Source organism: Vibrio sp. 970, assembly GCF_033339075.1.
In genome coordinates this window covers 173,014-288,356 of record NZ_JAWOTW010000004.1, presented here as the reverse complement: position 1 = coordinate 288,356, position 115,343 = coordinate 173,014, and the positions used below count along the sequence as shown (strand labels likewise).

The 115,343-nt window shown below is 44.6% G+C and carries 107 protein-coding genes, 1 riboswitch and 1 other annotated feature (2 of these 109 only partly in view); of the genes, 48 read left to right on the top strand and 59 right to left on the bottom strand.

The window, feature by feature from the left end; all coding sequences use genetic code 11:
- On the top strand, positions 1-1,105 hold the 3' portion of the coding sequence (gene panP / locus R7Q11_RS08325; RefSeq protein WP_025766849.1) for a pyridoxal-dependent aspartate 1-decarboxylase PanP. The gene continues 542 nt to the left of window position 1, outside the view; 1,105 of the gene's 1,647 nt are visible here — the last part of the coding sequence; its start codon lies off the left edge, out of view; the stop codon is at positions 1,103-1,105.
- Between the two features lie 311 nt (positions 1,106-1,416).
- Entirely contained in the window at positions 1,417-2,271 is an 855-nt protein-coding gene (locus R7Q11_RS08320; RefSeq protein ID WP_005378021.1) for a MurR/RpiR family transcriptional regulator, read from the top strand.
- A gap of 76 nt (positions 2,272-2,347) precedes the next feature.
- Here the strand turns inward: R7Q11_RS08320 and R7Q11_RS08315 are convergent, their stop codons facing one another.
- Positions 2,348-3,592 carry an iron-containing alcohol dehydrogenase gene (locus tag R7Q11_RS08315; protein WP_025766850.1) on the bottom strand — a complete coding sequence of 415 codons (1,245 nt, stop codon included), beginning with the start codon at positions 3,590-3,592 and terminating at the stop codon, positions 2,348-2,350.
- A gap of 377 nt (positions 3,593-3,969) precedes the next feature.
- Here R7Q11_RS08315 and R7Q11_RS08310 point away from each other — a divergent pair, with 377 nt between their 5' ends.
- Complete coding sequence (locus R7Q11_RS08310) at positions 3,970-4,236, top strand: GrxA family glutaredoxin (RefSeq protein ID WP_005378026.1); 267 nt, start codon at positions 3,970-3,972, stop codon at positions 4,234-4,236.
- 175 nt (positions 4,237-4,411) lie between these two features.
- Complete coding sequence (locus tag R7Q11_RS08305; RefSeq protein ID WP_005378028.1) at positions 4,412-6,094, top strand: aspartate:alanine antiporter; 1,683 nt, start codon at positions 4,412-4,414, stop codon at positions 6,092-6,094.
- Positions 6,095-6,172: 78 nt separating this feature from the next.
- Here R7Q11_RS08305 and fabV read toward each other — a convergent pair whose 3' ends face one another.
- The 8 genes from fabV to R7Q11_RS08265 form a co-directional block, all read right to left on the bottom strand.
- On the bottom strand, positions 6,173-7,375 hold the full coding sequence (fabV, locus tag R7Q11_RS08300; RefSeq protein ID WP_005388648.1) for an enoyl-ACP reductase FabV: 1,203 nt from the start codon (positions 7,373-7,375) through the stop codon (positions 6,173-6,175).
- A 174-nt stretch (positions 7,376-7,549) separates the two neighbouring features.
- Positions 7,550-9,832, bottom strand: a complete 2,283-nt coding sequence (locus R7Q11_RS08295) for an acyl-CoA dehydrogenase (RefSeq protein WP_017634878.1) — start codon at positions 9,830-9,832, stop codon at positions 7,550-7,552.
- A gap of 71 nt (positions 9,833-9,903) precedes the next feature.
- Positions 9,904-10,539: a TetR/AcrR family transcriptional regulator gene (locus R7Q11_RS08290; protein ID WP_005378033.1), complete on the bottom strand. Its 636-nt coding sequence runs from the start codon at positions 10,537-10,539 to the stop codon at positions 9,904-9,906.
- Between the two features lie 718 nt (positions 10,540-11,257).
- The gene (gene nhaA / locus R7Q11_RS08285; RefSeq protein WP_005378034.1) at positions 11,258-12,409 is read right to left on the bottom strand and encodes a Na+/H+ antiporter NhaA; all 1,152 of its coding nucleotides are present in this window, start codon (positions 12,407-12,409) and stop codon (positions 11,258-11,260) included.
- Between the two features lie 330 nt (positions 12,410-12,739).
- Entirely contained in the window at positions 12,740-13,864 is a 1,125-nt protein-coding gene (locus R7Q11_RS08280) for a lipocalin-like domain-containing protein (protein ID WP_225466351.1), read from the bottom strand.
- The gene (locus tag R7Q11_RS08275; RefSeq protein WP_005378038.1) at positions 13,864-16,317 is read right to left on the bottom strand and encodes an ABC transporter permease; all 2,454 of its coding nucleotides are present in this window, start codon (positions 16,315-16,317) and stop codon (positions 13,864-13,866) included. Before R7Q11_RS08275 ends, R7Q11_RS08280 begins: the two co-directional genes overlap by 1 nt.
- Entirely contained in the window at positions 16,298-16,969 is a 672-nt protein-coding gene (locus tag R7Q11_RS08270) for an ABC transporter ATP-binding protein (protein WP_005378040.1), read from the bottom strand. The genes R7Q11_RS08275 and R7Q11_RS08270 overlap by 20 nt, the downstream gene beginning before the upstream one ends.
- Before the next feature lie 187 nt (positions 16,970-17,156).
- Entirely contained in the window at positions 17,157-18,533 is a 1,377-nt protein-coding gene (locus R7Q11_RS08265) for an MATE family efflux transporter (RefSeq protein WP_213870495.1), read from the bottom strand.
- Between the two features lie 94 nt (positions 18,534-18,627).
- Between R7Q11_RS08265 and R7Q11_RS08260 the strand changes: the two genes are divergently transcribed.
- On the top strand, positions 18,628-20,079 hold the full coding sequence (locus tag R7Q11_RS08260) for a DUF2867 domain-containing protein (protein ID WP_065274393.1): 1,452 nt from the start codon (positions 18,628-18,630) through the stop codon (positions 20,077-20,079).
- Between the two features lie 45 nt (positions 20,080-20,124).
- Here R7Q11_RS08260 and R7Q11_RS08255 read toward each other — a convergent pair whose 3' ends face one another.
- The 3 genes from R7Q11_RS08255 to rsuA form a co-directional block, all read right to left on the bottom strand.
- Complete coding sequence (locus R7Q11_RS08255) at positions 20,125-20,772, bottom strand: DUF2913 family protein (RefSeq protein ID WP_225466350.1); 648 nt, start codon at positions 20,770-20,772, stop codon at positions 20,125-20,127.
- Positions 20,772-21,974 carry a Bcr/CflA family multidrug efflux MFS transporter gene (locus R7Q11_RS08250; RefSeq protein WP_017820848.1) on the bottom strand — a complete coding sequence of 401 codons (1,203 nt, stop codon included), beginning with the start codon at positions 21,972-21,974 and terminating at the stop codon, positions 20,772-20,774. The genes R7Q11_RS08255 and R7Q11_RS08250 overlap by 1 nt, the downstream gene beginning before the upstream one ends.
- A gap of 436 nt (positions 21,975-22,410) precedes the next feature.
- Positions 22,411-23,112 (bottom strand): 16S rRNA pseudouridine(516) synthase RsuA, encoded by a 702-nt coding sequence (gene rsuA, locus R7Q11_RS08245; RefSeq protein WP_005378059.1) that lies wholly within the window; start codon positions 23,110-23,112, stop codon positions 22,411-22,413.
- A gap of 121 nt (positions 23,113-23,233) precedes the next feature.
- Between rsuA and R7Q11_RS08240 the strand changes: the two genes are divergently transcribed.
- The 5 genes from R7Q11_RS08240 to rplY all read left to right on the top strand — a co-directional run bounded on the left by R7Q11_RS08240 (position 23,234) and on the right by rplY (position 28,144).
- The gene (locus R7Q11_RS08240) at positions 23,234-24,985 is read left to right on the top strand and encodes a DEAD/DEAH box helicase (RefSeq protein ID WP_225466349.1); all 1,752 of its coding nucleotides are present in this window, start codon (positions 23,234-23,236) and stop codon (positions 24,983-24,985) included.
- A 155-nt stretch (positions 24,986-25,140) separates the two neighbouring features.
- Positions 25,141-25,506, top strand: coding sequence for a PepSY domain-containing protein (locus tag R7Q11_RS08235; RefSeq protein WP_372008595.1), 366 nt, complete (start codon positions 25,141-25,143; stop codon positions 25,504-25,506).
- Between the two features lie 76 nt (positions 25,507-25,582).
- Positions 25,583-26,242 (top strand): response regulator transcription factor, encoded by a 660-nt coding sequence (locus R7Q11_RS08230; protein WP_005378073.1) that lies wholly within the window; start codon positions 25,583-25,585, stop codon positions 26,240-26,242.
- A complete protein-coding gene (locus R7Q11_RS08225; protein WP_005378071.1) occupies positions 26,232-27,581 on the top strand; it encodes an ATP-binding protein in 1,350 nt (449 codons plus the stop codon). Before R7Q11_RS08230 ends, R7Q11_RS08225 begins: the two co-directional genes overlap by 11 nt.
- 284 nt (positions 27,582-27,865) lie before the next feature.
- Positions 27,866-28,144 (top strand): 50S ribosomal protein L25, encoded by a 279-nt coding sequence (gene rplY, locus R7Q11_RS08220; protein WP_005378066.1) that lies wholly within the window; start codon positions 27,866-27,868, stop codon positions 28,142-28,144.
- 147 nt (positions 28,145-28,291) lie between these two features.
- Here the strand turns inward: rplY and R7Q11_RS08215 are convergent, their stop codons facing one another.
- Positions 28,292-28,807: a GNAT family N-acetyltransferase gene (locus R7Q11_RS08215; protein WP_017634886.1), complete on the bottom strand. Its 516-nt coding sequence runs from the start codon at positions 28,805-28,807 to the stop codon at positions 28,292-28,294.
- A gap of 751 nt (positions 28,808-29,558) precedes the next feature.
- On the opposite strand from R7Q11_RS08215, the gene ushA reads away from it, so the two are divergent.
- Entirely contained in the window at positions 29,559-31,247 is a 1,689-nt protein-coding gene (gene ushA, locus R7Q11_RS08210) for a bifunctional UDP-sugar hydrolase/5'-nucleotidase UshA (protein WP_149191904.1), read from the top strand.
- A 415-nt stretch (positions 31,248-31,662) separates the two neighbouring features.
- Positions 31,663-31,884, top strand: a complete 222-nt coding sequence (locus R7Q11_RS08205; RefSeq protein ID WP_005386686.1) for a hypothetical protein — start codon at positions 31,663-31,665, stop codon at positions 31,882-31,884.
- 139 nt (positions 31,885-32,023) lie between these two features.
- Here R7Q11_RS08205 and R7Q11_RS08200 read toward each other — a convergent pair whose 3' ends face one another.
- Entirely contained in the window at positions 32,024-32,272 is a 249-nt protein-coding gene (locus R7Q11_RS08200; protein WP_149191906.1) for a DUF1289 domain-containing protein, read from the bottom strand.
- 184 nt (positions 32,273-32,456) lie between these two features.
- Here R7Q11_RS08200 and R7Q11_RS08195 point away from each other — a divergent pair, with 184 nt between their 5' ends.
- The 9 genes from R7Q11_RS08195 (at position 32,457) to R7Q11_RS08155 (ending at position 42,743) form a co-directional block, all read left to right on the top strand.
- On the top strand, positions 32,457-32,903 hold the full coding sequence (locus R7Q11_RS08195) for an META domain-containing protein (RefSeq protein WP_005378077.1): 447 nt from the start codon (positions 32,457-32,459) through the stop codon (positions 32,901-32,903).
- Positions 32,904-33,338: 435 nt separating this feature from the next.
- On the top strand, positions 33,339-34,499 hold the full coding sequence (locus tag R7Q11_RS08190; RefSeq protein WP_104979001.1) for an ABC transporter substrate-binding protein: 1,161 nt from the start codon (positions 33,339-33,341) through the stop codon (positions 34,497-34,499).
- A gap of 9 nt (positions 34,500-34,508) precedes the next feature.
- Positions 34,509-36,218 (top strand): ABC transporter permease, encoded by a 1,710-nt coding sequence (locus tag R7Q11_RS08185; RefSeq protein WP_170897152.1) that lies wholly within the window; start codon positions 34,509-34,511, stop codon positions 36,216-36,218.
- On the top strand, positions 36,184-36,831 hold the full coding sequence (locus tag R7Q11_RS08180) for an ATP-binding cassette domain-containing protein (RefSeq protein ID WP_225466348.1): 648 nt from the start codon (positions 36,184-36,186) through the stop codon (positions 36,829-36,831). Before R7Q11_RS08185 ends, R7Q11_RS08180 begins: the two co-directional genes overlap by 35 nt.
- Complete coding sequence (locus tag R7Q11_RS08175) at positions 36,824-37,435, top strand: CDP-alcohol phosphatidyltransferase family protein (protein WP_005386693.1); 612 nt, start codon at positions 36,824-36,826, stop codon at positions 37,433-37,435. The genes R7Q11_RS08180 and R7Q11_RS08175 overlap by 8 nt, the downstream gene beginning before the upstream one ends.
- A 123-nt stretch (positions 37,436-37,558) precedes the next feature.
- Positions 37,559-38,038 carry a glycine zipper 2TM domain-containing protein gene (locus R7Q11_RS08170; protein ID WP_005386695.1) on the top strand — a complete coding sequence of 160 codons (480 nt, stop codon included), beginning with the start codon at positions 37,559-37,561 and terminating at the stop codon, positions 38,036-38,038.
- 202 nt (positions 38,039-38,240) lie between these two features.
- Positions 38,241-39,770, top strand: a complete 1,530-nt coding sequence (gene norR / locus R7Q11_RS08165) for a nitric oxide reductase transcriptional regulator NorR (RefSeq protein WP_225466347.1) — start codon at positions 38,241-38,243, stop codon at positions 39,768-39,770.
- A 174-nt stretch (positions 39,771-39,944) separates the two neighbouring features.
- Positions 39,945-41,606 carry a hydroxylamine reductase gene (hcp, locus tag R7Q11_RS08160; RefSeq protein WP_225466346.1) on the top strand — a complete coding sequence of 554 codons (1,662 nt, stop codon included), beginning with the start codon at positions 39,945-39,947 and terminating at the stop codon, positions 41,604-41,606.
- Between the two features lie 81 nt (positions 41,607-41,687).
- Positions 41,688-42,743, top strand: coding sequence for a hybrid-cluster NAD(P)-dependent oxidoreductase (locus R7Q11_RS08155; protein WP_158156176.1), 1,056 nt, complete (start codon positions 41,688-41,690; stop codon positions 42,741-42,743).
- 213 nt (positions 42,744-42,956) lie between these two features.
- On the opposite strand, the gene R7Q11_RS08150 is transcribed toward R7Q11_RS08155, so the two are convergent.
- The 3 genes from R7Q11_RS08150 to R7Q11_RS08140 all read right to left on the bottom strand — a co-directional run bounded on the left by R7Q11_RS08150 (position 42,957) and on the right by R7Q11_RS08140 (position 46,075).
- Positions 42,957-43,898, bottom strand: coding sequence for a class I SAM-dependent methyltransferase (locus R7Q11_RS08150; protein WP_033905108.1), 942 nt, complete (start codon positions 43,896-43,898; stop codon positions 42,957-42,959).
- Positions 43,899-43,929: 31 nt separating this feature from the next.
- Positions 43,930-44,622, bottom strand: a complete 693-nt coding sequence (locus R7Q11_RS08145; RefSeq protein WP_033905107.1) for a TIGR01621 family pseudouridine synthase — start codon at positions 44,620-44,622, stop codon at positions 43,930-43,932.
- A gap of 82 nt (positions 44,623-44,704) precedes the next feature.
- Positions 44,705-46,075, bottom strand: a complete 1,371-nt coding sequence (locus R7Q11_RS08140; RefSeq protein ID WP_042522154.1) for a sodium-dependent transporter — start codon at positions 46,073-46,075, stop codon at positions 44,705-44,707.
- A gap of 430 nt (positions 46,076-46,505) precedes the next feature.
- Between R7Q11_RS08140 and cls the strand changes: the two genes are divergently transcribed.
- The 4 genes from cls to R7Q11_RS08120 all read left to right on the top strand — a co-directional run bounded on the left by cls (position 46,506) and on the right by R7Q11_RS08120 (position 51,404).
- Positions 46,506-47,960: a cardiolipin synthase gene (cls, locus tag R7Q11_RS08135; protein ID WP_005378105.1), complete on the top strand. Its 1,455-nt coding sequence runs from the start codon at positions 46,506-46,508 to the stop codon at positions 47,958-47,960.
- Between the two features lie 211 nt (positions 47,961-48,171).
- Positions 48,172-49,377: a cystathionine beta-lyase gene (locus R7Q11_RS08130; protein WP_042522027.1), complete on the top strand. Its 1,206-nt coding sequence runs from the start codon at positions 48,172-48,174 to the stop codon at positions 49,375-49,377.
- A gap of 248 nt (positions 49,378-49,625) precedes the next feature.
- Positions 49,626-50,531, top strand: coding sequence for an esterase/lipase family protein (locus R7Q11_RS08125; protein WP_225466378.1), 906 nt, complete (start codon positions 49,626-49,628; stop codon positions 50,529-50,531).
- A 12-nt stretch (positions 50,532-50,543) separates the two neighbouring features.
- The gene (locus R7Q11_RS08120; RefSeq protein ID WP_047100759.1) at positions 50,544-51,404 is read left to right on the top strand and encodes a lipase secretion chaperone; all 861 of its coding nucleotides are present in this window, start codon (positions 50,544-50,546) and stop codon (positions 51,402-51,404) included.
- A 24-nt stretch (positions 51,405-51,428) separates the two neighbouring features.
- On the opposite strand, the gene R7Q11_RS08115 is transcribed toward R7Q11_RS08120, so the two are convergent.
- The 7 genes from R7Q11_RS08115 to pspA form a co-directional block, all read right to left on the bottom strand.
- Entirely contained in the window at positions 51,429-51,995 is a 567-nt protein-coding gene (locus R7Q11_RS08115; protein ID WP_017634671.1) for a DNA-3-methyladenine glycosylase I, read from the bottom strand.
- A 72-nt stretch (positions 51,996-52,067) separates the two neighbouring features.
- On the bottom strand, positions 52,068-55,178 hold the full coding sequence (gene vmeI, locus R7Q11_RS08110) for an efflux RND transporter permease subunit VmeI (protein ID WP_225466345.1): 3,111 nt from the start codon (positions 55,176-55,178) through the stop codon (positions 52,068-52,070).
- Complete coding sequence (locus R7Q11_RS08105; RefSeq protein WP_205460897.1) at positions 55,175-56,272, bottom strand: efflux RND transporter periplasmic adaptor subunit; 1,098 nt, start codon at positions 56,270-56,272, stop codon at positions 55,175-55,177. Before R7Q11_RS08105 ends, vmeI begins: the two co-directional genes overlap by 4 nt.
- A 1-nt stretch (position 56,273) precedes the next feature.
- Complete coding sequence (locus R7Q11_RS08100) at positions 56,274-57,305, bottom strand: efflux RND transporter periplasmic adaptor subunit (RefSeq protein WP_213907831.1); 1,032 nt, start codon at positions 57,303-57,305, stop codon at positions 56,274-56,276.
- Between the two features lie 161 nt (positions 57,306-57,466).
- Positions 57,467-57,856 carry an envelope stress response membrane protein PspC gene (pspC, locus tag R7Q11_RS08095; protein WP_017820868.1) on the bottom strand — a complete coding sequence of 130 codons (390 nt, stop codon included), beginning with the start codon at positions 57,854-57,856 and terminating at the stop codon, positions 57,467-57,469.
- Positions 57,849-58,082, bottom strand: a complete 234-nt coding sequence (pspB, locus tag R7Q11_RS08090) for an envelope stress response membrane protein PspB (RefSeq protein ID WP_005378117.1) — start codon at positions 58,080-58,082, stop codon at positions 57,849-57,851. Before pspB ends, pspC begins: the two co-directional genes overlap by 8 nt.
- Before the next feature lie 14 nt (positions 58,083-58,096).
- A complete protein-coding gene (gene pspA / locus R7Q11_RS08085) occupies positions 58,097-58,768 on the bottom strand; it encodes a phage shock protein PspA (RefSeq protein ID WP_005378119.1) in 672 nt (223 codons plus the stop codon).
- A gap of 232 nt (positions 58,769-59,000) precedes the next feature.
- On the opposite strand from pspA, the gene pspF reads away from it, so the two are divergent.
- From pspF to R7Q11_RS08055, 6 genes are all read left to right on the top strand, one after another.
- Entirely contained in the window at positions 59,001-60,008 is a 1,008-nt protein-coding gene (gene pspF / locus R7Q11_RS08080; RefSeq protein WP_017820869.1) for a phage shock protein operon transcriptional activator, read from the top strand.
- 205 nt (positions 60,009-60,213) lie between these two features.
- Positions 60,214-61,833, top strand: coding sequence for an ABC transporter substrate-binding protein SapA (sapA, locus tag R7Q11_RS08075; protein WP_017820870.1), 1,620 nt, complete (start codon positions 60,214-60,216; stop codon positions 61,831-61,833).
- The gene (locus R7Q11_RS08070; RefSeq protein ID WP_005378122.1) at positions 61,833-62,795 is read left to right on the top strand and encodes an ABC transporter permease; all 963 of its coding nucleotides are present in this window, start codon (positions 61,833-61,835) and stop codon (positions 62,793-62,795) included. The genes sapA and R7Q11_RS08070 overlap by 1 nt, the downstream gene beginning before the upstream one ends.
- Positions 62,782-63,669, top strand: coding sequence for an ABC transporter permease subunit (locus tag R7Q11_RS08065; protein WP_005378123.1), 888 nt, complete (start codon positions 62,782-62,784; stop codon positions 63,667-63,669). Before R7Q11_RS08070 ends, R7Q11_RS08065 begins: the two co-directional genes overlap by 14 nt.
- Positions 63,669-64,664, top strand: coding sequence for an oligopeptide/dipeptide ABC transporter ATP-binding protein (locus tag R7Q11_RS08060; protein ID WP_005378126.1), 996 nt, complete (start codon positions 63,669-63,671; stop codon positions 64,662-64,664). Before R7Q11_RS08065 ends, R7Q11_RS08060 begins: the two co-directional genes overlap by 1 nt.
- Positions 64,661-65,452, top strand: coding sequence for an ATP-binding cassette domain-containing protein (locus R7Q11_RS08055; RefSeq protein WP_005393308.1), 792 nt, complete (start codon positions 64,661-64,663; stop codon positions 65,450-65,452). The genes R7Q11_RS08060 and R7Q11_RS08055 overlap by 4 nt, the downstream gene beginning before the upstream one ends.
- A gap of 82 nt (positions 65,453-65,534) precedes the next feature.
- Here the strand turns inward: R7Q11_RS08055 and R7Q11_RS08050 are convergent, their stop codons facing one another.
- The gene (locus R7Q11_RS08050; RefSeq protein ID WP_005378129.1) at positions 65,535-65,924 is read right to left on the bottom strand and encodes a DUF2750 domain-containing protein; all 390 of its coding nucleotides are present in this window, start codon (positions 65,922-65,924) and stop codon (positions 65,535-65,537) included.
- 68 nt (positions 65,925-65,992) lie between these two features.
- Positions 65,993-66,898 carry a manganese-dependent inorganic pyrophosphatase gene (locus tag R7Q11_RS08045; RefSeq protein WP_017634678.1) on the bottom strand — a complete coding sequence of 302 codons (906 nt, stop codon included), beginning with the start codon at positions 66,896-66,898 and terminating at the stop codon, positions 65,993-65,995.
- A 186-nt stretch (positions 66,899-67,084) separates the two neighbouring features.
- Between R7Q11_RS08045 and R7Q11_RS08040 the strand changes: the two genes are divergently transcribed.
- Positions 67,085-68,299: a putative manganese transporter gene (locus R7Q11_RS08040; protein ID WP_017820871.1), complete on the top strand. Its 1,215-nt coding sequence runs from the start codon at positions 67,085-67,087 to the stop codon at positions 68,297-68,299.
- A 78-nt stretch (positions 68,300-68,377) separates the two neighbouring features.
- On the opposite strand, the gene R7Q11_RS08035 is transcribed toward R7Q11_RS08040, so the two are convergent.
- From R7Q11_RS08035 to torE, 4 genes are all read right to left on the bottom strand, one after another.
- Positions 68,378-70,117, bottom strand: a complete 1,740-nt coding sequence (locus R7Q11_RS08035; protein WP_206969772.1) for a glycoside hydrolase family 36 protein — start codon at positions 70,115-70,117, stop codon at positions 68,378-68,380.
- Positions 70,118-70,315: 198 nt separating this feature from the next.
- Positions 70,316-72,778, bottom strand: coding sequence for a trimethylamine-N-oxide reductase TorA (torA, locus tag R7Q11_RS08030; RefSeq protein ID WP_225466344.1), 2,463 nt, complete (start codon positions 72,776-72,778; stop codon positions 70,316-70,318).
- Between the two features lie 26 nt (positions 72,779-72,804).
- On the bottom strand, positions 72,805-73,989 hold the full coding sequence (torC, locus tag R7Q11_RS08025; RefSeq protein WP_005378139.1) for a pentaheme c-type cytochrome TorC: 1,185 nt from the start codon (positions 73,987-73,989) through the stop codon (positions 72,805-72,807).
- A 50-nt stretch (positions 73,990-74,039) separates the two neighbouring features.
- The gene (gene torE / locus R7Q11_RS08020; RefSeq protein WP_005378141.1) at positions 74,040-74,219 is read right to left on the bottom strand and encodes a trimethylamine N-oxide reductase system protein TorE; all 180 of its coding nucleotides are present in this window, start codon (positions 74,217-74,219) and stop codon (positions 74,040-74,042) included.
- Between the two features lie 462 nt (positions 74,220-74,681).
- On the opposite strand from torE, the gene R7Q11_RS08015 reads away from it, so the two are divergent.
- Together R7Q11_RS08015 and R7Q11_RS08010 are read left to right on the top strand one after the other, a co-directional pair.
- Positions 74,682-75,494, top strand: coding sequence for an ABC transporter permease (locus tag R7Q11_RS08015; protein ID WP_033905097.1), 813 nt, complete (start codon positions 74,682-74,684; stop codon positions 75,492-75,494).
- A 354-nt stretch (positions 75,495-75,848) separates the two neighbouring features.
- Positions 75,849-75,986, top strand: a complete 138-nt coding sequence (locus R7Q11_RS08010; protein WP_005378145.1) for a hypothetical protein — start codon at positions 75,849-75,851, stop codon at positions 75,984-75,986.
- Positions 75,987-76,071: 85 nt separating this feature from the next.
- Here R7Q11_RS08010 and focA read toward each other — a convergent pair whose 3' ends face one another.
- Positions 76,072-76,932 (bottom strand): formate transporter FocA, encoded by an 861-nt coding sequence (gene focA / locus R7Q11_RS08005; RefSeq protein WP_005378146.1) that lies wholly within the window; start codon positions 76,930-76,932, stop codon positions 76,072-76,074.
- A 299-nt stretch (positions 76,933-77,231) separates the two neighbouring features.
- Here focA and R7Q11_RS08000 point away from each other — a divergent pair, with 299 nt between their 5' ends.
- Positions 77,232-77,465, top strand: a complete 234-nt coding sequence (locus tag R7Q11_RS08000) for a TIGR02647 family protein (protein ID WP_005387662.1) — start codon at positions 77,232-77,234, stop codon at positions 77,463-77,465.
- A 43-nt stretch (positions 77,466-77,508) separates the two neighbouring features.
- On the opposite strand, the gene R7Q11_RS07995 is transcribed toward R7Q11_RS08000, so the two are convergent.
- Positions 77,509-77,955 carry a PACE efflux transporter gene (locus R7Q11_RS07995; protein ID WP_042522041.1) on the bottom strand — a complete coding sequence of 149 codons (447 nt, stop codon included), beginning with the start codon at positions 77,953-77,955 and terminating at the stop codon, positions 77,509-77,511.
- Between the two features lie 89 nt (positions 77,956-78,044).
- Here R7Q11_RS07995 and R7Q11_RS07990 point away from each other — a divergent pair, with 89 nt between their 5' ends.
- From R7Q11_RS07990 to R7Q11_RS07980, 3 genes are read left to right on the top strand one after another with little or no spacing between them, the layout of a single operon-like run.
- Entirely contained in the window at positions 78,045-78,923 is an 879-nt protein-coding gene (locus R7Q11_RS07990; protein WP_005378151.1) for a LysR family transcriptional regulator, read from the top strand.
- Between the two features lie 18 nt (positions 78,924-78,941).
- Positions 78,942-79,769, top strand: a complete 828-nt coding sequence (locus R7Q11_RS07985; RefSeq protein WP_042522046.1) for an NAD-dependent epimerase/dehydratase family protein — start codon at positions 78,942-78,944, stop codon at positions 79,767-79,769.
- Complete coding sequence (locus R7Q11_RS07980; RefSeq protein ID WP_225466343.1) at positions 79,766-80,404, top strand: YdcF family protein; 639 nt, start codon at positions 79,766-79,768, stop codon at positions 80,402-80,404. Before R7Q11_RS07985 ends, R7Q11_RS07980 begins: the two co-directional genes overlap by 4 nt.
- A gap of 61 nt (positions 80,405-80,465) precedes the next feature.
- Here the strand turns inward: R7Q11_RS07980 and R7Q11_RS07975 are convergent, their stop codons facing one another.
- Both R7Q11_RS07975 and cysS read right to left on the bottom strand, forming a co-directional pair.
- Positions 80,466-81,044: a thymidine kinase gene (locus R7Q11_RS07975; RefSeq protein ID WP_042522050.1), complete on the bottom strand. Its 579-nt coding sequence runs from the start codon at positions 81,042-81,044 to the stop codon at positions 80,466-80,468.
- Between the two features lie 87 nt (positions 81,045-81,131).
- Positions 81,132-82,514 carry a cysteine--tRNA ligase gene (gene cysS, locus R7Q11_RS07970; protein ID WP_005378155.1) on the bottom strand — a complete coding sequence of 461 codons (1,383 nt, stop codon included), beginning with the start codon at positions 82,512-82,514 and terminating at the stop codon, positions 81,132-81,134.
- A 202-nt stretch (positions 82,515-82,716) separates the two neighbouring features.
- Here cysS and R7Q11_RS07965 point away from each other — a divergent pair, with 202 nt between their 5' ends.
- From R7Q11_RS07965 to R7Q11_RS07950, 4 genes are all read left to right on the top strand, one after another.
- Positions 82,717-83,211, top strand: coding sequence for a peptidylprolyl isomerase (locus tag R7Q11_RS07965; RefSeq protein WP_005378156.1), 495 nt, complete (start codon positions 82,717-82,719; stop codon positions 83,209-83,211).
- A 60-nt stretch (positions 83,212-83,271) separates the two neighbouring features.
- A complete protein-coding gene (gene lpxH / locus R7Q11_RS07960) occupies positions 83,272-84,009 on the top strand; it encodes a UDP-2,3-diacylglucosamine diphosphatase (RefSeq protein WP_005389817.1) in 738 nt (245 codons plus the stop codon).
- A 98-nt stretch (positions 84,010-84,107) separates the two neighbouring features.
- Positions 84,108-85,322, top strand: a complete 1,215-nt coding sequence (locus R7Q11_RS07955; RefSeq protein WP_005378158.1) for an EAL and HDOD domain-containing protein — start codon at positions 84,108-84,110, stop codon at positions 85,320-85,322.
- An 80-nt stretch (positions 85,323-85,402) separates the two neighbouring features.
- Complete coding sequence (locus R7Q11_RS07950) at positions 85,403-85,906, top strand: YchJ family protein (RefSeq protein WP_213901072.1); 504 nt, start codon at positions 85,403-85,405, stop codon at positions 85,904-85,906.
- Between the two features lie 280 nt (positions 85,907-86,186).
- Here the strand turns inward: R7Q11_RS07950 and hisIE are convergent, their stop codons facing one another.
- The 9 genes from hisIE to tet(35) form a co-directional block, all read right to left on the bottom strand.
- Entirely contained in the window at positions 86,187-86,822 is a 636-nt protein-coding gene (gene hisIE / locus R7Q11_RS07945; protein WP_020196969.1) for a bifunctional phosphoribosyl-AMP cyclohydrolase/phosphoribosyl-ATP diphosphatase HisIE, read from the bottom strand.
- Positions 86,819-87,592, bottom strand: a complete 774-nt coding sequence (gene hisF / locus R7Q11_RS07940) for an imidazole glycerol phosphate synthase subunit HisF (protein WP_004749837.1) — start codon at positions 87,590-87,592, stop codon at positions 86,819-86,821. The genes hisIE and hisF overlap by 4 nt, the downstream gene beginning before the upstream one ends.
- Positions 87,574-88,311, bottom strand: coding sequence for a 1-(5-phosphoribosyl)-5-[(5-phosphoribosylamino)methylideneamino]imidazole-4-carboxamide isomerase (hisA, locus tag R7Q11_RS07935; protein ID WP_225466342.1), 738 nt, complete (start codon positions 88,309-88,311; stop codon positions 87,574-87,576). Before hisA ends, hisF begins: the two co-directional genes overlap by 19 nt.
- Before the next feature lie 12 nt (positions 88,312-88,323).
- Entirely contained in the window at positions 88,324-88,938 is a 615-nt protein-coding gene (gene hisH, locus R7Q11_RS07930) for an imidazole glycerol phosphate synthase subunit HisH (protein WP_005389830.1), read from the bottom strand.
- Between the two features lie 26 nt (positions 88,939-88,964).
- On the bottom strand, positions 88,965-90,038 hold the full coding sequence (hisB, locus tag R7Q11_RS07925; RefSeq protein ID WP_005389832.1) for a bifunctional histidinol-phosphatase/imidazoleglycerol-phosphate dehydratase HisB: 1,074 nt from the start codon (positions 90,036-90,038) through the stop codon (positions 88,965-88,967).
- 69 nt (positions 90,039-90,107) lie between these two features.
- Positions 90,108-91,148, bottom strand: a complete 1,041-nt coding sequence (hisC, locus tag R7Q11_RS07920; protein WP_225466341.1) for a histidinol-phosphate transaminase — start codon at positions 91,146-91,148, stop codon at positions 90,108-90,110.
- A 12-nt stretch (positions 91,149-91,160) separates the two neighbouring features.
- The gene (hisD, locus tag R7Q11_RS07915) at positions 91,161-92,453 is read right to left on the bottom strand and encodes a histidinol dehydrogenase (protein ID WP_225466340.1); all 1,293 of its coding nucleotides are present in this window, start codon (positions 92,451-92,453) and stop codon (positions 91,161-91,163) included.
- A 5-nt stretch (positions 92,454-92,458) separates the two neighbouring features.
- Positions 92,459-93,355, bottom strand: a complete 897-nt coding sequence (gene hisG / locus R7Q11_RS07910) for an ATP phosphoribosyltransferase (protein ID WP_005378180.1) — start codon at positions 93,353-93,355, stop codon at positions 92,459-92,461.
- A 53-nt stretch (positions 93,356-93,408) separates the two neighbouring features.
- Positions 93,409-93,546, bottom strand: a sequence feature (His leader region).
- Positions 93,547-93,726: 180 nt separating this feature from the next.
- Complete coding sequence (tet(35), locus tag R7Q11_RS07905) at positions 93,727-95,328, bottom strand: tetracycline efflux Na+/H+ antiporter family transporter Tet(35) (RefSeq protein WP_005378182.1); 1,602 nt, start codon at positions 95,326-95,328, stop codon at positions 93,727-93,729.
- A 109-nt stretch (positions 95,329-95,437) separates the two neighbouring features.
- A riboswitch (Lysine riboswitch) is annotated at positions 95,438-95,620 on the bottom strand.
- Positions 95,621-96,202: 582 nt separating this feature from the next.
- Here tet(35) and R7Q11_RS07900 point away from each other — a divergent pair.
- Positions 96,203-96,610, top strand: coding sequence for an H-NS family nucleoid-associated regulatory protein (locus tag R7Q11_RS07900; RefSeq protein WP_005378185.1), 408 nt, complete (start codon positions 96,203-96,205; stop codon positions 96,608-96,610).
- Between the two features lie 127 nt (positions 96,611-96,737).
- Here R7Q11_RS07900 and R7Q11_RS07895 read toward each other — a convergent pair whose 3' ends face one another.
- Positions 96,738-98,042, bottom strand: a complete 1,305-nt coding sequence (locus R7Q11_RS07895) for an inosine/guanosine kinase (RefSeq protein ID WP_005378187.1) — start codon at positions 98,040-98,042, stop codon at positions 96,738-96,740.
- A gap of 117 nt (positions 98,043-98,159) precedes the next feature.
- On the bottom strand, positions 98,160-98,429 hold the full coding sequence (locus R7Q11_RS07890; protein WP_005378190.1) for a hypothetical protein: 270 nt from the start codon (positions 98,427-98,429) through the stop codon (positions 98,160-98,162).
- A 188-nt stretch (positions 98,430-98,617) separates the two neighbouring features.
- Here R7Q11_RS07890 and mnmA point away from each other — a divergent pair, with 188 nt between their 5' ends.
- The 3 genes from mnmA to purB all read left to right on the top strand — a co-directional run bounded on the left by mnmA (position 98,618) and on the right by purB (position 101,894).
- Positions 98,618-99,742 carry a tRNA 2-thiouridine(34) synthase MnmA gene (mnmA, locus tag R7Q11_RS07885; protein ID WP_053307448.1) on the top strand — a complete coding sequence of 375 codons (1,125 nt, stop codon included), beginning with the start codon at positions 98,618-98,620 and terminating at the stop codon, positions 99,740-99,742.
- Between the two features lie 10 nt (positions 99,743-99,752).
- Entirely contained in the window at positions 99,753-100,370 is a 618-nt protein-coding gene (gene hflD / locus R7Q11_RS07880; protein WP_005378194.1) for a high frequency lysogenization protein HflD, read from the top strand.
- A 153-nt stretch (positions 100,371-100,523) separates the two neighbouring features.
- Complete coding sequence (gene purB, locus R7Q11_RS07875) at positions 100,524-101,894, top strand: adenylosuccinate lyase (RefSeq protein WP_005378198.1); 1,371 nt, start codon at positions 100,524-100,526, stop codon at positions 101,892-101,894.
- 133 nt (positions 101,895-102,027) lie between these two features.
- Here purB and R7Q11_RS07870 read toward each other — a convergent pair whose 3' ends face one another.
- The 9 genes from R7Q11_RS07870 to htpX all read right to left on the bottom strand — a co-directional run bounded on the left by R7Q11_RS07870 (position 102,028) and on the right by htpX (position 109,246).
- Complete coding sequence (locus tag R7Q11_RS07870) at positions 102,028-102,561, bottom strand: DUF3833 domain-containing protein (protein ID WP_017821713.1); 534 nt, start codon at positions 102,559-102,561, stop codon at positions 102,028-102,030.
- Positions 102,561-103,154, bottom strand: coding sequence for a chalcone isomerase family protein (locus R7Q11_RS07865; RefSeq protein ID WP_025766881.1), 594 nt, complete (start codon positions 103,152-103,154; stop codon positions 102,561-102,563). The genes R7Q11_RS07870 and R7Q11_RS07865 overlap by 1 nt, the downstream gene beginning before the upstream one ends.
- Positions 103,114-103,626, bottom strand: a complete 513-nt coding sequence (locus R7Q11_RS07860) for a DUF2878 domain-containing protein (RefSeq protein ID WP_053307449.1) — start codon at positions 103,624-103,626, stop codon at positions 103,114-103,116. The genes R7Q11_RS07865 and R7Q11_RS07860 overlap by 41 nt, the downstream gene beginning before the upstream one ends.
- A gap of 6 nt (positions 103,627-103,632) precedes the next feature.
- A complete protein-coding gene (locus tag R7Q11_RS07855; protein ID WP_053307450.1) occupies positions 103,633-104,889 on the bottom strand; it encodes an SAM-dependent methyltransferase in 1,257 nt (418 codons plus the stop codon).
- Positions 104,883-105,701 carry a DUF1365 domain-containing protein gene (locus R7Q11_RS07850; protein WP_053307451.1) on the bottom strand — a complete coding sequence of 273 codons (819 nt, stop codon included), beginning with the start codon at positions 105,699-105,701 and terminating at the stop codon, positions 104,883-104,885. Before R7Q11_RS07850 ends, R7Q11_RS07855 begins: the two co-directional genes overlap by 7 nt.
- A gap of 1 nt (position 105,702) precedes the next feature.
- The gene (locus R7Q11_RS07845) at positions 105,703-107,013 is read right to left on the bottom strand and encodes an NAD(P)/FAD-dependent oxidoreductase (protein ID WP_225466339.1); all 1,311 of its coding nucleotides are present in this window, start codon (positions 107,011-107,013) and stop codon (positions 105,703-105,705) included.
- Between the two features lie 12 nt (positions 107,014-107,025).
- Complete coding sequence (locus R7Q11_RS07840) at positions 107,026-107,751, bottom strand: SDR family oxidoreductase (RefSeq protein WP_053307452.1); 726 nt, start codon at positions 107,749-107,751, stop codon at positions 107,026-107,028.
- Positions 107,748-108,167: a nuclear transport factor 2 family protein gene (locus R7Q11_RS07835; RefSeq protein WP_005378211.1), complete on the bottom strand. Its 420-nt coding sequence runs from the start codon at positions 108,165-108,167 to the stop codon at positions 107,748-107,750. Before R7Q11_RS07835 ends, R7Q11_RS07840 begins: the two co-directional genes overlap by 4 nt.
- A gap of 209 nt (positions 108,168-108,376) precedes the next feature.
- Positions 108,377-109,246 carry a protease HtpX gene (htpX, locus tag R7Q11_RS07830; protein WP_005388085.1) on the bottom strand — a complete coding sequence of 290 codons (870 nt, stop codon included), beginning with the start codon at positions 109,244-109,246 and terminating at the stop codon, positions 108,377-108,379.
- Positions 109,247-109,755: 509 nt separating this feature from the next.
- On the opposite strand from htpX, the gene R7Q11_RS07825 reads away from it, so the two are divergent.
- Positions 109,756-109,923 carry a hypothetical protein gene (locus R7Q11_RS07825; protein WP_005378215.1) on the top strand — a complete coding sequence of 56 codons (168 nt, stop codon included), beginning with the start codon at positions 109,756-109,758 and terminating at the stop codon, positions 109,921-109,923.
- A gap of 82 nt (positions 109,924-110,005) precedes the next feature.
- On the opposite strand, the gene bioD is transcribed toward R7Q11_RS07825, so the two are convergent.
- The 4 genes from bioD to bioB are packed head-to-tail and all read right to left on the bottom strand — an operon-like array spanning position 110,006 to position 113,700.
- Entirely contained in the window at positions 110,006-110,692 is a 687-nt protein-coding gene (gene bioD / locus R7Q11_RS07820; RefSeq protein WP_005378217.1) for a dethiobiotin synthase, read from the bottom strand.
- On the bottom strand, positions 110,689-111,510 hold the full coding sequence (gene bioC / locus R7Q11_RS07815) for a malonyl-ACP O-methyltransferase BioC (protein WP_053307453.1): 822 nt from the start codon (positions 111,508-111,510) through the stop codon (positions 110,689-110,691). The genes bioD and bioC overlap by 4 nt, the downstream gene beginning before the upstream one ends.
- The gene (gene bioF / locus R7Q11_RS07810) at positions 111,510-112,661 is read right to left on the bottom strand and encodes an 8-amino-7-oxononanoate synthase (RefSeq protein WP_017821706.1); all 1,152 of its coding nucleotides are present in this window, start codon (positions 112,659-112,661) and stop codon (positions 111,510-111,512) included. Before bioF ends, bioC begins: the two co-directional genes overlap by 1 nt.
- A complete protein-coding gene (gene bioB / locus R7Q11_RS07805) occupies positions 112,648-113,700 on the bottom strand; it encodes a biotin synthase BioB (protein ID WP_005378222.1) in 1,053 nt (350 codons plus the stop codon). Before bioB ends, bioF begins: the two co-directional genes overlap by 14 nt.
- Before the next feature lie 130 nt (positions 113,701-113,830).
- Here bioB and bioA point away from each other — a divergent pair, with 130 nt between their 5' ends.
- Positions 113,831-115,111, top strand: coding sequence for an adenosylmethionine--8-amino-7-oxononanoate transaminase (bioA, locus tag R7Q11_RS07800; protein ID WP_017821705.1), 1,281 nt, complete (start codon positions 113,831-113,833; stop codon positions 115,109-115,111).
- 69 nt (positions 115,112-115,180) lie between these two features.
- On the opposite strand, the gene R7Q11_RS07795 is transcribed toward bioA, so the two are convergent.
- Positions 115,181-115,343 carry the 3' portion of a DksA/TraR family C4-type zinc finger protein gene (locus tag R7Q11_RS07795; protein WP_053349494.1) on the bottom strand. It continues 104 nt past the right edge of the window, so only the last 163 of its 267 coding nucleotides appear in the window; its start codon lies beyond the right edge, outside the window — the gene reads right to left on this strand; the stop codon is at positions 115,181-115,183.

The following is a 115,343-nucleotide window of genomic DNA, read 5'->3' as shown; positions in this document are numbered from 1 at the left end:
TTGGGTAGCACGTAACAAAGCGTTAAGAGCCAATGGCTCATTTAAAGGCGTTGAAAAGGAAGGCCTTTTTAAAGCCATGAAGCACTATGGCTATGATGGCTTAGCGGTGCTAGTGTCTGAGCGTGGTCACTACTCCCTTAAGAAAGCAGCCGATGTATTAGGGCTAGGCCAAGAGGGCTTGGTTGCGGTTAAAACCGATGCCAACAACCGTATTATTGTCAACGACCTGAAAGCGAAAATTGTTGAGCTCGAAAAACAAAACATCAAGCCTATTGCTGTTATTGGTGTGGCTGGCACAACAGAGACAGGTAATGTTGATCCATTGCCTGAAATCGCTGAAGTCTGCCAAGCTCACAGCTGTCACTTCCATGTGGATGCCGCATGGGGTGGCGCAACACTGATGTCTAACCATCACCGTCATCTTCTTAAAGGTGTGGAAATGGCAGACTCAGTAACTATTGATGCACACAAGCAGCTCTATATCCCGATGGGCGCTGGTATGGTTCTGTTCAAAGACCCTGACGCAATGAAATCCATAGAGCATCACGCTCAATATATATTGCGCAAAGGTTCAAAAGACCTAGGCAGCCATACACTAGAAGGCTCACGTTCGGGCATGGCGATGTTGGTCTACGCCGCAATGCACATCATAAGTCGCCCAGGTTACGAGCTTCTGATTGACCAAAGCATTGAAAAAGCTCGATACTTTGCGGATTTAATCAAACAGCAAGATGATTTCGAGTTAGTTTCTGAACCAGAGCTTTGTCTGCTCACATACCGTTATTTGCCGCCATTCATCCGTGAAGCATTAGCACAAGCAGAAGGCTCACAAAAAGAACAACTGAATGAGCTGATCAATGAGTTAACACAGTTTATTCAAAAGCGTCAGCGCGAAACGGGCAAATCGTTCGTTTCACGTACAAGACTGAACCCAGACCAATGGCAACGCATGAATACGATAGTGTTTCGAGTGGTTTTGGCAAATCCACTGACCACAAAAGAAATTTTGAGCTCAGTGCTTGATGAACAACGCGAAATCGCCAAGCAAGCACCAAATTTGATGAAAAGAATTCAACAGCTGGTTGTTGATATTCAATCGTCTTAACAGCCAGATCGAGTTACATCAATTTGAAATTTTTTTTCGTTTTGATGTAACTCAAACATCATTATCGTGCGACTAGCGCAACAAAACTTCGTTTACACATCCAATTCTGTAGTTTTTACAACATTTTGTTTGAGGCCTGTCAAATTCTCACTAAATAGTACCCGTTATTGGTTTAGACTGATTGAAGATCAGGTTTATACTGATTCTATGGCGCTGGTTGTTTTCGTTAACGCCCCACTCTACTCCGGAATCTTCGTGTTTCCTTTCGTTAGCAGAGCCAGCGAGTTGTTCTCTATACCCTCGTGAACACTATGAATACATTAGAAAAAATTCAAAAAAACCTGGAGAATTTCAGTAAGTCAGAGCGCAAAGTTGCGGAAGTAATTATGGCGTCTCCACAAACTGCAATTCATTCAAGCATTGCAACGCTGGCTAAAATGGCCGACGTTAGTGAGCCCACTGTAAACCGCTTCTGTCGTCGTCTGGACACCAAGGGCTTTCCAGATTTTAAGCTTCACTTGGCACAGAGCCTAGCCAACGGCACCCCTTACGTTAACCGTAATGTGGAAGAAGACGATGGCCCAGACGCGTACACCCATAAGATTTTCGAATCGACGATGGCGTGTTTAGATGTCGCGAAAAATAGCCTAGATCCAATGCAAGTGAACCGTGCGGTCGATTTGCTAACGCAAGCGAAGCGCATTTCATTCTTTGGCCTTGGTGCATCATCTTCTGTTGCCCGAGACGCACAAAACAAGTTTATTCGCTTTAATATTCCAATTACTTGTTTTGAAGATATTGTTATGCAGCGCATGAGTTGTATCAACTGCAGTGATAATGATGTTGTGGTTCTTATTTCTCATACCGGTCGAACAAAGAGTCAGGTAGAAATAGCGAACCTTGCTCGTGAAAATGGCGCAACGGTTATTGCGATTACAGCGAAGGATTCTCCTCTAGAAAAGGCAAGCTCGCTGGCCATCACGCTCGATATTCCAGAAGATACCGACGTTTACATGCCAATGGCAAGCCGAGTTGTACAAATGACAGTGATTGATGTGCTAGCAACTGGCTTCACTCTTCGCCGTGGTACAGGTTTCCGTGAGAACCTAAAACGCGTAAAAGATGCGTTGAAAGACAGTCGCTATGACAAATTAAGCCAGTACTAAGCACTAAAGCTTAGTCAATACTTTATCTAGGGGAGCTCAAGGCTCCCCTTTTGTTTTAATGCTGCTAAGGGAGCAATCACCCTAAGTCGTTGACACTCGATAAGTCCGTTCTTGATTCCAGTACTTCAACAGAACTGACATGTTGTGCACTCTCAGCTGCGCACTCTCCGCTACAATCACAGACTTGCTGCAATATGTGTATCAAACGTTCCTGATTAAGAGGTAAAGGATTCCCTTTGATTGCCATTGATTTAAGCGCATCATTCGCCACTTGCTCAAAAGAGGTTTGGCATACTCCAAATTGAGCCAGTAGCGGTAACGCTAACTTATCTAGCACCATATTTACCCAAAGAATTCCATCGTGTTCGTTAGCATTTACTCGCTCAGTGACTAATTGGGCCAGCTTGCGATAACGACTTATCACATCATTCCTACCCGCGAGTTTAGCGGCGTTAATGTTCTCCTGCATCACGTGCGGAGCTAGGCGAGCCGTAATAACGCTATGGGGGGCGTCTAACTTGCCTCCTAACGCCGATGCTAACCCATGAGCGGCACCTAATTTGGCATTAGTAATCGCCATACCACCAAGCAATGCAGCGAACGATAAATCAGAGCGCGCCTTATGATTATCTTGCTTACAAGCGGCAACCACTGAACGGCTTAAACGGCGTAGTCCCTCTTCGCAGACCATATCAGTAAGAGGGTTTGGCTCACCACACACATACGCTTCCATTAAATGAGTGAACGCATCCATTGCGCCACGTCCAGATGTGTATTGGTCGGTCCCGTAAGTAAGTGTCGGGTCTACAATGGCAACGTCTGCGAGCATATCAGGGCTTCGAAGACTCACTTTCACTTTATCTTGTCCAGATTTCAGCACAGCATTTCTGGTCACTTCTGAACCGGTGCTTGCTGTCGTAGGAATTGCAATAAAATGAAGAGGCTTTGCTTTTAAAGGGACGCTTCTTCCTACCACTTCTACGTAATCGTAAACATTGCCTTGATTGGGAATAATGGCAGCTAAGGCTTTGCCCATATCGATGACGCTGCCACCACCTATCGCAACCACCATATCAGGTTGGAATTTTCTACCGAGCACTGCGGTCTCTTCTACCATCGTGATGTATGGTTCACCAACGATAGCTACGTGCTGGTAACGCATATTTTGAGCTTTAAGATATTGGATAATGGGGGCGGCTCGTTGGGTATCCTGCCCAGTAACCAGCAAAACACTGTAGCCAAATTGGTTAATAACGGACAATGAAGATTGAAGTGCACCTTCACCAAATATAATCCTTGTTGCAGTCATAAACTGAAACATACACACCCTCCCAAAAGAATATACCCAAATAACCTCTCGCCCTCTGATTTAACACTTATGTAAGAGTTGAAGTTATTTGCGTATAGCCAAAATAGATTGCTATTTTTTTAAACAAAAAAAATTGACCAATTCCACCTTGCCATCATTAACCCTTTAGAATGTATGTTTTTTATGCGTCACTTCACATACTTCAGAGCCGTAAAATAAGCACGCGCGTTTAGTTTTTATTCGATAGATTTCACCTATAGAACCAAGAGGTAATTGCCGCTTTATTTCCGTATCTGGATCGGGCATAGTTACTCCAACAAAAGAAAGCGCACTCAGCCGCTATGTTTTGTACGCTTTCAAAAAAGAATAGATTTAGGAGAAATAAGATTATGTTCGTTGTTATCTTTGGTCGCCCTGCATGTCCTTTCTGTGTTCGTGCAAAAGAGCACGCAGAAACGCTAAAAGCAAAACGTGATGACTTCAACTACCGTTACGTTGATATTCACGCTGAGGGTATTTCTAAAGCAGATCTTGAGAAAACAGTTGGTAAACCAGTTGAAACCGTTCCTCAGATCTTTATCGACCAAGAGCACATCGGTGGCTGCGACGAATTCGAAGCATACGCGAAAGAGCACCTAGGTCTATTTGACGAGTAATAAAGACTGTTTTCAAAAAAGCCGCTTCATGCGGCTTTTTTATTATTTTTCAGCTGGTTATTACGTTAAGTCAACTAATGGTAAAACCTAAAAAAATTCACTTATCTTTTTGCTATATTTAGTTACAATTCACAGTTCTTAATCTTTTTTGGCACACACTCTACCGAGCCACACAGTGAACATAGACGTCGTATACCTTCTCGAACAAAACCCTATCCTTCTAATCTTCGTCGTATTAGCCATTGGCCTTGCCATCGGAAAAATTCGATTTGGCAAATTACAATTAGGCAACTCTATTGGCGTTCTTATTACCTCTTTGGTAATGGGCCACCTTGGTTTCTCATTTAATGCAGAAGCTTTAACCATTGGCTTTATGCTGTTTATCTACTGCGTTGGCATTGAAGCTGGACCAAACTTTTTTGGTATATTCTTCAGAGATGGTAAGCATTATTTTATTTTAAGCATGACTGTTCTCGTGTCTGCGGTCAGCTTAACGTATGGCTTGAGTCACTATTTCGGCCTCGATTTTGGCTTATCCGCCGGTATGATGGCAGGCGCATTGACCGCAACGCCAGTACTGGTTGGTGCACAAGATGCTCTTAACTCTGGCCTTGCGACTATACCGCGGAATATGGAATTTTCTCTGGTATTAGAAAATCTATCCGTAGGCTACGCGATGGCTTATCTGGTCGGCTTAATTAGCATGATCATGTTTGCTAAATTGTTGCCAAAACTGCAAAAACAAAACCTTTCTGATTCCGCGCAGCAAATCGCACAAGAGCGTGGCCTTGGAAATTCAAGCCAGAGAAAAGTGTATTTACCCATTATTCGAGCTTACCGAGTGGGCCCAGAGCTAATTGACTGGACTGATGGTAAAAACTTACGAGAACTGGGTATTTATCGTCAAACTGGCTGTTACATTGAACGAATCCGCCGCAATGGTATTCTCGCCCACCCAGATGGTGATGCTATCTTGCAAGAGGGAGATGAAATTGCACTGGTTGGCTTCCCTGACAGCCATGCTCGCTTAGACCCTAGTTTCCGTAATGGTAAAGAAGTATTCGACCGTAACTTGCTTGATTTGCGCATCGTTGAAGAAGAAATCGTCGTAAAAAGTGACGCTATAGCTGGTAAGCGTTTATCGGATTTGAATTTGTCTGAGTTTGGCTGTTTCTTAAACCGCGTAGTTCGCGCTCAGATTGAAATGCCTATGGACTTAGACATTGTGCTCGCTAAAGGGGACGTCCTTCAAGTGAGCGGCGAGAAAAGCCGAGTACATGGACTGGCGGAAAAAATCGGTTTCATCTCGATCCACAGTCAAATGGCCGATTTGCTCGCTTTTTGTAGCTTCTTTATTTTGGGTATTCTGTTTGGCCTCATCACAATGACATTCGGTCAGGTGTCTTTCAGTTTGGGTAATGCGGTAGGTCTTCTGTTATCCGGTATTACGCTTGGTTTCTTACGAGCAAATCACCCTACTTTCGGTTATGTCCCACAAGGGGCGCTGAATATGGTCAAAGATCTAGGGTTAATGTTCTTTATGGTGGGAATTGGTCTAAGTGCAGGTGGAAAGATGTTCGAGCACCTAACGCAAGTAGGACCAAAAGTCATTGGTTTGGCATTTATTGTCAGTGTTGTACCTGTAGTTCTGGCTTACTTAGTTGGCGCACACGTACTCAAGATGAACCGTGCCCTGCTCTTCGGTGCCATTATTGGCGCCCGTACTTGCGCTCCAGCTATGGATGTCGTTAACGACTACGCTAAGTCCACCATCCCTGCCCTTGGTTATGCGGGTACATATGCGATTGCGAATATTTTAATGACGCTAGCTGGTACGATTCTGATAATACTAAGTTAATACTCACTTTGACTATGAAATACAAAAAGGCGCTCAATGAGCGCCTTTTGTTTATTGGTTATCTAGTCTGTGATTCGATTAGATTTGAATGAAGTCTGCTTCAACTGCTGGATTCACATCCGCTTCGTAATCTACGCCTTCAACGCCGAAACCAAATAGTTTCAAGAACTCTTCTTTGTACTCAACGTAGTCAGTCAGCTCTTTTAGATTCTCAGTCGTAATTTGAGGCCATAGCTCACGACAGTGCTGCTGAATGTCGTCACGAAGTTCCCAGTCATCCAGACGTAGGCGGTTCATCTCATCAACTTCTGCCGCGCTACCGTCTTCTTTGTATAGACGTTGGCTGAACATACGGTAGATTTGTTCCATACAGCCTTCGTGTACACCTTCTTCGCGCATTTTCTTGAATACCATTGCGATGTACAGTGGCATAACAGGAATTGCAGAACTCGCCTGAGTTACAACAGATTTAAGTACCGCAACATTGGCACTACCACCTGTTGCTGCTAACTTGTCGTTTAGCGCTTTCGCTGCACGGTCTAGGTCCATTTTTGCTTTACCTAGTGCACCATCCCAATAAATTGGCCAAGTTAGCTCAGTACCAATGTAGCTATACGCGACGGTCTTACAACCTTCAGCAAGAACACCAGCATCAGACAACGCATTAATCCAAAGTTCCCAATCTTCACCGCCCATTACAGTGACAGTGTCTTTGATTTCTTCTTCTGTTGCAGGCTCAACGCTAGCTTCGATGATCACATCTTTGTTGGTATCAACAGCCGTTGATGTGTAAGTTTCACCGATAGGTTTAAGAGATGAACGAACTAATTCACCAGTTTCTGGCATTTTACGTACTGGAGATGCCAGTGAGTAAACCACCATATCGATTTGACCTAAGTCTTCTTTGATCAGCTCGATAGTTTTCTGTTTCGCTTCATTTGAGAAAGCGTCGCCGTTTAAGCTTTTTGCGTACAGACCTTCTTCACGCGCTAGCTTTTCAAAAGCAGCGGCATTGTAAAAACCTGCTGTACCTGGCTTCTTCTCAGTACCTTCTTTTTCGAAGAAAACACCGATAGTTGATGCACCGCCACCAAATGCCGCAGCGATACGAGAAGATAGACCGTAGCCACTTGATGCACCAACAACAAGAACACGCTTAGGTGCGTTTTTGATTGGACCTTGCGCTTTGGTGTACGCAATTTGTTCTTTTACGTTAGCTTCACAACCAACAGGGTGCGTTGTAGTACAGATAAATCCACGAATTCTAGGTTTGATGATCATATTCAACTTCCTTTAAAAAACCTTGTTAGGATAAAAGTTTCGTTGGGATTTCGCATCTAATTTCTGTAAAAATGCTCTTAAAAGGCAAGTGGTTGGAGCACTATCCCACCATCCACTCCCCAAGAATACAAAAAAGCACCTCATTGAGGTGCTTTTCTTAACATTAGTTGTCTATTATGCCGCCGGATTCAACTGCGACTTTTTTGGGCTATGAGTTCGCACTTCAGAAAAGTCATGACTAAAGTGGTCAACTTGAATCGCCTTGTAGCGCAATTTATCTGCAGCCATGATTTGATCAATTTCTTGTTCAGTTAACACGCCTGCTTCAAATGCTTGCTGCAAACGATCATGTAGCAGACCTTTACGAGCCACTTTACCATCCTTCGCAGCCTTCATAAGTTTACGCTCCAAAGGTTTAATGTCGTACATTGCAAGGAATGCATTCTCCATTAAGCCTACGCTGTCATCCTCTGATTTTCCGATGTAGCACAGATGCGTGAGGCGATCACGTTGCGCGCCTGGCGTCATCATCGCTTCAGCCAAATTCACACACAGCTCATCACTTGGCTTATTGAAATGATTACCAAGCGGGAACAATAGCCCCTTAAGCACACCGCCAACGTATTTCACAGGGAAGTTGGTGTAAGCCTCATTTAATGACTTAGAAGCGTTATACAAACAGTGTTGAACAGCGTAATGAACGAAGTCTAGATCGCCTTGTTGACGGCCTTCATCTTCATACTTTTTCAAGGCAGCAGATGCCATGTATAGATAGCTTAATCCATCACCCAAACGTGCGGAGATCATTTCTTTACGCTTCAAGTCTCCACCTAAGGTTAACATCGCAAAGTCTGCACTTACTGCAAGTGCACGACTGAGACGAGTAATGTCTTTGTAGTATTGCTGCGTTGGGCCACTCATGTGCGCGTTAACAAATCGAGAACCAGTTAGTGCTGCACCAAATGCACCGAATGTATTACCGAGCGCGTGCTTGATGTGTTTAAAGAGTAAGTTGTCAAATTCTTTCGCACCTTGTTCAGAATCTGGATTCGCCGCTGCTTCCATTTCTTTTAGAACATATGGGTGACATCGAGTCGCACCTTGACCAAAAATCATCAGGTTACGAGTCAGAATATTCGCGCCTTCAACGGTGATAGCAACCGGGATACCAAGGTAATGTTTAGCAAGATAGTTCATTGGGCCATCTTGAATCGCACGACCCGCATGGATATCAAACGAATCATTTAGAATGGTACGCGCGATTTCCGTCATGTGGTACTTGGCAATCGCGGTTACAATCCCAGGTTTTTCTTTCATATCGAGAGAAGTCGTCGTTAGCGTACGCGTCGCTTCTAGTAGGTAAGTAAGACCACCAATGCGCCCCATCGCTTCTGCAACACCTTCAAACTTACCGATCGACATTCCAAACTGTTTACGCACGTAAGCATAAGCACCTGTTGTACGTGTAGTAAGGTGACCAATCGCTGTGCCAAGCGCTGGAAGAGAGATACCACGACCAGCAGAAAGACACTCAACCAGCATACGCCAACCTTTACCTGCGTAATCAGCGCCACCGATCAACCAGTCCATAGGGATGAAGACATCTTCACCACGAGTTGGGCCATTCATGAACGCAGACCCCAGAGGATCATGGCGCTCGCCTATCTCGACACCTTCATGGTCAGCGGGAATCAACGCACATGTAATGCCAACCTCTTTCTTGTCTCCAAGTAGCCCTTCAGGATCCTGCAGTTTAAATGCTAACCCGAGCACTGTCGCAACTGGCGCAAGCGTGATGTAGCGTTTATTCCAACTAACTCGCACGCCAAGCACTTCTTTGCCTTCATGGGTGCCGTAACAAACCACGCCTTGATCAGGTATGCCACCTGCATCAGAACCCGCTTCAGGGCCAGTTAGGGCGAAACAAGGGATGTCTGTACCATCAGCTAAACGAGGCAACCAGTAATCTTTTTGCTCTTGCGTACCATAGTGCGATAGCAGCTCACCAGGGCCAAGAGAGTTCGGTACCATTACCGATACCGCGGTACTGATACTTCGAGTCGCAATACGAGAAACAATGGTTGAGTTCGCCAAAGCGGAAAATTCACGACCACCATATGCTTTCGAGATGATCAAAGAGAAAAATCGCTCTTTACGTAGGTACTCCCATACTTCAGGCGGTAAATCCCTGTCTTCTTTGACAATCTTCTGGTCATCAAGCATTTCTAGCAGGGTTTCAAGCTCATTATCCATAAATGACTGCTCTTCTGCCGTCAGTGTAGGCGTTGGATAATGATGCAATGTTGTGAAGTTTGGCTTGCCTGAGAATAGTTCGGCATCCCACCATACACTACCCGCTTCCATCGCCTCTTTCTCGGTGCTAGACAGAGGTGGCAATACTTTTTTGAACACTTTAAAAGCCGGGTCACTAATCCATTTTCTTCGTAGAGAGCTCATAGTTCAGATCCTTTTGTTCACGTAACCGCTCGGGGTATAATCTTATTATTGGTTTAACTTTCTTATTTGTCTTATGCCAACTGCTTTGCTGACATTCCTGCTGACAAATATGGAATCAGTAAATCGACGACAGATTTCACATCGACTTCCTTTTCAAACTTACTTTCTGCCAGCTCCGAAAGAGCTTGGCTTGAAGCCATCGTAAATACACAGGTTCCTAACGTGAAGTGCAGTCGCCAAAACAACTGTTCTTCACATAGTTCCGGGTTCGCCTTCATTATCGAGAAAGTGAAAAGGTTCAGTACCTCTTCGTATCTGGTGGTAATGAACCAGCGTAGATGACCTTGAACGTCTGTATAACCGCGGCCAATTAACAACATAAATAGCGCAGTACCATTTGGGCGTACATCATTTAATGTACGTAAAGGTAATCGCAATGACTCAAAGACATCGTCCATGTTGTAGCTATCGCGCGTGTTTAGCTCAATTAATGAAGTCTTAATGCTCGGCATTAGTGCTTCTAAATACCTATCTAAAACCGCTCTAACCAGCGTTTTTTTATCGCCAAAGTGATAGTTTACCGATGCTAAGTTAACGTTAGCTTTACCTGTTATCGTTCTTAGCGAAGTATCATTAAAGCCATGTTCAGCAAAGAGTCCTTCTGCGACATCGAGTATTTTTTCTTTTGTTGATGTTCTCGGGGCCATTTTAATCACTCGTATTAAACAACTGTTTGAAAATATACTCCCGAAACTTAAGATTAACAAATGATTAACATCACACTTTAACCAATTGGTCTGACCAGACAGTAAAAGGTGTGATCTAATCTTTTGAAATTCAATCGAATACTCCAGTGAAGCTTGTCAGAAGAAAACGATCAAACTTCTCAGTCCATCGCAATTGAAATGCTAACAATAGCCTTGGCGGCTTGGAGTGAGCGACGAGAGTATGAAATACATCTTCGGTTCTAGGGGAGATAAAATGAGAAACACAGAAGTTAGTAACTTCGCCAAGTTGGTAATCCATCTCGATTTTTCTATTACTTTCGGGTGTGTAAGAAGCTAGAAAGCATTAAGTAGAAATTTTTTGAAAAAAAAATGGAACTGTTTGGAAAAGGCTCGGTCTGAATATACGTAACAGTTAGGGCATTTGAAGTTTCACTGGCCGTCAAACTTGTTTCCATCTAATTGTTACGTTGCTGCTTTTTTCTTATTAACTCCTATGTTTGTATCCGCCCAGTCAAATTTTCGGCTGGGCTTTTTTTCGCCTATAGATTTACCAAGCGCCTCTTTCGATGATTTGCCCTAACTCCATAAGCTAGACCTTAGTTGGTCACAAAAGTAATCACCCTGAAGTGGTTGATGTGCCGATCTGCAGATATAAAAAAGCCTCCCGAATGGGAGGCTTCATTAAACAGTGTGTATCTTACGCTTGCGCTTTCTTAGGCAAAGAAAAGTGCAGTAACGCGTAGCCAAGTAACGCGGCTGTCGTCGAGCCCATTAAGATACCTAGTCGAGCATAGGTATCAAACTCAGGGCTTACATTTCCAAACGCTAAAGAGGAAATGAATATAGACATTGTAAAACCGATACCACACAACACAGAGACCGCAAAGATATGCTTGAAGTTAATGCCTTCAGGTAACTTAGCTACACCCATTTTCACAGCTGCCCAACTAAAGGTGAAGATACCTAGAGGCTTACCAACCAGTAGCCCCAAAGCAATACCTAATGGCAGCATTGAAGTTAGGCCTGACATCGATACGCCTTCTAGCGAAATCCCCGCATTTGCAAATGCGAATAGAGGTAAGATACCAAATGCCACGTATGGATGAAGTGCGTGCTCCATGTGCTTAAGTGGAGAATGTTCGCCCTGTTTACCCTTAAGAGGAATAGCAAAGCCGATCACTACGCCTGCAAGTGTTGCGTGAACACCAGATTTAAGTACCGCAAACCATAAGATCGCGCCGACTATCATGTATGGCGTCAGTTTCGTTACTTCCTTCGCATTCAACATGAACAGGACACCAGTCATGATGAAGCCAACAAGCAGCGCCATGCTAGAAAGATCACCTGTGTAAAACAGTGCAATAATAACAACCACGCCTAAATCGTCGATGATAGCGAGAGCTAACAAAAACACTTTAAGGCTTACTGGTACGCGCTTACCTAGTAGCGCCATGATACCTAGAGCAAATGCAATATCCGTCGCAGCTGGGATGGCCCAGCCAGAAACCGCCTCTGGGTCGTTAGCATTAAACGCAACGTAAATAAGAGCAGGGGCTAACATACCACCAACCGCTGCAATCGCAGGGAAAATTGCGGTTTCTTTTGATTTTAGCGCTCCTTCAAGTAGCTCTCGCTTCACTTCAAGGCCAATAAGTAAGAAAAAAACAGCCATTAGGCCATCATTAATCCAGTGAGAAACTGACATACCGAATACATAAGTATGCAGTACAGATTGATAAGTTTCGCCCAGCGGTGAGTTAGCAATGGTCATCGCAATTGCCGCTGCAATTACAAGAAGAATACCACCTGCTGATTCCATTTTGAAAAAGTCACGAATGACATCGTTCATGGTTTCGTCCTTATATTTATTATCTTAATAAACGATTAACAAAGAGTGATAAGAGTGTATAGCTGTCGAAAACTTTAGAATAATCGCTTCTTCAGAGTATAAGCTTCGGTTTTTTCGATGTTAAGTTTACTATACATCGTATTTTCCAACATGACACTCAATTTTGATCGGAGATCGTATTTGTACTTGTCGCACCAAATATTTATCAAGATGATGAGAAAATCAGCATAACACGGCTTGTACCATCATGATAACCCCGTACTTTTGAGAAAAAGCCAGGAAGCTTCGCGCACTAAAAAACCACCCGCAGGGGGTGGTTTTCTTCACAACTCAATAGCCTGTCAGCTGCATAAAGCCCCAAGCTTCATTGGAGCCGGAAGCTAAAGTAGGCCCTTCCCAGTAAGGTATTACAAAGGGTAGCCACATATCTGACTTGATAATGCGGGTAGTCAAGTTAATTTGATGCTTCGGAATATTGATAATCCACTGCAAAGGTAACCTTCTTCCATTGGATAAACTGGTCACTTGCATTGGCTCAATACTGATATCATCGTCTGAGAGGTTGATAACTTTACCTGAGCGTGTCGACAACGTGCCAAACACGTGCGGTGTTTGCCCATGGTGACGATAACGGCTAACAGTTAATGCTCGACCATCATCTAAATTGAAAACAAACCAATCCCAGCCTTGTTGCCCCTCACCAATTAAGCCGCTGCCCCACTCTTTTTGCGCCCAAGCAGAACCCGTCACTGAGAATCGCTTACCATTTAAGCTTAAGCTGCCTTTTACTTTTAAAAATGGAGCACTGAAGCTGAAAGAAGCAACAGATTGCAACGCATGTTTAACTTGGAAGCCTTTGTCTCCATTCACCACAAAGGGGCCGCTTGTCATGGTATTGAGCTCAAGTCCAAACGTATCAGTATTCACATTCAAGTTGCCCGGGAAAGGCGTCGCACCGAGTGATCGCCAAGTCCAATTATCAATCCATAACCTGAAAGGACGATTGATCATACCAGCTTGGCCTATCCCACCTCTAGCTACCCGTTGCTCTTTCCATACATGCGAGCCATGACTGACGACAACATGTGAAATGTACAATTGAGGGTTCTGCCAACCGCTGGTTTCTCGCTCGTCCGTCGCAACCCTGAAATAGCTCCATTGAACATTGTAGATCTTGCCTTGCTCATCTTTTAGTTTCGCAAAGTAGTGCCACCATTCATGCTGATACTCGGGATGAAAGCGAAAGTCTGAGGGTAAAGAGACATGCTCATTAGGTAGTACAGGCTCGAAAATCGTTTGATTTTCACGCGTTAAGATAGAATCAAGTTCGCCTTCTCGTGTTGCTGTCGCCTCTAACCAAAAAGTTGAGTAAAAAGCAGCCCCAGTCAGAAAAGCGAACGTAACAACAATGAGCGTTGAAACCAACAAGCGTTTTTTAGAGCCCACTTTTTTCATTACAACGCGTCCCTTAATGACTTCATCGGTGTACTTTTGATCATTCTAATAACTGGCAATGCGCCAGCAACCATGATGGCAAGCATCGCCCAAGCAATGGTTTGAGCATACTCCCATGGAATCGTTTGAAGCTCTAGAGACCAGCCAAATGATTGCTTAATGATAATATCAACGATCAAATGTGCGAGCGCCAAGCCGAGCGGCACTGCAATAATCGCAGAAATGGCTCCGAAGACGAATAGCTGCAAACCACCTAATACGACAAGTTCTTTTCCGGACACACCCATGCACCTTAATAAGGAAAAATGCCGCTGCCGTGAAAGTTCTCCTGCCAACGTCGCAAAGAATAAACCAAACACGGCAATAATCAGCGTGATATTGCCCAAGGTTCCTGCTATCGCAAAGGTATGATCAAACACTCTCATTGCTTGGCTATAAATATTACCGTTATCAAACACACGATCTTGCGGGAGACGGAATACATTCTCTAAGCGATTTTTCAGCCCTTCTCCATTGACGTTATCTTTTAATACTACGCCAAGACCAACATTACCCGTACCTGCAAATGCATACAGCCAATTCCGGTGCGACATCATCACCTGGTTATATGGGTTTCCATAATCGTAGTAAACGCCTACGACTTGCCAATCACCACCAAGCGGTTCTTGCAAGTTAATGAAATCACCAGGGCGGATATCCAGCTTCAAGGCCATCGACTCACTGACCATTAAGCTCTTGGTAGCGTGCAGTTGATACCAGTAATTTGGGACACCTAACTTGACGGTAAGTGAGTCTAACTCACCTTCAGAAGAGCCCGTACTCACAACTTGCAGAGCACCATGCTCGGTCGGCATATCTTTTTCCCAGCGCCACCAAACCGAGTTCACCTCTGGCTGATTCTGGAGCCATGCGCTCATCCTAGCGGCTGAATTGTTGGTCGGATAGATGTACACATCAGCGGCTAATCGCTGATTTAGCCACTTATCGGTTGTATCTCGAAAGCTTCCGACCATTGTTTCTACACCAATGTTTGCCGCCAGCGCTAACATAAACGCCATCGTAGCCACACCGCGATAGCTCATGCTGGCTGCTGCATCAGCAAAAAACCAACGGACACGAACCCATCGCATGGTATAAGAAAAACTTTGGAACATATGCCACATAATAAATGGCATAAACAACGCCACACTAACCAACATCAGAGCAATAATAGCAAAGCCGGTTTCTTGTGTTTTCGGCGCCTGATATACCGCTATTGCAGCGACACAAAACGCACATGCCGCAAGCGCCTGCCAAGAGAACTCTCTTCCAGCAAATCGCATTAGCGACAGTCGAGAAGAAAGGCGGATTGGTTGTGACTTCAACAAACGGATTAATGGCCACAGACACGATATCAACGCACCCATCGCTGCCATGATTAGACTGTATAAGCTAGATTGCCATGACCATCCTATGGTTAAGCCTACGTTGGCATCATACAAATCACTCAGGCTCGAAGACACTGCTGGGATAAGTTCATTTGCTAAGATCAAGCCAAAAAAGTTACCACACGCCCACGCAATAAAGACGAGCAAAGACAACTCTAGTAATAAAGCTTGCGCTAACTGTGTTCCGTTAACACCAGTCTGTCTCAAAATACCTACCAAACGTTGTCGCTGGATGAAAGACAGAGACATCGCTTGATAAAAAATAAACAACCCGACCAAAAACGACAGCATTCCCATCGCAGTGAGATTCATATGGAATGCGTTAGTTAGCGACTCAAGCTCTGTACGCGTATTCCTAACGAGCGTCATTCCGTTTGGCAGCATGTTTTTCAGTGCTATTAGCTTTTCCTCTGGCATTTCACCACAAGAAATCGCAGACAAACCTGAGCTCCGCTTGAGCATACGCAACAACGATATATCAGTAACCAGCCGAGTACCCGAAAGCATCTTGTCCTTATCTACTTGAATAGGCCCAAGACGGCTTCCGTCATTCATCTCAATGAAGTCCCCATCCTGCCAACTCATGTAAGCGGCCAAATCTTGACTAACAAGAATAGGATAAGGAGGCTTCATTAGTGATAAAACAGGCATCTCACCTAGCGATTTTCCTTGTTGTAGTGGGATCATCGCGACAGGATCTATCCCCACCAACATCAGGCTCATATCGGTCTTGGCATCTAGATGAAGCACATCAAACGGTGCACATTGGTTAAACCCAGCTCGACGTAACTGAATATAGAAACCTTGAGGAATTTTATTGGCAGAGTGCTTCGTTCGGATTCGGTATGGCAAAGGATTAGAGAAAAGTTTTTCCCCAGTTGCATAACTTTGTTTTGCATGCTGGTTGATAGAAGTAACACCAACAAGGAGGGACACGCCTAAAGTTAATCCCAGCCAGACAAGAATAATTTGTAGAGGGTAACGACGGTAATGACCGAGTAGTGCCTTAACTACGGGCCATAACATGTAGCTGCCCTCCTTGAAGTCGAATCTTTCCTTCCATATGGGCGGCCACTTTTTCACTGTGCGTCACTAACAGCAAAGTACACTCCAATTGGCGAGCGAGACTCGTTAATAAGCGCATTACTGCTTCTGCGTTTCGCTCGTCTAGGCTACCAGTTGGCTCATCAGCAAGCAGGATTTTGGGTTCCATATAAAGGGCGCGAGCAATCGCCGCACGTTGTTGCTGACCACCAGACGCCTCTTCCGGATAACGTCCTAGCAATGGCATTAAGTCCAAAGCAGAAAGAATTTGACGCCACAACTCTTTATCTTCCGGCAGACCTTTTAACTGACGACAAAAACGAATATTGTCGGCAATATTAAGTGTAGGAAGCAGATTGAATTGTTGGAAGATATTACCAATATTGTTGCGGCGATAAAGGGTTCTTAAATGCTCCGGTGCTTCATGCATAGCAAAATTTGGAAACTGCACTTCACCAGAGTCAGCAGTATCTAATCCGGCGATTAAATTCAGCAGAGTACTTTTACCCGAACCACTTTCTCCCATCAGAGCAACTTGGTCGCCTTGCTGCAATGTTAATTCTGCCCCTTGTAATACAGGGTGAAACTCTCCCCCGTCTACATAGCCTTTACATAGGTCTGACAGTTTTAACATTGATTATGCCGCTCGGATGGTGTTTAAAAATTGGGATCAGAATCTACACTAAAATCCTGTTAGTAGAAAGTATTTTGAATGCTTGATCACACTATGGAAGTACAAATGCAACTCGATTCACTTTCTGTTGCTAATTTTGTTGACGTTTTGAGCAGATTTTTGCAGCCAAAATAAACTCTGTTCCTCCTTACTGGCCAATCAGGTTTTTCATCCATTTTCGGCTAACCATTCTTGGCAAGCAAATCGCCCACTTCACAACTTCTTCCGTCAAAAAGAGTAAGTAAACCCATTGTGGGTCCCAATTGAGATAAATCGCTGCAAATGCTGCGAGTGGAATCCCGATCACCCACTGCGCCAAGATGTCTTGATACAAACAAAACTTAACATCACCGCCCGCGCGTAATACACCAACAATCGCCATCATCGGCACCGAGCGTAACACGACACCCAACGCTAGAATCACCATAAACTGTTCAGCTAGCTCGCGAGTGTCTGTTGTCAGTGCACTAAACGCATTAAGGATCCATTGATTTGACACTATCAACAAGATGGCGACCACAAATGCGATAAGCACATTCAAAATGACCGTAGCCCATGCTTGATAATAAACGGGTTCAAAATTACGAGCGCCGAGCTGGTTCCCGACTAGAACTGCAGCCGCATTCGATAAGCCAATCATCATCGCCAATGCGATCGACTCAACAGGTGTCATTACGGAAAGTGCCGCCAAACCTTGTACGCCTGCTTGCCCCATGATGGCGTGATAAGCAAACAGCCCACCAGCCCACGCCAAGAAGTTAAATGTGGTTGGCAAAGAGAGGCTCAAGAAACGCGTAATTTTATCTAAGACCAATCCTGCGCGTATATCATCCCAACCAAATGCGATTATGTGTTTTTTCAACCATAGATAACCAAACAAGCAACCTACTTCGATCGCGCCACTGATTACCGTTGCGATCGCTGCTCCCGTAATACCCAGAGCAGGAAAGCCTAATTGACCAAAAATTAAAACCCAGTTAAGAAAAACATTAGATAAAATGCCTATACCACTAAAAAAAGTGCTTAGGCCTGGTTGGTGCATCGCCCTTAGGCCCACCGACATACTGGCCACACATGCAACAGCAAACATGCTAACCGACGAAATAATGAGATAGCTGGCCCCTAATTCAATCACTTCTTGTGAATCGGTAGTCAAGCTCATGATGAGTTGTGGAAAAACAACAAACAAAGCAACAGCAATCGCAGCAAACATCATTGCGATCATCCATGTTAAAGCGGTACTGCGACGCACCCCAACTTTATCGCCAGCCCCCCAATATTGAGCGGTTAACAACGCACCGCCCGTTGTCACCCCAACTAACATGATGGTGGTGACGAAAGTCGCGCGCGCAGCAACTCCAACAGCGGCAATTTCAGCTTCACCAAGTTGACCAAGCATAAGAACATCGACGAGGCTTCTGCTAGAAAACATCATGCTTTGCAGTGTAATTGGTAACGCGATTGCAAATAAACGACGTAAGAATGCTTTATCTGCGTGTATTGAGAGTTGAGAAAGAAAAGTCACAAGCGCTCCAACGACAACTTATTGATAGAATGGGGAAAGTGTCTCATGATTATACTCTGTGGTGTTTATTCCACCAACGATAAAAGGACAGATAATGAAAAAGGTGTTGGTGCTAGGCGCCTCGGGTTACATTGGCTCTCAACTTCTTCCGTTACTTTTAGATAAAGGTTACGCCGTCACAGCAGCGGCGCGACATATTGATTATTTAGAGTCAAGAACTCAGCCTCACCCTAATTTAACGTTAAGGTATCTCGACTTGGCTGACGCAGAGACCACGAAGGCTGTAGTGAACGATTTTGATTTAGTCTTTTTTCTCGTGCACGGGATGGCTCAAGGTGATGACTTTGTTGAGTACGAACTAAACCTTGCTTTGAACTTCAAATATGCGTTGGAACAAAGCTCCGTCGAGCATGTTATCTATTTGAGCGCTATTCAACCTCAAACCGGAAACTCTCGCCATTTAGCCGCTCGTAAAGCCACGGGAAAAATAATTCGACAGTCTGGTATTCCAGTAACTGAATTGCGTGCAGGCGTTATCATCGGCCCCGGCTCTGCTGCTTTCGAAATCATGCGTGACTTTGTCTACAACTTACCTATTTTGATCGCGCCTAAATGGGTCGACTCAAAAGCGAACCCTATTGCCTTGCCCAATCTCAACCACTATTTGTTGAAGTTAGCAGAAGCCCCCTCTCCAGAAGAAAGTCAAATTTATGAAGTTGGTGGGCCAGATACACTTAGCTACCGCGAACAGTTCAAAGTCATTTGCCGAATCACGAACAAGCCGTATCGACTGTGGTCGACCCCGCTACTTACTCCGAAAATGGCATCGTACTGGCTAGGTTTAGTTACCTCAGTGCCAACTAGTATCGGTAAAGCATTACTTGCGGGCTTAGAGCACGACTACATTGCAAACTCCAAAGCGATTGAAGAACGATTTCCTCAAACGCTGATCAGCTACGAGCAAGCGGTAACTGATACCATTCAAGATGAAGGCACATTTGTACGCAGTAATGTCTGGGGGTTTGAACCCGCAGCGCTTCGTCGATGGCAACCAGGATATGGCTATTACCCAAAACAAGCTGGAGCGAGCATTAAAACTCATGCCTCCGCTGCGGCATTATGGAAAGTGGCGCAAAAGATCGGGAGTCGCGAAAAAGGCTATTACTTTGCCAACATCTTGTGGCGTACACGTGAATGGCTCGATATCTTTTTTGGTGGCGGAAAACCGATTCGCGTTTCTCCTCCTGGACCAGAGCTTAAAGTCGGTGATTTTATTGACTCTTGGAAAGTGATTCGCTGCGATAATAATCAGTTTCTTTCACTGTTTTTTGGTATGAAAGGCCCAGGCCTTGGGCGTTTAGAAATTACCATCAAAGATCTCGGTGACGAACGAGAGCTGGATATTACCGCCTGGTGGCACCCGCAAGGGTTTCTTGGGCTGCTTTATTGGTTTGCAATGATGCCAGCCCATCTTTTCATATTTAAAGGCATGGTCAAAGCCATCGCGAAAGAAGCAAACCGTTTAGAAAACAAAAAGCCCCAATAACAGGGGCTTCTAAACACTCAAAATGTCACTTTAGTCAGCTTTGAACTAGAGTGGAATTTCGGCTAACTGGTTGCCTTCGTTTGCTGGAAAAATAAGGTACTCGCCATGGTATTTCACCATCGATTTGTAGTCTGTTACCTTATGAACCATAAAGCCCGCTTGCGCTGCTTTCTCAACAAACTCAGCATGATTGCCACGCACAAACCAACTCATTGGCTTTACGAGCAACTCGCCATCAAAACAGCTTTCGCATTGGTCTGCACATAACGCTAAAGAGTTTTGACCTTCAGTGAAGATTTGTACTTTGCCGCACCCAATCAGTTGCTCAGATGTTGAGACTTCCCAGCCTGCTTGCTCCATCAAATCAAGAAAAGACTCAATATCTGAATCTTTGAACACTTTGGAGTCTTCACCTTCAGGGAAGAATTGCGCATAAAAAGAAGAAATACGTTTAAAGATAAACAACAAACCAGCATCGTTCCCCTTTGAGCGACCTGCTTTTTGCCAACGCGTTAAGTCATCGCCTACCGTACGTCCGAAACGTTGTGATTTTAGCGCCTTTGTTACCCAACGCACTAAATAATGGTTATTCGCAACAGGGGCATTGGCTAACTTACCTGAGCGATGCTCTTGATCTAACTCTTCAAGTGCTGAGTTAACCAAGTTTTGAATTTCTTTGGTGTAATTCGACATTACGCCTTTCTTCCTAAAGTCCAATAAAACAGTGCTGAAAGCACAGAACAAGCAAACATTACGATGATCATCGGCCAAGCAACATTCCCGGGCAGTGATGCCACCAGCGCACCAACCAATGAACCGATACCGAATCTTAATGTCCCCGCTAGAGACGACGCCGTACCCGCCATTGATGGGTAACCACTTAAAAGCAGCGCCATCGCGTTACTACCTATCGTCGACAATGTACCGATAAACAGCACAACAAAAGGTACAATGCCCCATAATCCGAAGTCCATTAACCAACTTACGAATAAACCAATCCCCGCCAAAAGTTGCACGAACAACCCAAAACGAAGCATGGCATGGGAACCAACTTTCTTCACCAAGCGACCATTAATACTGGTCATGATGATCATCGCCACAATGTTCAAACCAAATAGGTAACCAAAGTGGTCTGGTCGAACACCATATAAATCAATATAAACAAAAGAACCCGCCGTCAAAAATGCAAACATTCCGGAAAATGAAAACGCACCTGAGAGCATCAAACCGATCGCTTCAGGATTGGAGCATAATCTGGCGTAGTTTCTCAGCGTCGTGCGGAAACGAAGAGGCTGACGATTTTCAGGCTGTAACGTTTCAGGGATTTTCCAAAGTACGAGAAAAATCACAACTACAGCGAAAATAGCTAGTACCCAAAAAATGGAACGCCAACCAAACCAAATCGCGAGATGGCCACCGATCATCGGTGCCACCAACGGCGCAATAGTAATGACCAGAGTAACGAAGGACATTGCGCGTGCAAAGTCTTCACGGTCAAACATGTCACGCACGACAGCTTGGATAATGACCGCCGCTGCCGCGCCAGCAAAACCTTGTGCCGTACGTACATAGGTCAGCGCATCAATGCCATTTGTTGTCGCACTCACAACAGCAGCCAAGCCGAAGAAAAGTACGCCTAAAATCAACACAGGTCTGCGACCAAAGCTATCGGCAAGCGGCCCGTGAATTAACTGGCCGATCGCAAAACCCGCGGTATAAGCCGTCAACGTAATCTGAACCGCGCCAGGCGCGACCCCCAAATCTTTCGCAATTGTTGGCATCGCAGGCAAATACATATCGATCGCCAAAGGCGTCAAAGCACCAATCGCTCCTAGTACCAGAAACAATAGAAAACTGATTTGGGATTGCGGAGCACTTTGAGCTTTTTCTGTCATTCTTTTACCTCTTGTTGGAGCCCTACCGTCAATACTTGCAGAACAAAGTGAAAATAACGGAAGTTCTCATATCGCTGAATGTAGAAGCCAAAAACCTGTTCTATCCAACGTTCGAGAATCATAAGGGCAAATATGTACCAAGGTGTGACCTTGACGAACTCGACATAGAAAAGCATGTGAAAGCGAAATGTGTTTATGGGAAACAAACACAATGCAGTAAAAATGATGGCGTTGACACCATCATTCCATTCACCGTAGCCGAAGGCTTTGCAATAAGAGTATGCATGCATCAGCTAAATGCAAAGGCATATCACTGAGATGAGTAAGCACACCGGAATTGTCTAGGCACTAATTTTGGTAGGAAAATTTATTTTGAGCCAATTCCTACCAAAAGACTAGTTCCTATTAGGAACTAAAGAATTTCCCATGCCGACAATTAATTCCAAATAGAATCAATTTCTTCTTGCGTGAGGTGGCGATAATCACCTGGTTCTAGTGCCTCATCAAGTTCGATAGAACCAATACGCTCACGATGTAAGTACTCAACTTTATTTCCTAACGCCGCGAACATACGTTTCACTTGGTGATACTTACCTTCCACGATAGTTAACAATACTTCATTCTCAGCCTCGTTCACGATTTCCAAACGAGCAGGCAATGTTGCTTCTGATTCATTGCGCAAAATGATGCCTTGTTCGAGCTTTTCCGCGTAATCTGGCTGAATAGCATCGACGAGCCAAACACGGTACGTTTTCTCACACTTATGCTTAGGTGAGGTAATACGATGAGACCACTTACCATCATCCGTAATCAATACTAAACCAGTTGTGTCGACATCTAATCGGCCCGCAAAGTGAAGGTTTTCAATTTTAGGCTCATCAAGCAATGCGAATGCAGTTTGGTTGTAGCCATCTTCATGTGAACAAACAAAGTCAGCAGGCTTATACAACATAATGTAACGAGGACCAGGAGCACCAATAACACGGTCTTCCCACATCACTTCCGCACCTTTAGGTACTTTAAATGCACCACTTTTTTGAACCTCACCGTCAACGGTGATGTCTCCACTTTTGATGATCTTTGTTGCCTGTTTGCGTGTTGCACCCAGAGCGTCACACAAATATTTATCTAAACGCATGAATACCTCATTGAATTATACCCAAGTGATCTCTAAATCTTGGTTTAAAGGTCACTTGGGTATAAAAGTCAGGTATTATAGCGTTCCTCGTTCGAATAGTTGAGCAATTTCACATATTTTCATGTACGCACTTCGTCCTTATCAAGCCGACTCGGTTAAAGCCGTTATTCATTACTTTCGTAAACACTCGACACCAGCAGTGATCGTGCTGCCAACCGGTGCAGGAAAAAGCTTGGTGATCGCAGAACTTGCTCGCCTTGCGAAAGGACGAGTGTTAGTCCTCGCCCACGTAAAAGAACTGGTCGAGCAAAACCACGCGAAGTATGAAGGTTATGGTTTAAAAGGTTCTATCTTCTCAGCAGGATTGGGACGAAAAGAAACTGACCAGCAAGTCGTGTTTGCTTCGGTTCAATCGGTCGTACGTAACTTAGATTCGTTCAAAAACCAGTTTTCTCTGCTCGTTATTGATGAGTGCCATCGTGTGCCAGATGACAAAAACAGCAGCTACCAAAAAGTTATTACTCACTTACGAGAACTGAACCCTGGCATTAAGGTGCTGGGACTAACTGCAACGCCCTATCGTTTAGGAATGGGCTGGATTTATCAGTATCACACCCGAGGTCAAGTGCGAACCGAAGAGCCTCGATTCTTCCGCGATTGTATTTTCGAACTGCCGATCCGTTACTTGCTCGACGAAAACTTCCTCACTCCAGCCCGCATGATGGATGCCCCCGTTTTGTCTTACGACTTCTCTCAGCTGAAGCCCGCTAACACCGGACGCTACAAAGAAACAGAAATGGACATGGTGATCGATAAAGCCAAACGTGCGACTCCACAAATTGTTGAGCAAATCATGCAATATGCGAAAGAGCGTCAAGGGGTCATGATCTTCGCTGCAACTGTTCGACACGCACAGGAGATACACAGTTTATTGCCAGAAGGCGAAACTGAAATCGTCATTGGTGATACACCTACGCCGGAGCGCGATGCGATCATCCAAGCGTTCAAGAATCGTCAAATAAAATACTTAGTCAATGTTTCGGTACTGACAACCGGGTTTGATGCGCCGCATGTCGATTTAATCGCGATTTTGCGACCAACAGAGTCAGTCAGTCTGTACCAACAGATAGTAGGACGAGGATTACGCTTATCAGACGGAAAATCAGAATGTTTAGTGCTTGATTACGCAGGCAACAGCTACGATTTATACCAACCTGAAGTCGGTGATCCCAAACCAGACTCTGACAGTGAAATTATCACGATTCCTTGCCCGGCTTGCGGATTCAATAACAACTTCTGGGGTAAGTTGGATAGTAACGGTTTCTTGGTTGAACATTTTGGCAGACGTTGCCAAGGTTACTTTGAAGATGAAGACACAGGCGAACGTGAACACTGTGGCTACCGTTTTCGTGCCAAATACTGCGGTGAATGTGGTGCGGACAACGATATCGCTGCACGAATTTGTCATGAGTGTGATGCGACGCTCGTAGACCCAGATAAAAAGCTAAAAGAAGCCCTTAATCTCAAAGATGCATTAATCTTTGAATGCACAGAAATGGACCTATCTGTATTTAAGTCCAGTGATGGTAAATCTCAGCTAAAGGTGACGTATTCTGGTGAACCATACCAAGGCGAAGGCAATGCGTTAGTTCATGAGTTTTGGACATTGAGTACCAAAAAACAAAAACAAACGTTTAAAGATCAGTTCGTACGCCCCCACTTAGCAGACAAGCATCGCCCTTTTGAAGAGGCTTCACCGACACGCGTTGTCGCTAATCAACATCGTTTCCGTTTGCCTCAGTTTGTTATTGCTAGAAAATCTGGTCGCTTTTGGAAGCTGCGAGATAAAATTTTTGAAGATGAGTTGAAATAACATCGACAACACATGGCAAAACTTAATTAGCTGATTCACTCTCTGTTCATCTATCTCCGATATACTGCGGCTAACGCTCCAGAAAAGGTTTGACTATGTATAAAGCAACGACTTCTCTACATTCTGCGTTACTTTTCGGCCTTATCACGACATTCATGTGTGCACCAAGTTTTGCCAAGCATGGCAACGAGTACACATCACAAAATGGCCACGCCATCGTGCAAGATGTCGAAAAGCCAGGAACACGCATCGAATTCGATGAAGATCAAGATGAGGTCTATCGCGCGGTTCAACAAGGATATATACGACCATTTTCGGAACTTTACGCCGCAGTAGAAAACGACCTATACGGCCGCATCATCAAGGTCGAGCTTGAAGAAGATGATGATGCTTGGGTGTATGAATTGAAAATTCTGTACAACAACAGCGTCCTGAAAGTTGAGTACGACGCCGCCACGCTAGAAATGCTTGAGATCAAAGGTCGCAGCTTTAACAAAGCGTTAAAGCCGCAAAACAACTAAACTTGTCTAATGCGTCATCCAGACACGATGCGTAGCTTACTTCGATAAAAATCCAAACATAATAAGAATCATCAATATGAAAATACTTGTTGTTGAAGATGATCCTCGTTTAGGCGAGCAAATCATCGAAACATTAGAAAGTACCGGCTGGGTACCAGAATTGTCCCAAGATGGCATAGACGCTCTGTATCGCGCGACTTCGGAAGAATGGGACGCCATTGTTCTCGACCTCGGCTTGCCAAAACTGGATGGTCTTACCGTCCTAAAAGGCATCAGAGATGAAAACATTAATACTCCTGTCGTGATTTTAAGCGCTCGCGACACCCTAACGCAGCGAGTTGAAGGCTTAAACGCAGGTGCAGACGATTACCTAACTAAACCATTTGAAATGGTTGAGCTTATCGCTCGTATTCGTGCACAGCTGCGAAGAGCCTCTGGTAATGCCTCTCCTGTGATGCAAATTGGCGACTTGAGCTTGGATACACGCACTTCTAAAGTCATGTGGCAAGGGCAAGCGGTAAGCTTGACGGCGCTAGAGTATAAAGTGGTCGCTTACTTTATGCATAACCCGGAAAAAGTGATTTCTCGAACCGAACTCGTCGAGCACATTTACAAACAAGACTTTGATCGTGACTCCAACACAATCGAAGTTTTTATCGGCCGAATTCGCAAAAAAATCGCACCAAAGATCATCAAAACTGTCCGAGGGTTGGGATACCAATTAAATGCCGAATAGAAACAGGCTACCGTTGAACGCAATAAAACGACTGAGTATCAAAAGTCGCCTCGTTTTAGCGGCGATCGTTTGGTTAACGGCAATGATCCTCGCCGCTGGTGTGACGATACCGACGCAGGTCTACAACTATATGGTTGATGACACTCGCTCACAGCTCAGCATTTTTATGGATGAAGTCGCAGCACAGTTAGAAGTCGATAACACCGGGCATCTTTCACTCGCAGCTCAGCTATCAGACCCTCGATTTAACCGACCTTACAGTGGTTTGTATTGGAGTGCCTCTACAGAGGCAAGCCTCGAACGTTCTCGTTCGTTGTGGGACAAAAAAATCGAATACAAAGGTTTGGATAAAGATGCGTATGGAGCAAGAGGCGAAAAACTAATTACGCTAGAAAAAGCACTGTATCTTCCTGATTACGATGGTCCTATTCACATTATTATTGGTATTGACGAAGAGCCCATTAAAAATACCCTTCAGACGTTAATCGGCCAACTTTGGCTTATTTTGGGTTTATTATTCGCGGGCGTACTTACCGTCATTTTACTGCAAATTGCTTGGTCATTGAGTCCGCTTACAAAGCTACAAAAAGAATTAGCCGAGCTGAAGTCTGGTAATAAAAAGAGTCTAGAAGAAACCTACCCAAAAGAGATTTCTCCTCTAATCTTCGACCTCAACGCTCTGCTGTTCCATTACCAAGAATTACTAGAGAGAGCTCGCAATCATGCAGGTAACCTATCTCATGCACTTAAAACGCCACTTTCTGTTCTAAAAAATGAAGTTCAGACGTTAGAACCTGAGGCACAATCCCGTCTCCGGGCTCCAATCAATCAAATACAAGACCATATCGATTACCATTTGGGTCGTGCCCGTATGGCCGGATCGATGAACATATTATCAGTGAAGTCGAACCCAGCAGATCGTGTGGATGCTATCTCAATGGCGTTTGATAAAGTGTATGCGAGCCGAAGCATTACCTTAATTAATGAACTTGATTCAGAGCTGAATGTAGCAGTAGAGCAGACCGATCTCGATGAAATGCTAGGTAACTTGCTAGAAAATGGCTATAAGTGGGCCAACAGCATGATTCGTGTGCACTCCTCTCAGGATAAGGAAAATATACACATCATTATTGAAGATGATGGGCCAGGCATCCCTAAAGAGAAACTGAGTCAAGTAATCAAGAGAGGAGTTAGATTGGATGAAACAACCCCTGGCTCAGGTCTTGGTCTAAACATAGTCAGTGAAATGGCACACAGTTACCGAGGTCAATTAACATTGGATACAAGCGCTTTAGGTGGATTAAAAGCATCTTTAGTCTTACATCTCAGCCGAACATAAAGCATATAACACATAAACTTTGTTTTTCGGACCATGATCAGTAAACCGATGAAAATGAAGTCGATGTGAACAAAATCCAAGCAAAGCGTTAAAAGGGATAGCCTTCCACCCCGCTAAATCATACCTTTTTGTTGATTTGGATACGATTTGGGTTGCCCATTTATAAGTGGAATGATAGTATCCGCGCTCGCTTGAACAGTTCCTGTTTCAAGCTTTACCACGAACAACAAGGTCGCATTGTTGATTGTGAACATTTGATTTTTACTAATTTGAGAGTAAATACTATGAAATTCGAAGCAGTAGTACGTACTGAACTAGGTAAAGGTGCGAGCCGCCGCCTACGTCACGCTGGCAAATTCCCTGCAGTTGTATACGGCGGTGAAGAAGCAGCAGTAGCTATCGTTCTTAACCACGACGACATCGTAAACCAAATGGACAAGCCTGAATTCTACGAAGGCATCGTTCTAGTTATCGATGGCAAAGAAGTTAAAGTTAAGCCACAAGACGTTCAACGTCACGCGTTCAAGCCAAAAGTTGAACACATGGACTTCATCCGTATCTAATTCCCTACCAAGGAATTAATCGGATTAAATCCAAACCTTTTGCATAAAAGATAATCGGACTTACCAACCGAGACATCTAAAAAATTTCAAAACCCCGGAGTCTTACCACCTCCGGGGTTTTACTATATTTGGCATATAGCATTTGATTTATGAGCGGGCAATATACTTCACTAAAGTGAGATCGGTCAGCGTCATACTCTCAATCACTTCCGACTCTTCCTCTCCAGTACGCACAAAACCACACTTCTTGTAAAAGTTAAGCCCCTGTTGATTAGTATCCAGTGCTTTCAAACTGATCTGCATAACTGACGTAGAGAGCAAACGTGTCTCTAACTCATCTAACAGTGCACTTCCTGCTCCTTGCCCATAATGTAGCGGCGTAACGTAGCAACATGTCACTAATGCCGTTTTATCTTCGCTGGTGTGGTTAGGTAACTCGTAACTTAAAAAGCCAACAATTTCTCCTTGCCTCTCAACTACGATCAATTGGGCCAGTTGCTCCGTCATCACTCGTGCCCACATCCTTTCTCGACGCTCAATCGTAAACTGCTCTATGTAGCTCTTTGGCATTAATCCTTTATACGCCACCTGCCAAGAATCAACGTGTATCTTGGCGATTTGGGCTGCTTCCTTTTTGAGTGCGTCCCTTACTGTGTATCTCATAAGCATCCTTTATTAGCGTTCACCACTTACAAATTCTTTTAACCCTACCCTTTAAACCAAAGCTCAAAGATAACGGCTACAGTCGCAACGCTTTACATTAATCTATTTTATTTTCATTAATTAAATGATAGTTCACATCATAATATTCGAAGAAGAACGATCCATTATTTACTTTTCATTTTGACTCATTAGGTTGAATCTATTTGTTTAAACACTCGAGTGTCAAATTCGGAATAAGCACGATAAGGTATCGGATGAGGATAAATAAACGATGCCTAAAGCATAAGGTTTCTAAACGATCGCAATTATAGTAAAGAGATAAATACAATTTTTGATAGAGTTTGGCAGAATAAAGCCATGATCAAATGAGTTTAAGCTCTGTACTGTTCATTATGCATACAAACCGAGCCCCTCATCATTAGAGCGAAAATTTATAACGATTTGTGTCATACCTATTAGGAAAAACATAAACTTGGCAAAATAATCACCAAAATCAGCGTAATACTTCGTAAAAATGCGCATTGATTCACACAAACAACACACATTCAATTAACTACCTCACAAAAAATAGAGCTAGCGATATAAAATAAATACTAAATACCAATTCTGTTTATTTATAGACGTAGTTTGCAGGCTTATTAATTCATTTCTCCGATAGAAGTATAAATAAGAGATAGATCACTAAAGTTTCACATTAATTCCGTATATTTCACGCCGTAACAATAACAAAATCACAAAGAAAGGATCCCTTATGAAGTTTTCCAAATCTCTTTTGGTAGTGGCAGTGGGCGCTGCGCTAGCAGGATGCGGCTCAGACAGCGACAATTCTCCAGTAACCTGCGAGACTGCAGATTCTTGTACTAAGTTCACCGTTCTCCACACTAACGATAACCATGGTCGCTTTTGGCATAACAGCGACGGCGAATACGGCATGGCTGCGCGTCACACTTTAATCGAATCTATCCGCGCAGAAGTCGAAGCAAAAGGCGGTGAAACCATTCTGCTATCTGGCGGTGATATTAATACCGGTGTACCAGAATCAGACATGCAAGATGCGGTTCCAGACTTCGTAGGGATGAACCTACTTGGTTACGATGCAATGGCTGTCGGTAACCACGAATTTGATAACTCACTAGATATTCTCGATATGCAAGCCGAGCTAGCTGACTTCCCTATGCTGGCTGCGAATATCTATAAAAAAGATACAAACGAGCGTTACTTCGCCCCTTACAAAGTATTTACTATCAACGGCCTTAAGATCGCTGTTATTGGTCTAACAACGCAAGACACTGCGAAGCTAGTCAATCCAGACAACGTATCAAACATCCACTTCGAAGACCCTCAAGTAGAAATCAAAAAGGTACTGAAGGAAATCGAAGAGAACGAAAAGGTAGACCTAGTATTTGCAACGACGCACATGGGTCACTACGAAGATGGTAAAAACGGTAGTGAAGCACCAGGTGACGTGAAACTCGCTCGCTCTCTTGAAGAAGGACAGCTAAACGCGATCATCGGTGGTCACTCGCAAAACCCTGTATGTATGGAACCAGGTACCAATGAGTATGCTGATTTCAAACCTGGGGATGATTGTGCCCCAGACCAACAAAAAGGCACTTGGATTATGCAAGCGCATGAGTGGGGTAAATATGTGGGTCGTGCTGACTTCGAATACTACGACGGCAAGCTTCACTTAGCGAACTACGCACTAATTCCTGTAAACCTTCTAGACGAAAACGATGAAGTTATCGGTGAACGAATTCAACAAGATGCAACAGTAAAAGCGTTACTACTGCCATACCAACAACAAGGTCAAGAGTTATTAGATGAGAAGATTTCTAATACGACGGGTAAGTTAGAAGGTGATCGTAACGTAGTTCGCTCTCAACAAACTAACCTAGGTCACCTACTCGGCGAGGCATACCGTACTTACAAAACGGTAAATGCTGACTTTGGTGTGATGAACTCTGGCGGCGTGCGTGATTCAATCCAAGATGGTGATATCACTTACCGTGACGTACTAACGGTTCAGCCATTTGGTAACTTCGTGACTAAAGCAACTATGACAGGTAAAGAAGTTAAAGAATACCTAGACGTGGTTGCGACGAAATCTGCAGGTTCTGGTGCTTACGCTCAACTAGATAACATCACTTTAGATGTAAATTGTGATGCTGGCTCAGTAACCATTACCGATATTAACAATAAAGGCTTCGATCTAGACGCAACGTACACATTCTCTGTAATCAGCTTCAGTGCTGCTGGTGGCGATAACTATCCAATCATCGATGTTCAATCTACACAGCTAACCGATGCATACGTTTTGCGCGAGTTCTTCGTAAACAACCCACAAATCTCTGCGGATAACTACAACAAGAACTTAGAGAACATCAAGTACTTCAGTAATGGCCAACCAGTAAAAGGTTGTCCTGCAACTGGTAGCTAATACTCAACACCTTACCCCTGGCGCTAAGAGCTTTTACAAGCAATTTCGTCAGGGCTTTCCTTAAAACCGAAGCTTTGTGCTTCGGTTTTTTATTTTCGATAAATTACTGAAAACTCTCCACCTTCACAATATGTTCAAAAATTGTTCATTTGTGTTATTGACGCCCCTGTGTTGGGCTTCTATGTTTGATAAGGTCTTTTAAATATGCAGGTTCATCGGCTAAATTTCGCGAAACATTTTTAATCGCATAGTCAATGATTCTGAGAAAGATGTGAATGGCGTTACAAACACTGCTCTCAAACAATTTGTCTTTGGACTTCAAACGATGGTGATGTGCCTCCACGCGCACACTAATGAGCAGCGATCTGGACGTCAATGTGTTCAAACTGCTGCCATCGAGTTCTGGAGGTCAAAAATGAAACGAGCCAGCAATAGCTACAGACTCCAAATGATCAAAGAAGTAGTTACCCGTAGAGAGCGTGAAGCTTGTACGGATCCTATGGCGAGATACATTCATCAACTCATGGATGAACGCCCAACAAGTAAATTAGATGTTGAATTCAATCATCGATTTTCAGGAAATCACTTCGACGAACAAGCGGGAGGCTGGGTTAGCGACCGTTGGTCGATGAAATAACGCCAATTACCGCTTTATAGGGAAAATGGATAGGAGATTCCCGGTTCTTAAAGGACACCTTGCCGGACCGGGAATATGTAAAAGCCTAATCAGAACCGAAAGCGAAGGCGTAAGTAACCCCACAGACTGAACAAGAACTCTAGAATAAGTCTTGTTGAGGCGATGACTCATCTTGAAGCTGTTCTGGCTTCGTCTTCCCTGGCAACATCTTTCTTCTGTACCTTTGACGACACAACTTAATAACGTGCAACTGCTGAGCGGGGGTTAAGTTAAGCCAATTAAACCTTTCCTCTCTCTTTCTCATACACCCCTTGCAATACCCTTTTTCATCGGAGGTACATACTCCAACACAAGGGCTTGGGACAGTAAAAAACTCCAGTTGCTCCATACTAAAACCGCTCTTTCCATATTAGGGCGTATTGGCCTAGTTTAAATAATGAGAAGATTAGTCAGCAACAAAACTTGCTATATACTTCGCTATGTCAAAAACATACGAAACCATAACCTTATGCTGACAAAAACAGTGTTTTATTACTTATACTTACCGCGTTTATAAAAACGGAGTCTATAAAATGAAGCTTAGCCTAAAAACGTTAGTTACAGCAATCTCTCTCCCTGTTCTTATGACTGCTTGTGCTAGCAACGGTGATGATGTGAAAGAAATAACGGCTCAAGATTTGCAGCACCACAACTGGGAACTTGTTCAAGTTGATGGCAAAAATATCGTTCTAGACGAACACCAAAAAGCGGCTCGCCTAGAAATCGGTGAAAATCTAACCGCAAACGGCAACGCAGGTTGTAACAACTTCTTCGGTCAAGCCGAGCTGAAAAACAACCAACTACGCATCGAAAAAATGGGCATGACCATGAAGATGTGTATGGAAGATCAAATGAAGATCGAAAACGCAATGACACAAACACTATCTAACTGGAGCGATATCACGCTAACTAAAGATGGTCTTGTTCTGAAAAGTGCCGATCACGAATTGACGTTTACACTACGTGACTGGGTAAACTAATCCCAACTAAGTAAACCAGATAGTATCTTAAAGCAGCCAAACGGCTGCTTTTTTTATATCGATGAATCGTTAGTCATGCATGCCAAAGTCATTTAAGTGACAAACTTTCTTTCTCTTTTCGCCCTCAATTCCATGCTTTAAACATCAATTTTGCTCTGTAAAACAACCTATTCATATCTCTGGGGACAATAATTTTCAATTACTTGAAAGAATATCCTCAAACAAACGGTCCGCTCCTAAAATGACACCAAATTTGTCCTTTCTTCGTTTTGCTTCACATTGAGAGTAATTCTTTGAATCAATGAGTGATTCCGTTTGGGATTGGCATTGATAATAGAGAGAGATGAATTACTATCCTTGTAACAGAGCGGAACGACTTGCGAAAACGTCAATAGAAACGAAAGCAAGAACCAAAAGACATAACACGGAATAGATATGAAAAAGCTACTCAGCAGCATTGGCATTTTAGCCACGACTTTTGCGACACCTTCTTTTGCCGATTCATCAGTGAATAGCGAATGGCAAAAAATCGAACATCAAGCCGACGGGCAATCCGTCTACTTTCATGCTTGGGGCGGGAGCCAAGAAATTAATCGCTACATACAGTGGGCGAGTAGAGAGCTAAAATCACGTTATAACGTGACGCTAAACCACGTTAAAGTAACTGATATTTCTGAGACCACTACTCGACTTATCGCAGAAAAAGCGGCAGGCAAAAACAGCGGTGGTAGTGTTGATATGGTTTGGATCAATGGCGAAAACTTCAAATCAATGAAGGATAACCAATTGCTATTTGGTCCTTTTGTCGAAGGTTTGCCAAGCTGGCAATATGTGGATAAATCTCTACCAATTGATGTGGACTTCTCCGAGCCAACAGAAGGTCTAGAAGCACCTTGGGGAGTAGGACAATTAGTGTTTATCCATGACGAGCAAACCCTCCATAACCCTCCAAAATCATTCTCAGAAATGCTGAGCTATGCAAAAGCGTTCCCGAATCGCCTGACTTACCCTCGACCACCAGAGTTTCATGGCACAAGCTTTATCAAAGCATTACTCATTGAACTGTCTAACAACGCCCCTGAGCTGCAACAACCAGTTACCGATGACACGTTTGAACAAGTCACTCAACCGCTGTGGTCTTATCTAGATGAGTTCCATAAAGTCGCTTGGCGCGGTGGTAAGCAGTTTCCAGGCGGTACAGCAGAAACCCTTCAGCTACTAGATGATGGTCAGACTGACCTGGCGATTACCTTTAACCCGAACGCGGTTTTCTCTGCGCAGTCGAGCGGTAATCTTGCAGAGAGCACCAAAGCGTACGCAATGGACGCAGGAGCACTCTCAAATATCCACTTTTTAGCGATTCCTTGGAACGCAAATGCCAGTGCTGGTGCACAAGTTGCGATAAACTTTTTATTGAGCCCTGAAGCACAGTCTCGCAAAGGTAACCTAAACATCTGGGGCGACCCTTCGGTACTAAGCAACCAATACCTAACTGGTTCGGCCAAAAACACTCAACAATTCAAATCTATCGCTGAGCCACATCCAAGTTGGCAAGCGGCGTTGGAAAAAGAATGGTTGAAACGCTACGGGAATTAGTAAGAATCCATGTTAAGAGCGCTGTATTTAGTCATTATCGCAGTTTGTATTTTGCCTACCATTCCGGGACTACTTGGAGTGGTGGTCTCTGCGCTCGGTTATGTACCTCCTATCGGTCTACACCACTTTTCTTTTGATGGCTTCAATGCCGTCTTTGATTGGGAAGGTGTTTGGACATCCATCGGGCTTACTTTCTACTCCGCCATTTTCAGTAGCTACTTGGCTTGCTTCATCGCATTTGCAATTCTACAAGCCTCTTGGGGCAGTAAGTTTTGGCGAAAAATTGAAGTTAGCCTTTCCCCACTTCTCGCGATGCCGCACGTCGCGTTTGCAATTGGCTTTGCGTTCTTGTTTGCCCCAACTGGTATGGGCGTTCGTGTTCTCAACCAACTGTTTGGTTACGACCCGAATGCACAAACGGTGAATGACTTAGCATTGCTGATTAAGGACCCACATGCACTCGGTTTGGTCATCATGCTTGCGATTAAAGAAGTGCCGTTTTTATTGTTGATGAGTATTCCGATCCTTCAGCAATTGAAAGTCGATAAGGTTGAAAAAGTCAGTCACTCGATGGGCTATAGTTCGGCGCAAGCGTGGTGGAAATGCGTATTTCCGCAATGGTTAGCAAAACTTCGTTTCCCAATGCTGGCGGTATTGGCTTACAGTTTGTCCGTTGTCGATGTCGCCCTGATTATTGGCCCTACCAACCCGCCGACGTTTGCGGTTTTGGTATGGCAATGGTTTAACGATCCAGATTTATCGCTCCTACCAAGAGCGGCCGCTGGCGCAGTAATACTGTTTGTGATGGCTAGTCTTTTGATTGGTTTCGCTCGATTGGTGGAATGGTTAACGACCAAAGGCTTCAAACGCTGGCAGTACTCTGGTCGAAACGGGTTTCGTTTACCCGGTAAAACCCTATTTTCACTGATTGCGCTACTTGCACTTCTAATGATTCCACTCATGGTGCTGTGGAGCTTTGCTCAACGTTGGCGCTTTCCAGATTTGCTCCCAAGCCGTTACAGCCTGCGTTTTTGGGAATACGAATGGCACAGTATTCTAGGGACTCTAGAGCAAAGTATGTCAATCGCCCTGATCAGCGCGACTATCGCGCTAGTTCTTGCTTTAATAGCACATGAGTATCGCCTTCGTTATCGCTGGCAGATACCCGGTTACATCATCGCCATCCCGATGCTGATTCCTCAATTATCGGTGCTATTCGGTATGCAAGTGGTAACACTGTACTTAAACAGTAACGCGTATTTCTTTTGGGTATGCTGGGCGCATGTGTTCTTCGCATTCCCATTTATTTACCTCTCGCTAGACGGGCCGTGGCGCAGCTTCGATAACAGCTTAACTCGCGTCGCACTCAGCTTGGGTAAAACACCGATGCAAGCTTGGTTAAAAGTGAAACTGCCAATCCTCCTACCTGCGATTGCATTCGCGTGGGCTGTCGGTATTAGTGTCAGCCTAGCGCAATACCTACCTACATTAGTGCTAGGGGCTGGGCGCATTAGCACCATCACAACCGAAGCCGTTGCACTATCCAGTGGTTTTGACCGACGTGTCACCGCTATTTACGCCATTTGGCAAGCTCTGCTGCCATTCATGTTCTTCTCTTTTGCGATACTGCTTAGCCACTTGCACAGGACGTATCGCCGCTTGTCTATAAAAGGTTTACTACTGAATGAGTCTTTGTCTCGAAAACCTCGCCATCCGTAAAACCAATGGCGACGCGCTTTTCTCGGCGTTTAATATGACCGTAGAAAAAGGTGAAATCGTTACCCTGATGGGGCCTAGCGGTTGTGGTAAATCCACTTTGTTGGATGCCATTGCCGGGCACCTATCCGCCGAGTTCAATTACTCTGGAGCCATTACGCTTGATCACGAAAAGTTGGATGCCCTCCCTGCCCATAAGCGTCAGGTCGGTATTCTGTTCCAAGAAGATTTGCTCTTCCCTCATTTAACGGTGTGGGAGAACCTTGCCTTCGCGCTACCAAACTCAATCAAAGGTGAAGAGCGTAAAGCTCACGCCATGCAAGCACTGAAGAACATTTCATTGACCAAGCTAGCAGAGTCCTTTCCTGACCAAATCTCGGGAGGGCAACGCGCCCGTATCTCATTGACTCGTATGCTGCTAGCAAAGCCGAAAGTTGCGCTACTTGATGAGCCCTATAGCAAGTTGGATAAAGACCTGCGTGTACAATTTCGCAATTGGGTGGTCGAACAATTGCAGCAAGCGAACATCCCTACTTTGATGGTAACGCACGATGAAGACGATATTCCTGATGGCAGCCGCTGCATAAACTGGCCGTGGGAGACAAATCATGCTTGATAGCCTGAGTATAAAGCTCATCCGCAAACCGCTGGCACTCAGTGCGACATATATCGATAAATGTGGTATCACTGCAAATCAGACGACAGTATTTGGTTTTGTGCTTGGCTGTTTTGCCCTGCCTGCTTTGATCGCCGAACAGTACTTGTTGGCGTTGCTGTTTATTTTGCTGAACAGAATCTGTGATGGGTTAGACGGAGCACTGGCAAGGATTCAGGGCATTACCGATGCGGGTGGCTTTCTTGATATCAGCTTAGATTTTTTGTTCTATTCGTTGATTCCTTTTGGCTTTGTGCTTGCCAACCCAGAACACAATGCCGTTGCAGGCGCATTTTTGATTTTTTCCTTCATCGGCACTGGTAGTAGCTTTTTGGCTTTTGCCATCATGGCAGGAAAACAAGGCATCGATAATCCGGTATATAAAAACAAATCGCTTTACTACATGAGCGGCTTAACCGAAGGTACAGAAACCATTGGCTGCTTGGTTTTATTTTGTTTGCTACCGCAACACTTTGCCGTCATCGCGTATATCTTTGGCGCGGCATGCTGGTTTACTACTTTTACACGTATTTATTCAGGGTTTCATACGCTTAACGATCATTAATACTGCTTAGACAATCGCGTTTCCTTAAGGGACAAGCCGCTAAGCCACTGTTTTATAAAGCACCAAAACGCAGGTTAAATTGGGGTATATACTCTTTGAATGAAGAAACCATTCGGAGGCTATATGAAAAAACAGATTAATTTAGGCATGTTGCTCACCATTACTTGTGCGCTCGTGCTTGGCGGCTGTAGCTCACCTAACCCGTACGGAGATGCATACGGCTCATCCGACACTCGCAAAGTTCAGCAGGTTTACTACGGCACAGTAGAAAAAGTAGAACCCGTAACCATTGATGCCTCTACCCAATCCAATGCCATTGGCACCATCGCTGGTGCTGCCGTGGGCGGGATCTTAGGCTCAAAAGTTGGGGGCGGTTCTGGCTCGGATATCGCTGCCATTGGTGGTGGTCTATTGGGTGGCTATGCAGGCAGCAAAGCGGCTGAAGCAACCGCGAAAAGAAATGGCGTGAATCTGACCATTCGTTTAGAGGACGGAAAGATTATCTCTATTGTTCAAGAAGCAAATCCAAACATGATTTTCCAACCAGGCCAAGCGGTCCAAATCAATGTTTCTGGTAATGACGCTAGAGTCGTTCCTCGTTAATTCGGACAAACCAAACCTTTGGCCTGCTTTAATTCAAACACCTAACCCGCGCAAGCTTACATCACTGGCTTGTTAACTTGCGCGTTTCTTTTCGTATCAAACTTGATCGTCGTCAATGGAACATCAATCTCCCACACCTTTCGATGTTCAAATGACATCAAGTTGCTAGCATGAGCCCATTCCAGATAACTTTGGGCTTGTTATGACTCCGACTGTTGACCACGTACTCCTTAATATCGCGCTAAACCTCAGCTCAAATCGCTCTCACGAGCAGCAATATCAAAATCTCATTGATGGGGTCGCGCAAGTATTCCCATGTGATGCGAGCTGCCTGTTTATCTTCGATGAGGATGGTTTTCTAACTCCTGTCGCGGTAAAAGGCTTATCCAGCTCGGTCTTAGGTCGTCGCTATTTCCCCAAGGCGCACCCTCGCTTAGATGCCATTATTCATAGCCGTGAACCGGTGCGTTTCGATGCCGATTGTTCACTGCCGGATCCTTTCGACGGCACACTATTAACTGAAGACCAATGCATTGATGTTCACGATTGCATGGGCTTTAGCTTGTATGTCGAAGGCCAACTTGTTGGCGCACTAACGATAGATGCACTAACGGTGGGCGCGTTTGATGGCATCGATCCTGTCGCTATCGAAACCTTTGCGGCTTTGACCGCTGCGACATTGCGTAACATTGCGCAATTAAAAGCACTCAAAGCACAAAACCAGAAGCAAAAAAGCGTCACTCAAACCCTTATCCAGCAAGCCCGTTCTCAACATGGCGAAATGGTGGGTTTGAGTCCGCAGATCAACCAGTTACGAAACAACATTGCGACCGTTTCTCAATCAGATTATGCGGTACTTATCACAGGAGAGACCGGTACTGGTAAAGAACTGGTCGCGCACTCGGTGCACGCGCAATCTCATCGTAGCGATAAGCCGATGATTTACGTCAACTGTGCGGCCCTGCCTGAAGGTCTGGCTGAGAGTGAACTGTTTGGCCATGTCAAAGGCGCATTTACAGGTGCTAATAGCCACCGTGCCGGTAAGTTTGAACTGGCAGACGGTGGAACGATTTTCCTTGATGAAGTGGGCGAACTGCCTATGATTTTGCAAGCAAAATTGCTGCGCGTAATTCAGCAAGGCGAGCTGCAACGTGTGGGTAGCGATCAGCATTTGATGGTCAATGTGCGCATCATCGCCGCGACCAATCGACAATTAGAAAAAGAGGTCGAAGCTGGCACGTTTCGAGCAGACCTTTTCCACCGTTTAAACGTATTCCCAATCCAAGTTCCCCCACTTCGTGCCCGTGACGGTGATATTCCCGTTTTAGCCGGATATCTGTTAGAAAAGGTACGCCAACAATTTAATGCGCCCAATCTTCACGTTCACCCTAAAGTGTTGACTCAACTGGAGTCTTTACCTTGGTACGGAAACGTACGCGAGCTCGAACACACTTTAACTCGCGCGGCTTTACACGCTATTCAACAAGGTGCAAGCACGATCATGCTTAACCATTTTGACACCTCACTGGCTCTCGATGATGTAAAAAACACATCGCATTATCTGCCTAAAGAAAGCCAACCAATGCGAGAGCTAATAGAAAGCTATCAACGTGATTTAATTGAACATGCTTTGAGCCAAACTGGTGGCGTTTGGGCAAAAGCAGCGGAGTTTTTACAAATGGATCGCGGGAACTTATATCGGATGGGTAAAAAGCTCGGGATCAATAAATAACCAACCACAAGAAGCCGATGTGATTAAGACATCAACTGCGTTGTCTTAATTACATCAACCACTCTCCTAAACCTGACAAAATTCAATAAAAATCAACAAGATAATAATTGGCACACATTCTGCTCTCTAGTGGTCAACATCACGACTATTAAAACAATCACTGGAGAACCCAATATGTTCTGTATTCAATGTGAACAGACAATTCAAACCCCTGCTGTTAAAGGTTGTTCTTTTGCACAAGGTATGTGTGGTAAAACTTCTGAAGTATCTGACCTTCAAGACGTGTTGGTTTACACACTGCAAGGGGTTTCTTTTTGGGCATCAAAAGCACTTGAATTCAACATCATTAACGATGAAATCAACCAATGGGCACCAAAGGCATTCTTCTCTACATTGACGAACGTAAACTTTGACCCTGAACGCATCCTGGAGTTAACTTCTCAAGCTGCAACGTACAAAGCATTGCTAAAAGAGCAAGTAATGTCTGCTGCAACACTCGCCGATACCGAAGTTGCTGACATCCCTGTTGTTGCTCACTTTGAGCTACCAAATAGCGCAGAAGCAATCTTAGCTTTTGCTCCTCAAGTCGCGGTGAACCGTGGTAAGGACCAAGTACATGAAGATGTTATTGGCCTACGCCTACTTTGCCTATACGGACTTAAAGGTGCAGCCGCGTACATGGAGCACGCACGTGTTCTTGAGCAAACCAACAACGATATCTATGCCGAATACCATGAAATCATGGCGTGGTTGGGCACAGATCCTGAAGATCTTGGCGAACTACTTGATTGCTCAATGCGCATTGGCCTGATGAACTACAAAGTGATGGAAATGCTCGACCAAGGCGAAACAACGACCTTCGGACATCCAGAACCAACCACGGTGAACGTCAAACCAGTAAAAGGCAAATGTATTCTTGTCTCTGGCCATGATTTGCATGACCTAGAAAAAATCCTGCAACAAACCGAAGGCAAAGGCATCAACGTTTACACCAACGGTGAAATGCTGCCTGCACACGGCTATCCAGAGCTGAAGAAATACCCTCATCTTGTCGGTAACTACGGCAGCGCATGGCAAAACCAGCAGAAAGAATTCGCAAACTTCCCTGGCGCAATCGTAATGACGTCAAACTGTTTGTTGAATCCAAATGTGGGTCAATACGCAGACCGTCTATTCACCCGTAGTATTGTTGGCTGGCCTGGTGTGGCTCACATCGAAGGCGATGATTTTAGCCAAGTGATTGAATGTGCTCTAGCGCAAGATGGTTTCCAACACGATGAAATCGAACACCACATCACGGTTGGTTTTGGTCGAAATGCACTGATGAACGCCGCCCCTGCGGTTATCGACCAAGTGAAGCAAGGCAACATCAAGCACTTCTTCCTAGTCGGCGGTTGTGACGGCGATAAAGCGGAACGTAGCTACTACACCGATTTTACGGCTGAAGCACCAGAAGACACGCTAATCCTGACCTTGGCGTGTGGTAAGTTCCGCTTCAACAAGAATACGTTTGGCGATATCAACGGCATTCCTCGCCTATTGGATGTGGGCCAATGTAACGATGCTTACTCTGCAATCCAGCTTGCACTTGCACTGGCGAAAGAGTTTGACTGTGACATCAATGAACTGCCACTCACGCTTGTGCTTTCTTGGTTCGAGCAAAAAGCGATCGTTATCTTGCTAACGCTATTTGCATTGGGCGTGAAAGGCATTTACACAGGCCCTACTGCACCGGCATTCCTAACGCCAAACCTAATCGCCATCATCCAAGAGAAGTTCGATATGCGCAGTATTGGCAATGTTCGGGATGATCTAAAAGCCATCCTAGCAGCTTAATAAACTTGCTTGTTACGCGCCTCCTTACGCGGAGGCGCTATCTATTTCGAACCAAAAATAGCCACAACCAAAGAGATTGTTATGTTTTTTGAATGGCAAGGTAACCAACCCGTCACACTCCGTTGCATCGACAAATACTTCGAAACACACGACACCGTCAGCATAAAATTGGCCGAACTAACCGAATCACTTCTGTTTCAGTTTAAGCCTGGCCAGTTTATTAACTTAGGCGTGGAAATTGATGGAAAAATGGAGTTTCGTGCCTATTCAATCAGCTCTATCAATGAAGACGATCACCTTCAACTCACCATCAAACGAGTATCTGGCGGTAAAGTATCGAACTACATCGTTGACTCGCTGCTGCTCGGTGATACCGTTCAAGCATTACCACCAGCAGGCGAATTTAACTGTATCGACCATCCACCCGTGTTACGTGATGGCGAAACAAAAGCCTTGCTTATCAGTGCAGGTTGCGGCGTCACGCCCGTATTTTCGATGGCAAAGCACTGGCTGAGTAATCAAGATGAAAACGACAACGATGTGGACATCGCATTTCTTCATATTGCACGCAGCCCAGAAGAGACGATTTACTACGATCAGCTAGAAACGTTAGACGCTGTGTATCCCAACTTCAATTTAAAGTTGTTGCTGAAAAACCGCGAAGGAACATCGCATCCACAAGGTCGTTTGAATGCCGACTGGATTAAAGAGCTTGTTCCTGATTTCAAGCAACGCACCGTTTACCTGTGTGGTCCAAGCCAGTTTATGCAAGATGTTCACGGCTATTTGAATGATCTTGGTTTTGACATGACGAACTTCTACCAAGAGAGTTTTACGCCAGCGACTGGCGCAGAATCATCGGTCTCCGATGAGACGGTTAACGTTTCTGTTCCTGATTTTGCTCAAAGCATCGATGCGCAAAAAGGTCAGGTACTGGCCGATGTGCTCGAAGGCGCAGGTTTACCATTAATCGTCGCTTGTCGAAGCGGGATTTGTGGCTCGTGTAAATGCAAGGTTCGTAAAGGCAACGTCTCTTCCACCAGCCTAGAAACATTGACGCCAGAAGAAATTGAACAAGGCTATGTGCTCGCCTGCTCATCAACCATCGAAGCGGATCTTGAAGTGCAGATCGGTTAATGCTGCTGGTGTCGATCTTTTATTGTTTCCCGTCATTCCGGCGAGCCTAGGCGAGATCAGGAACCTAATATCAGCGTGTTAGGAATAACTCATTCTGATAATAGACTCTGAATCACACTCGCGTCTCGCTATTCAGATTGACGGGGTATCGCGGAAATGCCAGCCGTACTCAAACGGCTGGTATTATAGATAGGTACAACTTTCGTTTCGTCGTCATTGCTTCTCGCTAAACAACAACACTTTCAATGCTGCTTCGCTGTCTACGTCCATAAACTCTGGCGGGTTATCCAGACGCTCACGGAATGTCAACTCTGGCGCCTCTTCTTTCATGCTTTCAATCAAGAAGTCGCTTGTCACAGATGGCGAGTTCACACATGCCATCACTTGACCACCGTCTGCCAACAAATCCGGCAACCGACGTAAAATCTTTTTGTAATCTTTAGTCAGCGCAAAGCTGCCTTTCTGGAATGAAGGCGGATCGATGATAATCAAGTCATACTGACCAGATTTCTTAATCTTACCCCATGATTTAAAGATATCATGCCCCATAAAGCTTACCTGGTTGATGTTATGACCATTTAGCTTGTGGTTTTCACGGCCTTTAGACAACGACGCTTTCGCCATGTCGACGTTAATCACTTTATCTGCACCACCCGCAATGGCAGCGACAGAAAAGCCACACGTGTAAGCAAACAAGTTGAGCACGTTTTTATGCTTCGCATTTTCCCGTACCCAATCACGACCGTAGCGCATGTCCAAAAACAGACCGAAGTTTTGGTTGCGGCCAATATCCAATTGGTATTTCAAACCGCTTTCTTCAACGACAGGGCGAGCATCTAATTCACCGACAAGCACTTCTGAAGGCGCACCATCGGCATAACGGTGCTGAATAACCATAGTACGACCTTGCTTGTCTGCCCACAGTGGTGATTGTACCAACGCATTGAGGCCGCTTTTCAGCTCAGCGAGAAACACGTCGTCGACTTCTTTAAACAAGTTGATGATCAACTGACCTTGTAACCAGTCACAGGTGATTTGCTCTAGGCCCTCAAAACGACGACCACGACCATGAAACAGTCGACGAATTTCATTCGGAGCTTGCGCTAGCTCGGTTTCTAGATGCTGAAAAAACAGCGGAAGTTGTGATGCTTGCATCGAGTTCTCTTATTAGTTTTCTTTGTGACGGTTATTTGATCGTAGGCCAGTTCAGTTCCCAGGGGGAAAGCCAAGTATCCAAACCCTGAGAGACGATTTCACTGTGCCATTTGTTACCAAGCACTTTGTATTCTCGTGGATCGCAAACAAAGCGATATTGCTCATCTCGGTATTGGAAGCAAAGTGAAAATGCATGCAGATAACCGCGATCAGCCTCATTGCCTGCATTGTAAATCGGGTCGCCAACAATACCTGAGCCAACCGATTTTAATGCCACGCGGATTTGATGCGTTTTACCAGTGTGCGGCTTACATAAAAATAAACGCTCTCCGGGCTCTGCCGCAAGAGAGAAAAACTGGGTAACGGCTGGGTTATTTTTGCTGTTGACCAGCTTCCATGATGAACGGCGCGAACGCTCCATATCACCAACGACCAAACCTTGTTTCTTTTTCGGCTTTTTAGAGCCAATCGCCAGATAGAACTTTTCCACTTGGCGGTCAGCAAAAGCTTGCGATAACGCACTGCCCGCTTTGGCGTTGCGTCCGAGGAGCAGAATACCCGATGTCATTTTATCCAAGCGATGGATAAGATAGAGATGCTCATCACCACTCTGCTTAGCCACTTCTTGCAGCAGCATTGTGTCGCCATCGTCTTTATGAACAGAGACGTTAGGATGCTTATTGATGATCAGAAAATCGGGATGGGTATGTAGAATATCGAACATAAAAAACTGGCTCCACGTTTGGAGCCAGCAGTATACATAAGTTATCGGACAAAGCTATCGAGGCTTGCCCCCAAGGTCTTTGCTAAAGCTTCTTCGAGAAAATGCCAGCAAGACCAATGATTGCGATACCCAGCAGCATGATTTCACCTTTGCCACTGTCAAAGCCAGACTTAATCCCCATGAAGGCAACAATAGCAATCGCAACAGGAATCAGGTATTTAACTAGGTTGTACCACAATCCAAATAGCGGGAAGGATACTTCGCCGTCATTAGTGATCTCTTTTTCTAGCTCAGCACGGCTTAGGCGCCATCCAGCAAAGATACAAACCAACATACCACCAACCGCTAGGAAGATTTTGTCCGTTAGCAAGTCGAAGATATCAAAGGCACCGGTACCAAACAGCGTTGGTCCCATTCCACCCAACGATAGTGACGCAAAAATACATAATGCCGCCATAACTGCGCTTGCAGACAGAACTGCGTTAGAGCGCTTCATGCCTTTCTCGTCGATTAGGTAAGACACGACAACTTCCAATAGTGATACTGAAGAAGTTAATGCCGCCACCGTCAAACCGATGAAAAATAGCAACGCGAATAGCAACCCAATCACACCGCCCATTTCAGCAAATAGCTGAGGAACGACAACGAATACAAGACCAGGGCCTGCTGCAGGCTCCATGCCAAAGGCAAACATTGCTGGGAACATAGCAACACCAGCAAGAATCGCGACACCTGTATCCATCGCAGTAACCATACCGGTTGTTTGAACTAGGTTCTCTTTCTTCTTCAGGTAAGAACCGTACGTCATCATACAACCCATACCTAAGCTAAGTGAGAAGAACGCCTGCCCTAGTGCAGCAAGAACTACGTTGCTGTCGACTTTAGAAAAGTCCGGCATGAATAAGAACTCAAGGCCAGCCATTGCACCTGGCAGCATCAAGCCTTTAACAGAAACAACGATTAGGATTAAGAACAGAAGCGGCATCAGAACCTTACCGGCTTTCTCAATACCACCCGAAATCCCTTTCATCACGATCATGACATTAAGGAACAGGTAAACACCCATCCACATCAAAGGTTGAATCGGATCTGAGATGAAACCGCCAAAGCTGTCGCCAATTGCTTCTGGCGCGCTGAGTAGACCACCGCCCACTTTAAAGATGTAGGCCAATGCCCAACCACCAACCACTGGGTAGAAGCCCATGATCAAAAGACCACTGAAGACTCCCATAACGCCAGTGAACGTCCAGCGTCGGTCAGTTGTCTTGAATGCACCTACGGCAGAAAGACCTGTCTTACGACCAATAGCGAACTCTGTCAGCATCACGCTAAAGCCGATAAAAATTACAAAGATAAGATAGATAGCAACGAATGCACCACCGCCGCTCTCACCTGCTGTGTAAGGGAATTTCCATATATTGCCTAAACCGACAGCGGAACCCGCTGCTGCCATTACGAAGCCTAGTTTAGACCCCCACGTATCACGTGGTGCTGCTGTATTAGTTGTAGCCACGCTTTTTCTCCAAAATTAGTTTGTTGTGTATGCATAGAGATAGGCGTCTAAAAAGTTTATGTAAAAATTATTGTACACTTATAAAATAAGCGTTCGACGCACTATGTCTAGAAAGTAAAGCAGCTCCCCTTTAAAATTGGAACCCCAAAAAAGTACATTTATCGCACAAGTGTCGAGTTACGCAGGTTAAATGCTGCTTTTTTGTTCAAAAGTTAAAGAATGACCTTATTTTTCACATTAAAATAACAGAATCAGCTGTTATGAAATTCGTTCCTCATATAAGGTCAATCCCACGTCTAAATGGGAAATCTATTCCCCCAACCCACTTTTATGCTTAATATCCTAGAAGGGCATATTACTCTGAGCGTATATGGACAAGTTTTATCACTTTCTTACTTTAGCTGGCATCGGGCTATATTGGTTACTGGTCGCAGGTGTGACCATTCGTGTCGTTTTAAAGCGCCGTGCAGTGAGCGTGTCTTTAGCTTGGCTAATGATCATTTATATCCTTCCCGTTCTGGGTGTCGCATGTTATTTCCTCTTCGGTGAACTGAACTTAGGCAGAAAACGAGCCGAACGTGCGAAAGAGATGTTTACACCATTCGAGAAGTGGTTCAGTCAGCTTAACGACTGTAACGCGCACAACCCAGAAACGATGGGAAGGCACATCTACCGAATTGATGAACTTTGTAACAACCGCCTTGGTCTTCCCGCATTGAGCGGTAATACATTGTCGCTGCAACAGTCACCTAATGAGATTTTGCATTCCATTATTGAAGACATCGAAAACGCGCAGAGCAGTATTCGAATGGTATTCTACATTTGGCATCCGGGTGGTTTGGCTGACTCTGTCGCTTCTGCGCTTATTCAAGCGGCTAAACGCGGCGTAGATGTCAAGCTATTGCTCGATTCAGCAGGTAGTCCACGTTTTTTCAGAAGTCCTTGGTATCGAATGATGCAGGATGCTGGAATTGAAGTTATTCAAGCGTTAGAAGTGAAGATGTGGCGTATTTTCTTACGTCGTCTTGATCTTCGCCAACATCGCAAGATCATCGTAATTGATGATGAAATTGCTTATACCGGTTCAATGAACCTGGTTGACCCGGCTTACTTCAAGCAAAACAGTGGCGTCGGGCATTGGGTGGACATCATGGTTCGCATTACGGGACCAACGGTAAACGTATTGAGTGCCATCCACTGTTGGGATTGGGAAGTCGAAACTGGCGAACGTCATTTACCAAGACTACCTGAATGCAAGATCGATGAGAGTGAATTCCAACACCCTATTCAGGTTGTGCCTTCTGGCCCAGGTATGCCGGAATATCTGATCTATCAAGTATTAACATTGGCAATAAACCAAGCCAATCGCTCGGTACGAATCACAACACCATATTTCGTGCCCAATGCTGATTTACTCGAAACGTTAAAGATGACAGCACAACGAGGCATTGACGTTGAACTCATTATTCCCCATAAAAATGACTCTATGATGGTGCAATGGGCGTCACGCGCTTTTTATAGTGAGCTCTTGAGTGCAGGGGTCAAGATTTATGAGTTTTATGGTGGTTTGCTGCATACAAAATCTGTCGTAATTGACGACCAATTCTGTTTAGTTGGCACCGTAAACATGGATATGCGCAGCTTGTGGCTGAACTTCGAAGTGACCCTCGCCGTTGATGACGAAGAGTTCACCAAGCAAATGTCTTGGCTACAAGATAGCTATATTAAGCAATCTCACACTGTTGTATTGGAAGAATGGGAGAAAAGGAGCCTATTTTCTCGGTTCTTAGAGCGAGTGTTCTATCTCTTCAATCCACTCCTTTAATACCTCAAATACACCGACTAAAAAACCTCCAGCGCAACATGCATCCTGCTGGAGGTTTGTTCTTTTAGCTCCCTATCTACACGATACCTCTCGACATCATTACCTGTTCATCTTGGCTGTTATTGGCTGATAGTTGACTTTTCCCTTGCATAACCTACGTCGTCCATGTTTTAAATATTCAAAACCGCAATATTTAAGACAGGGAACTTTTATGTCAGAGGGAAAAAAAACCAAACTCATTACCGCTGGCCGCGATAAAAAGTGGACAAATGGTGTTGTAAACCCACCCGTTCAACGCGCTTCAACCGTGGTATTCAATACCGTTGCAGAAAAGAACCAAGCCACCATTAATCGTGCAAACAAAACATTGTTTTATGGTCGCCGAGGCACCAACACGCACTTTGCTTTCCAAGACGCAATGGTTGAGATTGAAGGTGGAGCTGGTTGCGCGCTTTACCCTTGTGGAACGGCAGCAATTTCAAACGCCATCCTCTCTTTCGTTGAAACTGGCGATCACATTCTAATGGTGGACACTTGTTACGAACCAACTCGTGACTTTTGTAACACCATAATGAAGAAAATGGGCATCGAAACCACCTATTATGACCCAATGATCGGTGAAGGTATCCGAGACTTGATTCAGCCGAATACCAAAGTCCTTTTCTTGGAGTCTCCTGGTTCAATAACCATGGAAGTCCAAGATGTACCTACATTAGCGCGCATTGCCCACGAGCAAGATATCATCGTGATGCTTGACAACACATGGGGAGCAGGCGTGAACTTCTCTCCTTTCGAGCATGGCGTAGACATTTCCATTCAAGCGGCAACTAAGTATATTGTTGGACATTCAGATGTCATGCTAGGTACTGCTGTGGCTTCTGAAAAGTATTGGGATCAGCTTCGTGAACAAAGCTACCTGATGGGTCAGTGCGTTTCTCCTGACGACGCATACCTAGGTCTTCGAGGTATTCGCACGTTGGATGTTCGCCTAAGACAGCACGCAGAAAGCAGTTTAAAAGTCGCTCAGTGGCTCGCTTCTCGCCCAGAAGTTGATCATGTCCGCCATCCAGCTTTAGAAACAAGCCCTGGCCATGAGTTTTTCAAACGAGACTTCACAGGTGGAAACGGCTTGTTTTCATTTGTTCTCAAAACGTCTTATCCAAAAGCGACGACGGCTCTGCTTGATGGTATGAAACACTTCAGTATGGGTTACTCTTGGGGCGGTTATGAAAGCCTCATTCTAGCTAACGAACCTAAGAGCTTTAACAGCCTGAGAACCGTAGCTCACCCACACTTTGAAGGTACTTTGGTTCGTATTCATATTGGCTTAGAAGACGTAAATGACTTGATCGCTGATTTAGAGGCTGGTTTTGCGCGTTATAATGCCTTAATGCTTGAAAAAGAAGCCTCCCTATAACAATGATTGAATCGCCCTGCATTGCGGGGCGTTTTTATAACCCTCTGACTTAATTAGAATTAACTAACATTCGCCCGAACCATTAATTAATGTTAATCATTTGTGTTGTTTTTCAATTGAGCAGTCACAGAATGAAATAATGTGCCATAAATAGGCTTTTCAAATTTAGAGTTTCTCTCCTACTTTTTATCATTCATAAGAGGTCATACCACAAGGAGATAGTTTTGAAACTCAAATTTATAGCGCTAATGCTTTTTACCTTAGTTACCGTCCCAATAACCTCCGTATACGCTGCAACAGGTTATACCCAAACCAAGTATCCGATTGTTCTGGTTCACGGTTTGTTTGGTTTTGATACCCTGGCAGGCGTTGATTACTTTTTCGGAATACCACATTCCTTAACAAAAGATGGTGCTAAAGTTTATGTTGCACAGGTATCCGCGACCAATAGCAGCGAAGTTCGAGGGGAGCAACTGCTTGCTCAAGTAGAAACCTTACTTGCAGCTACAGGCGCAGAGAAAGTCAATCTCATTGGTCACAGTCATGGTGGTCCAACAACGCGCTATGTTGCCTCTGTCCGTCCTGACCTAGTCGCATCAGTTACGACTATAGGAGGCGTTAATAAAGGGTCTAAAGTAGCCGATTTAGTTCGTGGCACCGTATCTGAGGGTTCGGGGAGTGAGCAGCTCGCGGTAAAACTGGCGCAAGGTTTAACCACTCTTATTAATCTTCTATCAGGTGGTTCTGATCTCGACCAAGACCCTTTAGCCTCATTAGCAGCCTTGACCACGGAAGGATCATTGGCGTTTAACCAGCACTACCCAGAGGGAGTCCCTACCAGTGAATGTGGTAATGGCGACTTGCTAGCTTCAAATGGCGTTTATTACTACTCATGGACCGGATCATCCACTTTTACAAACGTTTTCGATCCGACTGACGCTGCCATGATGGTACTTGGCTTAGCCTTTGATGGGCCGAATGATGGCTTAGTTGGTGCGTGCAGCACACATTTAGGCAAAGTCATACGTGATGATTATCAAATGAACCATTTGGATGAAATTAACGGTCTACTCGGTATTCATCATCTTTTTGAAACCGATCCAGTCACGCTTTATCGCCAACATGCAAATCGTCTCAAACTTCAAGGTTTATAAGAGGTCATCACAATGAAGAAAGTCGCTCTCACCACTTTTATCCTGCTCTCGATATTTGGCGTGGGAGCGCTTTCTCTGTTGCAAAGCGACAAACAACAAGAGATAACCTCTAACCATTCGCCATCTCAGCAAGATATAGCCGCCGATGTCTCTTCCCCAAAAGATTTCTTCGAATATTCTCTTAGCCGGCTGGGCGAAGAAGATCTCGATACGATCAAAGCGGAAGTCAATGATGACACTTTAGCAAAGCAAACTCTGAATATTGATGCCAAACTTTTTCAAACCTACCTTTCCTACAAGCAAGCACTCTCTGCATTAGAGCCTTTTGAGCACAATCACCTAACGCTTGAACAGTTAACCATGCTGAATGAAGCAATACTGAACTTACAGCTTCAATACTTTAGCGAGGCGCAGATAACCCAATTGTTTGACGAAGAAAACCGACTTCGCCAACTTGCTTTAGAAAAGCTGACGATTAAAACACAGGCATCGGATATCGAGAGTCAAGAACACCTTCTCAATCAAGCGTTATCAGAACAACCGGATTACATACGAGAAAGTGAACGCAATAACGCATTAGCAAAGCAGCTCGAGCAAGCTTCTCAGCTTGATTCACAAGACAAGTACATCGCCCGTGTTGCTCTGGTAGGAGATGCCGGAGCGCAGAGGCTGCAAAAACTTGATGAGCAAAGAGAATCATTTGAGACTCAACTCGCCACTTACTTAAAGCAGCGTCAAAATATTCTGAATAGAGATTTTCTAGGGCAAGACGAAAAACAGGCAGAAATCATTGCTTTAAGAAAACAAAGCTTCGATGCCACTCAATGGCGTCGAATCGAAGCTTTGGAACGTATTCATGATAGCCAGAACTAACAACATTAGCTTAATAGCCAAACGTTACTTATTCTGCTTTTTAGGACATCCAACGATATGGTCATCCACCATGCCGACGGCTTGCATGAAAGCATAACAGATGGTTTCACCGACAAACTTGAAGCCTTTCTTTTTTAGGAATTTACTCATGGCTTTGGATTGCTCTGTCGAAACTGGCACGTCACTCATATGTTGCCATTGATTAATGATTGGTTCGCCGTCCACGAACTGCCACAACGCGTCTGATAAACTTCCGTATTCAGCAATTAACGCTTTGGCCGCTTTGGCATTACTGAAAACCGAGTTAATCTTTCCGCGATGCCTTACAACATCGAAGTTTTCCACGATGTATTCAGCGCGTTCTTCATTTCTTTGTTCCAACGCATCTAGATCGTAATTCTCGAACGCTTCTCTGTAACCTTCGCGCTTTTTAAGGATGGTGATCCAACTAAGACCAGCTTGCGCACCTTCCAAAGTAATAAATTCAAACAGGACTTGGTCGTCATATACTGGCACGCCCCATTCGGAATCATGATATTCGCGCTCTAATGGGTGATTCATCGCCCACGCACACGTTTTTTGTTCTGTCATTATTCTTCCTTAAAAAGCGCCTCTAACTGATGAGCTAGAGGCGCGATATTTTTCATCGTTATATCAGTAGCACTAAGCCTGTTTCGGTACTGCCACTTTATGGAACAAACGATACAACACTGGCACGACAATCAGTGTCAGGACTGTCGCAAAACCCAAACCAAACATAATCGTAACCGCCATTGGTTTGAAGAAAATATCTGGCAACAGTGGGATCATACCAAGGATCGTCGTGATAGCAGCCATACAAACGGGACGGACGCGACTTACCGCAGCATCAACGACCGCGTCATAAGCCTCTTTACCGGACTTCATTTCAATTTCAATTTGGTCCAGTAATACGATGCCATTTTTGAGCACCATTCCCGATAAGCTTAAGAAGCCGAGCAATGCCATAAAACCAAACGGCGTGTTGAGTGCCAACAAACCAGTGGTGACGCCAATTAACGCCAGCGGTACGGTAAGCCAAACAATGAGTGGCTCTTTGATAGAGTTAAATAGGAATACAGTGATCAAGAACATGAACAAGTACCCCATTGGCATAGTAGTAAACAGTGACTCTTGAGCATCACCTGAAGATTCGTATTCACCACCCCACTCTAAGGAATAACCTGGTGGTAATTGAATCGCTTCGATTTGGGGCTGTAAGCGTTTTTGCAATGTCGATGCGGTTTCTTCACCTAGAATATCAGGGTCTGCCATCACAGTGAGCATACGCTTACGGTTCTTACGTACGATGATAGGATCCTCCCAACGCATGTCGTAACCCATTGTGACTTGTTGAAGTGGGATAAACTCACTCTGTGCTGGACTCCATATTTTCATGCCTTCAATGTTACGAATATCAATACGTTCATCTTCAGGTAAACGAGCCACGATAGGCATGAGCGTCGTGCCGTCTCGGTAAAGGCCTATCGTCATTCCAGAGAATGACATGGACAAGAAGTCATCGACATCTGATTTGGTAATGCCATAGCGACGTGCCTGACTCTCGTTAAACTGAGGTTCAAGAACTTGGGTTCGTTCACGCCAATCATGCCTGATATTTGTTGCCTGAGGGTCGGCGTACATGATGTCCTTGACCTGAGCGGCTATCGTACGAAGGACGGTTGGATCTGAGCCAATAATGCGAGCTTCAATTTTTGCACCACCACCAGGGCCTAACTCAATCTGTTTGAGCTTGTAATTGATTTCTGGGTAGTTGGCTTTTAAATACTCTCGAAACTTCGCCATTAATGGTTTCAACGCTTCGTAATTTTCCATACGAGTGGTTATCTCACCATAAGCCGCATAACTTTTCTCTGGCGCGTACGTTAACATGAAGCGCTGTAAGCCTTTACCCGCGGTCGTCGTGATATGGTCAACATGCTCTTGCTTAGCTAACCAACTTTCTAACTCTTTAAGCGTTGTGTTGGTTGCTCGAATATCAGTTCCTTCTGGCATCCATACATCTAACTGAAAAATCGGCGTTGTCGAAGATGGGAAAAACGCTTGCTTCACAAAGGTGAACCCGTAAACACTTGCCGCTAATCCCGCAATCAGCACCACAACGGTAAACCAAGCACGACGCATACAAAACTGAAGAAACTTTTTATAAATAACGAAAATAACCCCGTTATATGGATCATTTTCTTCCCCTTCACCTTGTTTAATCTTCTGGCCTTTAAAGAAGATGTCAGCAAAGAATGGTGTCAACGAGATAGCGGTAAACCAGCTCAACATTAAAGAGATCAGCAGAACCGTAAATAAAGTGCCACAGTATTCGCCCGTCGAGTCTTCAGACAGTCCAATTGGCGCAAATGCAGTTACCGCAATCACAGTTGCCCCAAGTAATGGCCACTTTGTTTGGGTAACAATGTCGGTCGCTGCTTGGAGTCGAGTTCGCCCTTTTTGCGTACCAATCAAAATCCCCTCAACCACGACGATTGCATTGTCCACCAGCATACCTAACGCGATAACCAAGGCACCTAATGAAATCCGCTGCAAATCTATCGCGAGATACTTCATGAAAATGAACGTACCCAGCACCGTCAGCAGCAAGATTAAACCGATTAGTAGCCCAGAACGTAGCCCCATAAAGAACAGAAGTACGATAATGACGATACCGACAGCTTGAGCCAAGCTGACAACAAAACCGCTAACCGATTTATCCACCTCTTTAGGCTGACTGTAAATTTCCGAGATTTCGATACCGACAGGTTGTTGGTACTTTAGCTCGGCAAGGCGATGATCAAACGCTTTTCCGACTTCAACCACATTGACGCCTTCAGCAAAAGAAACACCCACGTTCAGTGCAAGGCTGCCGTTAAAATTAATAACATTACTCGGTACTTCTACATACCCGCGTTTTATTTCCGCCACATCTTTCAAGAAAATGAGCCCCTGAGCGCCCGACTCAGTAATCAACAAATCACCCAGCTCCTCCACACTCTGGAACTCGCCAGTCGGCTGAATTCTGATGTACTCGTCACCAATTCTGATCGCCCCTGCGTCAGAAACCACGTTTTGCGTCGAAAGAAGATTAAACACGGTATCCGGAGCAAGACCTATACTGCTCAGCTTTTTCATCGATACTTCGATGAAAACTTGTTCTTGCTGTTGCCCGGATACCGAAACTTTACTCACACCATCAACCAGTTCGAGCTCTCGGCGTAAGTAATCGACGTAATCCAGTAGCTCTTTATAGCTATAACCGTCGCCAGTCACCGCTAACAAAATCCCGTAAACATCACCAAAATCATCGATCACTTGAGGTTCATTCACACCTGGAGGCAACGTCCCTTTAAGGTCGTTCACTTTACGGCGCAACTCATCCCAAATTTGTGGTAGATCATCAGGGCCATAATTGTTCTTCATCGTGACCGTGATTTGAGATAAGCCTCGGCTAGAAATCGAATTTACTTCATCAACATAAGTAAGCTGCTGAATCGCTTTTTCGATTGGGTACGTCACTTCTTCTTCGACTTGTTGCGGTGTCGCACCAGGGTAAGAGGTCACTACCATCGCATCTTTAATAGTAAAAGCAGGGTCCTCAAGACGCCCTAAACCAAAGAATGCGGCGATACCACCAATCAAAAATATCAGTGCGAACATCCAACTGATGACGCGATTTCGGATGAAGTACGCAGCAATACCGGTCACATCATCATCACTTTGAGGCGCTGATTTATTAAGATCGCTCATAGACCGGCCTCCTGCGTAGCCATTTCCTGTATCACTTCCACTTTCATGCCATCCCTTAATCGAGAAACACCGGCAATCACAACTTTGTCTTTGAGCATGAGACCATCAAGGATTTGAATGGACGTTTTAGATGCCTTACCTGCTCGCACCTGTTTGCGCGATACCGTATTGTCGTCATTCAGTACCCAAACAAATTTGTTTTCGCGCCCCAGCTCGTCACCATCCGCATTAAAAATGGCTTCGATAGGGACATTAATTCCTAGGTTGAGATCAAGCCCAACATTCTCGTCTTTAGACGTTACTTCAACAGCCATCCCATCTAGGATGTACTCTTCTTCCGGCATAGGAAGCGACAGTGTGACAGTAAACGTACCTGTTGTTGGGTCGGGTTCGGTTGTAAATTCTTTTACCGTCGCGTTATATTCGTTACCACTGGGCACGCGCACTAATGCTTTGATCGCGGTAAGCCTTTCTTCCGTTGGCGGTTGGTTCACATAGAGTCGGTCAGGAAGCTGAATCAACACTTCGACTCGCTCCAAGCTGTGAATATTAACGATATGCTGTCCGACTTGAACATTTTCGAATTGGTCGATATTAACTCGCGAAATAATCCCATCCACGGGCGCTTTTAAGGCAGTAAATGATAGACGAAGTTTGGCTAACTGAAGCTCAGCTAAGGCGATTTGTCGTTGTGCTGCAATTTCATCAAACTGAGACTTAGCTAATAGGCCTTTATCGACCAAAGGGCGTGAGCGGCGATACTGACTGTCGACAACAGAAAAACGCGCACTCGCATTATCTACATCCAACTCATAGTCAGTGGGATCTAGTGTTGCAATAACATCACCCTTCGTGACTTTGTCGCCCTCTTTTACCATGATGCTGCTGACTTCTCCTGCCACTCTGAAGCTCAAATGAGAGCGATCCGCTGCATTCGCAACCGCAGGGAAGTACAAGTTGTCATCCACCTTGCTTCCCGCTAATGACGTAACTCTAACTCGTGGCGTTTCGAGCTCTTTTTCTGGCGCCTTATCCCCACAGCCAACGAGAAAAAGCGTTGAAAGTAAAGTCGCTAGAGAGATGATTCCTTTCATATTACAACCCTCTTTCCTTAATCCACGCTCTTACCTTAATTCCGGGTTCAATTACACTGACACCCGAGATAATGATTTGGTCGCCATCGTTAAGCCCAGCTAACACTTGATTTTTGTCATTCATCTCAATTGCGGCTTTGGACACAATGCCTTGCTCATCGACACGCCAAACGTATGTTTTGCCGTTCTCTTCTAGCAACGCGGAGTTAGGAATCTTTGTCGCTCCTGCACTTTTGGACAGGAGGTAAGCATTGCCAGACATTCCCGGCAAAAGGCCTATTTCTGCTGGTCGCTCCATGACCATCGTGACTTTGTAACTGCCCGTTTTAGGATCGGCCTCTGTATCGATTTCCTGAAAGGTTAAATCAAAGGCTCGCTCGGGGAACGCATCAAATATCATTCTGGCAGAGACATCGCTCCCCTGCGTGTAACGATTTAGAAGATAGTCTGGGATTTGGAATATCACTTTGAGGAGTTGGTTGGACTGAATATTCATCACCCCTTCTTTCGCGGCAACATATTCATGGTTTTCTGCTGGAATGTACGAAATGGTTCCATCATATGGCGCGACAAGTTTGGTATACCTTAAGTTTGCCTTTGCTTGATTCCATTGAGCTTTTGCCGAGTTGTGGTTCGCTTTTGCCTCATCAAAATCTTGCTCAGATACTACTTGGTCTTTACGTAGCTTTTGGTATCGCTTGTATTGCACATCTGCGAGCAAAAAATTTGCCCGAGCTTGCTGTTCGAGCAGAGAATATTCATCTGGGTTTAATGACGCCAAAACATCACCTTTACTGACGACTTGACCTTCATTCACTTCTATCGTTTGAAGAAGCCCAGGAACTCGAAATGTCAGTACTGCTCTATCGCCAGCTTCCGTCGTGGCAGGAAAATGTCGCTCAAACTGGGCATTGCCAACAGATACTGTAAATAGCTTCGCAGGGCGCGATTCAGGTTCAGGAACAGGAGGAAGTTCTTTACCGCACCCCGACAAGACAGCCGAGATGGCAATAGGAATGAGCAATCTTCTCATTACATTCATCCATAAAAATTGGGGGATTATTTTTAAAGTAGATGAATTTTGAACGAACTTCCAGAGCGGAAAAGATTAATAGTGCTTTAAAATTAGTAATTTGTGATAAAAAAGCAGGCTTTATGCCTGCTTCAGTTAAATCTTCTTTGGATACAAAATGCCTAGAGCTTACTGAATTCTCTGTTCACCCTATATGTATCAGACGTAACATAAGCTTCCATGTTACGAATTTTGACATCAAGACGGTCAAAATCCCTTTCCAACACACTGAGCAGTTGATCAGGGCTTTGCCCTTTCTGCCAAGGCTTACTTTTGAGCGTATGCTCTTGCTGCGCTCTGATATTTTCAGAATACGTTACTGGTTGCTTTTCTAACATAAACGCCATCGCGATGTACGCTAACAATACCAAAAACGTACCACCTAACAGCGCTGCAGAAATCACTACAATACGAATCAACCAAACTTCTGCACCAAAGTAGTTGGCAATTCCGGCGCAAACACCGGAGATTTTGCCATTTACTGGGTCACGATACAGTTCTCGATTATTCATACTTTCGTCTCCATGTTGGTGACTCAGCATCCAAGATGCGCTCCAATGTATCAACTCGGGACTGCATCGCTTCCGCTTTTTCAGATAGTACCTGAAGGCGCTCTAAATCTTGGCTCGACAGTGCACTATCTGTTTTGCGTTTGCTGCGATAGTGTAAGAAGAGCCATAGTGGAGCGACAAAGATTAAAAAGACAATCACTGGTCCTGCTATAAAAAATGCCGACATAAATGGCTCCTTTCTTATTTATCTTTCGATGACATCTGTTCTTTCAGTTTTGCCAACTCTTTTTCAATTTCGTCTTGTGCCTGCAACTCTGCAAACTCTTGTTCTAGCGATTTAGCATTACCAGTTTGAGCATACAGGTCTGCTTCCGCTTCCATTTCATCCACTTTACGTGAGTACTGCTCAAATTTCGCCATCGCTTCATTAGTGCGGCTAGTGTGCAGGTGTTTTTGCACATCACGACGGTTAGATGCAGTTTGGTTACGAATTGCTAGTGCTTGCTGTTTTGCGCGCGTTTCGGCAATTTTGCTTTCCAACTTACCAATCTCGCCAGTAAGCTTATCGATCGTTTCTTCCACTAAGGTTTGCTCAGTGTGGAGGCCTTTAATCACTTGCTCTAGCTTTTGCTTTTCAATTAACGCTGCACGAGCTAGATCTTCACGCTCTTTCACTAATGCTAAGCTCGCTTTTTGGCCCCATTCGCCAATTTGCTCTTCTAACGTTTCAACCTTACGAGCCAACTCTTTCTTGTCTGCAATCGCTTTAGCCGAGTTAGTACGCACTTCAACAAGTGTGTCTTCCATTTCTTGAATGATAAGACGGATCATTTTTTCAGGATCTTCCGCCTTGTCCAGTAATGCACTGATGTTTGAGTTAACGATATCTGCAAATCGAGAAAAAATACCCATAACGGAACTCCTCTTTTTTCCTATTAAAACTCGACAAGGTGGTGATTAACCTTGTGTCTCCCTGAATATATAACAAGTAACGTGCCAACTTATAATTTTCTTTTAAATCAGAGTGTTATTCATTTTGTTGTCGTTACACACTATTGTGCTATGATGTTTTTCACCAACTGTTGGTGAAATTTACCAACTCTATCTCTAAATCATGGCTCGGCTGTTAAATAAGAAGGACTTTATGAAGCAAAACCTGATTGGTGAATCACCTGCTTTTCTCGCTGTACTAGATAAAGTATCACAACTTGCACCCATTGAGCGCCCTGTCCTCATCATTGGTGAACGAGGTACGGGTAAAGAACTCATCGCTCAGCGTTTGCATTATTTATCAAGACGTTGGGATAAACCACTACTATCACTCAACTGTGCGACATTAAGCGAAGGGCTAATAGATTCCGAATTGTTTGGACATGAATCCGGCTCCTTCACAGGCTCTAAAGGTAAGCATAAAGGGCGTTTCGAGCGTGCCGAGGGCGGTACTTTGTTTCTTGACGAGCTGGCGACCGCACCACTTTTAGTTCAAGAAAAGCTATTACGCGTCATCGAATATGGTGAATATGAGCGAGTTGGCGGTCATACCGCTCTCAATGCGGATGTTCGACTTGTTTGTGCAACCAATGCCGACCTACCAAAATTGGCAGAGCAAGGTGATTTTCGTGCAGATCTGCTCGACAGGCTAGCCTTCGATGTCATTATGTTACCGCCTCTTCGCGAGCGCAAAGAAGACATTCTCTCTTTAGCAGAGCACTACGCGATGAAAATGTGTCGTGAACTGCAACTGGAATACTTTGTCGGTTTTACCCCAAAAGCGCAGCAGTCGCTTATTGAATATGAATGGCCCGGTAACGTCCGCGAACTAAAAAACGTGATTGAACGTGCGATTTACCAACATGGTCTGAATGCTCACCCAATTGATGAACTGGTTTTCAATCCTTTTGAAACGGTTTGGCACAGCGCGCTTGGCCATAGTGCAAAACAAGCAGAACAACAAGAAGAGGAAGCATCAAGCAACACCATCCAATTCCCTCTAGACTATAAACAATGGCAAGAGGAACAAGATATCCATTTACTCAATCGTGCATTGGAAGAAGCCAAGTTTAATCAACGACAAGCAGCCGAGCTACTTGGCTTGAGCTATCACCAATTACGAGGGATGGTTAGAAAATATGGTTTGGTCGGACAAAGCTAACTTGACCGAGAGTACTCAATCAATACACGAGCTCGTGACTGCGCTCTAATTCGCATGCATTTATGGCATAACACCTTACAGTGTATGGATTTTATGTTTGGAGCGAGTTCACAAAGGTGATAAATTAGCGAGATCATTTTCGCTTGTTAGCTTTGAAAGAGTAAGATCAAACGAAACGAGCAAGATCCAATGAACATTTCATATTATGAATGCTTTTATAAGATTATCGCTGAGCCTTATTGGGATTAGCCTACTGACCGCTTGTGGCGATGAAATTGACCACAATGATATTCGCAAAGCTGGCTTTGTGTTTTGCGGACAAGGTAAGCCGACCACGTTTAACCCTCAGCTTATTGATAGCGGTATTACCGCAGAGGCTCTGAGCCCGCAGCTGTACGATACGCTGCTCACGCTCGATCCTAAATCACATCAGCCCGTGGCAAGCATCGCCGAGAGTTGGTCAGTAAATGAATCAGGGACGGAATACACGTTTAAGCTTAAACGTGGTGTTAAATTCCAAACCACGCCTTGGTTCACACCCACTCGCCCATTGAATGCAAAAGATGTGGTATTTAGCTTCAAGCGAATCATCGATGTAGACCATCCTTTTCACCAAGTAGGTGGTGGTTTTTATCCATGGTTTGCAGGGTTAGATTTTCAAAACCTACTCCAAGACGTGGTTGCAATAGATGAGCATACGGTAAGGTTTACGTTATCTCAGCCAAACTTTTCTTTCTTGGCCAATATTGCCACCAGCCATGCGGTTATCTTGTCTGCGGAGTATGGACAGCAATTGGCAGCAAAAGATCATAAAGAAGAAATCGACCAACTTCCTATCGGTACCGGCCCTTATCAATTAAAAGAGTACCAAGTGAACGATTTGATTCGATTAGAGCGTCATTCTAATTACTGGAAGTCACCAGCAAAAATGGAACAAGTGGTGTTCGATATCTCTCACAGAGGCACGGGTACATTAGCTAAACTTTTAAGAAACGAGTGTGACGTACTCTCTTCACCTATTTCGAGCCAAATACCTGTCATTCAAGAAAATGACAACCTTGAGCTGACGGCTACACCAGCTAACAACGTTTCCTTTATTGCGATAAACACAGAAACCACCGCGCTGAGTGATGCTCGAGTTCGCCAAGCTCTTAACTTAGCGATCAACCGTCAAAATATTTTAGATTCGGTTTACTACGGAACTGGCTCCCAAGCTTATACCTTGCTACCACCAAATTCATGGGCTTATCAAAAAGACAGCGTAAAAATTCGTTATGACCGGAATTATGCATTGGCACTACTTCGAGATGCAGGCTACGAAGACGGCCTAGAATTGACCATGTGGGTACCACTTGAACCACGTGCTTTTAACCCAAGCCCTCGCAAGACTGCGGAGTTAATCCAAGCGAATTTTGCCGATATTGGGGTTAAATTAACGCTACTGACCGATGATAGGTTTGAACGTGTGGATTTGGAGAACATCAACGATATCGATTTACTTTTAACAGGTTGGATTGGTGATACCGGGGATCCTGACAACTTTTTCCGCCCTTTATTATCTTGCGAGTCTGACCGCGTTGGCCTTAACGTGTCCATGTGGTGTAACGATGACTTCGATTTCTTGCTCGATTTGGCGTTAGAAACTCAAGAACCGCGTTACCGTTTGAACCTATATCGCCAAGCACAGAACATTTTGAATCAAGAGTTCCCGGTTATTCCTCTGGCGCATGGCGTGCAGTTCCGTGTGCACGACAAATCGCTGACAGGCTTCAAATCAAGCCCTTTCAATGCCCAACCGTTTGATAGAGTTGAGAGAATTCACTGATGTTTTGGTATACCGTTCGACGCTTTAACCTATTTATCATCACTTTGATGATCCTTACATTAGTGGGTTTTTCTCTGCTTCGCCTTGACCCTCTCTCGCACTGGGCAAACGTTGATTTTTGGTCTGGTTGGCAAACTTACTTAATCAACCTTTCTCAGCTTGATTTTGGCATAAGTAAAAACGGCAACGCGATTTATGACGAGCTCGCCGTCGTATTCCCTGCCACTTTGGAACTGTGCTTTTTTGCCTTTTTGGTGTCCCTTTTGATCGGTATTCCACTTGGAACCGTGGCTGGGATGAAGCAAGGTAAATGGCTCGACACCAGCATTTCATTCATGTCGATGTCTGGTTATTCCGCCCCAATTTTTTGGGTGGCTCTGTTACTTATCATGGTTTTTTCATTAGAGTACCAACTCTTTCCCGTGGCAGGACGATATGACCTGCTTTACGAAATTGATCATGTAACCGGATTTGCCATTATCGACGCATTCATGGCGAAAGGTGAATACCGCGCTCACGCACTGCAAAGCGTCATTGAGCATATGGTGCTGCCATGTTTGGTGCTTGCTTTGGCTCCAACCACCCAGGTTGTCGGACTAATGCGCTCCTCGGTAGCGGAAGTGATGAGCCAAAACTACATCCGTGCAGCGAGAATCAAAGGTCTTTCTAACCGCGAAATCGTAACTCAACATGTATTGCGGAATGCGATACCGCCTATCATTCCCAAGGTTGGTGTTCAACTTTCGAGTATGATTACCTTAGCTATCATCACGGAGTCTATTTTTAACTGGCCAGGTATTGGTCGTTGGCTTTTAGATGCGCTAGCAAGCCAAGACTATGCATCTATCCAAGCTGGCGTGATGGTACTTGCGACTTTGGTTCTTACCGCTAACATACTCTCGGATTTGATTGGCGCGATGATTAACCCTTTAGTTCGAAAGGAATGGTATGCTAACAAATAACGTTTATCAGGAAGAGCGCATTCCAACACAGTTTGAGCGTTTTTGGCGAAGCTACCGCGCCAACGGACTAGCCATGTTTGGCTTGTGGTGCTTGGTGTTTATCGTCCTTATTACCATTTTTGCCCCCCTACTTGCACCATTTGACGCCCAAGCACAGTCAGGTGAGTTGCTTGTGCCGCCATCATGGGCTCCAGCAGGAACGGTTGATTACTTTTTGGGGACCGATGACTTAGGTAGAGATATTCTTTCGCGCCTGATTATGGGCTCTCAGCTGACATTTGGCGCTGCTGTCGCCATCACCGCAATTGCTGCCGTTGTAGGCTGTTTAATTGGCGTATTGGCAGGTATGACGAAAGGCTTACTGTCGAGTACTCTCAACCACTTGCTCGATACCGTCATGTCGATCCCGTCGCTCTTATTAGCAATCATTTTTGTGGCATTTCTAGGCTTTGGTGGGTTCAATATTTTACTCGCAATCTGCTTGGCTTTGATTCCGCGTTTTATTCGCTCCGTTTATATCGCAGTCCACACCGAAGTTGAAAAAGACTACATAATGGCAGCACGCCTTGATGGCGCTAATGATTTCTACTTACTGTGGAGTTCAATTCTTCCTAACATTCTGACGGTCATTGCCGCTGAAATCACACTCGCGCTCTCTGCTGCGATTTTAGATATTACGGCACTGGGTTTTCTTGGCCTAGGCGCACAGGCACCAAGCACCGAGTGGGGAGCAATATTAGGTGACTCTGTCGAGCTTATTTATATTGCACCTTGGACAGTGACCCTACCCGGCCTGACCATCATGTTTACTGTTATTACCCTAAACTTAGTAGGTGAAGGTGTACGTCAAGCGCTTAATGCGGGGATCGAATAATGCCGTTGTTAGATATTCGACATTTGACCATTGAGATCGAAACACCTCAAGGGTTGGTCAAAGCCGTTGACCGAATGAGCCTAACTTTGAACGAAGGCGAAATTCGTGGTCTTGTAGGTGAGTCTGGCTCTGGAAAAAGCTTAGTTGCAAAAGCGATTGTCGGTGTGAGTAAAGATAACTGGCGCATCACCGCTGACCGTATGCGCCTTGGCAATATTGACTTGCTTCAGCTTACGCCAAAAGAGCGTCGGCGCGTCATTGCTCGTGATATTGCGATGATTTTCCAAGAGCCTTCAACTTGTCTTGACCCTTCAGAGGAAGTCGGGCGTCAATTGATTGAATCCATTCCATCTCGCGCATTTGAAGGGAAATGGTGGGAGCGATTTAAATGGCGTAAAAAACAGGCCATCGCGCTTTTGCATAAAGTGGGTATTAAAGATCACAAGCGTTTAATGGGTAGCTACCCTTATGAACTGACTGATGGTGAGTGTCAAAAGGTCATGATTGCCATGGCGATTGCGACCAAACCTAAATTGCTGATAGCAGATGAACCAACCAACGACTTAGACCCGATTACCCAATCGCAAATTTTGCGTCTGTTGAGCCGCATGAACCAACTTAATAACACAACCATTCTGCTTATCGGCCACGACTTAGCGACCATAACACAGTGGGCAGGACGTATTACGGTAATGTATTGTGGTCAGTCGGTGGAGTCTGCCGATACCAGTAAAATCATTGCGGCACCCAAGCACCCGTACACCGATGCCTTGCTTAAAGCGATGCCTGACTTTAATGATTGGGTACCACACAAGCAAAAACTCCAATCCCTACCGGGCTCGATTCCGCCATTGCAGCATCTGCCTATCGGTTGTCGCCTCGGACCACGTTGCCCATATGCGCAGAAACAATGTGTAGAAATTCCACACACCAGACGAATTAAGAATCATAAATTTAACTGCCACTTTCCATTGAACACGGAGAAAAAGTCATGAGTGCGTTACTTGAAGTCGATAATTTATCGAAGCAATTTGTTACGCGCTCCCGTCTGTTCAAACGTCAGGTTAATGAGGCAGTTAAACCGGTAAGCTTTACTTTAGAGCCAGGACAAACTATTGGTTTTATTGGTCAAAACGGGTCAGGAAAATCCACACTAGCTCGTATGCTTGCTGGCGTTGTTGAACCAAGCTCCGGAGAGATCCGTGTGAATGGCGAACGATTGGAGCACAAAGATTACGCGACACGCTGCAAGCTCATCCGCATGATTTTCCAAGATCCAAACACATCGTTAAACCCACGAATCCAGATTGGTCGTATTTTAGAAGGTCCGCTAAAGCGAAATACCAACATGCCGCCAGATGCGCGCATGCAGCGTGTAAAGAACACCCTGCTCCGCGTAGGATTGCTGCCTGAGCACGCCTATTTTTATCCACAAATGCTAGCTGCCGGTCAAAAACAGCGCGTGTGTTTGGCTCGTGCACTTATTCTTCAACCTTCCATCATTGTCGCTGATGAGGCGTTAAACGGTTTGGATATGGCAATGCGCTCGCAGATCATTAACTTATTCCTCGAGTTGCAAGAAGAGATGGGATTGTCATTTGTGTACGTGTCTCAGCATATTGGCATTGTTAAGCATATTACTGATAAAGTGATGGTGATGCATGAAGGTGAAGTGGTCGAGTTTGGCGAGACCAACCAAGTATTGACTCATCCCGAGCATCCTATTACTCAACGACTAGTCGAAAGCCACTTTTATAAAGCGCCAAGCCATCAAACAAAATAGCTTATCAAAGATGTAATCGTGCAAATGTAAAGAAGCCTGCTTTAACGCAGGCTTCTTTATTGCATGGGTACTAATCAAAAAACTAACGGCGGCTCGCTTGTTTGCGCAGTTCAAAATCAAACTCGTCAGGAAACAATACGACCCCTTCTTCATTTTGATTTGGGAATACAACAATCGATAGCTCGTCATCCTCTAGACCAGAGGTCCAACGGCTGTGCCACTTGTTTAAAGAGATCGCCTCAGGCTCGCAATCTTCCCAATCACCATTCGCCCATTGCAAAGCAAATTCTTCGTTTGGCCATACTGGTACACAATCATCATCTTCTGTATTTAACATGACACAGCCATGTTCGTCTTTCAGAATCCAAACCTTACGATTCGCCACAATCTCTTTTACGCAGTACTTTAAACGTTGCTCTTCGTTGTAGCGATTAATGGTATCCATCTGCTCTTGGGTCAGTTGCTCAGACATATTCGTCTCCTATTTCCCATAGAAAAATGCCCGCAGCTAGGCGGGCATTTAAAGTATATGCTAGAAAATTAAGCTAGCTCAGTTTGAAGCCAAGGCCAACCTTGCTTCTTACGGCTTAGCGTGTTTTCCATCATTAGCATGCCGTCTTTTTCGTGCTTAACAAGCTTCTCAGCCCACTCACCTTTGTATAGAAGACGAGTTTGAGCAGTCGTGATGTCTGTTAGCATTACAGCAGCGAACGCTAGGTTATCTTTCTCACAACGAGATTCTAGGTCTGCTTCTAGTGCTTCGATCATACCGTCAACTTGCTCAAGAGTTGCAAGTTCAACCTGACCAACCACTACGTCACGACCGTTGAATGGGTAACCTTTAAGGTCTTTCTCAACAAGCTCAGCCGCTGATAGACCTTCGATGTTTGTTTTAGCAATTAGAAGATCTTTAGTGAACGCGTCAACATCTTGTACGTCTGCGATTGCCGCTAGTTCAGCAACGGCATCTTTGTCTTTTTGTGTACAAGTTGGAGAAGCAAAACCTACTGTGTCAGATAGAATTGCTGACATCATTAGCTTAGCAATTTGTGGAGTAATCGCGTGACCTTCAATCTTGAACATGTTGAATAGAACAGTGTTGGTACAACCAACAGGCCAGATCCATGCTTCCATTGGGTTTACTGTCATCACGTCACCTAGACGGTGGTGGTCAACAATACCCGCAATTTCAGCTTCTGCGATATCGTCTGGTGCTTGTGCTAGATCTGAGTAATCTACTAGCCAAACGGTCTCACCCGCAACTGATGTGCGAAGCTCAGGAACTTCAGCGCCAGCAACTTCTAGGATGTGCTGAGTTTCACGGTTGATTTCGCCTTGGCGAATTGGCATAGCTTCAACGCCACGCGCTTTTAGAAGTTCAGTTGCAACGAGTGCACTACAAATACTGTCGCTGTCTGGGTTCTTATGACCTACAACTAGAATCATGTTTCTTCCTATTCAAGTCAATTTTATACGCCGCCTAATACAGTTAATTAGGGCGTGTTTGCTCACAAAGGCCGATACTTTACCTGATTTCAGAGAGTTTGACACGAAGAAAAGTTCACAATGCTATTGCGAATAAATCTCATTTACATATAATGATAATTATTCCTATTTGCATTTGAGTAAACGATGAACGCGACCCAATTATTACACTCTGCACAACAGTTGTTTCAGCCTACTCAGTTTCGTTTAGCTTATAAGCGATTGCTGATCCCTATCGTCATGCTCATTTTGCTAGGCAATGAAAATACACGTGACGTAGCCGTACAGACGCTATCCGACTCATTCTGGGCGGTGTCATGCTATGTTGCTGCCACATTGGCTATTTATCATTATCTTTCAAACTTTATGTCGAAAACCAATCGAATTACCGAGCTATATCATCGCTCGCGTAATCATCAGGTTTTCTTTGCTTCTTTGTTGGGTGCTTTGCCTGGCTGTGGTGGCGCTATTGTTGTGACAACGCAATTTATTAGTGGCCGAGTAGGATTTGGTGCGATTGTCGCGGTACTTACTTCAACAATGGGTGACGCTGCCTTTTTACTTCTGGCCGCCAAACCAAGTGTTGGATTAGGCGTGGTTGGATTAGGCATTATCGTGGGTACTCTTTCAGGGTTAGTCGTTAATGCTTTTCATGCTGATAACTTTCTGCGACCAGAACCAAAAGAAGCACCTCAGACACATGCTTGTTGCCAACACCAGACAGACCGACACACACCCCTTGAACAACGTGCAATCAATCTACAAGGCGCATTTTGGAAATGGCTTATTGTGCCTGCTAGTGTCGTTGCTGTGTTAATGTCTTTCCAAATCGATATTAATCAGCTGTTGTCTTTGCAGGCCAATACCATTGAATGGCTAGGCGCTATCTTCGCGGTGATCACAATGTCGTTGTGGGCTATGACAAAAGAGCTCGGCGATTATCAGTCAACGGTCTCTGAAGATGAAAAAATCGTGGACTCACACCCGATTCAAAAAGCAGCACAAGATACGAATTTCGTCAGTGCTTGGGTGATCGTGGCGTTTCTGGCGTTTGAACTGACGACCTATTTTTCTGGACTCGACCTTGTAGAAACCTTTTCTCATTGGGGAATTTGGATGCCATTAGCTGGCCTAGCCATTGGTATGTTGCCTGGTTGTGGACCGCAAATTTTAGTCACTAGCCTATACATTTCTGGTGCAGCGCCACTTTCTGCGCAACTGGCCAATGCGATTTCTAACGATGGTGACGCCCTATTCCCCGCTATTGCAATGGCACCGAAAGCTGCTTTGGTCGCGACTATTTACTCGTCCATTCCTGCGTTTATTGTTGGATACGGGTATTACTTTTTATTCGAGTTCTAACGCTCAGAGCATCAAACGAGAAAGGAGCCGCAATAGGCTCCTTTCTTGATCTTGGTATTAGGCGATTTACTTCACGTTTTATGCTGTAACGATCGCTTTCGCATTGAGCCCTTTATCCACGCTCACCATTAACAACTGGCAAGGTTCTTGGTTTAGCTTTTCCCCTGTCCAGTAATCATACCAGTCCACCGGTTGATCAGACGTCAGCGTAAATTCCATCGCTCCGTAACTCGCATAATTAAACAAACAATGGAGGTCATTCTTCGTCGTTAGTTTTAAAAACGCGTGATTTAAACTCAAAGCGGTAAACTTTGCAGATTGCTGGTTACGTTGTTGACGTAACATGAGCTTAGACAGTGTCTTCTTAGCAAACGGCGTAATCTCAGGGAGCGGGTCACCAGACAGCAGCAAACCACCACTCGCTAATAACACCGTGCGATGAAATTCATACTCTTCTCTGGATGCAGATTGATTAGCTAATGAAGTGAACGTGGCGCAATCCGGGTCAATTTGCCACAATTTTCGATGCTGCCAACTACGGTAAAAGGTTTCTTTGGCTATCTGTTCGAATCGACGACTATGACGCTCTACATCGTCAGAAACACGCATTGCATCCACAAGCCCCAGAGATGGCCACATTGGCGCGTTGCAACCTAAAAGCCACGCATCACCAGCGCCTTTGGCAATCGCTTCCATTCCTAAGCGATACGCCTCAACGCCTGTAATACCAGATTGTTTACGAACACCTTTTAAGGTGCCCCAATAGTTCGCGTCTAGCTTGAACAACTCAACGCCCCACTCTTGTCTCATGACAGAGACTACATTCGTCAGATGGTCTTGTACTTCTGGGTTTGAGGTATCGAGTATGTACCAAGGCGTGCATCGCCAACCACCGTATGTGACATCTTCTGCTTTAAGTAAGCCACCATCCTTGTGACGCACAAACCAATCTGGATGCTGTTTGAAGATCTCCGACTCAGGCTGTGCAATGAAAGGCGCCATCCAAATTGCCGGCTTTTTTCCTTTTGCACGGATATTATGAATGAGCTCTTTTACGCCACCAGAAAACTTATCTGATGGGGTTAACCAATCGCCCATAAAGGCTTGATAGCCATCATCCAGAAGTACCCACTCTAGGTCTTCGAGCTTATCTTTCATACAATCTACGTTCTGCATGATGTTTTGCTCTGTCACGTCTGCGTAGTACGCGTACCACGAACACCAACCAACAGGCGCATCTTGTGTCACACCTTGGCGAACAGGATGATGCTCTGCAATCATCTCGCCATAGGTTTGATAAAGCTCGGACAGCGATTGACCACAGAGTACCGCCACGGATTCAAGTTGATTACTTTCCCAATCCGCCACTTGAGTCAACTCACCATCAATTGCGGCTGATAAAACCCAATGCCCATCACGCAGCACAACATCAAAATAGCCTGCAAAGCGATGACATGATGTGAAGCCAAATAATGTGTAGCCCGCTGAACCTTCCACCACTAAATAGTTGTAATAACGCTTAGGTGCATTTTTAGGGTAGATTCGATAAGAAGGATTATTGTCTGGGCAGCGACCAATATCAACGGGGTGATTGATCGTTCCCGCCGTTTGCGCCAACATTTGAAAACCATCCCCAATTACGTTGGCCTCGTGCTCGTACAAAAACGGCATTTCGAATAACACTTCACGGTCCGTAAAGGTTTTATTGTGAAGGCCAGCAAAAGAAAAATGTAATTGATTACCCTCGACTTCAACTTGGAAGTCATTGTTATTCACAGTGATCTCAGTGTGATTTGCTAATTGAATGCTCTGAGCCATAAAGAGTCTACTCACTTAATTATTATTGTTTAGCTTGGCGCATTATCTCCTGCTTGTCTCACCCAATTCGTTACCATCATCACGAATACCAGTCTCGTTTAACGTTATGAAGTTACTATTGAGACAACGCTCACTGAAATTTTGATAAAAAAATACCAGCCCTGAGGCTGGTATTTGGATTTATGCAAACTGCACTAATTAAGCAACTTCGATCGGACCACCAAATGAAGTGACTGGCGGCACTTTACCTGTGAACTTCTCGAAGTCTACGATACATGTGTTCGCAGAAGTCGCCTGTGCAAGCTCAGAAGAACCGATGTCTTGCGTTAGGGTGTTAGGATCACCGTAGGTACAGATTGCGCCTTCTTTCTCGTTTAGAGGACCGTACCATGCACCTTCTTCGATACGAATAACGCCACGTGGGTAGCTGTCAGTCAAAACAGCACCAGCTAACAGCTGACCACGACCGTTGAATACACGTACCAAATCACCATCTTTGATACCTTTTGCTTTGGCATCCGCTGGGTTGATGTAAACCGGCTCACGACCTTGTACCGCGTAAGTCGCGCGGAACTCTTCAGACTCACACATTTGAGAGTGCAGACGCTTGTCTGGGTGACAAGACTGCAACCAGAATGGGTATTTGTCTGAACCAGGGCCACCGTGTGAACGCTCTGATTTTTCGAACCACATTGGGTGCTCTTGACAGTGTTCGTAACCGTAACGGCCGATCTTACGTGATGTAATCTCGATGAAGCCAGACGGTGTACCTAGAGGGTTAAGCTCAGGGTCTTTACGGAAGTCCGCGTGACGAACCCAAGGTTTACCTTCACCGAAGTCTAGTACGCTCTTCTCCCAGAACTCATTGAATTCTGGCATTTCGAACTTACCTTCGTTCGCTTTCTTACAATCGTTGTATAGGCTTTCGATCCACTCCATCTCGCTCATACCACGAGTGTATTCTTCGCGGCGACCAAAACGCTGAGTTAGTTCACTCATGATTTGGAAGTCAGGCTTAGATTGGAACAATGGATCGACGAGACGATGCATCGCGATCAGACCTTTGTTCGAGTATGAACCGTACACGTCGATGTCGTTACGTTCCCATTGCGTACACGCAGGTAGAACGATGTCAGAGAAACGACATGTTGCAGTCCAAGCAAACTCGATCGTTACAACCGTTTGAAGTTTGCGGAACGCTTTCTTCATGCGGTTACGATCTTGATGGTGGTGCCATGGGTTACAACCCGAGATAACCATCATCTTGAAGTCTGGCAGTTTCACTTTACCGCCGTTGTAGTTGATCTCTTTGCCAGGTTCTAGCAGACAGTCGATCCAACGTGCAACTGGGATAGTACGACTGTAACCGTTAAAGTCGTTGTTGTCCCACTTCGGTTTCATACCTTGGTCAAGGTTACGAGGGAAACCACCAGGGCCCGCGAAACCAGTAGAAGGCACACCGATACTTGAGTAATGGTGACCGTAAGAGATACCACCGCCAGGTAGACCGATTTGACCAACCATTGCAGCAACCACAGCCGCTGCCCAGTATGGCTGCTCACCGTGCTCTTGACGCTGGATACACCAACCCATCAGGATCTGTGTACGACCGCTGACTAGCATGCGTGCGAATTCACGGATCTTGTCCGCTTTCACGCCACAAATCGCTGCTGCCCATTCAGGCGTCTTCTCTACTTTGTCTTTTGTCTTACCTTGAACGTATTGAATGAACTCTTCAAAGCCTAGACAGTAAGTATCAATGAATTTCTTATCGTACAGGTTTTCGTTGTACAACACGTGTGCCACAGCGAGCATGAACGCTACGTCTGTCAGCGGGTTGATGTACAAGTGATCGTTCTCTAAGTAGCGCTGAGTTTTGTTCTTCACTGGGTCTACAGATAGAACGTTGATCTCACCTTTCGCCACTTTTTCTTTTAGTTGTGCAAGGTACTTAAACGACTCATGCGTTTCACAGTTCCAACCTACTTGAAGGTTTTTCACTGGGTCGTTAGCCCAAAGAACGATGTTGTCAGAGTTTTCTAGGATCTCAGACCAAGACGTACCTTGTGCGTACACTTCGGTTGAACCTAGCACGTACGGCATAATGGTTTGACCTGCACCCGTCGAGTAGTCACCTACTTTAGTGATGAAGTTGCCATGCATACCTACTGCACGTTGCATGTGCGCAGTACAGTTGTTGAATGAACCCGTTTGGTTCCAACCTGTTTGACCTGCATGCAGCGCCCATGGGCCGTAGTCTTTTTGAATACGTTCTAGTTCGCGATAAAACAAATCTAGCGCTTCATCCCAAGTTACTCGGATGAAACGGTTGTTACCGCGAGTATCTGCGCTGTATTTGTGTTTCTTCAACCAATCTAGACGAACCATTGGGTAACGAACACGTGAAGGGCTGTAGATAATACCCTTAATGCCGTTCAACATTTCTGTTGGTTTTTTGTCTAGCTCTAGCGGCTTGATCTCTTGAACTTTACCCGCGTAGATGTGGGCGCGGAACGCGCCCCAGTGAGAACCGGTTACTTTCCAAGTACCTGTCGTCTCAACGGCATTTGCAGAGGCGGACGCCAATAAGCTAGGACCAATTACTGACGCTGCACTTGTGGTTGCTACACCTTTAAGAAAACTTCTTCGTGTAATAGCCATTTAAAATTACTCCAATCCGACGCTTATTAGTGGTGACCTTCAGCATAATCTGAAGAGTGTTTCTGTAGATACTTCAAGATCAGTGCTTCACTGTCTGTATCTAGGTTAACGAACGCCAACATACCGTCGAACATACCTGGCCAGGTGTTCGCGTCGAAGTGCGCTTCCGCAGGTTGAGTGTGACATACAGAACAATTGGTCTTGTAGGCTTCACGAGATTTTTCCCAAACAGGATTGATGTCGTTCAGCATAGACTCTTTCTTAATCCATACTTTCGCCGCTACTTTTTCCCAAGGAAGGCCTGTTAGCTCATCCACTTTTTTCTCACCAGTCGTCACAATGTTGCTGTCTGTTGCTGCTTCTTTCATCAGAGACGCAGTCGCAATGTTCTTACCGAAGTCTTCTTGAATTACACGACCAAAACCTTTTGCTTTGCGCCAACCGTCAATTTCGATCTCAACAAACTCGCCTTTGTCTTCAAGAACTTTAACGGTCGATGCAGGATTAAGAAGACCAGCTTCTTTACTGCCTTGCGCATCAAAGTAAATTGGTAGGTGACGAACGCTCACGAGTTGCTGACCAACGCCGTAATCCGTGTTAGAAGTCATACCCTCTAGATCACCCACGATACCGCCAATGCTGTCCATGCCTGCTGGTAGGTTGTGCGCAATACCCTTGTGACAGTCAACACAGCTTTGATCTTTCTCAGCGGCTTGCTTCATTTGGATACGAGCCGTAGGAGACATTTGCTCGAAATCCATCGATTCGTAGTTGTGACAGTTTTTACACTCCAGAGATTTGTTTGCCGAGAAACGATCCCATTCGTGTTTAGCAAGTTCGATACGACGCTCTTCGAACACACCCGGTTCGTCGTAGTTGCCAAATACTTGTGCAAATACTTCTTTAGAAGCTTGCATCTTACGAGCGATCTTATCTGTCCAGTTATGTGGAACGTGACAATCAGGGCAGGTAGCACGAACACCAGAGTGGTTTTTCCAGTGCACCGTTTCTTGTAGCTCAACGTACACGTTGTCACGCATTGTGTGACAACTAATACAGAATTCTTCTGTGTTGGTTGCTTCTAGAGCGGTGTTAAAGCCACCCCAAAAGATAACACCAGCAATAAAGCCGCCCATAGTCAGCACACCTAGGCTGATATGTACAGCTGGGCGCGTCATAGTACGCCACAGTTTAATGATTAATGATTTCATTATTTGCTCTCTTAAAATCTTTTCAAAAGTGTGGTTATGAGCTCACTGGCTTACATGCCGTGCGCGCCTGGAGGTCCAAAGAAGAAGACTTGCAACATCCAAACGATGAACCCGTAGCCGCCAACAAAGGCCACACTCAGAATTGGGAAGAGAACAACTGCAATGAAGAGGAACGACTTCCACTCCAGGGAGCGTTTTTCACCACTCTCAATTTTATTAACATCACTCATACATTTGCCTATTTTGTATCTAGTGTTATTGAAAAGCCCGCGTAACCAAGCTTAAGTTTTTTACAATCTCTAATGGAAAATGTTAGACCATACTAATAGTAGGGTTCAATCAAATAAGCGACCTCAGACCTTGTAATTCAACACTTTTTTGAGCTCATCCAGAGATATGATGGATTGATGTTATTTATTAAAAAACATGAACAGATGTGACAAAATAAGTCTTTTAAGGAGTTGTTAAATAAACAACATTTAAGAAACATCGATCACATTTAAATCGTAATTACCATGCCATAAATCGACTTAAAAACTCCGAAAAAGATAACCACTTGTAAACAGAATGCTGCGTATTAATGTCTAAAATAGCACTCAAGGTTTACTTTAAGAACAGCAAAAAGTGCACATAGTGGTTCATATAAAGGGGAGGCTTAGATACAATTATTCGCGTATTTTCAAGGAGCGATTATGGATAACGTGGTGGATATAAGCTGGGTCAAACTGGCACTGTTTGGTTTGATTTTATTGGTCCCCTTCTTTATCAATGCCCGCTACAAATTAGGGATAGCAAAAGACACGATAATCAGTGTTATCCGAATGACATTTCAGCTCATATTGATTGGCGTGTATTTAGAATATCTTTTTCAATTAAACAGCTTACTTGTCAATATACTTTGGCTTGCCATCATGCTACTGATTGGTGCCAGCTCAATTGCGGGAAAAGCTCAGTTACCTAAAAAGCCACTTATGCTTCCGCTACTAACGGGCCTTACCTGTGGTCTAATACCACTTCTGATTGCAATTACAGCAGGCCTAGTGCAACCATCCCCTATTTACAATGCGCAGTACATGATCCCACTTGCTGGTATGTTATTGGGTAACAGCTTGAGTAGTAATATCATCGCTCTTCAGAACTTGTTTACGGCTTTTGAGCAGAGACAAGCAGAATATGAGGCTGCAATCTCACTTGGAGCCTCTCCTCGCTACGCATCCTTCCCCTTCATTCAGGAGGCTCTTAGAAAGTCCCTTGCCCCGACTTTAGCTTCTATGGCCACTACAGGGCTGGTTACCTTACCGGGTATGATGACCGGTCAAATTCTAGGTGGCGCGAGCCCGATGGTTGCGATTAAATACCAGTTAGTAATTATGCTGGCTATTTTCGTTATGTTGAGTGCCTCCGTAACCATAACGTTAGAAATGACATTGCGCTGGGTACAAACCAAAGAAGGCCGAATCAAGATAAAAATCGAGCAACCCGAATCGACCAAAACTCACGGTTAGTTGGCGCTTGTGGGTAAAGCCCGTTAAACAACTTATGTTGCCAAGTCGAACGTACTTATAACTGAATAACTCAACTATTCTTCGAGCACTCATCAAGACGCTTTCAGATGAAAAGTCAGGCAGAATTCTTTTTGATATAAGCCTCTAATTTTATGAAATTTTCTTTGCAAGTTTAGATACGCACGACCTTTGATACAGGTTATCCACAGAAAATGTGGATAAGCCCCCAAAACCCATACGCAACCAGAAACATAGCAACATAAGTGATCAATCGAATCGTCATGCATTGATCACGTGACTGACATGTTCTAATTTTAAAGTAAAGGCAGTGACCACAAACTTGGAGAGACGTACATGGATGTCTTAATGATCAAAGAAAATTACGATGAACTCCTGTCCGATGCACCTCTGGATTGGCTCGTTCAAGAACCAAAGGAAGTAACTTCTCATTGGCTCCCAACCGATTTTGGCATCAACGAAGAGTTGATTTAGCATGACTCGACTTATTTGACATTTGCAGAGACAAATAAAAAGAAAGGCGAACCATCTGGTTCGCCTTTCTTGTGATCTTCTAAACTTATCGCAAATGGTTATCTTCATCGCGTAGATAAATCATCCAATACCACATGCCAACAAATACGCCACCACCAATAATGTTTCCTATCGTAACAGGAATTAGGTTGTTTACGATGAACCCCATCATGTTTAAGTCCGCGTAGTTTGCAATATCTGCCCCTGTCATTTGCCAAAACGCTTCTGGCGCAAAGTACTTAATACCAATCGCCATAGGTACTTGGAACATGTTCGCAATACAGTGCTCAAAACCTGCCGACACGAACATAGCCACAGGCAAAATCATGACCGCTATTTTATCTGTCAATGTTCGCCCACTAAACGTCATCCAAACTGCAATACAAACTAATACGTTACACATGATGCCAAGCGCAACAGCAGCAAAGAAACCATGATGTAATTTGTGTTGGGAGATCGCCATCGCGTTAAGACCAACTTGGCCATGATCAAACATATATTGCTTGGTAACTAGCATACAGGCCACGAGCAAAATGGCCCCAACCATATTGCCAAAGTAAACCACCAACCAGTTTTTGATAAGTGCTTGCCAAGAGATTTTTCCACTCGCACGCGCAACTAGTGTCAGTACAGAGCTAGTGAAAAGCTCGCCGCCAGTAACCACCACCAAAATCAAACCAAGGCTAAATGCCAGACCACCAATGAGTCGTGTAATGCCCCAAGGCAGCTCGCCTGCGCCTGTCGTTACTGTGGTATAGAAGATGAAAGCAATACCAATATGAAGCCCCGCAGAAATGGCGAGCAGAAAAGATTTGATTGGAGCTTTCGTTGCTTTGCCTACCCCCACTTCAGCTGCGCGTTCCGCAGCTTGTGGCGGTAATAGTGAGTCAAACTGATTAAAGTTCATTCTGGTGTAACATTTAGAAACATTTAAAGAGGCGCGGATAATCGCTCTATTTCCCTATTTTTTCAAGTTCTATTTGGCGTGTTTACTAAAATCGTTGTTATTGGGAGATCAAGCAATAAATAGCGCCTATCATTCGCTACCGTAAGTATCATTGATACTTAACAAGTATTCGGCCTTTCGAACAAAGATCCTGCGTTATATCAGCCTGATAGCGCCATACTTAACACTTCTTGTCGTTGAATGTTGCCCAACGCTACTTTTCAGACTAGCTTGGTAAAAAAAGCGCAAAGGAATCATTTATGAAATATTCAGCTGAACATATCGCCGAATTGAATCTACTTCTTCAGTTCGACCTAAGTAGTGCTGCAACTGGTATTAAAGTTCATACAGACGCGTCAGAAGAAATGCAGGCAGCCGTTGCTCGTCTATATAAGAAGCAACTTTGTACACAGCCTGACGGTGGTTATCTAACAGACGAAGGCATTGAAGTTGCAGAACATGCAGATAAGATTTTAAGAGTTCTGTCTGTGTAATTTGAACAAAAAACGCCACCGAACTCGGTGGCGTTTTTTAGTCCTATATTTTTCCTGTCGATGCCTGTGGCAATAATCGCTTTTTCATTTTGCTAAATGGTTGAACCTTGTCATACAACCAGTTAAAACCAGTGGCATAAAATAGGAAGAAAACGAGGAAGCCGGCTTCCAGCATTAGAGCTTGAAGAAGCGTAATTTCTAAGAACCAGGCAATCACAGGTAGAGAGATAAAGATTAATCCTCCCTCGAAACCAATAGTGTGTCCAAGCCGCATCGCTAAACTTCGCTCAGCTCGATTGTCACCAAACCACTTATCAAAGTACAAGTTGTAGATGTAGTTCCATATCACGGTATACATGCTCAACCCGACCCCAACCAACGCAAGATCACTAGAGCCCTTTCCAGTGATCAATGAAGCCGCTGGTACAATAATCGCGAGTGCGATTAACTCAAAAAGTACTGCATGAAAAATTCGTTCGTTACGAGTCATATTTCTCTATCCAAATAGTTCTACTCAATGCTTAGAATTTTATCTATTATTTAGATAACCAAAAGTTAGATACCATCGGTTTAAGCGATATGTTTACCATCGAACAACTGCAAGCTTTTATTGCTACATCAGAAGCAGGATCATTTTCAGGAGCAGCTAGAAAACTGGGGCGAGCTCAATCTGTAGTGAGCCAGCACATCATGAATATGGAGATCGACTGTGGCGTTGAGCTTTTTGATCGATCAGGCAGGTACCCTAAATTAACTGAGAATGGCCTCGCGCTCGTACCTTATGCACAAGCAACAATCAGCCAACTCGACCGCCTAAACAATAGGGCATCACAGCTCTTTTCCACGCCAACGAACAAATTAGTCTTAGCTATTGATGAAGGGATTCCTCTGACTCGCTTGCCGGATGTGCTAAAGAAGTTAGAGCAACGCTTTCCACACTTACAAGTTGAATGCTTAACGGCATCAAGCCCTGATATCATTGAATTGGTTAAGTCGGAACGCGCCACGACTGGGATTATTTTGAGTGATTTACAAATGCCAAGACACATCGATTTCACCAATCTTGGCAATATTGCATTTGATGTCTATGTCTCTTCAACACATCCTTTAGCAAAGCAGCAAATCACTCACATTGATCAACTAAAACAACATCGTCAATTGGTCATACGATCCAAAAGTGCAGAGCCATGTGGTCTCAATCAAGCATTTAGCCCAGATATCTGGTACGCTGATAACTACTATATTTTGTTGGAATTGGCGAATAAAGGGTTTGGTTGGTGCTTTCTACCACAGCATTTAGTCGCGTATTCACCTAATACATTAAAAAAGGTTGGGGATGATTTCACAAAACTGGCTTGGCAAGTCAATGTTGACCTTATTCAGCACCAGAAATGGCATTCAGATCCCCTCCATCAACAAGCCAAAGCAGAACTGCTCAACCTATTCGGGCAGACATAAGTAAGTAGGAAGACCCAAATGGCAAATACATTGATCGTAGGTGCAGGCTGGCTCGGAACTCCGCTAGCAGAAACATTGATGAAAGATGGACACTATGTTGTCGTCACTCGTCGTAGCCAAACTCGATTAAAAGAGTTACCCACCTCATTAACTCACTCCGCATTGTTCGATTTCAATCAATTGAACGCCACAGCACGGCTAGATGAGCTGCTCAAACAGCATCAAATTACGCACGTTATCGGTGCTTTTCCTCCAGGATTTCGTAAAGGACGCGGTCAAGAATATGCCCAGCAATGGCAAATACTTGCCAACGCAGCTAAGCAAAACAACGTTGAAAAACTTCTCATGATCAGCTCTACCACGGTTTACCCTAACCTTGCTTCCGATATGGAAGAAGCTGACGCGTCACTCTCTTTAGCAGCCAAAAGCCCTTATTTCTCTGACAATGCACGTATTATGCTTCAAGCAGAGCAGCATGTTATCGACTCGAATATTAACTTTGTTATTCTACGTTGTAGCGGATTAATCGGGCCAGATAGACACCCATCTCGCTTTGCAGCAAGGCTTCAACAAGTTAGTCGTAAAGCACCAGCTAATATGCTTCATCAAGATGATGCTGTCTCGGCTGCGAAATTTGCCTTAGGCAATTTAAGCAACCAAGTCATTAACGTTACGACACCTCATACTGTCAGCAAGGCTGAGTTCTATCAAGCTGCCATAAACAAAATCGGAAGTGAGATACCTCTTCCACCCGTCACAGAGCAAGCTGACAAGCGTATTCTTGCTGACAAACTACTCTCACTTGGTTATCGATTTCACTTCAATTCAACTTTGGATGCGCTATGAGGCTCTATAGACATATAGAAACGCTTTGGGATTACATGCAACTCAAACATGAACTGAAACCTGCGGACTGTTTGTTTGTGATGTGCAGTAATGATGTGCGTGTAGCGGAGCACGCTGCCAAGCTCTACCACCAAAAGTTGGCACCTTTGATTGTATTTTCAGGGGGTGAAGGTCGCTTCACAGATGGACTGTTTGAAAAAAGCGAGGCAGAAACCTTTGCCGAGATTGCAAAGTTGTCGGGCGTTCCAAGTGAAGCAATTTTGCTCGAGACTAAATCCACAAACAGTGGAGAAAACGTTCGCTTTACTGAGCAACGATTAAAAGAGGAAGGAAAACAGTGTTCCTCGTTTATTCTGGTACAAAAACCGTTTATGGAGCGTAGAGCAATCGCGACATTTGAAAAACAGTGGCAGTCACCCTACACTCAGCTCCAAGTAAGCTCTGCGGCTCTTCCATTTTTTGAGTACATTAATGAAGACATGCCATTAATGATGGTGCTAGAAGCACTAATGGAAGATTTCTCTCGCGTGAAAAGCTATCCAGAGAAAGGATTTCAAACCGAGCAGAACATCCCTCTGCAAGTCGAATCTTCTTACCAGGCTTTACTCGAGCGATTTGGTTTTGACTTAGTCTAGCTTTTTCTAACCGACAAACAAAAAGCCACCAAGTACGGTGGCTTTTCTATATCAATACGGCTTATTTACCGAGCGCTTCTTTGTAATGTTGGCGGCATACGGAGACATACTTATCGTTACCGCCGATCGCAACTTGATCGCCTTCTTTAATTGCCACGCCGTGTTCATCGGTACGAATAACCATATTCGCTTTGCGGCCGCAATGGCAGATTGTTTTGAGCTCAACCAGCTTGTCTGCCCAAGATAATAGATACTTACTGCCTTCAAAAAGTTCGCCTAGAAAATCGGTGCGAAGGCCGTAACACAATACTGGAATATGCAACTTATCAACGACTTCAGTAAGTTGATAAACTTGTTCTTTCGACAAGAACTGACACTCATCAACAAGAATACAGTGACGTTTTTCAACCTCATTCAGATCTGCGATCTCTTGATACAAATTGGTATCCTGACGAAATAAATGTGCGTCAGATTGAAGACCAATACGAGAGCTCACTTTACCGACACCAAAACGATCATCTAGCGCAGCCGTAAAAATAACTGGCGTCATGCCGCGTTCTTGATAGTTGAAAGAGGATTGAAGAAGCGTTGTTGATTTACCCGCATTCATTGCTGAGTAATAGAAATACATCTGAGCCACAGAGCATTACCTAAAGTTAAAGTTTTAATTTATGGAAATGGAAAATAAAAGGGCTGAATTATCAGCCCTTTAAAAATGAAAATTCAATTACTTACGACGCCACGTTGTGCCTTCTGGACCATCTTCCAGAACAATGCCCATTTCGGTCAGCTTGTCACGAGCCATATCTGCATTCGCCCAATCTTTCGCAGCGCGAGAGTCATTACGCAGCTTGATCAGAGCTTCAATTTCAGCCACTTCATCATCGTTACCCGCATCACCTTTTAGGAAGGCTTCAGGATCTTGGTGAAGAATACCGATCACGTCAGCTAGTTCACGCATTAGCGCACCGAGTTCGCTCGCTTTCTCTAGGTTTTCTGTCTTCAGACGGTTAACTTCTCGCGCCATGTCGAACAGTACTGAGTAAGCTTCTGGTGTGTTGAAGTCATCGTTCATCGCTGCAGTGAAGCGAGATACGTATTCTTCACCACCAGCAGGCGCAGCGTTTAGGTCTAAACCACGTAGAGATGTGTACAGGCGCTCAAGCGAAGCACGTGCTTGGTTTAGGTTATCTTCGCTGTAGTTTAACTGGCTACGGTAATGACCAGACATTAGGAAGTAACGCACTGTTTCAGCATCGTAGTGACCAAGAACGTCACGGATAGTAAAGAAGTTACCTAGAGATTTAGACATCTTCTCACGGTCTACCATTACCATGCCGCTGTGCATCCATGTGTTCACGTATTGTGTATCGTGTGCACAGCATGATTGTGCGATTTCATTTTCGTGGTGTGGGAACTGAAGGTCAGAACCGCCGCCGTGAATGTCGAAGTGGTTACCTAGGATTGAAGAGTTCATTGCTGAACACTCTATGTGCCAACCTGGACGACCTGGACCCCATGGTGACTCCCACGTTGGTTCACCCGGCTTAGACATCTTCCAAAGTACAAAGTCTAGAGGGCTGCGTTTTGCTGTTTCGATATCAACGCGCGCGCCAGCTTGAAGCTGATCAAGGTCTTGCTTAGAAAGCTTGCCGTATTCGTTGAACTTACCCACTTCAAACATTACGTCACCGTTATCTGCAACGTATGCAAAACCGCGCTCGATTAGCTTCTCAACCAATTCGATGATTTCAGCAATAAACTGTGTCGCACGAGGTTCAACGTCCGGACGTTTCATGTTCAGCGCATCAAAATCAGCGTGCATTTCACCAATCAAACGCTCAGTCAATGAATCGCAAGACTCACCATTTTCTGCGGCACGTTTGATGATCTTATCGTCGATATCTGTGATGTTACGTACAAACGTCAGATCATAGCCCAAGTAGCGAAGGTAACGTGATACAACGTCAAAAGAGACAAAAGTGCGACCGTGACCAATGTGACAGAGATCGTAGATGGTAACTCCACAGACATACATACCGACTTTGCCAGCTGTAATTGGTTTGAATTCCTCTTTCTGTCTTGTGAGTGTGTTATATATCTTTAACATGATCTCTATCTATGATTGTGAATGAATAAAAGAAGATGAGTATATCAACTCCAACCTAGTTAGGTAATAGCAATTAACCGATAAAACGATAATCGGCTAAACTTCAAGCACAAAACGAAGAATTTCCTCTTCCTGAGTTTTTAAAGCACTAGAACTTAGGCTAGAATCTCGGGCTCAACACAACACAGTAAAGGAAAGTAGCATGATCACCCTTCACACTAATTTTGGTGACATCAAGATTCAACTAAACGAAGAGAAAGCGCCAGAGACAAGCGCAAACTTCCTTCAGTACTGCCGCGACGGTTTCTACGACAACACGCTTTTCCACCGTGTTATTGACGGCTTCATGATCCAAGGTGGTGGTATGGAGTCTGGTCTACGTGAAAAAGCGACTCGTGCACCTATCAAGAACGAAGCAAACAACGGCCTTAGCAACAAAGTGGGTACACTTGCTATGGCACGTACTATGGAGCCGCATTCAGCAAGCTCTCAGTTCTTCATCAACGTAAACAACAACACGTTCCTAGACTTCCGTAGCGAAAGCCTAGACGGTTGGGGTTACTGTGTGTTCGGTGAAGTAATCGAAGGCATGGACATCGTAAATAAGATCAAAGGCGTTAGCACTGGTTCTTACGGCATGCACCAAGACGTACCTCTAGAAGACGTAGTAATCACTGGTACAACAATTGAAGAGTAATTCTTAGTAATTATTTTTAAAAGATAAGTTAATGGGGAGGCATAGCTTCCCCTTATTTCTATGACGACATTATTTATTTCCGATCTTCACCTTACCCCATCACGTCCTGATATCACGGAATGTTTTGTGACGTTCATGCGAACAGAAGCAACAAAAGCTGATGCACTTTATGTACTCGGCGATCTGTTTGAATTCTGGATTGGTGACGATGACAACACCCCTTTTGCAGACCAAATCCGTGCAGAATTTAAAGCACTGACGGATGCGGGTGTGCCAACTTTTTTCATCCAAGGCAATCGAGATTTTTTACTCGGCAAACGCTTTTGCAAAGAAACCGGTATGACATTACTCGACGATGTCTGCACGATTGATCTTTATGGTCAAAAAGCCGTAATCCTACATGGCGATACGCTCTGCATTGACGATGTGAAATACCAAGAGTTTAGAAAAACCGTTCACAAGCCATGGCTACAATGGTTGTTTAACCGTATTCCTTGGTTCATTAAGAAGAAAATTGTCTCAAAAGTTCAATCCGATATTCGTGATGATAAAATGAGCAAGTCATTAGATATCATGGACGTCAACCAAAATGAGGTCGAGAAAGTGATGTCTCAGAACTGCGTCAACTTAATGATTCATGGTCACACGCATCGCCCGAACACACATTTTTTTGACGTCGATGGCGTTAAAAAGACCCGAATTGTTTTAGGGGATTGGTATACGCAAGGCTCAGTTTTAAAAGTAAATTCTGATAGTTTTGACCTACAAACGAGACCGTTCATACAGAATTTGCGTTAAGCATGTAGAGCGTGTAGAAGATTCACGCTCAAGTCGTAGATATTTTGTAAAAAATCGCTATTATCATAATACTAAGTTAAACAGAACGAAGTACCTAATTGAAGTATTCTTACGTAGCTCGCCAACCGATTCTGGATAGAGAAAAACGAACCATAGGTTACGAACTCCTCTTTCGAGACGGCCCTAAAAATACCTTCCCTGAAGTAGAACCAGAGCTGGCTACTAGTCGACTGCTATCCGATCATTTTTTGTCGACGCATTACAACACATTAGGAAACAAACTTGGCTTTGTTAACTTTCCGCATCAAAGCTTGGTGAACTTGGTCCCAACTTTGTTCCCTAAAGAATCTCTCGTCATTGAAGTCCTTGAAGACTGCGAACCGACAGAAGAACTGTTAGAAGCCATCAAGCATCTTCATGAGTGCGGATACAAAATTGCTCTGGATGATTTTGTTCCGACGAAAGCTTGGAAGCGTTTTCTTCCATACGTTTCCATGATCAAGTTTGATATTAGACTTGTGCCGATTAAGAAAGCTGCCATTTTTATTCAGGCGTTGAGCCCATTTAAAATCGACTTTCTTGCGGAAAAGGTAGAGACCTATGAAGAGTTTGAGCAAGCTCTAGAAGCCGGTTTTAACTATTTTCAAGGGTATTTTTTTAGCAAACCTGAGATGATCCAGAAAAAACGGTTGAACCCCGCGTTTCTTACCGTCATCCAACTTTGTAAAGAGATTGCTGATAAGCCCATCGACTTCAATGAGGTTGAACGTCTGTTTTCGATTGATGTGACGCTGTCATACAAGCTGCTTACTTACGTTAATTCAGGCTATACATTAACGACCAAGATTAAGTCGTTCAGACAAGCGCTTATTTATCTGGGTGAAGAGCGACTACGACGCTTTATTTCCTTAGTTGCAATTGCGTCCGTTCAAGAAGATAAACCTGACTCTCTTTACTCTTTAGCGATTCAGCGTGCACGAATGTGTGAACTGCTACTTAGTCAAATGAACACTAGGTATGACCCTGGGCAGGCTTTTTTGACAGGCATGTTTTCTTTACTCGGATCTTTGCTCGATCAACCGCTCTCGGATGTCATTGAAGATATCCCCGTTGACGAAGATATAAAACTCGCATTAACCAGTCGAAAAGGCGTACTTGGTCACTTACTTTCGATGACGATCGCCTATGAACAAGCGGACTGGGAGTTAGCCGAGCGATATTGCACCGTTCTTAAATTAACCGAACCTCAATTAGCGGACGCTTTTAATCAATCGACGGAATGGGCTCAAGAACTGCTGTCTCAAACGCCCTAAATCGCTATAATGCCTCACCCCCAGCCTCGCAATTGTGAGGTTGTTTGTTTTTACCGCTTAATTAATCGAGATTTCATTTTATGGCTTCTTCTTGCCCTTGCGGATCTAACCGCACCTACCAACAGTGTTGTGAAATGGCCCACAACAACCATGCTGACGTCACCACTCCAGAGCAGTTAATGCGCTCTCGTTACAGTGCGCATGTGTTAGGTCTAGTCGATTACGTGGTGAACACGTACCACCCAAGCTGTAATGCAGAAGAGCAACGTGAAGGCATTGCCCAATCTATCGACAGCGATTGGTGCAAACTTGAAGTTGTAAAAACAGAAGCTGGCAGTAATGACAATGAAGGCTTTGTCGAATTTAGCGCTTATTTTGATGAAGACGGCAAGCGCTACTGTATGACAGAGCGTTCTCGCTTTGTAAAAGAAAATGGGCTTTGGTACTACATTGACGGCACATTTCCTGAAGAAGAGCCAGAACAAGATCCACGCTTAAACCAGCCAGTAAGTAGCCTAAAAGTAGGTCGTAACGACCCGTGTATCTGTGGAAGCGGTAAGAAATTTAAGAAGTGTTGTGGGTAAGATCATCCACTCCTAGCTTATTGAGCTCTCTTTAATGAAATTCCTGATCTCGCCTAGGCTCGTTGGAGTGACGTGAATATATGTACCTGTTTGAAGTAAATAACTCTACTGCAAGCACCATTAGAAAATATACCGTCATTCTGAACAGCGAGGAACGAGTGTGATTCAGAATCTAATCGCTACTAGCACTGTTGCCGGTTTTTACCCCGAATCAAGAACACTAAATTAAAAAAGCCCCTAGGCTCGAGAGCATAGGGGCTTTCACTTATCTATAGCAAGCTTACTTATGACGCTCTTTCAGTTTGTTCACTACGTCATTCATCGATAAGCCTTGGTCTTGAAGCAATACCAGCAAGTGGTAAACCAAGTCTGCTGATTCACACACTAGCTCCGCCTTATCACCCGACGTCGCCGCAAGCGCGACTTCAACGCCTTCTTCGCCCACTTTTTGCGAAATACGCTTGGTGCCACGGGCATAAAGACTGGCAGTATAAGAGGAATCTGGGTCGGCACTTTTGCGGGCAGCCAATAGCTGCTCAAGTTGATGAAGCCACACCATTTGTGACTCCTCTTGAGGGTCCACATCCCAGCAAGTTGTGTTACCCAGGTGACACGTAGGGCCAATGGGATTAACTTTCACCAGTAGCGTATCGTTGTCGCAATCGAGCTGCATGTTCACCAATTGCAATACGTTGCCAGAAGTCTCACCTTTCGTCCAAAGACGCTGCTTGGTACGAGAGAAAAACGTCACTTGACCAGTTTCGCCCGTTTTTGCCAACGCATCTTGGTTCATGTAACCCATCATCAGCACTTGGCTTGATTGGAAATCTTGTACGATGGCAGGTACCAGACCATCCACCTTTTCCCAGTTGATTCGCTCAGCTAGCGAACTTACTTCGGCGGCTTTCACACTCATAGTCGTACCTCAATGCCTTGTTGTTTCAAATACTGCTTTAGTTCACCAATATTGATGACTTGCTTGTGGAATACCGATGCGGCAAGCGCGCCATCCACATTTGCTTTTTGGTAGGCTTCTGCGAAGTGCTCCATGGCACCTGCACCACCCGATGCAATCAATGGCACGTTACACACTTCACGCACCATATTAAGTTGTTCAATATCGTAGCCGTTACGTACGCCGTCTTGGTTCATCATGTTCAGTACGATTTCACCAGCGCCGCGTTTTTGTACTTCTTGCACCCAATCACGCGTTTCCCATTGAGTTGCTTTGGTGCGTTCTTCATCGCCAGTAAACTGGTAAACCTGATACTTGCCGGTCTCTTTGTCGTAGTATGAATCGATACCAACGACGATACATTGCACACCAAACTTATCAGCAAGGTCAGTAATCAATTGCGGGTTCGCCAAGGCAGGTGAGTTGATAGACACTTTGTCTGCACCAAACTCAAGAATGCGCGCCGCGTCTTCCGCTGATTTAATACCACCAGCCACACAGAAAGGAATATCAATCACTTCAGCAACGCGAGCGACCCAACTTTTATCGACGACACGACCATCACTTGAAGCAGTAATATCGTAGAACACAAGCTCGTCTGCGCCCTCTTCCGCATAACGCTGTGCCAGAGGAACGATGTCGCCAATGATCTCGTGATTACGGAACTGAACGCCCTTTACCACTTGTCCATCACGGACATCAAGACATGGAATTATTCGCTTTGCCAGCATGCAAATGCCTCCTCTGCTGTGAACTTACCATCTAACAGCGCACGACCAACAATCACACCAGTCACACCACTGCCTTTTAGCGCTTCGATATCTGCTAATGAGCCAATGCCGCCTGAAGATTGAAACTGCACTTGTGGATACTGTTTACATAGGTCGACATAAAGCTCTACGTTTGAGCCCTCTAGCGTACCGTCACGAGAAATGTCCGTACAAAGCACATGCTGCAAACCTACCGTTAAATAATCGTTGATCAGAGCTTCGATGGTCACGCCTGAGTCTTCTTGCCAACCAGAAATCGCTACTTTACGTGTGCCGTCTTGATCGATGTTGATGTCTAGCGCGAGAACGATTTTCTCTGCACCGTATTTTTCCATCCAACCTTTCACAAGCTCTGGCTGTTTTACTGCTGTTGAGCCAACGACAACACGCTGAGCCCCCGCTTCTAGCAGATCAATCACGTCTTGCTCTGTGCGCACTCCGCCACCGATTTGGATGTTCGCTGGCGTGCTTGCTAGTAGCTTTGCAATTAAATCAAGTTGACGTGCTGTCGTGTCTTTCGCGCCAGTTAAATCCACCAAGTGCAACCAGTTAGCACCCGCTTGGTGGTACAAGTTGAACTGCTCTGCTGGATCGACTTTGTACTCGGTTATTTGGCCGTAATCACCTTGATAAAGGCGAACCACCTGTCCTTCAATTAAATCAAGAGCTGGAATAATCACACTAAATCCCTTTTATAATTCTAAGAAGTTTTGAATAAGCTTCGCGCCCGCTTTTGAAGAACGCTCAGGGTGGAATTGCACGCCGTAGTAGTTACCGCTTTGTACTGCTGCTGTGAACGGGTTACCGTACTCACATTCCGCAATCGTGTAATCCCCAACAGGCATTGCAAAGCTGTGCACGAAGTAGAAATACTCTCCTTCTTCAATGCCTTTGAAAAGTGGATTACCTGCTTTTGCGGAAACTGTATTCCACCCCATATGCGGCAGTGGCAAATCGCCGGTTTGTAGCAACTTCACTTCGCCATCACAAAGTCCAAGACACTCAACTAACTCGTCGGCTTTCTGGCCTTTCTCTTGAGACACTTTGCCCAACAATTGCATGCCTAGACAGATACCTAGTAATGGCTTTTCTACCTGTTTTACCAAGCTGATAAGATCGCGCTCTTCTAGGTTCTTCATCGCTTCGCTGGCGGTTCCCACACCCGGTAGGAATAGCTTGTCTGCCGATAATACGACTTGCGGATCTTTTGAAATCGTTACGTCATAGCCTAGGCGTTCAATGGCAAACTTCACCGAAGAAACGTTGGCACAGCCAGTATCGATAATGACAACTTTCTGTTCTGTCACTGTTTTTCTCCTTGCTAACGTTAGCCTTAAAGCACGCCTTTACTACTTGGTAGCTCAGTGCCTTCTACTTTGATTGCTTGGCGCAAAGTACGGCCAAACGCTTTAAATAGGCTTTCAATGATGTGGTGATCATTGTTGCCCGCAGAAGAAAGGTGCAACGTACACGCTAATGTGTCAGTCAGAGAGCGGAAGAAGTGAACCACCATCTCTGTTGAAAGATCACCCACTTGCTCACGACTAAACTGCGCGTCGAACTTAAGGTAAGGACGACCTGATAGGTCTAGTGCGCATTGCGCCAAACACTCATCCATTGGCAAGCTAAAGCCAAAGCGACCAATACCACGCTTGTCACCCAGTGCTTCTTTCAACGCTTGACCTAACGCAAGAGCGGTATCTTCCACTGTGTGGTGATCATCAATGTGCAGGTCACCTTCCACTTTGCACACCATTTGGAATCCACCGTGCGTCGCAATTTGATCCAGCATGTGGTCAAAAAAGCCAAGACCTGTGGAGATGTCATTACCGCCTTGCTCATCAAGATTAACGAATACTTTGATGTCTGTTTCTTTTGTGGTTCGAACGACTTCAGCAACACGCGCCTTCACTGTGAGATCTTTTAGGATCTGTTTCCAGCCCATGGTTTCTGGGTTGTATTGAATACCACGAATTGCCATATTTTCTGCAAGTTGAAGATCGGTTTGACGATCGCCAATCACAACAGAGTTTTGGAAATCCACTTTGCCACCTTGAAGGTACTCTTTTACCAAGCCCAATTTAGGCTTACGGCAAGAGCAGTTGTCTTCATCAAAGTGAGGACAAATCAGTACGTCATCGAACTTCACACCTTGAGACTCAAAGATCTCCATCATCATGTTGTGCGGTGCATCAAAATCAGCTTGTGGGTAGCTGTCTGTACCCAAACCATCTTGGTTCGTGACCATCACTAGGCGGTATCCTGCATCCTGCAACGACAACAGGCTTGGGATAACAAATGGTTCCAGTTTTAGTTTATCTAAACGGTCTACTTGAAAATCAATCGGCGGCTCGACAATTAAGGTGCCATCACGATCAATAAAAAGGATTTTTTGTTGTTTGCTCACTCGAACTTCCTTATTGCTATTCTTTTGGCGCTCCCGCTATTGAGCGAGAGCGATAAATTCTGTCTCTATTTATGCGTAGTAGTTTCTGATAAATCCAAGCGTTTTTTCGCACTCGTCACGGTTACCCACACTGATACGCACACAGTTTTCAATTGGCGAGTTACGCAAAATAATGCCCGTATCCCAAGCCGCTTTGAAAAGGTCATCGCCATCTGGGAATTTCACCAATAGGTAGTTCCCCCACCCTTCAAACACTTCCAAACCCGGAATCATTAAAAGGCCAACTTGCAAGTAAGCACGGTTTGCATTCAAATCGAGAACTTGAAACTTCGCTCGTGCTAAACCAGCTTCCGAAAGCGCCTGAGTCGCAATTTCTGCCACTGGAACTGGGACTGGGTAAGGTGCGATAACTTTAAGAAGTACATTAATAAGCTCTTCGTTCGCAAGCGTAAATCCACAACGCAGACCTGCAAGCGCAAAAGCTTTCGACAGAGTACGCAGAATCGCAAGATTCGGGTATTGCGCCAGTAGGTCTACCGTTGACGCTTCTGGACAAAAATCGATGTACGCTTCATCCATCACCACGATTGCACGGTCTTTTGTCATCTCAAGCAGAGACACAATGTCCTCACGCTTAACCAAGTTACCCGTTGGGTTGTTTGGCGAACATACAAAAACCAGTTTCACGTTATCCAGATTAGCTTCGATGCCTGCAAGGTCTAGTTGCCAATCTGACGTTAGCGGCACGGTTTTGCGCTCTACACCGATGGTTTCTGCACTGATGGCGTACATACCGTAAGTCGGTGGACAGTACAGAATCGCATCTTCACCCGGCTCACAAAAAGCACGAATCAGTAGTTCAATACCTTCATCTGCTCCGCGAGACGTTAGTGTTTGCTCTGGTTTCACACCCGCATAGGCTGCGTAAGCAGAAATCAGTTCTTTAGGCTGACATTCGCTGTAACGATTAAGACGAGCGAAGTCTGTTTTGTATTCATTATTGAATGGTGATTCGTTGGCGTTTAGCCATACGTCACCGGTACCACCAATTCGACGAGCCGACATATAAGGGGTAAGTTGTTGGACTTGTTTGCGCGCTAGCTTTTCCATCTCAATATCCTCTTACTTAGCTGCCAGTTTTTCTACGCGAATGGTCACTGCACGTTTGTGTGCATCCAGACCTTCTGCTTCCGCCATGGTGACCACCGTTGGTGCAAGGTTCTTTAGACCATCAGCAGACAGCTCTTGAACCGTCATACGTTTCGAAAAGTCCGCTAAGCCTAAGCTTGAATACGTGCGTGTGTAACCGTAAGTAGGAAGAACGTGGTTAGTGCCCGATGCATAATCACCTGCTGATTCAGGCGACCAATCCCCAAGGAAGATAGAACCTGCGTTATCTAATAGAGGTAGAAGCTCACGAGGGTTCTTAGTCTGAACAATCAAGTGCTCAGGACCGTAGTAATTGGAAATAGAAACTGACTGCGTCATCGACTCGGAAATAATGATCAAGCTTGATGCCAGAGCCTTTTCTGCGATGTCTGCACGAGATAGCTCCTTAAGCTGACGTTGAACCGCATCCGTCACTTGATCAGCAATCACAGGAGAAGGAGTCACCAATACCACTTGAGAATCAGGACCGTGTTCCGCTTGGCTCAAAAGATCCGCAGCGATAAAGTCTGCATCTGCGGTTTCATCTGCAATCACTAGCACTTCTGATGGCCCTGCTGGCATATCAATCGCAGCACCGCGGAAATCATTGCTAACCTGTCGTTTTGCTTCGGTCACGTAAGCGTTGCCCGGACCAAAGATCTTATCTACTTTCGATACAGTCTCGGTGCCATAAGCCATTGCAGCAACTGCTTGGCCACCACCGACGTTGTACACTTCATCAATGCCACACAGTTTCGCGACATAAAGGATCTCATCAGCGATTGGCGGTGGAGAACAAAGAACGACTTTACGACAACCTGCAATTTTTGCAGGAACGCCGAGCATCAAAACAGTCGATGGCAAAGGCGCACTGCCACCAGGAATGTACAAACCCACTTTTTGAATTGGGCGTGTTACTTGTTCACAAAGGACACCTGGCTGCGTTTCCACCTTGATCGGTTGCGGCTTTTGCGCTTTGTGGAACTTAGAAATATTGGCGTAAGCTTGCTCTAGTGCGCTCTTCATTGACTCTGACAAACGCTCTGACGCTGCCTTAATTTCCTGAGAAGAAACACGAATGGATTCAGGCTTAACACGGTCAAACTTTTCTGTCAGCTCAATAAGAGCAGAGTCACCTTCTTTTCGAACTTTAGCAATAACTTCGGCCACAGCAGTGGTGATATTGGCACCTTCTGCAATAGCAGGGCGCTCCAAAATAGAGTCTTGCTGATTCTCACTTAATGATTGCCAAACGACTGTTCTCATGATGCTTACTCCATCATTTTTTCAATTGGTAGAACGAGAATTGAACTTGCGCCCAACTCTTTCAGCTGTTCCATTGTTTCCCAGAACAGGTTTTCAGAACTCACTAAGTGAACAGCCATTTTCTGCTTATCTGCAGAAAGAGGAAGAACAGTTGGGTCTTCAGCACCTGGCAGTAGTGCTTTAATTTGATCTAACTTCTCTGCTGGGGCGTGAAGCATAATGTACTTAGATTCTTTCGCTTGCTGCACGCCTTGCATGCGAGTTAACAGCTTTTCGATTAGCGCCACTTTGTCTGCGTCGAACTCACCTGTGCGTTGAATCAATGTCGCTTTTGATTTGAAGATAATTTCAGCTTCTTTAAGGCCGTTCGCTTCCAGTGTTGCACCTGTAGAAACCAAATCAGCGATAGCATCAGCGAGACCCGCGCGAGGAGCAACTTCTACAGAGCCTGTCAGCATACATGTAGAGAATGGAACGCCGGCTTCATCCATGTACGCTTTTAGAAGTTGAGGATACGTTGTAGCAATACGCTTGCCAGCTAAGTCTTGTGGGCCGTTGTACTCTTCGTCCTTGTCGATTGCGATAGATAAACGGCAGCCACCAAAATCAAGTCGACGAAGCTGAACAAACTCGCAGGGTTCACCTAATGCTTTGCGGTCAAGGCGAACTTCTTCTAGTTCATTTTCGCCAATAAAGCCAAGGTCAACCACGCCATCCATAATTAAACCTGGGATGTCGTCGTCACGAACCAAGAGTAAATCAATTGGCATATTTTCAGAATGGACAACTAAACGCTCGCCCATTACGTTGAACTTTACGCCGCACTGTTTTAGTAGAGCTTGGCTCTCTTTGCTAAGACGACCTTTTTTCTGAATTGCGATTCTTAAACGTTGTGTTTGCATTGCTTTGTCCCTATGCAAGATTTTGATATCTAAGTATTTTTCAAACTAATAAAACTAAAAAACCCTCGGGAGATTGAAGTCTCCCGAGGGTTTAAAATCTGCTTTTACTTTGATTTTACCTCCGGGAGTTTCCTGCCTCCCGGGTATGCGTACATCGCCCGAAAGACTAGATTGGGTGATGATGGTGATGAATGTTCATTACAAAATTACGCATACTTATTTCAAGGCTCTTCTCATTTGCTTTGTTACCAACCACACTAACCAAGCTGATTACTTTTTTCAACCCTTAATTTTAAAAAAATTCGAATTGTATAATACAAATAAAAAAGGAGGCCGAAGCCTCCTACAATTTCACCTTTTAAATCAGTGAATTACGCACTCTGGCAAGACGCTATTTTAGACTTTGAAAGCCATGACAAAATAGCGCAAACGATAACGAATGTTATCGACGCTGCAATAAACGAAAACGCAATTGAAGCAGTCATACCAAGGGCAATAAAGCCCACGCATGAAACAAGCGCGACTGATAATGCATAAGGTAACTGTGTTGATACGTGATCGATATGGTTACAACGTGCACCCGTCGATGACAAGATCGTCGTATCTGAGATTGGCGAACAGTGGTCACCGAATACAGCACCAGCAAGAACCGCACTTAGCATCGGTAGCATTAGCGCTACATCTGTTGCGCCAGCCATATCACCCGCGATTGGTAGCATGATGCCGAACGTACCCCATGAAGTACCTGTTGAGAACGCCATCAGGCCAGACAACAAGAATAGGATAACTGGTAGCCAGTGCGGGTTAATGTTGCCCTGCGCCATTGTCGAAAGGTAAGTACCAGTCTTCATATCACCGATAACAGAACCAATGGTCCAGGCAAATACTAAGATTAGAATCGCACCAAACATAGACTTAGCACCAATCCAAAGTGTACGTGCGATCTCAGCCATTGGTAGACCTTGCTTCACAACAGTAAACAGTGCAACTGCTAAGCCAAGCAAGCTACCGTAGATTAGTGATGTACCTACATCTGTATTTTCAAAAGCACCAAGAAGCGCAAACTCCTTACCATCAGCAGCCAATGCTTGGCCACCCGTGTAAAGCATTGAAGCGATAGTCGCGATAATCAGCGTCACGATAGGAAGTATCAAATCTGACACTTTACCCTTTTCACTTTCACGGATATCTAGCTCTTCGTTTAGGTCATGCGCTTCTTGCGAGTCATTTTCTTTGTCTTTATCAAAGCCACGACCTTGCGATGCAGAGATCTCATGCTCACGCATTTTACCAATATCAAGACCAAACCACGCAACAGCGAACACCATTAGCAGCGCAAAAACGGCGTAGAAGTTCATTGGAATAAGACGAACATATGCGCCAAGAGCCGAATACTCTGTGATCCCATGTGAGACTAAGATCCCGCCAATAATAGTAATAATGTAAGCACCCCAGCTAGAAGCAGGCATAATTACACACATTGGAGCAGCGGTTGAGTCTAGAATGTACGCAAGCTTAGCGCGAGACACATAAAAGCGATCGGTTACTGGGCGAGAGATCGCACCAACAGCAAGGCTATTAAAGTAATCATCGACAAAAATGAATACGCCTAAAAAGGCGGCAAGAAGTTTGGAGCCGCGTTTACTCTTCACTCGAGATTGTGCCCATTCAGCAAAAGCACGAGTACCGCCAGATAGCGTTAATAAAGCTGTTGTCATACCTAATAAGATTAGGAAACCAACAATGCTCATGTTCCAAGTGTTAATTCCGCCATCTTCAATAAAGACAGAAGAAACTTGAGAACTGACGTAACCTGCGGTGTCGCTGATAGACCAGCTATTAAGTAGCACCGCACCTAGCACGATCCCTACACCCAAGGAAACTAATACACGTCGAGTCAAAATCGCCAAAGTCAAAGCGACAATAGGTGGCAATAATGAAACAGGAGAACTAGAAAAATCTATTAAATTCATGATCTTCAAAAACCAAAGTTTGGCTAGAGATCTACTGCAGACAAGTCACGTAGCATACGATACGTGCTCATGTTGAACTTAGCGACAGGGAAGCGAACACTCCACCCAACCCTACAGTAGCGCTCCATAGTTTAATGTGAATATATACTATGGCAGTGTTGTTCCTTTCAGATACAACCCCAGTAAGTAACTTTGATGAGTTACTTACTTCGGCAATCTTCGCCTTCCACTATTATTCATTGGCATCACCCCAATAATAGCTACTCTTCGAGACCGCGCCTCTACGGCAACAACAAACAATTAACCACTAACTGTACAAATTAACAACAAATTGTCTGCAATATTGCATCAGGTGGCAGCCATTGTACTTATGATGAGAGTCAATGCAACACATCAAACTAAATTAAACAAATAAATAATGACTGAGATAATTTATAAACCTTGCCTACTTCCATAAGTTTTGTGCAACTGAAATCACATCAATCATGTTATTTATGAAACATTATTACTACCTTAGAAATATCATGGTTTATCTTATATCAATAAATTAAGGATATATGACACACCATTAAAGATGGATGCTTCATATTTTTAAGTAATAACTCAAATTTTTTTATAAAAAACCAAGCTGTCACTCTCTCTATACAATAATGATTGTTGATTTTAGTTCTCATCTAATAATGATTTATTTCGAGTGTAATAATATTAATTGCTTTAAAAAATAGTCAAATTTAAACAAAATCTTGATTTAGCATTTGCACATAAGGAAAAGATAAAGTTAAATATAAGGACTCTTTGTTTATTTATAGATTGGCATTATTTAATCGTAACGATAAAAAGTGCCCAACACATTAACCTTTTAATAGGAATCGTTATGTCAGAGCTGACTAAAACCCTTCTAAATATCCGTAGCCTTCGTGCATTTTCTCGTGAGCTGACTCTAGAACAATTGGAAGAAGCTCTAGATAAACTCACTACTGTCGTAGATGAGCGTCGTGAAGCAGAAGAAGCAGAACGCGCAGCACAAGCAGAGCAAGAAGCTAAGCTTGCAGAGATTGCTGAGAAAATCGCTCAAGACGGTATTGACGTAGAAGCACTTATTACTGCGCTATCTGGCGAAACTAAGACGAAAGGCAAAGCGAAGCGCGCACCTCGCCCTGCTAAATACAAATACACAGATTCAAACGGTAATGAGAAAACTTGGACTGGCCAAGGTCGTACACCTTCGGCGATTCAAGAGCAACTTGATGCAGGTAAATCTCTGGATGAGTTCCTAATCTAGATCCGTGCTATTTTTAAAAGGCTCCCATAGGGAGCCTTTTTTATTTAAACCATTACAAATAAAAAAGGCACATTTCTTAATGTGCCTTTTACTTTAGTTACAGAATAGTTAATTAAACCGCTTCGTATTAACGTTCCCAGTATGCTTCTTCTAGGCTATCTTCTCGCTCAGGAAGTCCGCGCGACAATCGTGGTGAATGTTGCACGAGAACTTCGTAGCTAGCACGGTTTGCGTATTTGCAGACTTGAGAAAAAGAAGAGTAAGTTAAATACTCGTTACTGTGCTTGCTTGAATTAGGCACATTTTCTTTATGGTATTTATTTGCTGCCATATCATGAAGAACAGCAGATAACGCAGCATCACCTGCGCCATTTGTATTCTTAATTTTTTCTGGGCCACCCATATATGGCGAGATATGCGAGTACACTTTTATTGGCGTCTCGCATGAGTCTTTTTTCGCCGGACGACTGAATTCATAACGATTAAATTCAGCAATTGACCCTGGAAGTAATGGCAAAGAAGTTTCGCGCTTCGCGCTATCTTCCGTATACCCAGCCATAAATAGACCTACAGGACCCGCCGTGCACAATACTAGATCAGCCCACTCCAATGTTTTATCAGACGCAGCAAGTGGATCAGATTCCCCCGTCAGTGCTTCTGCTTCATCTTCATTCATCGCAACGACTGAAACGTTATCTCTAATGAATTCTTGCCAATATTTAGGGTCATCTTGAATAACAAACTTTGTGCCTAAAGTCAGAACAACAGGCACATCATTCTTTTTCGCGTACTCAATTGCTTTCATTGTTGCTTCCGGCATTGGGTCGCCGTCTTTGCAACGTACTAGATATGACGTCAGTACAAGTGCTGATGCATTTTTAAAGATTTTCTCTGGAATGCTATCAGGATGGAGTTGGTTCATTTGCCCTTCGCTGATAGCAAAAGTACGTTCACCGTCTTCTGTGATAAGAGCAAAACAACGGCCAATTGCACCATCTACACCTTGTAGGTAGTTCAAGTCCATGCGGCTTGATGTATTACAAAGATAACGGTAACCGTAGCTGCCAATCTTAATATCCTGGCTCATCACTCCAAGTAGTGTGGAGCGGTCATCCGCTAGCACGGAGTAGTTATGTAGCGTGTTACCAATTGTACCGCCCGCATACTCATTGGTAATCAAGTTCTCTTCTTTCAGTTGCTGGTATAACTCTTCTGCTCTTTCGTCATCGATAACCAGAGAGTGACCTTTACTCAGACCGTACTTTTCAATCACATCCGTTGTAACTTTTGCTTCAATATCAACCAAGGTTTGGTCAATACCAATGATGTGAGTGCGCGTCATCTTCTTGCTTTCTTGTGCTTGGCTCACCAGCGGGTCACGAGCATGAACAGGAAAATAGTGCTTCGATTTGCGTTGTCCAGGAAATTTCATATTGTCAGTCTGAGTAAGGGGATGAAAAGGAGAGCGGATTCTATACCGCTAATAATAAAGCAGCAATAAAAGCGATTATAGCAAACGTTTGCTGACAGCTTTTTTCTTTTAGGTGGCTTATTCACCTTCCATAAAGCTGAGATCTGGTAGTTGCTCAAGGTGCTCGCTATAACGCTTTAGGTTGAACTCACCTTCATTCTTCATTACATCAAAAATCTCAATTGACATCGCACATGCCATCATCGCAACCGCATCTTCACGTGGTGTGCCAGTCATCATTAAACGCATAAGGGTTTCTTTTACTTTAAGCGGGTTGCCATCTTCGAGCTGATTTTCAACAATTTCAATCAACTCACTTTCTTGCATAAATTGGTTTTCTTCTGTCATTTGGTGTTTCCTCTTGGATTTTGGCCAACTATGCCATATATACCTCTTCTATACTTGCGAAATTACTCGTTCGAATCTTTGTTGAAGAAAAATCCAGCGAAACGAATTGTGATTTCGATCTCGGATCTGTCACCGGTCTGTGGATTCTGATAGAATCTGCATCCCGTTTATTTAAGTGGTGTTTAGTAATGTCTGATAACAGCCAAAAGAAAGTCATCGTCGGTATGTCCGGCGGCGTTGATTCATCTGTTTCCGCGTATCTTCTAAAGCAGCAAGGCTACCAAGTAGAAGGCCTTTTCATGAAGAACTGGGAAGAAGATGACAACGAAGAATATTGTACAGCGGCAGAAGATCTTGCTGACGCTCAGGCAGTATGTGACAAGCTAGGCATCCACCTACACACTATCAACTTTGCTGCCGAATACTGGGATAACGTATTTGAGTACTTCCTTGCTGAATACAAAGCTGGCCGTACTCCGAACCCTGACATTCTTTGTAACAAAGAAATCAAGTTCAAAGCATTCCTAGAATTCGCTGATGAAGTACTTGATGCTGATTACATTGCAATGGGCCACTATGTGCGTCGCTCTTTCCCAGAAAATGGTGAAAAACCACAGATGCTGCGTGGTCTAGATGGCAACAAAGATCAAAGCTACTTCCTGTACACATTAAGCAACGAGCAAATCGCACGTAGCCTATTCCCTGTTGGTGACCTAGAGAAGCCAGAAGTACGCCGCATTGCTGAAGAGCAAGATCTAATCACGGCGAAGAAGAAAGACTCTACTGGTATTTGTTTCATCGGTGAACGTAAGTTTACGGAATTCCTGGGTCGCTACCTTCCAGCTCAGCCTGGTAATATCGAGACTCCAGAAGGCGAAGTGATTGGTCAACACCAAGGCCTGATGTACCACACACTTGGTCAGCGTAAAGGTCTACACATTGGTGGCCGTAAAGGCGGCGGTGGTAACGAGGACCCATGGTTCGTTGGTGAGAAAGATCTAGAACGTAACGTTTTGATTGCCGTTCAAGGTAAAGACCATCCAATGTTGAAATCAGAAGGTCTACTTGCATCACAACTTCACTGGGTAGATCGTGAGCCAATTCGCGATGTTATGAAGTGCACAGTGAAAACTCGTTACCGTCAGGAAGATATTCCTTGTACAATCATCCCTATCGATGATGAAAACATTAAAGTTATCTTTGACGAGCCACAAATTGCTGTAACTCCAGGTCAATCAGCAGTGTTCTACAAAGGTGACGTGTGCCTAGGTGGCGGCATCATCGAGCAACGCATTAAATATTCTGAAGCTTAGGAGTCGTTACGTGGCGAATACACTTTATGACCGTACTATCGCTTTCGCTGGGATTTGCCAAGCTGTTGCTTTAGTTCAACAGGTAGCGAGAAACGGACATTGTGATCAAGATGCTTTTGAAACATCAATCAACGCTATTTTGAGCACTAACCCTGCTAACACAGTTGGCGTATTCGGTCGCGAAGCCGATCTAAAGCTCGGCCTAGAATGCTTGGTTAAAGGGATTGATAGCACACCATCAGGCAGTGAAATTACTCGTTACATTATTAGTTTAATGGCGTTAGAACGTAAGTTAAGCTCTCGAAACGATGCTATGTCTCAGCTTGGTGATCGTATTCAAATGGCCAAGCGTCAGTCAGAGCACTTTGAGCTACTAGACGATCAAATGATCAGCAATTTAGCGAGCATCTATCTGGATGTCGTTAGCCCTATTGGCCCACGCATTCAAGTAACGGGCACGCCATCTGTACTGCAGCAGACGGCAAGCCAACACAAAGTTCGTGCGCTGTTGTTATCTGGCATTCGTAGTGCAGTTCTTTGGCGTCAAGTTGGTGGTAAGCGTCGCCACCTAATCTTCGGGCGCAAGAAGATGGTAGAGCAAGCACAAATCCTTCTTGCTCGTCTGTAGTAAAATATCAAATAAGCAGCTCGCGTTTATCGCGAGCTCATTTTTTTCGACTAAAACAAATCTCGCGCAAACGTTTGCGCAATATTCGTGACAATTGCCACAGTTATTGGTATAAAGCTCACGAAATTTAGAAACCCAATTCAGGAGAACATCATGGAACTGTCAGCATTGACTGCTGTTTCACCAGTAGACGGCCGTTACGGAAGCAAGACAATTGCGTTACGCGAAATTTTCAGTGAATACGGTCTACTAAAGTACCGTACTATCGTTGAAATCCGCTGGCTACAAAAGCTTGCTGCTACTGCTGAAATTGCAGAAGTGCCAGCGTTTAGCGCAGAAGCAAACCAATTCCTAGACGACCTTGCTGCAAACTTCTCTGAAGAAGATGCACGCCGTATCAAAGAGATCGAGCGTACAACTAACCACGACGTAAAAGCGGTTGAGTACTTCCTAAAAGAGAAAGTAGCAGACGTTCCTGAACTGCACGCAGTAAACGAGTTCTTCCACTTCGCATGTACTTCTGAAGACATCAACAACACATCACACGCTCTAATGCTTAAAGAAGCGCGTGAGAACGTGATTCTTCCAGAAATCCGTAACCTAATCGACGCTATCAAAGCACTAGCAGTGGAATACCGCGACATTCCTCTTCTATCTCGTACACACGGTCAGCCTGCTTCTCCATCTACTATGGGTAAAGAAATGGCAAACGTGGCGTACCGTATGGAGCGTCAATTCAAGCAAATCGAAAACGTTGAGATCCTAGCGAAAATCAACGGTGCAGTAGGTAACTACAATGCACACCTTTCTGCTTACCCAGAGCTAGATTGGCACAAGTTCTCTGAAGAGTTCATCACAGAGTCTCTAGGCGTAACTTGGAACCCTTACACAACTCAAATCGAACCGCACGATTACATCGCTGAGCTGTTCGACGCTATCGCTCGTTTCAACACTATCCTGATTGACTTCGACCGTGACGTTTGGGGTTACATTGCACTAGGCCACTTCAAGCAAAAAACTATTGCTGGTGAGATCGGTTCTTCAACAATGCCTCACAAAGTTAACCCAATCGACTTTGAAAACTCAGAAGGTAACCTAGGTCTTGCGAACGCTGTATTCGGCCACCTAGCACAGAAACTGCCTATCTCTCGTTGGCAACGTGACCTAACTGACTCAACGGTTCTACGTAACCTTGGTGTTGGTGTTGGCTACGCTATCATCGCTTACACTTCGACACTTAAAGGCATCAGCAAGCTAGAAGTAAACCGTGAAGCGCTTCTTGCTGAACTAGACAAGAACTGGGAAGTACTAGCTGAGCCAGTACAAACCGTTATGCGTCGTTACGGCATCGAGAAGCCATACGAGAAGCTGAAAGAGCTAACTCGTGGTAAGCGTGTAGACGGCGAAGCAATGCGTAACTTCATCGACGGTCTTGAGCTTCCTGAGCACGAGAAAGCACGTCTGAAAGAGATGACACCAGCGAACTATATCGGTCAAGCAATCGAGCTGACAGATAAGCTGTAATACTCCTGTAACGACCAGATACTTAAAAGGTTGACGCGAAAGCGTCAACCTTTTTTAGTTAGGAGAGTTAGGTCGGGAGAAAATAATTTTAGTTATATGGAATGGATTATTAATTGAAGATCAGCCCCATTTGTTATGGCAGCTTTTGGAAGAACAAGGTTATTGTTCCTACTTCCACACCAAACTTTTTTATTTTCGTTAGATTGAAAACGTGTCTGTCATCCTGACGATAAAGCCAATCATCAAAAGCAACCGTCACTGATGAATCCTCCATTTGTAGCTCAAAGTCATATTGCCACTGTAGCGCATTGCCCTGCTCTTCCCCTGTTGCCACACCTATAATATCGTCTGCCTTACCTTCATAACGACCGTCTTCTAATCTAGTGATAACCCAAATTCGCTGGTCCACCTCTCCGTCATCAAACACGAAGTCTTCCACCAGCGTCAGCGTATCACCCGCTACAGTACCCACTATATCGACTTCAAAGCGACGCGTTTGCTGTCCGGTATAATCTTGCACCATCCCCCACGCCTTTATGTCGCCTTCGAAATAACCGAATACGTCAAAAGTCGGTTTAGAAGAGCGGTAATTATCAATGTCTGCGGAACATGCCGAAAGAAAAACAGCTGCCACTAAAGTCGCTGATTTAAAAATTCGTTTAAACACTATCTAACCTGCCCTATCAATTGTTTTCGGAGTTTCGGAAATTCTGTGTTGGGTGATAACCATATAGCCAAAAATGCATCGTTCATTCGTTCGTCTTCAATGATGCCAACGTTCTTTACTTGCACGTCCCCAACCTGCTTATAAAAAAGCTGACCAGATTTTCCATCTGTTAGATAAGTAAGCTCGTCACCTTTTTGAATATCAGGAAACATACGATCGAGCTCGCTGATCCAAGCTTTTCGATATGAGTCCGTAAAACCCAATTTCGCCCACTGCTCATCCGTCACATCAAGCAGCTGTTGCTTACTGATGTCTCTCTTGTAATTAATTTCCAACGCAAGGGGATGTGGCGATACGTCATCGCTTACGATGAACTTTCCATCAGGCGCTTTTAATCTTGAGTGATAAATATCGAAGATGAACCAGGTAAGTTGGGCTTCTCCAACAGTTTTCCATCCCTTCCAATTCGCAATGTTGCTAGCAGCTTCGCTGTTTCCAACGGGTTGAGCTTGCAGAGCAAAAGAACCAGTTACTATTACCAACGCAAGCAGCCTAGTCAGTCTCTGAGTTAAAACTCTCTTCAAGCTTTTCATTTCCGTACACCTTGAGTATCAAGAGCATCATGACGCACCATTCGACAAACAACATTGCCAGTGTAGCGCCAGTGCTAAATCCAAATTCAACGGCTTGGAGCTTATAGCCAGCAAAGTAGCTCGCTGTTCCTCCGAGTCCGCCTACTATTGATACGTAGGTTTTTGGGAAACGGTACAAAATTGACTTGAGTTGATAGGCATACCAGGCGAACAGAATCCAAAGGCACAAAAGCCAAAGGGGTAACCATTGAGTGGCAAACATGAAAATTGAAAATTGCTGATTTAATGTATCAAGCACGAGACCAATCGTGGCGATAACACCAATACTTTTGAGCGAAGATGCGTCAGTTTTCAAACAATATAGTAGGGTTGCCAAAGTAAGGAATAACGTCACCCATTGCCATTGATAGGTTCCAAGCACCGCTGCAAACCAGCAGAGTTGGAACCATGTCGAAGCAAGAAACACCTTCATAACGAACTACGGGCGTTGAAACGTCATGTGAACGGCACTGATCGTGCGAGCCAAAAAGCCACCTTCACAGTAGCTCAAATAGTAGCGCCACATACGCACAAAGCGGTCGTCGTAGCCAAACGAGCGCACTTCATTCTCTGCTCGATTAAAACGTAAGTGCCATTCGTTCAGCGTCTTGGCGTAGTCCAAACCAATATCGAACAAGTCTCGCGTCACTAAGTCACTGTACTTTGTTGTTGCTTGGGTTAGTGAGGTTACCGACGGTAAAAAACCACCCGGGAAAATGTACTTTTGGATAAAGTCGACGTTGTTACTGTAGTAATCGTAACGCTGATCGGCAATCGTAATCGCTTGAATCGCCATCAAGCCACCAGTCTTCAATAAAGACTCACAGACCTTAATGTACGAAGGCAGGAATTGTTTGCCCACAGCTTCAATCATTTCAATAGAAACGAGCTTGTCATAAGTGCCAGTTAAGTTACGGTAATCTTCTTTGAGTAGTGTGATTTTATCTTCTAAGCCACGCTCTTTGATTTTTTGCTCCGCATACGCGTGTTGCTCTTCAGATATCGTTGTTGTGGTGACCTGACAGCCGTATTGTTCGGCCATGTAAATCGCCATAGCGCCCCACCCTGTGCCAATTTCAACAACATGATCAGTGGGCTTCAGCTCAAGTTGCTGACATAGACGATCCATTTTGTTGATTTGAGCCTGCTCTAGAGAGTCATCCGCATGATTGTAAAGCGCCGAAGAGTACAGCATATTGGTATCAAGGAACGCTTCGTATAGGTTGTTACCCAAGTCGTAATGCGCATGGATATTTTTACGTGAGTTCTCTTCAGAGTTTCTGTTTGACCAATGACTGAACTTGTACAGTATTTTAGTCAACCAACTGCCTTGCTCTTCGAGTTTATCTAGAGCACGCATGTTAAGGGCCATCAGTTTCATTAATGAGGTTAAATCGGGGCTATCCCACCACCCATCCATATAAGCCTCACCAGCAGCAATACTGCCGCCCTGCAAGATCCGTGAATAAAAGCCTGGATGTTTTACCTCTATAGTAGCGACAACAGGTTGACCACTGTACTCCCCATTTAGCGCACTAAAACGCTCGCTTCGCTCTGTCGTTTCCGTCTTAAAACTTTCAATAACTGTTAAGCAGCCGATTTCCATTTTTTGCAGACATTGAAAAATAACTCCGCGAGCCGCTTTTTGCGTTGTCGTCAATTTACGCGGCAATGTCATAGAACTAGTATTTAACATGCAGAATTCTCCTTGTGCTTTTTATTTTTTTTGTCTGTTTTTTCAGTATCGGCTTCTATTTCTTCATGCGTTGAATATTTAGGATGAGAATAAAAAGGTGCGCCTTTCACCCAAAGTTTTAATGCGTGCCAATAAATACCAACCATTACTTTTACCGTTTGTATTGGTGTAACGATCAAACACCTCAATAAGGTTTTACTTGAAAGTGGCTTGGCTTTCATAACCATGGTGGCATCAAAGTGTTTCTCTCCTTTGTGACATTCAAGATGAATATTCAACTTGTCTGTCAAAGGTTTAATTCTCCAGCGGTAGAGTTGGTCAATCGGGTTGAATGGCGAAACATGAAATGCTTTATTTTGTTCCCAACCAAACTTTTCTTCTTCTTTATCTGCTGACACCACGTAGTAATGTCGTTCATTCCAAGGAGTGTTACTCACCTCTGCGAGGAGATACTTCCATTCTCCTTCCTTGTTATAAACGTAGTAGAAATTAACGGGGCTGAAATAAAGTCCTAGATAACGCAAGTGACAGACTGCGACTACCTTGCCAGTACAGCGAACACCTGTCAGTTCTTCAATTTTGCTGTGCACTGCCGACTTGACGCTACCTTCACCAATGTAATCACTGCGTTTGAAGCGTGCCCAATGCCACCAACGCGAACCAAAACCCCATACTTTTTTCTCTAAAGCATCGAGCTCGTCTACATCGATGGCGGGCATAAATAAAGAGTAGTTCAACTCATGATTCACAGGCGTGAATCGACGGTGACGAACGTTGCCTATAAACAATCGGCTGTTCATTTGGCTATCCATATCACGCTGCGCCTTTTTCGAAAGGAACCACATTTTGTTCGCGGTACTTTTCTTCTATTTCTTTCACAACATCAAGCGCGCTACGCACGCCATCTTCATGAAAACCGTTGTACCAATAAGCGCCGCAGAACCAGGTACTTTGTTTGCCCTGTATCTCATCTTTGCGCTGCTGCGCTGCAATAGACTCAGTGGTGAATACTGGATGATGATAAGTGAACGAACGCAAGACTTTATTTGAGTTAATTTGCTCAGTACTGTTCAACGTTACACAAAACGTGTGCTCTGATTGAATATGTTGAAGAATGTTCATGTTATAAGTGAGCGAAGGGAGGCGTTGCTGTTCCTCTTCACTGCCTTCCAATAGGTAGTTCCATGATGCCCATGCTGCCTTACGTTTTGGTAGTACGGCAGAGTCGGTATGAAGAACAACTTCATTTGCTTGGTATGTCATATCCCCCAAGATTTTCTGCTCAATTGGGCTAATATCCTCTAGCATTCTCATTGCTTGATCACTGTGACAAGCTAAGATAACGTCATCAAACCAATGCGTTTCTCCGCGAACTTGAACGCCAGCCCCTTTTTCGTTGCGAACCACTTTTTCGACAGGACTATTAAGACGAATACTCTCGGCAAAGCCTTTGGTCAATGGTGGAATGTATGAACGTGAACCTCCTTTAATCACATACCATTGTGGCCGGTTAGTCACATCTAGCAGACCGTGGTTGAGGAAGAAACGTAAGAAGAACATAAGAGGGAATGCGCGCATGTCAGCTAAAGTCGACGACCAAATCGCAGCACCCATCGGTAATATGTAGTTATCGGTAAAGAAAGCACTGAATTTGTGTTCATCAAGGAACTCACCTAACGTCTGAGAGTGCGTGGATTGCTCGCTAGCGAAGCGCTTGGCAAGTTTATTGAAACGAAGTATCTCGAAGATAAATCGATAAAATTTAGGGTTTGCCCAGTTACGTTTTTGAGCAAACAATGTCGACACTGTGTGGCCGTTGTACTCTAGTCCGTTCCCATCATTTCTGACACTGAAGCTCATTTGAGTCGGCAGACCTTCAACGCCAATCTCGCTCATCATTTTAATGAAATTAGGGTACGTACGATCGTTATAGACGATGAACCCAGTGTCTATCGCGTATTCTCTACCATCAAGGCTCACATCAACGGTTGCAGTATGGCCACCAATGTAATCGTTCGCTTCAAATAGCGTTACATCATATTCTTTATGCAAGTAATAACCACAAGTAAGGCCAGAGATTCCCGTTCCCACAATCGCTATCTTCTTTCTTCCTGCTGTTTTCATTTTTATTCCTTTTTATGATACGAGTTTAGCAGTTAGGCGAGCTTGCCAACTGTATGGAAGTAACGAGATAAAACGTAAAATACTGGTAAATCTCGCTGGGAAATAGATATAGGTCTTGTTGGCGGCTAACTGCTTCCTGATAGAGTCCGACGCTTGCTGAGTAGAAATGATCATTGGCATTTCGAAGTCGTTTTTGTCAGTCAACGGCGTTTCAACAAAACCAGGAAACACCGTTACCACATTGATCCCTTTCTTTTTCAAGTCGACGGCGAGCGTGCGTGCAAAATAACTGACTGCCGCTTTGGATGCGCCGTAAGCTTCAGCACGAGGCAGTGCCACTTCTGATGCGATAGAGCCAACAATAACAATGCGGTGCCCTCTCTCTAAATGCACTTGGCAGCCTTCAATGCAGTTGGCAACACCGACAACATTTACGTTCATCACACGCGCCATGAGTTTCGCGTCGACCACTCCCTCATCCATGTACTCACAATCGCCTGCGTTAAAAACCCATGTGTTTGGCGTAAAGGGCAAATTAGAGAGCGCCTGCTGAGTTTCCTCATAATTTGTCACATCAAACTGCAATGTATGAATTTTAGAGGAAACTGCCTCCAGTTCTGCAAGAACATCTTGATTCCGACCACAAGCAATCACATTCCATTCTGAGTTCGCGTAATCTAGGGCAAGCTGTCTTCCTATTCCGGAGGTGGCGCCTGTGATTAAGATGGTGTTGTTCATTGTCCTAACCTCTGCTTGATGGTTTTAACGACTGAACCAAGTAACGGTAAATGCTCATAGAGCATCTCTCCGAGATCAAAATAGTCTCGGTGATAAATGACCTGACCTTCGCTAAATTTGAGGTGCGAAACACCATTGACGAGAATAGGCGCACCCTTCTGAAGTTTGGGATGCTGAAGGTCCATTGTCCAAGTTAGGAAGCCTGTATCTCCGACTTGTTGATGCTCATGGATTACAAAATCACAACTGATGACGTTGGCATATAATGAGGTGAAATAATCCGAAAGTGCTGGCCATCCTTCTAAACGATGCGCTGCGTCCTCAAATACTACATCTTGGTGATATATATCCTTAAGTAGATGTAAGTTCGCTTTGTTGAGCTTTTGATAGATATTGCCAACAGACTGTATGTCCATTTTATACTCCTACACGCCCATTAAGTTGTACAAAATTATTATATGTACAAGATAGTTCATTCCACCAAAGTTGTACAAAAATAATTTTGTATAACTTTGTTTCTGTAAGTAGTACGTGATGAAGTTCGCACGCGATCAATCGGCGAAAAAAAAGGCTTGGTCAAAACCAAGCCTTTTCAGCAGATTAACAATTATTTAAGTAGGAACAATTAGTATTGCTGGCCTCGCAACGCTGCAATACGTTTATCTAGCGGAGGGTGGCTCATTAGTAGCTCAGTCAGCGACTGCTTGCCATTGATACCAAACGCCATCATGGTGCCATCCAGTTGAGATTCATGACTCACCTTCAAACGCTCTAGAGCCGCAATCATTTTTTCTTTGCCAACGAGGCGCGCAGCACCTGCGTCCGCGTGGAATTCGCGATGACGGCTGTACCACATAGTCAAGAAGCTAGCTAGGAAACCAAATACCAGTTCAAGCACCATGGATACGCCAAAGTAAACCATCATGTTTGTACCTTGGCCTTCTTCATCATCGTTCGATGCCACGATATTGGCAATAAAGCGTGATAGGAAGATAACAAACGTGTTCACGACACCTTGCATCAACGTCATCGTGACCATATCACCATTTGCAATATGGCTCACTTCGTGTGCAAGTACTGCCTCTGCCTCATCACGAGTCATATTGTGTAAAAGACCGGTAGAAACTGCGACAAGAGAGTCATCTCGTTTTGCACCTGTCGCAAATGCATTGATATCTGGTGAATCATAAATAGCCACCGTTGGCATGCCAATACCCACTTGTTGAGCTTGACGACCCACAGTTTCGACTAACCAATGCTCCGTTTCGTTGCGCGGGCTTTCAATGACCATACCACCAACCGAGCGTAGCGCCATACCCTTTGACATCATCAACGAAATAAATGCGCCACCAAAACCAAATACAGCAGCCATTACAAGTAAACCTGACAGACTGCCTGGTTGCATTCCAGTTACAGCGTAAACAATATTCAGAACAACACTAAGCACTAGCACGACAGCTAGGTTAGTTGCTAGGAATAACATAATTCGCTTCATTACTTTTCTCCGAGGAAGCTTATCGTTTTTTTAAAACGGATTGTTATAAGGAACAAATGGTAATCGCTATAAAAGCCAATTCCGTTGATTTTCATGTTCCGTGCGTTATAGATATAGTCTATCCGCGATAAAAACAAGGTTAAGCAATAAATTGCAACATTTGTTTTCGGGACTGAAATATTTGATTCAAGCGATTTCAAAACATGCTTTGGTAGGAGCTGGAACCTCCGTTCATATACATTTATCAAAATGATAAAATAAGCTCTGAGCTACACATCATCTATTGATAGATGATCTTGGTGTTAAATCTATCACCTCTTAGCAACTTAGCTAGAAATTTTTTAATAGACCAAAAACAGTACGTTAGCTCTGCTATAGACTTTGGTCTTATTGTGCGGCCACATGGACATGCTAAATTCGAATGAGATGAACAAAACAGAGCCACTCTAAGTACATTGCAAAAAGTGCATTGGGTGAGCTCAAAAACTCCATGTATTGAGGGAAAAACCATGGTAGAAACTAACGACTATCAAATGGCTATTGATTTACTACGTTGTCACCTAGGCATCTCAGAGGACGAGGCAAAGCAACAACTTGGTATTTCAACCGATCATCATATGTCTCAGCGTGTTGCAGAAACACAACAAGCATTGATGGGGCTCAGCCAAGATAAGTAATCTGACTTTTTAGGTTACACCAACAAGAAAGGGCTGCATTGCGCAGCCCTTTGGTTTTTTTAGTCTTTTATCCTAAACACCATTAGTCAGTGTTTAGCAACGGCTCTACATTAATGTACTTGCCTAGCTCTTTGCGTTTAGCACTTGGAATATATGGAATTTCCCCAAGCTTAGGTGCATCGATACGTGCTTCTAGCATCTCGATAATGTCAGCGTAGTGCTCTGTGCCAGGGTTGACGCGGTTTGCCACCCAGCCAACAAGATTCAAACCATCCGCTTTAATACTCTCCGCTGTGAGTAAAGCGTGGCTCAAACAGCCTAATTTAATGCCAACCACCAGTACAACAGGTAACTGCTCTTCTTTTACCCATGTAGATAAACAGTCCGTATCGGATACTGGCACACGCCAGCCTCCAGCACCTTCAACGAGAACAACATCGGCTTGCTGCTTATGTTGAGCCAGTTTTTGACTCAGAACATCGTAACTTATTTCGACATGTTCATGCTTCGCTGCAATGTGGGGAGAAGCAGGCAACTCTAAAGCGTATGGGTTCACATCATCATAGGCCACATCGAGTGTTGCGGCGTCTTGTAAGTGTAAAGCATCAGAGTTACGCCATCCGGCTTCAGTCTTGTCACTCCCTGCTGCCACTGGCTTATAACCAATAGTGTTTAGTCCTTTTGCAGCGATCGCTTGCAAAATGGCTTTAGACGCTACCGTCTTTCCAACATCAGTATCCGTACCAGCAATAAAAAAAGCATCAATCATAGATGTATTACTCCAAAACAAACCTGATAACTTGCAGGTAGAAGACCTTGATCGTTTTTAAACGCTTGGTACGCATGCTCAACTTTTAACAAAGTCTCGCGACTAGTTAAACCGTGTGAGCGCCCGCTTACGTGATTTGCACCTATACCTTTGAGGTCACGCATAACTGAAAATGCAGAGTCGTACCAAACTGTGATGGTGGTCAAGTCTAGTTGATGGCTGTCACATCGAGATTGCGCTAACGCAATTTTTACCTGATTGAGCGTTAGAAAGTTATTGACGTGTTGATATGCATCAATTTTTTCCCATGATGCACGCAGCTCATACAGTGATCCATCAACCAGTGTAGAGAACCACGCTTTCCCACCATTTTTTAGCACGCGGCGCACTTCTTTTAGTGGGTAACTTAAATCTGTACACCATTGCAGCGCTAAACTTGAAAACACGTAATCGAAGCTATCATCGTCAAATGGTAAGTTTTCAGCATCAGCAACTTGGTAATGCATTCGTACTGCACCACAACGCTGCTCTGCTTTATCTAACATGGCTTGAGAGATATCGCCGCAGACTACTTCCGCACCGCGTTGTTGAAGTAGTTGGGAGAAATAACCCGTGCCACAACCTAAATCCAATACACGTTTTCGCGTCAAGTTTTCAGGAAGTTTATCAAGCAGCTGATGCCCGACATCACGTTGAAAAGCCGCATGTTTATCGTATGTTTCTGCTGCTTTACCAAACGAAGAGGCAATCGCGTCTTTATCTTGATGGAAACTCTCTAACGCGAGCGTTTGCGCTAATGCGGTAGTTGCATTATCCATTACAGCGCTCCTAATGCTTGCTTCAATGCGATTGAAAGCGTTTTAACTTGTTCATTAGTGTGATTGGCAGTGAGTGTGATTCGAAGACGAGACGTTCCTTTAGGCACCGTCGGAGGGCGAATAGCAGTCACCCAAATACCGTTTTGGCGACAAGCACCTGCTACTCGCAAAGCCAATTCAGATTCACCAATCAAAAAGGGCTTAATCGAAGTTTGAGTCTCAACAAACCCCTCAAGGTCGCTAAGGCTATCTCGATACACTTCACTAAGCTCAGAGAGCTTTTCACGTCGCCAAGACTGCTCTTGAACCATAGAAACCGCATGCGTGAGCGCGTAGGCTTGTGCCGGAGGCATCGCTGTGGAATACACATGGTGACGAGCAAACTGAGTCAAAAAGTCTCCCGTTGCGTGGTCACATAAAATAGCCGCGCCAGACATACCAAACGCTTTGCCGAAAGTAACGATCAGTATCTCGGGTTTAACCGTTGCCAACTCGCAAGAACCACCACCGGATTGACCAAGAACGCCAATACCATGAGCGTCATCGACAGCAAACCAAGCATCATGACTACGAGTGACTTCAGCTATATCGCTAAGCGGCGCACAGTCGCCGTCCATGCTGAATACCCCTTCAGTCACAACTAGATGGTTGTCTTCGCTATTAATCAGCGACTTTAGGTGCTCGATGTCATTGTGTTTGAAGCGCTTCATCTTAGCTGGTGACAACGCCCCCGCTTCCATCAGTGAGGCATGGTTCAAACGGTCTTGGATCAATACGTCTGATTTTTCCAACAAGGTGAACAACAAGGCTTGATTAGCACTGAATCCAGAACCAAACAGAATTGCTCTGTCGTAACCCAACCATTCGGTCAGTGCGGCTTCTAAATTGCTGTGCGCGGCACTAAAGCCAGTCACCATCGGTGATGCTCCACTGCCACTACCATATACGCTTAAACCTTGCTGCCAAGCCCGAACAAGCGCTTGGTCATTAGCCAATCCCAAATAATCATTACTTGAGAAATTAATGTAGCGTCTACCTTCGTGTTCCAAAACGGACTGGTTACCGGCAAACACCACATTCATAGAACGATTCAACCCTTGCGTTTTACGCTCAGCAAGGGCGGACTCGATACGAGATTTAAACGCTGGCATCGTAGAAAAGGTCGTCTTTTGTCGGACGGGCAGCAACGCGCTCTACGACGCGATCGAGTAACTCGTTTTCTTCGATTTCATCAGGCTTTTGAGACACCTCTTGGCTGTTAATACCGAGCTTATTGAACAGCATCATGTCCTTATCTTCAGAAGGATTTGGAGTCGTCAGAAGTTTGCAGCCATAGAAGACTGAGTTTGCACCCGCCATAAAACACAGCGCTTGCATTTGTTCGTTCATGTTTTCACGGCCAGCCGATAGACGAACCGCTGATTGAGGCATCATGATGCGCGCAATCGCAATCAAGCGAATGAAATCGAATGGCTCAACATCGTCCACCTCTTCCAGTGGTGTGCCTTTCACCTTCACGAGCATGTTGATTGGCACACTTTCAGGATGCACTGGCAAGTTAGCTAATTCAACCAACAAACCTGCTCGGTCGTTAGCACTTTCACCCATACCGATGATGCCACCGGAACAGATCTTCATGCCAGCATCACGAACATGAGACAAAGTATCTAAACGGTCTTGATAAGTACGTGTGGTAATGATGTTGCCGTAAAATTCAGGAGACGTATCTAGGTTGTGGTTGTAGTAATCCAAACCTGCGGTTGCCAGTTGTTTTGCTTGATCTGGTGTCAACATGCCTAATGTCATACACGTTTCTAAACCCATGCCCTTCACGCCTTTGATCATGTCGGTCAAATGCGGCATGTCACGCTCTTTTGGATTTTTCCATGCTGCGCCCATACAGAATCGAGTAGAACCAGCATTTTTGGCTTTTTGCGCAGCATCGAGTACGCGTTCTACTTCCATCAGACGCTCTTTCTCGATGTCTGTGGTGTAACGAGCACTCTGAGGACAGTACTTACAATCTTCTGGACAAGCACCTGTCTTAATCGACAGAAGCGTGCTTACTTGAACATGGTTGGTTTGTTGATATTGACGATGTACAAGCTGCGCTTCGAATAGGAGATCCATGAATGGTTTTTCCATGAGATCGCGCACTTCAGCATGCGTCCAGTTATGACGAACTTCCACGTGTATTCCTTTAGTCACTTTTGTTGTTGTGTTGACAGTCTACTGAGTCTCGATAAACTGTCAACACAACGCAAAAGATCAAAGTTTACACCTGTCTGTTTTTTAACCTCAATTATTATTGGAATCGCACATGGATCTCGCCTTCGACCGCCAGCATATCTGGCATCCTTACACTTCGACATTGACACCTCTGACCTGCTACCCAGTGGCATCGGCAAATGGTGTTCATATTAAATTGGAAGACGGTACTGAGCTGGTCGATGGCATGTCTTCTTGGTGGTCGACGATCCACGGCTACAACCATCCGCATTTAAATCAAGCCGCTCACCAGCAAATCGATCAGGTCTCTCACGTGATGTTTGGCGGGATTACCCACCAGCCAGCAATCAGTTTGTGTAAAAAGCTATTGTCCCTTGCACCAAATAACCTTGAACATGTATTCCTTGCCGATTCAGGCTCCGTTGCCGTAGAAGTCAGCTTAAAAATGGCACTGCAATATTGGCATGCAAAAGGCGAACGCCGACCGAAGTTTCTTACTTTGCGACACGGTTATCACGGCGACACCTTTGCGGCTATGTCGGTTACCGATCCTGATAACTCAATGCACTCTCTTTACAAAGGCTTTTTGCCTGAGCATATCTTTGCGGAGTCAGCAACTTGTGGTTATTGGGATGAATGGAAGCCAGAGGACCTTACCGACTTCGAGCACAAGATTGAAACGCACCATGAAGAACTTGCTGCGGTGATCCTAGAACCTATTGTTCAAGGCGCAGGCGGCATGCGCATCTACCATCCAGAATTTCTCAAAGGCGTGCGTAGGCTTTGCGACAAATACGGCTTGTTATTGATTGCAGATGAGATCGCTACCGGATTTGGTCGTACCGGTAAGTTGTTTGCCTGCGAACATGCAGACATTCAACCAGACATTCTGTGTGTCGGGAAAGCACTCACTGGCGGCTACATGACCCTCTCTGCGACCCTGGCGAGCAAACACGTAGCAGACACCGTTTGTGGTGGTGATGCAGGCTGTTTTATGCACGGTCCAACCTTTATGGGGAATCCACTCGCCTGTGCTGTTGCCACCGCAAGTTTGGAATTGATTGAGCAAGGTAATTGGCAGCAACAAACCCAACAAATTGAAACGCTGTTTTCTGAGTTACTACCAAAACTTGAAGAATACGAGTTGGTGAAAAACACCCGTTGGCTAGGTGCCATTGGCGTAGTGGAGACGCATCGCCCTGTGAATATGGAAACCATCCAAGCCTTGTTTGTTGAACACGGAGTGTGGATTCGTCCATTTGGCAAACTGATTTATATGATGCCGCCGTTCATCAGCAAGCCAGAAGATATTGAGAAGCTAGTTAACGCGATTGATGCAGCGTTGCAACGTAAAGACTGCTTCGCTTCATAGTTCAATTCAATACGAAAACGGTTTGAGTATGAGACTCAAACCGTCTCGTTATTTATTAGAGCAGTAAAGCTATCGAAGTTGACTGTCTTTACTCGCTCGTCGATTGAACAATGCTTGGCGTTGAGATACCAATTCGATTGTTGACCGACATTCGATACACAAACGAACGCCTTTCATTGCAAGACGACGCGCTTCTGGAATCTCATCACCACACTCATCGCAGTAATGGGCG

Excerpts from the sequence above, each read along its gene's own strand:
- R7Q11_RS08320 (WP_005378021.1), top strand. The coding sequence starts at position 1,417 with ATGAATACATTAGAAAAAATTCAAAAAAACCTGGAGAATTTCAGTAAG.
- R7Q11_RS08315 (WP_025766850.1), bottom strand. The coding sequence starts at position 3,592 with ATGTTTCAGTTTATGACTGCAACAAGGATTATATTTGGTGAAGGTGCA.
- R7Q11_RS08310 (WP_005378026.1), top strand. The coding sequence starts at position 3,970 with ATGTTCGTTGTTATCTTTGGTCGCCCTGCATGTCCTTTCTGTGTTCGT.
- fabV (WP_005388648.1), bottom strand. The coding sequence starts at position 7,375 with ATGATCATCAAACCTAGAATTCGTGGATTTATCTGTACTACAACGCAC.
- R7Q11_RS08295 (WP_017634878.1), bottom strand. The coding sequence starts at position 9,832 with ATGAGCTCTCTACGAAGAAAATGGATTAGTGACCCGGCTTTTAAAGTG.
- R7Q11_RS08290 (WP_005378033.1), bottom strand. The coding sequence starts at position 10,539 with ATGGCCCCGAGAACATCAACAAAAGAAAAAATACTCGATGTCGCAGAA.
- nhaA (WP_005378034.1), bottom strand. The coding sequence starts at position 12,409 with ATGAACGATGTCATTCGTGACTTTTTCAAAATGGAATCAGCAGGTGGT.
- R7Q11_RS08280 (WP_225466351.1), bottom strand. The coding sequence starts at position 13,864 with ATGAAAAAAGTGGGCTCTAAAAAACGCTTGTTGGTTTCAACGCTCATT.
- R7Q11_RS08275 (WP_005378038.1), bottom strand. The coding sequence starts at position 16,317 with ATGTTATGGCCCGTAGTTAAGGCACTACTCGGTCATTACCGTCGTTAC.
- R7Q11_RS08270 (WP_005378040.1), bottom strand. The coding sequence starts at position 16,969 with ATGTTAAAACTGTCAGACCTATGTAAAGGCTATGTAGACGGGGGAGAG.
- R7Q11_RS08260 (WP_065274393.1), top strand. The coding sequence starts at position 18,628 with ATGAAAAAGGTGTTGGTGCTAGGCGCCTCGGGTTACATTGGCTCTCAA.
- R7Q11_RS08255 (WP_225466350.1), bottom strand. The coding sequence starts at position 20,772 with ATGTCGAATTACACCAAAGAAATTCAAAACTTGGTTAACTCAGCACTT.
- R7Q11_RS08250 (WP_017820848.1), bottom strand. The coding sequence starts at position 21,974 with ATGACAGAAAAAGCTCAAAGTGCTCCGCAATCCCAAATCAGTTTTCTA.
- rsuA (WP_005378059.1), bottom strand. The coding sequence starts at position 23,112 with ATGCGTTTAGATAAATATTTGTGTGACGCTCTGGGTGCAACACGCAAA.
- R7Q11_RS08240 (WP_225466349.1), top strand. The coding sequence starts at position 23,234 with ATGTACGCACTTCGTCCTTATCAAGCCGACTCGGTTAAAGCCGTTATT.
- R7Q11_RS08235 (WP_372008595.1), top strand. The coding sequence starts at position 25,141 with ATGTGTGCACCAAGTTTTGCCAAGCATGGCAACGAGTACACATCACAA.
- R7Q11_RS08230 (WP_005378073.1), top strand. The coding sequence starts at position 25,583 with ATGAAAATACTTGTTGTTGAAGATGATCCTCGTTTAGGCGAGCAAATC.
- R7Q11_RS08225 (WP_005378071.1), top strand. The coding sequence starts at position 26,232 with ATGCCGAATAGAAACAGGCTACCGTTGAACGCAATAAAACGACTGAGT.
- rplY (WP_005378066.1), top strand. The coding sequence starts at position 27,866 with ATGAAATTCGAAGCAGTAGTACGTACTGAACTAGGTAAAGGTGCGAGC.
- R7Q11_RS08215 (WP_017634886.1), bottom strand. The coding sequence starts at position 28,807 with ATGAGATACACAGTAAGGGACGCACTCAAAAAGGAAGCAGCCCAAATC.
- ushA (WP_149191904.1), top strand. The coding sequence starts at position 29,559 with ATGAAGTTTTCCAAATCTCTTTTGGTAGTGGCAGTGGGCGCTGCGCTA.
- R7Q11_RS08205 (WP_005386686.1), top strand. The coding sequence starts at position 31,663 with ATGAAACGAGCCAGCAATAGCTACAGACTCCAAATGATCAAAGAAGTA.
- R7Q11_RS08200 (WP_149191906.1), bottom strand. The coding sequence starts at position 32,272 with ATGGAGCAACTGGAGTTTTTTACTGTCCCAAGCCCTTGTGTTGGAGTA.
- R7Q11_RS08195 (WP_005378077.1), top strand. The coding sequence starts at position 32,457 with ATGAAGCTTAGCCTAAAAACGTTAGTTACAGCAATCTCTCTCCCTGTT.
- R7Q11_RS08190 (WP_104979001.1), top strand. The coding sequence starts at position 33,339 with ATGAAAAAGCTACTCAGCAGCATTGGCATTTTAGCCACGACTTTTGCG.
- R7Q11_RS08185 (WP_170897152.1), top strand. The coding sequence starts at position 34,509 with ATGTTAAGAGCGCTGTATTTAGTCATTATCGCAGTTTGTATTTTGCCT.
- R7Q11_RS08180 (WP_225466348.1), top strand. The coding sequence starts at position 36,184 with ATGAGTCTTTGTCTCGAAAACCTCGCCATCCGTAAAACCAATGGCGAC.
- R7Q11_RS08175 (WP_005386693.1), top strand. The coding sequence starts at position 36,824 with ATGCTTGATAGCCTGAGTATAAAGCTCATCCGCAAACCGCTGGCACTC.
- R7Q11_RS08170 (WP_005386695.1), top strand. The coding sequence starts at position 37,559 with ATGAAAAAACAGATTAATTTAGGCATGTTGCTCACCATTACTTGTGCG.
- norR (WP_225466347.1), top strand. The coding sequence starts at position 38,241 with ATGACTCCGACTGTTGACCACGTACTCCTTAATATCGCGCTAAACCTC.
- hcp (WP_225466346.1), top strand. The coding sequence starts at position 39,945 with ATGTTCTGTATTCAATGTGAACAGACAATTCAAACCCCTGCTGTTAAA.
- R7Q11_RS08155 (WP_158156176.1), top strand. The coding sequence starts at position 41,688 with ATGTTTTTTGAATGGCAAGGTAACCAACCCGTCACACTCCGTTGCATC.
- R7Q11_RS08150 (WP_033905108.1), bottom strand. The coding sequence starts at position 43,898 with ATGCAAGCATCACAACTTCCGCTGTTTTTTCAGCATCTAGAAACCGAG.
- R7Q11_RS08145 (WP_033905107.1), bottom strand. The coding sequence starts at position 44,622 with ATGTTCGATATTCTACATACCCATCCCGATTTTCTGATCATCAATAAG.
- R7Q11_RS08140 (WP_042522154.1), bottom strand. The coding sequence starts at position 46,075 with ATGGCAGCAGCGGGTTCCGCTGTCGGTTTAGGCAATATATGGAAATTC.
- cls (WP_005378105.1), top strand. The coding sequence starts at position 46,506 with ATGGACAAGTTTTATCACTTTCTTACTTTAGCTGGCATCGGGCTATAT.
- R7Q11_RS08130 (WP_042522027.1), top strand. The coding sequence starts at position 48,172 with ATGTCAGAGGGAAAAAAAACCAAACTCATTACCGCTGGCCGCGATAAA.
- R7Q11_RS08125 (WP_225466378.1), top strand. The coding sequence starts at position 49,626 with ATGCTTTTTACCTTAGTTACCGTCCCAATAACCTCCGTATACGCTGCA.
- R7Q11_RS08120 (WP_047100759.1), top strand. The coding sequence starts at position 50,544 with ATGAAGAAAGTCGCTCTCACCACTTTTATCCTGCTCTCGATATTTGGC.
- R7Q11_RS08115 (WP_017634671.1), bottom strand. The coding sequence starts at position 51,995 with ATGACAGAACAAAAAACGTGTGCGTGGGCGATGAATCACCCATTAGAG.
- vmeI (WP_225466345.1), bottom strand. The coding sequence starts at position 55,178 with ATGAGCGATCTTAATAAATCAGCGCCTCAAAGTGATGATGATGTGACC.
- R7Q11_RS08105 (WP_205460897.1), bottom strand. The coding sequence starts at position 56,272 with ATGAAAGGAATCATCTCTCTAGCGACTTTACTTTCAACGCTTTTTCTC.
- R7Q11_RS08100 (WP_213907831.1), bottom strand. The coding sequence starts at position 57,305 with ATGAGAAGATTGCTCATTCCTATTGCCATCTCGGCTGTCTTGTCGGGG.
- pspC (WP_017820868.1), bottom strand. The coding sequence starts at position 57,856 with ATGAATAATCGAGAACTGTATCGTGACCCAGTAAATGGCAAAATCTCC.
- pspB (WP_005378117.1), bottom strand. The coding sequence starts at position 58,082 with ATGTCGGCATTTTTTATAGCAGGACCAGTGATTGTCTTTTTAATCTTT.
- pspA (WP_005378119.1), bottom strand. The coding sequence starts at position 58,768 with ATGGGTATTTTTTCTCGATTTGCAGATATCGTTAACTCAAACATCAGT.
- pspF (WP_017820869.1), top strand. The coding sequence starts at position 59,001 with ATGAAGCAAAACCTGATTGGTGAATCACCTGCTTTTCTCGCTGTACTA.
- sapA (WP_017820870.1), top strand. The coding sequence starts at position 60,214 with ATGAATGCTTTTATAAGATTATCGCTGAGCCTTATTGGGATTAGCCTA.
- R7Q11_RS08070 (WP_005378122.1), top strand. The coding sequence starts at position 61,833 with ATGTTTTGGTATACCGTTCGACGCTTTAACCTATTTATCATCACTTTG.
- R7Q11_RS08065 (WP_005378123.1), top strand. The coding sequence starts at position 62,782 with ATGCTAACAAATAACGTTTATCAGGAAGAGCGCATTCCAACACAGTTT.
- R7Q11_RS08060 (WP_005378126.1), top strand. The coding sequence starts at position 63,669 with ATGCCGTTGTTAGATATTCGACATTTGACCATTGAGATCGAAACACCT.
- R7Q11_RS08055 (WP_005393308.1), top strand. The coding sequence starts at position 64,661 with ATGAGTGCGTTACTTGAAGTCGATAATTTATCGAAGCAATTTGTTACG.
- R7Q11_RS08050 (WP_005378129.1), bottom strand. The coding sequence starts at position 65,924 with ATGTCTGAGCAACTGACCCAAGAGCAGATGGATACCATTAATCGCTAC.
- R7Q11_RS08045 (WP_017634678.1), bottom strand. The coding sequence starts at position 66,898 with ATGATTCTAGTTGTAGGTCATAAGAACCCAGACAGCGACAGTATTTGT.
- R7Q11_RS08040 (WP_017820871.1), top strand. The coding sequence starts at position 67,085 with ATGAACGCGACCCAATTATTACACTCTGCACAACAGTTGTTTCAGCCT.
- R7Q11_RS08035 (WP_206969772.1), bottom strand. The coding sequence starts at position 70,117 with ATGGCTCAGAGCATTCAATTAGCAAATCACACTGAGATCACTGTGAAT.
- torA (WP_225466344.1), bottom strand. The coding sequence starts at position 72,778 with ATGGCTATTACACGAAGAAGTTTTCTTAAAGGTGTAGCAACCACAAGT.
- torC (WP_005378139.1), bottom strand. The coding sequence starts at position 73,989 with ATGAAATCATTAATCATTAAACTGTGGCGTACTATGACGCGCCCAGCT.
- torE (WP_005378141.1), bottom strand. The coding sequence starts at position 74,219 with ATGAGTGATGTTAATAAAATTGAGAGTGGTGAAAAACGCTCCCTGGAG.
- R7Q11_RS08015 (WP_033905097.1), top strand. The coding sequence starts at position 74,682 with ATGGATAACGTGGTGGATATAAGCTGGGTCAAACTGGCACTGTTTGGT.
- R7Q11_RS08010 (WP_005378145.1), top strand. The coding sequence starts at position 75,849 with ATGGATGTCTTAATGATCAAAGAAAATTACGATGAACTCCTGTCCGAT.
- focA (WP_005378146.1), bottom strand. The coding sequence starts at position 76,932 with ATGAACTTTAATCAGTTTGACTCACTATTACCGCCACAAGCTGCGGAA.
- R7Q11_RS08000 (WP_005387662.1), top strand. The coding sequence starts at position 77,232 with ATGAAATATTCAGCTGAACATATCGCCGAATTGAATCTACTTCTTCAG.
- R7Q11_RS07995 (WP_042522041.1), bottom strand. The coding sequence starts at position 77,955 with ATGACTCGTAACGAACGAATTTTTCATGCAGTACTTTTTGAGTTAATC.
- R7Q11_RS07990 (WP_005378151.1), top strand. The coding sequence starts at position 78,045 with ATGTTTACCATCGAACAACTGCAAGCTTTTATTGCTACATCAGAAGCA.
- R7Q11_RS07985 (WP_042522046.1), top strand. The coding sequence starts at position 78,942 with ATGGCAAATACATTGATCGTAGGTGCAGGCTGGCTCGGAACTCCGCTA.
- R7Q11_RS07980 (WP_225466343.1), top strand. The coding sequence starts at position 79,766 with ATGAGGCTCTATAGACATATAGAAACGCTTTGGGATTACATGCAACTC.
- cysS (WP_005378155.1), bottom strand. The coding sequence starts at position 82,514 with ATGTTAAAGATATATAACACACTCACAAGACAGAAAGAGGAATTCAAA.
- R7Q11_RS07965 (WP_005378156.1), top strand. The coding sequence starts at position 82,717 with ATGATCACCCTTCACACTAATTTTGGTGACATCAAGATTCAACTAAAC.
- lpxH (WP_005389817.1), top strand. The coding sequence starts at position 83,272 with ATGACGACATTATTTATTTCCGATCTTCACCTTACCCCATCACGTCCT.
- R7Q11_RS07950 (WP_213901072.1), top strand. The coding sequence starts at position 85,403 with ATGGCTTCTTCTTGCCCTTGCGGATCTAACCGCACCTACCAACAGTGT.
- hisIE (WP_020196969.1), bottom strand. The coding sequence starts at position 86,822 with ATGAGTGTGAAAGCCGCCGAAGTAAGTTCGCTAGCTGAGCGAATCAAC.
- hisF (WP_004749837.1), bottom strand. The coding sequence starts at position 87,592 with ATGCTGGCAAAGCGAATAATTCCATGTCTTGATGTCCGTGATGGACAA.
- hisC (WP_225466341.1), bottom strand. The coding sequence starts at position 91,148 with ATGGAAAAGCTAGCGCGCAAACAAGTCCAACAACTTACCCCTTATATG.
- hisD (WP_225466340.1), bottom strand. The coding sequence starts at position 92,453 with ATGAGAACAGTCGTTTGGCAATCATTAAGTGAGAATCAGCAAGACTCT.
- hisG (WP_005378180.1), bottom strand. The coding sequence starts at position 93,355 with ATGCAAACACAACGTTTAAGAATCGCAATTCAGAAAAAAGGTCGTCTT.
- R7Q11_RS07900 (WP_005378185.1), top strand. The coding sequence starts at position 96,203 with ATGTCAGAGCTGACTAAAACCCTTCTAAATATCCGTAGCCTTCGTGCA.
- R7Q11_RS07895 (WP_005378187.1), bottom strand. The coding sequence starts at position 98,042 with ATGAAATTTCCTGGACAACGCAAATCGAAGCACTATTTTCCTGTTCAT.
- R7Q11_RS07890 (WP_005378190.1), bottom strand. The coding sequence starts at position 98,429 with ATGACAGAAGAAAACCAATTTATGCAAGAAAGTGAGTTGATTGAAATT.
- mnmA (WP_053307448.1), top strand. The coding sequence starts at position 98,618 with ATGTCTGATAACAGCCAAAAGAAAGTCATCGTCGGTATGTCCGGCGGC.
- purB (WP_005378198.1), top strand. The coding sequence starts at position 100,524 with ATGGAACTGTCAGCATTGACTGCTGTTTCACCAGTAGACGGCCGTTAC.
- R7Q11_RS07865 (WP_025766881.1), bottom strand. The coding sequence starts at position 103,154 with ATGAAAAGCTTGAAGAGAGTTTTAACTCAGAGACTGACTAGGCTGCTT.
- R7Q11_RS07860 (WP_053307449.1), bottom strand. The coding sequence starts at position 103,626 with ATGAAGGTGTTTCTTGCTTCGACATGGTTCCAACTCTGCTGGTTTGCA.
- R7Q11_RS07855 (WP_053307450.1), bottom strand. The coding sequence starts at position 104,889 with ATGTTAAATACTAGTTCTATGACATTGCCGCGTAAATTGACGACAACG.
- R7Q11_RS07850 (WP_053307451.1), bottom strand. The coding sequence starts at position 105,701 with ATGGATAGCCAAATGAACAGCCGATTGTTTATAGGCAACGTTCGTCAC.
- R7Q11_RS07845 (WP_225466339.1), bottom strand. The coding sequence starts at position 107,013 with ATGAAAACAGCAGGAAGAAAGAAGATAGCGATTGTGGGAACGGGAATC.
- R7Q11_RS07840 (WP_053307452.1), bottom strand. The coding sequence starts at position 107,751 with ATGAACAACACCATCTTAATCACAGGCGCCACCTCCGGAATAGGAAGA.
- R7Q11_RS07835 (WP_005378211.1), bottom strand. The coding sequence starts at position 108,167 with ATGGACATACAGTCTGTTGGCAATATCTATCAAAAGCTCAACAAAGCG.
- htpX (WP_005388085.1), bottom strand. The coding sequence starts at position 109,246 with ATGAAGCGAATTATGTTATTCCTAGCAACTAACCTAGCTGTCGTGCTA.
- R7Q11_RS07825 (WP_005378215.1), top strand. The coding sequence starts at position 109,756 with ATGGTAGAAACTAACGACTATCAAATGGCTATTGATTTACTACGTTGT.
- bioD (WP_005378217.1), bottom strand. The coding sequence starts at position 110,692 with ATGATTGATGCTTTTTTTATTGCTGGTACGGATACTGATGTTGGAAAG.
- bioC (WP_053307453.1), bottom strand. The coding sequence starts at position 111,510 with ATGGATAATGCAACTACCGCATTAGCGCAAACGCTCGCGTTAGAGAGT.
- bioF (WP_017821706.1), bottom strand. The coding sequence starts at position 112,661 with ATGCCAGCGTTTAAATCTCGTATCGAGTCCGCCCTTGCTGAGCGTAAA.
- bioA (WP_017821705.1), top strand. The coding sequence starts at position 113,831 with ATGGATCTCGCCTTCGACCGCCAGCATATCTGGCATCCTTACACTTCG.